The organism is Campylobacter concisus, from assembly GCF_003048535.1.
In the GTDB taxonomy this organism is placed as follows: Bacteria; Campylobacterota; Campylobacteria; order Campylobacterales; family Campylobacteraceae; genus Campylobacter_A; species Campylobacter_A concisus_S.
Map to the genome: position 1 here is coordinate 115,343 of NZ_PIRQ01000003.1, position 115,343 is coordinate 230,685.

Below are 115,343 nucleotides of genomic sequence, written 5' to 3' on the forward strand. Positions count from 1 at the left end.
GCGCCGCGCTGAAGGCCGCGCTGCATCTGCATAGCGATGATCGGGTGGCACTCGCTCGTGTTGGTACCGATGAGTAAAAATACGTCCGTATCGGTCGCAAATTCGACCAAATCGTTCGTCATCGTTCCGTTTCCTAGCGTGCTGGCAAGACCTGCCACTGTAGGAGCGTGTCAAAGACGGGCGCAGTGATCGACGTTGTTGCTGCCCTGGGCGCGGAAAAATTTCTGGAAAACGTAGTTGTCTTCGTTATTTGAGCGCGCGGAGCTAAAGCCCATGATCGAGCTTGGGCCGTATTTTGCGACGGTGGATTTAAATTTATCCGCAAGGAAATCATAAACCTCCTCAAAACTCACTTCTTCAAGCTCGCCGTGCTTGTCGTAGACGCCGTTTAGCTTTCTCATCATCGGTCGGCTTAAGCGTTTAGGAGAGTTTACGAACTCCCATCCGAACATTCCTTTTAAGCAAAGCTCACCGTCGTTTACGTGGTGGTCTTTGCTAGGTTTAGCATCTACGATTCTACCGTTTCGCACGATAAGATCGATGCCGCAGCCCGTACCGCAATATGGACAGGTGGTCTTTACGATCTCTTCCATTTTTGCTCCTTTCTGGTATTACTGAAAATTATGAGATTATTATACAACTGCAAATGTAAATTTAGTTTTAAAATTAGTATATTTTTTTAAGAATTATTTAAGTAATATGCAAATTTAGCATATTACTCTTTTGGCTAAATTTGTCTTTAAAATCGTATTTTGAAAGCAAAATCACATATTGGTCATTTTGATAAAATTTGTCCTACCGGTACTACTCTATAATAATCTATTAAAGATTTCTCGCTGCCGATAACTTGCTTATATCTCCATCCCATCCCTACTATACATCTTGCCTTTTATCTCATTTTTTTATCTCCACAGGCCCATCATCCAGTAGCTTACTAAAATTCGGTATTAAATTGCTTATTTTTAAGATAAAACTAATAACCTTCGTTTTAAAGTTTTCTAATATAGTTAACTTAACCTGTAAATTTTCTATCGTTTCGTCTTTAACTTTTACTTCTCCTTCTAGCTCGGATATTCTTTGATCTTTGCTATTTATAGAAGTTTGTAGTTTAACGATTTGTAGTTGTTTGCTATCGTTGTCTTCTTTTAAGGCATTCTCGTTACTTAGCGACGCCTCCAGCTCTTCGTTTCTTTGTTTCAAAGACTGATTTGTTTTTTCTTTGCTTTCTAGATCTGTATTAGCTTCTTCGAGCTTGCTTTGCAGGGCATCGCTTTGATCGGCTTTTTGTTTTAGTTTATCTATTTGCGCTACGTCAGCTTCAATATTTTCTAATCGGCTTTTTAGTTTATTGTTTTCATCTTCTTTTTGAATTAGCTCGGCCGAGAGGTTGCTTATTTGCAAATTCCTATCTTTTATAATATTGTCTTGATTGTTTAGGTTCGCGTTAATCTCTTTTAGATTTTTATTTTCTTGGATTAGATTTTCATTGGATTGATCCAGCTCGTTATTTTTTGCAATTATCTCACCCTTGTTTATTAGTTGATTCGTTAGCTCGTAAACCCTTTGTTTTAGTTCTACGTCGGTAACTATACTTATATTATTTTGCATTTGATCTAATACTAAATTCGTAAGACTCGTTATAAAAGTCTTATCGTCCTCGATTTCCAATCTCAAATAGTCTTTGCCGAACATAGACTCTTTCTTTTTTATATACTTTCTTGCTTCATCGACTATGGATTGTCTAATTTTATTTTTAAACTTTTGCTCATTACTATACTCTTTTTCGGTTTTGTGCATTTGTTTTATATTTTTATGCCTCATCTTAGAGCCTAGCTCGCCGCGCAATGCTATGCCCTTAAACGCCGCCCCTCCCATTTCTTGCATACTTCTGCCGAATTTTAGCGTTTCGCCCTTGCCGTTAAACCTAAGATTTTTATGGTTTTCAAATTGGTAATTCGTAAAAATAAGCTGATAATGCTTAGTTTTCTCATCGTTGTGCTCAGCGATTAGCAGGCATTTAACGCCGTATTTAGCGCAATAATCGTTTGCAAATCTTCTAACTCTGTCGAGCGAGACCTGAGCGTTGATAAAATTTACTTCGGTTTTATTTAGCCCTTCTTTGGATTCTTTATTCCGATCGGTGCCGAAACTTATGACTATTTCGGAAAACCCGACCATATTTTCTCGCCAACGATTCTTTACCACCTTGCCGTTTTTATAGATTTTAGTTTGGGCTTCGTAGTCGGCCTTCATTTTTTCGTGGTATTTTTTCAAGAGTGCTTTTATATACTTTCTATCGCTAAATTCCCTATCGCTATTAGGCATCTCTCGCATATTGCCGTTATCGTTATATTCGCTAAGCACTATGTATCTATTATTACGGCTGTTGCCTCTAAGATATCCGATCTTAGAGGCGTGCTTAACCTCTCTAACATTGTGCTCATACCTTATAATAGCCTTTTTGAGCGTCAAGAATTCGCTTCTTACACAAAGAACTAGGCTGTGTCCGCCTATTTGAAGAGCATCACTCATTTTTAGTCCTTTTCTTTATTATCTACTATAGAAATTAAGAGCATGTTTTAACCCTTTTTTGAAAAATATAAGTCGCAATGTCCGTTATCGCAAACGCTATGCGAGAATTCTTTGCATCTCCCATTTTGATATAACGTGGAATATCCCTGCTCTGCGATATACGAAGATCAAGAGTGGATATACCAATACCAAGAACCGCTGCGGTTTGCTTTCTGTCTAAAACCACCCTTCCTTTATATTGGCTAGATATGTGCTCAAGAAGCGTTTTGTACTCTACATCGTTATATAGTTCGTTAAGCATCCCATTTTCTCCTTCTGCTTATTCTTATATAACTAATTATATGTACTTTTCATTTACCCTTGCTATTTTGAGTAGTTTTTGGATAGTTTTTGAAAAATTTTTAATACCCTATGATTCCTTAGGGTATTTTAGAGTAATTTAGGATAAAAAATGTTTTCTTGTTTTTAAAAACAAAAATAAAGCATCTTAGATTGACTTAGAAAACATGGCGAGAAATTGGAATATTAAAAAATTTCGGGAACAAATAGGGAACAAATTTTATAAAACTAAGAAAACTTAAAGCTCTTGAAACATTGTAAAAATCGGGGTTTTAAAAGGATTTTTGAATATAAATGGCTCCGGATGCTGGGTTCGAACCAGCGACCAAGTGATTAACAGTCACCTACTCTACCGCTGAGCTAATCCGGAACACTTGAAAAGAGCTCGTATTATAGACGAAAAGATATGTTTTGTCAATAAATTTTAGCTTAATTTATAAAAAATTACGTAGAGCCCAACAAATTTTTATAAAAGGCTAAAGTTAGCCTTTTATAAATCCACTTGCAATAACCTTATCACCATCATACATAACACAAAGCTGACCTTGCGCCACACCAAGCGCATTTTGATTTAGCGTTAGTTTCGCTGTTTTATTCTCTTTATCAACCTCAACAAAAGCATCAAGTTTAGGGCTTCTATATCTTATCTTAGTTTCGCACTCAAATTTATCTTTATCTATAAACAAATTTACGTTTTCAAGCTCGACTACCTTTTGAGCCAAATCATCTTTTGTCCCAACAATGATCTCGTTTTTATCGGCATTTATTTTTATAACGAAATGTGGCTCATGAGCACCAAAAACCTCAAAACCACGACGCTTACCGATAGTATAGTGCATATAGCCTTGGTGGCGGCCGATTATTTTGCCGTCTTTATCAACTACGTTTCCTGGTAAATTTGTATTGTAATGCCTATTTAAAACTTCGATATAGGTATCTTCCACAAAGCAAATTTCACTACTTTCTGCCTGCGTAGCAAATTCTTCAAGCACTTTTACACTTCTTGCAAGCTCTTTTATATCTTTTTTAAATTTATCCCCAAGCGGGAAAATAACATCTTTTAATATCTCTTTTGGCACTTGAGCTAAAAAGTAGCTTTGATCCTTGCTAGGATCTTTTGCACATGTGATAAATCCATCAATAACTTGCACATAATGCCCGGTAGCAAGCTTCTCACAGCCATTTGCCTTTGCAAAATCAAGCAACGCACCAAGCTTTATAAATTTATTGCACAAAGCACAAGGATTTGGCGTCTTGCCCTCTTTATAGAGCTTCACAAAAGGATCATAGACAAACTCGTTAAATTTATCTTGAAGATCCAAAATATGTACCTTTATGCCAAGATACTCGCCCACTTTTTTGACTTTTCTGATGTTTTCTTCGTGATATCCTGGCTTTTGATGTAGCATCATATAGCAGCCTTGCACTTCATGACCAGCTTCTTGCAGAAATTTAGCCGTCATAGTGCTATCTACACCACCGCTCATTGCGACCATTATTTTCATATTTTTTACCTCTTTGAAATTTAAAAGCGGATATTTTATATCTTATTTTTAAATAGTCAAAATTTCGTTTGCGATAAGCTCTAAATCATCGGTGATTTTGTATAAATTTATATCTTCTTTTTTTATTGTTTTTTGGCTAACTAGCGTATTTTTTATAAACTCATCAAGCCCTTGCCAAAACTCGCTCCCAAAAAGAAAAATTTTTACTTTTTTGCTACCAACTTGAGCAAGTACTAAAATTTCAAAAAGTTCATCAAGAGTGCCAAAGCCACCCGGAAAGACGACAAATGCGACTGAACGATCGGTGAGTGCAAATTTTCTTGGGCTTAAATTTGAAAAGAGATATTTTGCTGTGACGTAAGGGTTTGTATTTTGTTCAAACGGAAGTCTCACATTTAGGGCTATGCTTGGCGATTTTGCACTGTCAAAAGCGCCCTTGTTTGCGGCTCTCATTATGCCGTCCCCGCCACCAGTTAAGATGGCATATCCTAGCTCGTTTAGCTTATAAGCTAGTTCATAAGCCTTTTTGCAGTAGAAATTTTCTTCATCAAATCTAGCCGAGCCAAAGAAGGTAACATTTTTATTTTTATATTTTAAGACGTTTGGAAAATTTAAAAGATCGCTAACTAATTCATTATTCATTATTTTAACTGTTGAAGCCTCTCGCGTTTTGAGCCTATCTGAGTGATCTGGATGCCAAAGTTTCCGTCTATTATCACCACTTCGCCAAGGGCTATTACCTTATCGCCGATCAAAATTTCAAGCGGATCGTTTGCTAATTGATTTAACTCGATAACTGAGCCAATATCCATGGTAAGTACATCTTTTAAAAGCATTCTTTTTGAGCCGATACGAACACGAATAGGTAGCCTAACATCCATTATAAGCCCGATATTTCTCATCTCTTCAGCGCTAAAATCGCCCTTAGCTACGTGAGGAGTGCTCGCTGGTGTAGCTGGTGCTTCAGTCTTTGTTGGCTCAAAAAATTTCATCAACGAATGATCGCAAGCAAAACCGATATGCTCGCTTAGATCTTCGATTTTGACATTAAATAAAAATAACTTTTCATAAACACTAAAATCAAGCGAAGAATTTTCATCTAAAAAATTTACATTTATTACTTCAAAATTTATCTTTGGCATGCCCTTTTGAGCGCCCAAAGATGTACTAAAGGCACTAAAAAGGTTTGAAAATATCTCTTTTGCGGCGTCAAGCTCATCACTGCCTAAATTTTCATTCTTTGAAATTTCCTCTTCGCCCATCATCCATTCGCTAATGGCACTTATTAAAACTGGAGTACATACTATCTCTGTTTTAGCATTGATGTCGCCACTTAAGGAGATATTAGCCATCACTACCGGCGGTTTTATGCCATTTTGCGTTGGTGCATCAAATTCATTTCTTTCACCAACCTCTGGAGCTCTGCCCGTAAGTCCTTCGATAGTAGCTTTTAATTCATTAGAAAATATATTAAAAAAATCATTCATCATCTTCGTCGTCCTCTTCTTCTTCCATTTTGCGCTCATTAGCTTCATACGCCATCAGCTTCGCTTTTCGCTCTTCTTCGTATTTTTCTAAGATATTTTTGATCTCATCTTTATCAGAGCGTATTAATTGCTCAATCCTTATAGATTTTCTAAATCTATGAAGCCCAACTTCAGCTAAGAAAACTTCTTTTTTATCGATACAAACGATCGCCTTATCATCAGCTCCTCTATCAAGCCTTAAAATATCGCCTTCTTTTAAATTTAAAAACTCATTTACGCTAATGATCGACTTGCCAAGTATGGCTTCATATAAAATTTCTGCTCGTCCGATAAGTGTTTTTAGCTCTTTGTTTCTACTTTTTTTTGCACTTGTTTCGCCAAGCATAATGTCCCTGTTTGCAAGGCGTGAGAGTATCGGTTCAAGGTAGATGACTGGATAGCATAAATTTATCATACCGCTTGAGCCACCAACTATGATCTCCATAACGACCATGATGACGATCTCATTTTGAGAGACGATCTGCACGACATTTGGGCTACTCTCTTTGGCTTCCACATTTGGGTACATATCAGTTATCATCGACCAGCTCTCTTTAAGACGCTGCATGATCATTCTAAGTACCGCATCAAGCAAATTTACTTCAATGTCGGTTAGTTCTCTATTTGCCTCAAAATTTTCACCAGTTCCGCCAAGCAAACGATCTATCATCGGAAAAGCAATGCTTGGATTTATCTCCAAAACACAGTTTCCATCAAGCGGCTTTATAGAAAAGACGTTAAAGCTCGTTGGACTTGGTAAGCTCATCAAAAATTCGCCATAAGTCATCTGATCAACACTGTGAAGTCTGATCTCGACAATACTTCTCATCACACTAGAAATTTGACTAGCCAAATTTCTAGCAAGCTTGTCATGGATACCTTTTATCGCACGAAGTTGCTCTTTACTAACACGGTTTGGACGCTTAAAATCATAAATAATGATCTGCTTTTGTTCGCCCTGCGATCTCTCTTCGACCTCAATATTACTCGTATCGCCATCTTCATCGACAACTTCAAGTAGCGCGTCTATCTCTTCTTGACTTAAAATATCAGCCATTAAACCCCCAAGCTACGCCTGATACGATCAAGCAAACGTTTATGAATTTGTGAAATTCTACTCTCGCTGATATTCATGATCTGGCTTATCTCTTTTAAATTTAGCTCTTCATAATAATAAAGCTGAACCAACATCTGATCTCTTTCGTCAAAATCTTTTAAAGCTTCTTCTATTTTTAAAATAAGATCTTCTCTTTCAATGCTCTTTTCGACATCGCTTTGACCAATTAGCTCCATTTGCTCGTCTATTGGCAAAATAGTGATAATACCGCTAACGCCTCTTGCCTCTCTTATCTTCTCAATATCTTCATTAAGCTTTTCGGCCAAATACTCATCGCTTGGCTCTTCTTCAAATTCATTAAAGTAGTTATCTATCTCGCTATTTATGCTCTTTACTAGCTTTCTATCGCTTCTGCTAACAACATCAAGCGTCCTTAGATAATCAAGCATAGAGCCATAAATTCTCTTTTTGCCATAACCCCAAAAAGAGTCATTTTGCTCCTTGTCATACTTCCTGCTAAGTTTTATCATCTCTTCAACGCCAATGCTTATTAGGTCATTTGTATCTATACTTGATGGTAGCCTCTCTTTAAGCCTAAACGCCATTGCACGCAGTGCTGGCATATATTTTAAGACGATTTCGTCTTGTTCCTTTTTTATCGTGTTTTTATAAGCGTTAAGCTGCTTTTGCTTTAACTCGTGCATTTCGTTTACCAGAATCAAAATTTTCAGCAGTCATTTTTACCATTATATTTTCCATACGCTTTTCTCTAGTATTTAGCTCAGAGATGAGATAGTCTGCGATCTCTTCGTGTTTTTGTTTGTCAAAAATTTTAGTTAAAGCCCTTTTCACATCGATGTAGTTCATGATAACAATGTGAATTATAAGATAAAAAAACAAAGTAATAACTAGTGTATAAACAAGCATTTCGATAGGCTCACTCACCTTTAGCAAGGTAAAAACTATACCCACAAAAAAACCACAAACCGTAAAAAATGCTATAAAATTTTCTGCACGCAAAGCTCAATCTCCATCAAAATTGTTCTATCAAACGCTTAAAGAAGCCCCCAAAGCTCCTGCTTTGCTCATCGTTAAGCACTTTTCGTTCCAACCTATAAAGTAAATTCGAAGCTATCTGTTTTATCTGAGCGCTAGGCTCAGCATAAGCAGCATCGTCTGTAAAAAGAGTTCGTTGTTTTATACTTCTTGAAACATTCTTGTCAGAAGCCACAAATCCTATAAGCTCTAAATTTAAGCTAGGACCGATATTTGCATTAGCAACACGTTTGATATTTTCATAAATTCTAGTCGCTTCTGCTTCATTTTTTACCATATTTAAAAGCAAAAGCTCACTATTTTTAAACCTTGAGACGATCTTTATGACAGCGTATGCATCAGTTATCGCCGCAGGATCAGGCACAGTCACCACCACGACCTCATCAGCCGCTTCTAAAAATAGCTGCGTGCTACCGCCTATGCCAGCTCCGGTGTCAATGATCAAAAAATCAAGCTCATCAAGCTCGCTCGCCTCATTCAAAAACCTCTCAAATAAAAATTGGTTGTTAAATTTTAAAATTTCATCGCCACTTTCGCCAGGAATGAGTATCAAATTTTTATTTATAGGTATCAAGATATCTTTTAGGCTGCACTCACCTTTTAGCACGTGAAGTAAATTTTTACCCATTTTTACATTTAGGATGACGTCAAGGTTTGCAAGGCCGATGTCAGCATCAAATAGTCCTACTTTGTAGCCATTTTTTGATAAAACATTTGCCAGATTTGCGCTTATCGTACTCTTACCAACACCACCCTTACCGCTAGTTATCGCAATAAAATGCGTATTTTTACTCTTGCTTTGAGACTGGACTAAATTTTGTAATTTTTGCGCTTGATTATTCATCGCTAGCCTTTTGCTTTGTAAAGCCGTCAAACACGCACTCTACTAAAAATTCGCTCTTTGCTTCCACAAGATCATCAGGCACCTCTTGGCCCACGCTAAAGTAGCTAACCGGCGTATTTGTCTCATATATCAGCGAAAAGACATTGCCAAAAATTTTTGTCTCATCAAATTTGGTTATTATAAGTGTGTCGATGTCTAAAAACGAAAATCCATTATAAATTTCTATTAGATCCTCAACCTTTGAGCCAGCCGAAAGAACCAAATTTACATCTATCTTTGCGCCGCTATGCTTTAAAAATTTATCAAGCCTTTCAAGTTTTTCTTTGTCATACTGCGAATTTCCAGTCGTATCAATAAGTATCACATCACAATAATTAAGCTGTTTGATAGCATTTTGAAAGTCATCTATCTCGATAACATCGAGAATAGGTAGCTTCATCATCTTTGCATACTGAAATAGCTGTTCAACCGCTCCGATACGGTACGTATCAAGCGTGATGATACCTGTTTTATAGCGCTTTTCGTTGCCGTAGGCAAAACGAGCCGCTAGCTTTGCAAGAGTCGTCGTCTTGCCAACTCCAGTTGGGCCAACTAGCATCATTATGCGCTGTTTTTTATCGTTTAGCTCTTTTCTGCATGGCAGCATATTTCGCAAAAGCGAGTAAAAGTACCTTTTTACCGCGGTTGGGTTGCTTTTCATCGAAATAGGCAAATTTTCAAGCGTCGTTTGCATGATCGCCTCTAGATGCTCCTCTTTCATGCCACTTTGTTTTGCGAGCTTGTAGATGCTAGCAAACTCAGGTGGGATCGAGAGATTGTTGCGATTTGGGGCTTTTTCGTCCCAGATCATGTCAGTTATGAGCCCTATTTTTTCGCTTAGCACGCTTACTTGCTTTGCCACATCGTCTATTTTTTTATTCATACCATTTGGTATGCTCGACTCTTTATCTTTGACATCATCGATATTTACATTTGCGATCGTGCTTATCTCTTTTGCAGCAGCTGAGATATTTAAAAGCACGCTCTCGTTTGGATCATAAGGCTCGGGTGACGCTGTCTTTGCCTCAAATTTAGCCGGCTCTTCTTTTATCTCAAATTTTGGCTTAGCAGGTTCATAGTTTTTATTAAATTTAGAATAGGCATTTTCGTAATTTATGGCTTTTGTATTTGGTTTTGGGGGTTGCTTCACATCGTCTTCTTCGACGCTTACTAAAATTTCATAAAGCGGTTTTTTATTTATCGTTTTGGCTTGAATCTGTTTTGTAGTAACTAGTATGGCCTTTTCGCCGCACGTTTCTTGAGCCTTTTTCAAAGCCTCGATGGTGCTCTCGCCTGTAAAAGTATGAAATTTTGTAGCCATTTATATCCTTTTAACCTCTCATAAGCCCTAGTGGCACGATCACGCTAAGCCTCTTATCAGCTCCTGGGTGCGGGACGATAAGGCGCGGCGTCTTATAGACTTTTTTACTAAAATACAAAATATCCAGATCAAGCGTACGTGGCGCATTTTTAAATGTCCTCACGCGCTTAAATTTACTCTCATAGTGCCCCAAAATTTTTAGAGTTTCTCTAGGGCTCATAGATGTTTGTAAATTTATAACAGCGTTACTAAAATCATCCTGCGCTTCGTAGCCAAATGCCGCATTTATAAGGATCGGCGAGACTTCAACCACATGAAACCTGCTATCGCTTGTAATCGCTCTTATAAATTTATCAAACCTCTTTGCGCTATCGCCGATATTGCCACCCATGCCAACTAGCGCCTCATACTTAAACTCATCTCTTTTATGAAAAAAACTGGGGCAAAAACGGCTTTTTACGATCTTTCTTGCTCCAGCTAGCCTCATAAAATTTCGCACCCACCTTCTCTTGCGACCACCACGTCTTCGATGCGTACGCCAAATTTATTTTCTAGATAAATTCCAGGCTCCACGCTAAAGACCATGCCCTCTTTTATGAGCGTTTCGCTCCTTGCTGAGATGACTGGAAGCTCGTGTATATCGACGCCCACACCGTGTCCTGTCGAGTGAAAAAAGGCCTTTTCATATCCAGCTCTTGCTATCACACTTCTTGCTGCAAGGTCTATCTCACACGCCCTGACGCCAGCTCTTGCGACCTTTATCGCAGCAGCCTGAGCCTCTTTTACGATCTCGTAAATTTCTTGCATCTTGGCGTTTTTAAATTTTTGCTCCTTTGAGAAGTTAAAATTTTCATCAAAGCAAGCAGTTCTAGTGCGATCAGAGCAGTAGCGCTTAAATTTAACCCCAGCGTCAAGTAGCAACAAATCGCCCCTTTTTAAAATTTTATCCCCAGGCAGCGCATGCGCCTTTGCGGCATTTTCGTTTATCGCTACGATCGGATCAAAGCTAAGACCTAGCTCGTTTTTTTGCCTAAAGATGAGCGAGGCGTTAAAATGAAGCTCTTTTTCGCTCATCCCTTCGCCATTTTCACGCACAAATTTAGCAAATTCATCAAAGCATTTCGCCCCAAATTCGCTAGCCTTTTTTAAAATTTTTATCTCATCTTCGCTTTTGCAAATTCTCTTTAGCCTAGAAAAATTTGCCTTTGGCTTGAAATTTATCTTAAACCCCTTGCTAAGCGCGTTAAATTCACTTAAGCTTAGCTCATCAGGGTTAAAAACGAGACTGCTTGGCTTCATTTTTCTTAAAAATGCCCTAACCTCGTTTATTAAATTTCTCTGCGCCAAAAGAACGACCACGCCTGCATTTACGCAGCTTTTTGCCTCGAAATAATACCTAGCGTCCGTGAAAAAGTATTTCACGCCATCAACGCATAGCAAAAACTCATTGTCGCAGCTGTAGCCGCACTCGTAAAATACGGCGTTTTCGTCCTTTAAGATAAAATTCATTGTGCTTTTTGATTTGCTCTTACTGCTTTGATTTGCTCAAAAATTTGAAGCATGCCTATCATCGCTAAATGATAGCCAACTGGTCCAAAGCCCACGATCTGGCCTGCAGCAACTGGCGCGATAAGGCTTTTGTGACGGAATTCTTCTCTTCTATAAACGTTACTGATATGCACCTCGATAACTGGCAGCGCAACCGCACTTAGCGCATCACGGATGGCAATAGATGTGTGAGTGTAAGCGGCTGGATTTATGATGATGCCGTCAGCATCGCCCAAGCACTCTTGGATCTTATCGACTAGCTCGCCCTCAAGGTTGCTTTGAAAAAACTCGATCTCAACGTCATTCTGATCTGCAACGATCTTCATTTGAGAGTGGATATCCTCCATCTTCATAACACCGTAAATTCCTGGCTCTCTAGCGCCAAGCATGTTGATATTTGGGCCTTGGATAACCATTATTTTTAGCTTCTTATCCATGTCACTCCTTTTTAATTAAATAGCCCAAATTATACATTTTCGTTCCTAAATTTTCGCTACAATAACAAAAATTTAAGGCTCAAATGTGGAAATTTTAAAAGCGAAAAAAATAATCACTGGCGGAGAAAATCCAAAAATTTTAAGGAATTCTTGTGTTGTTATTGAAAATGATAAAATTTTAGAAATTACAAGCGAAAAAGAGGCGCAAAAAAAATTTAAAGATGCAAAAATTTACGACTTTGGTGAGAGCGTAATCGCCCCAGCGTTCGTAAATACGCACGTTCATTTGGAGTTTAGCTCAAACGTTAGTGCACTAAAATATGGCGATTTTATAAAATGGCTTGGCTCTATCGTTGATAAAGGCGGCGAGCTAGCTAAAATGGACGCTAAAAAAGCGATGAGTGAAGCTATAAATTCGCTGTTAAAAAGCGGAGTTTGTACCATTGGCGAGATATCTAGCTTTGGCTCGGAGCTTGAAATTTTAGCCGCTAGTCCGCTAAAAGTCGTACTTTTTAGTGAAATTTTAGGCTCAAATGAGCAGATGGTTCAGCAAAATTTGCAAAATTTCTTAGCTAAATTTGAAAAAACAAAGGGCTATAAAAGTAAAAATTTTACCCCAGCTATCTCGCTACACTCGCCCTACTCTGTGCACCCCAAGCTCGCCAAAGCCGCTCTTGAAATGGCTAAAAAAGACGATCTTCTTGTAAGCACGCACTTTTTAGAGAGCAAGGCTGAAAAGCAGTGGCTAAAGCGTGGTACTGGCGGCTTTAAAAAGCATCTTTTAAGATTTAGCCCTGATCCAAAGCCGATGTATGATGCGAAGAGCTATTTTGAGATGTTTCGTGAGATAAATACTCTCTTTACGCACTGCGTTTATGTAAGCGATTTTGCTAAATTTAAGCCTCATCACAGCGTGACACACTGCGCGGTTTCAAACAGGCTACTTGGCAAAAAGGCGCTAAATTTAAAAGAAATTTTTAAAAATGATATCAGCTTAAATATCGGCACAGACGGCCTTAGCTCAAATATCAGCCTAAATTTTTGGCATGAGCTAAGAGCTGCTTTATTTACCCACGCTAGCCTTGATCTAAACGAGCTTGCCACTAGGCTTTTTGTCGCTGCAACGCACGGGGGCGCAAAGGCACTTAGGACAAATAACGGTGAGATAAAGGCAGGACGCACGGCTGATCTTGCCGTCTATAGCGACCTAGAGTGCGATGACAGCGAGCTAATTTTGCAGCTCATACTTCACACAAATGAAGCCAAAAAACTATATATCGGAGGCAAAATTTGCAAATTTTAAGGCTTATTTTTAGAGGAATTTTGGGAATTTTTAAATTTATCAACAACTACTTTAAGGCGCTCATATTTTTACTGATCTTATTTTTCGTATTTGCGCCAGATGGTAAGATGAAAGAGCCAAATTTAGCCCGCATCGACATCACAGGCACGATAATGGACACAAGCGAAATTTTAGATGCACTCGAAAAAGCAAGGCTGGATAGCAATATCAAAGGCGTGCTACTCTACATCGATAGCCCAGGCGGTGCGCTAAGTCCAAGCGTAGAGCTAGCCATGGCGGTTAAGAGGCTAAAAGAGAGCAAAAAAGTGCTCGCATACGCAGCTGGTAACATGGCAAGTGGTAGCTACTACGCTGGCGTAAATGCTGGTACTATCGTAGCAAACCCGGGCGCTTTCATAGGCTCGATCGGCGTCATCATGCAAGGGGCAAACATCGAAAATTTAGCCAAAAATTTAGGCGTGAGCGAGCAGGTGGTGAAGGCTGGCGAGTTTAAAGAGGCTGGCACCTTTATGAGGAGCTGGAGCAAGCAGGAGCGTGAGAGCTTGCAAGGGCTCGTAAATGATGCTTACATGCTATTTGTAAGCGATGTGGCAGAGGCTAGAAATTTAGACATCAATAAAAAAGACGAGTGGGCAAACGCAAGAGTATTTTTAGCTCACAATGCCCTAAAAATGGGACTGATAGATAGCCTTGGCAGCTACATGGACGCTCAAAACGAGCTAGTAAAAATGAGCCTCGTAGATGAGCCAGTTTGGCAAGAAAAACCGCAGATCGAAAAGATAATGGAGAAATTTACAAAGCAAGGCATAAACTCGCTTTTTAATGCATTTTTTGAGACAAAGCTCAAATAATCAAAGCAATACATGGCTAATCAAAGCAAAAGATCAAGGCGGGGATAAACTGCATATCATAGTATAAATTTAGCTCATGCTTTGCAAAAATTTTTTGGCTATATTTTTTAGCTTAAACTCGTAAAGTAGATTTTGGATTTTGTCCGTTGATTTTATATCCAAACCAAGATCATTTGCTAAAATTTTGTAATAAATTTGCGGGCTATCTTTTAGATTAATTGGTGGTGATTTTGAGCTTTTTGAGAGCTTTTTGCCATCTTTTAAAAGTAGCTTATGATGAATAAAATTAGCATTAAAAAAGTTAAAATTTAGCCTTTTTGCAAGGTATCTTTGAGCTAGCGTGCAAGCCTTTAAATCCTCACCTCTAACAACCAAATTTATACCCATATCCTCATCATCTATCACGCTTGCAAAGTTGTAAGCTGGCGTAAAATCTTTTTTATAAATTACAAAATCGCCCATCTGCGCTGATACAGCCTTGCCAAGCTCATCGTATTCGTCAATGCTTAGCCTAATGACAGTATTGTCTTTTATAAATTTTAGATTTTTATTTTTACAAATTTTAGTGTAAATGCCGTTTATGTAGGCATTTTTTGTAGTCCTTGAACACTCACAGATATAAATTTCATCTAGTTTTTCAAGTACATCTTCGTATCTTTTAGCTCTTACTTTAAAGCTAAAATTACGCTCAAAGTCACTTACGCTAATTGGACCTTTATCGTATTCAAGCCCTAAAAACTCTAAAACATCAAAGATATTTTGAACAAATTCTTGCCGGTATCTACCAAGGTCATAGTCATCGATGCGTAAGTGCAAAATACCATTTACCGAACGTGTCAAAAGATAAGTTAGGATGAAGTTATAAGCATTGCCAGCATGCAAAAAACCACTAGGTGTAGGAGCTATGCGGGATGCTATGCCACCATTTGGTGGCAAATAGTCATTAATCCCTTGGTCTGGCCTCATTTACCCTTAAAGTACGTCCGCCTAGTTCTTTTTCATTTAGTGCGTCTATAGCTTTTTGTCCCTCATTTGCATCGTCCATTTCAACAAAGCCAAAGCCTTTTGAGCGATCAGTTTCTCTATCTTTTACTATTTTTGCTCGCCTTACTTCACCAAATTGTGCAAAGGCTTCCTTTAATTCTGCCTCTGTCGTTCTATACGACAAATTTCCTACATAAATATTCACAGGAGTATTCCTTAAAAAAATTACCGATTTATTCGGTTAGTGTGATAATAGCTAATTTTCGTCAAAAAGATGTAAAAAATCAAAAATTTATTATATTTTTTTGAAAAATATTCTTAAAAGATACAAACTCGTATATATAGAGCTTCTATAACTATTACTAAATAAAATCTAATCTTAAGTTTAAAAAGAATAATTAAATAAAAAATTATTTTATCTTTATAAGCTATTTATAAAGTAAATCATTCTTTACTTTAAGATACGCTTCATCGCCAAGTAAATTTTTAACTATAAAAAGTACAAATTCCATTGAAAAAGCAGGACCCTTTGCAGTAATAATATTTTGATCCCTCAATACACTCTTACTGCTATCATAGCCCCTTTTATCACTTCTTACATTTTCTTCAAATCCTGGATAACAAACAAAATGATCTTTTAGTACACCAGCACTCTCAAGCACCATAGGAGCAGCACAAATGGCACAAATAAGCTTATTGCTTTTATCAAAATTTTGCAAAATTGCTTTGAGTCTTGTATCGTTTGCTAGATTGCTAGCTCCTGGAAGTCCGCCAGGAAGGACGATCGCATCGTAGTCTAGCTCCTTCATTTCGCGAAGTGTCACATCAGCTTTTACGCATATATTGTGACATCCTTTGATATTTACGTCATTTAGCCCAACAATAGAAGCTATCGCTCCAGCTCTACGTAAAACATCAACAGAAGTTAGCGCTTCTATCTCCTCAAATCCATCAGCTAAAATCACAGCAACTTTTTTCATAAATTTATCCTTTCAAGTAATATGTTTTATTTGTTAAGTAAAATTTTATATAATATTGGCTTATTTCACAAGAAAGGACAGAGCATGCAAGTAAAAATTATTTACTGCAACTCTTGAAACTATCGTCCGGTAGCTTCTCGTGTAGAAGATGAAATAAAAGCGAACTTTAGTGATGCAAGAGTCGAAAAGGTTATAGGTGGTGGTGGAAATTTCATCGTCGAGGTTGATGGAGATGTTATATTTTCTAAGAAAGATCGCATCGGAAATGATGAAGCGAGATTTCCTCACGGTGAAGAGATCACAACTCTTATAAACAAATATCTTAAAGAAAAGTCGGCTTAATGCTAGCTACCGAGACGGGAAACCGTCTCGTTTTTTCCCATTTTAACTTACAATTCTACTATCTTGATATGAAAATTTTATAGTTAAAGCATTAGCCTATCTCGCTCAAGAATTTTGTTATTTTATATATTTTTTGATTCTTAAAGATTTTACTAGCTGATGTTTGGCCATATTTGATTTTTATAGAGTATAAAAATTTTTGTGCATTCTATGCTAGTGCTACTTGAAAATTTACAATGTATGAAATGAAGTTTTTGCTAAAGCCAATACCTTTTAAATAGTGACTTTAGCTAAGTATTAGGATTACTAAACGTAAATTTAGTAAAAAGATTAAGCTGCTTTATTTATTTGCACGCTCGATATACTCGCCGCGAACGGTATCAACACGGATAACTTCGCCCTCAAGTACGTGAAATGGTATCTGAACTACCGCACCACTCTCAAGAGTAGCTGGCTTTTTACCGCCTTGCGTATCACCCTTGAAATTTGGTGGAGTCTCAACTATCTTTAGCTCAACTACTTGTGGTACTTCAACGCCGATCGCATTGCCATTGTGAAATAAAATTTCAACCATCATGCCATCGATCATCCATTTTTTTACATCACCCACATCCTCATCGCTGATAGCAACTTGCTCATAAGTAACTGTATCCATAAACTGACAATACTCACCATCATCATAAAGATACTGCATCTCTTTTTCTTCAAGATGTGGTTGCTCGCATTTATCGCCTGCGTGAAAAGTCTTTTCAAGCACTTTTCCGTCGATAAAAGATTTGATTTTCGCACGAACAAAAGCTGCACCTTTGCCCGGTTTAACATGTTGATATTCTACGATTTTATAAGGAACGCCATCGATCTCGATCTTTAGCCCTTTTTTTAGATCACCCATTGAATATGAAGCCATTTTTTATCCTTTCAAAATTTTATATAACTGCGTATTGAGCCCAAACGCAAGCTTCAAGTGCGTTTAGTCTCTCTAACGTTTCTGCTTTTATATGTTCATCAACCAAGATGACAGCAAGTGCCATATTGTGATCATCTCTACCAAGGCGGAAGTCTGCGATATTAATTTTTTCATCAGCCAAAATTTTACTAATCTGAGCGATAACGCCTGGCACGTCGTGGTTTTTAAAGATGATCATCTTACCTTTTGGCTTAAAGTCGGTCTTAAATCCATTTATCGTTACGATGCGTTGCTGATTTTCACCAAACACCGTTCCACCTACGGTTACAATGCCATTTTCAGTAGTTAAGCGAACGGTAATTTTATTTTTAAAAATGCTATCTCCACCAAGGCTAGTTTCGGTCACTATACCTTTTTCATCGCATAAAAATTTAGCATTTACATAATTTATCGCATCACCAAGACTCTCTTTTAAAGCACCTACGATTGCAAAAGTTAGCATTGAATTTGCATATTCGCTGATTTGACCGTGAGTCTCGATACGAATGGCCTTGATAACGCTTTTATTTATCTGTGCAGCAAGAAATGCCATCTTGCTTGTAAGATCGATATAAGGCTCAACAAATGGCGGTAGATCTTCTGTTTTTATAGGTAAATTTAATGCATTTGGATAGCTTATACCACGTGCTGCTAAAATAGCTTGTTCGACTGCCTCAACTGCGATATTTCGCTGTGATTCAAGAGTATTTGCTCCAAGATGTGGGGTGACACTTACATTATTTAGATCAAGAAGTGGATGATCAGTTGCTGGCTCTCTTGTAAAAACATCAATACCAGCAAATGCTATCTTGCCACTTTTTAGTCCTTCATAAAGTGCTTCTTCGTTATAAAGACCGCCTCTAGCGCAGTTTATAAGTCTTACACCATCTTTCATTTTTGCGATCTCTTTGGCGCCGATCATATTTGTTGTCTCTTTAGTCTTTGGCGTATGTATCGTGATAAAATCACATGCTAAAATATCATCAAAATTTTTAGTATAAGTACCGCCCATGTCGATAACTTTAGATGGGTCAATATATGGATCATAAGCGATGATCTCCATACCAAAAGCTTTTGCACGAACAGCTACTCTCGAGCCAATATTTCCAAAGCCGATCACGCCAAGCTTTTTCTTAAAAAGCTCAACCCCATACCACTTCTCGCGTTTCCAAATTCTATCTAGTTTTAGATCGTTGTGAGCGTATTCAAGAGATCTAGCTGAAGCTAGCATATGCGCCATTGTTAGCTCAACCGCGGCAATAGTGTTTGCAGTTGGAACGTTCATAGCTATTATGCCACGCCTTGAGCATCCTTCTATATCGACATTATCTACACCAACACCAGCTCTAACGATAGCTTTTAGTTTTTTACCAGCGTTTAAAAAGGCCTCGTTTACTTCAGTTGAGCTTCTTGTTATAGCAACATCAGCCTCGCCTAAAATTTTTAAAAGTTCATCTTTGGGCGTATTAACTGCGTCTATTACGTTTATATCTTGCTCTTTCTTTAAAAGTTCAAAACCTACTGGATGTATCGCATCGCAAACAATGATAGTCTTCATAATTTTACCTCTCTCACACTTGAGTGGATATCATAAACTCTTAGTTCTAAAATGATATTTTGTAGAAGCTTAGAGTCTTGAGTATTTAAAAATATCTGGCTTTTTGCACCATCTTTTACAACAGTAAAATCAACCTCACTTTTTCTTAAAGTCTGCATCAAACAAAACATTGAATAGATATCATTTTTATCTATCAAAAGCTCATATGCAGTAATCTTTGGTTTTTCTATTTTGGGTCGGTTGTATTCTATAAAAATTTCATTTACAGGCAGCACATAATCTCTTTTTCTAATAGTTGCTAGCTCACTCATCCAGTTAATATTGCTGGTTGTATTTTTGGTTAAATTTTGCTCATTTGTGATATTTTCTTCATGTATCTGGCTGAAATTTACACTTGCAAATTTAACAAGAGAAATTCCAACCAAACCCAATATTACAAATAGCAGGACAACTACTAATAAAAGTATGCGTCTGCCCATTTAAACTAAAGTAATTGTTCTTTTATGATATCGCCAAGTGTTACTTTATCATCGTTATCATTGATCTCATTTAACACTTCACGCTCTTTTTGTTTTGCTAAACGGCGTATGCTCAGGCGAATTCTATTTTTCTTCTCATCGATAAATGCAATAGCTGCTTCGATCTCATCGCCGATCTTAAGTGTGCCAACATCTACACTGCCTAGATCTTCTTTGCGGATCAGTGCATCAACGTTATCACCAAGCTCTACAAACACGCCAAAGTCTTTAATATCGCGAATTGTTCCTTTTACGATATCACCTACATTAAATTTATCAGCAAATGCTTGAACTGGGCTTTGTTTTAGGTCTTTTAGGCTAAGTGAAACTTTTTGTTCAGCGCTATCGATTTTGATGATTTTTACTTCAAGCTCATCACCAGCTTTAAACATATCTTTACATTTATCGTTTCTATCCCAAGATGCATCTTCATTATGCAACAAGCCTTCAATACAACCCACTCTAACAAATGCACCAAAATTTGTGATAGTTGTCACAACGCCTTTTACTACGTCGCCCTCTTTGTGTTTTGCCTTAAACTCATCAAATGGCTTTGGAAGTAAATTTTTAAGGCTTACTCTTAGGCGGTGTCCTTTAGCATCTATCTCAATAACCTCAACATCAATCTCTTGACCTTCATTGATGTGATCTTTTGGATTTTTGATATTTTTATCCCATGAAATTTCAGATATATGCAAAAATCCTTCAATATCATTTCCAAGATCAACAAATGCGCCATAAGGCTCGATATTGCTAACTGTAACTTTGATAGTGTCACCAACCTCTAGTCCATCATTTATGATCTCTTCCCAAGGATCTGGAGTAGCTGCCTTGATAGATAGAGACAAGTGGCGTTTTTCGTTGTCATAGCTGATAACTTTAACTAAAACTTTATCACCTTCTTTATATAGTGAGCTAGGGTTTACTGGGCCTTTATAACTTATCTCACTGTAATGCACAAGCCCATCAACTCCACCAACATCAACAAACATACCATAAGTTGTGATTTTTTTAACTGTACCCTCTATAACGCTATCATTTTCTACTATGCTTGATAGAGCTTCTTTACGCTTTTTGCGGTCGTCATCTAAAATTTTCTTTCTAGAGACAACTATGCTATTTTCTTCTTTATCAATTTTTATAACTCTTACTTTATATGTTTTACCAATTACTCCTTCAGCATTTTTAAAGCCACTGTGAGTTTTTGGTAAGAAAAATTCCACGCCATTTACATCTTGAGTGATAAAGCCACCTTTATTTTTTCCAACTACTTTTACGTCGATTTCGCCAGAATTTTCAGGATCGTAAGCTTCGATGAAAGCTTTAACTTTCTCTTTTCTAAGTGCTTTTTTGTGCGACACTATAGGTCTTCCATTTCTTGATCCAGTTATTACAACTTTGATCGTATCGCCAACTTTATGCGTCAGGTTGCCATTTGCATCAGTGATCTCAGAAACATTTAAAATGCCTTCTGACTTCTTGCCAACGTCAATTAAAACCTCATCGCCATTGATACTGACGATCTTTGCGTCACTATCTTCTTCAGTCTTTTTAAAAGACTCCTCTAACATCGCAGCAAAATCGATATCTTCGATATCTTCGTCTTTTGCTTTTCCTAATTGAACACTTTTGTTCACAGCCATCTTGATCCTTTAAATTTTATTATGCCAGTAGAGGCAAATTAGCTTATTATAGTTAATTGTGGCTTTAGCTAGGATAAATTTTATACTTTTTTGATTCTGTCAACGACTTTTTGTATGATCCAGTCAGGCGTACTTGCACCAGCACTTATGCCACACAAATTTTTGCCATCAAACCATGACTTTTCAAGCTCTTCTTCGCTTTCTATCAAGTAGCTATCTTCGCAGAATTTTTTAGATATTAGGTAGAGTTGTTTTGTATTTGAGCTATTTTTTCCACCGATTATTATCATCACGTCAGCCCTTTTTGCCAAATTTTTAGCAGCCTCTTGGTTTTCAAATGTTGCGTTGCAAATCGTGTTAAAAACGCGTACCTCTTTTACGTGAAGCATAAGGTAGTTTGCGATCTGCATAAATTTCTCGACTTTTCTAGTCGTTTGGCTAACAAGTGCGACCTTTTGCTTAAATTTAATGCCATCTAGCTCGCTCTCTTCAAGCACGACATAGACATTACCCTTGGCATATGACTTCACGCCCTTTACTTCAGGGTGATGCATGTCGCCATAAATTACCACATCATAGCCCTCTTCGCTCATTTTTTCACAAATTTGCTGTGGCTTTGTCACAAATGGACAAGTTGCGTCGATCACTTTTATGTCGCTCTTTTTTAACTCTGCAAGATCATTTTTAGTGATGCCATGAGTGCGGATGATCGCCTTTTTCTCATCTTTTAGCTCGTCTATGCCCTCAAGCGTTTTTACATTGTAGTTTTTCTCAAGCCTACTTATCTCTTCGTTATTGTGTATGAGCGGACCGATGGTCGCAGCATCTCCTGCATTTTCAGCAATCTTTATCGCCCTTTTTACACCAAAGCAAAATCCATAACTACTAGCAAGCTCAATCTTCAACTCTAGCTCCCATTTTCTTTAAAATTTCAGCAAAATTTGGAAATGAAGTGGCGATAAATTCACTCTTTTCTATCTGCATGCCGCACTTTAGTCCAAGCACAGCAAAACTCATTGCGATCCTGTGATCCCCGTGACTATCGATCGTGGCAAATTTAGCCTCTGAACCATTTATGATAAAGCCATCTTCAAGCTCGCTAGCATCAACGCCACACTGCTTTAACGCATTTATCGTGACAGCTATCCTATCGCTCTCTTTTACACGAAGCTCTTTAGCATTTGTCAGCTTGCTTTGGCCTTTGGCGCAGGCAAATGTGATGGCTAAAGCTGGGGCTTCATCAATGAGCCACGAGATATTTTCACTCACTTCTACACCTTTTAAATTTGGCGAGTACTTGACCTCGATATCGCCAATATCTTCATATTTGCTTGAAATTTTGTGAAATTTTATCTCAGCTCCCATTTTTTCTAGAATTTTATAAGCTTCGATGCGAGTTTTATTTAGCAAGACATTTTTTAAAATAATATGTGAGCCCGGAATGATAAGTGCTGCGACCGCAAAGAAAAATGCAGAACTTGGATCATTTGGCACGTCTATATCAAGCGGCGCGAGTGGGGCTTTCATCGGCTCTAGTGTGATCTCTAAGTTGTCACGCTTTATATCAGCTCCCATGCCAGCAAGCATGCGCTCGGTGTGATCCCTGCTTAGCTCTGGCTCACTAAATTTGCAACCATTTGAGTAAAGAGCCGCTAGTAAAAGCGCACTTTTTACCTGGGCTGAGGCGATCTTGCTATCAAAACTAAATCTTTCAAATTTCGTCCCTCTTATGCAAAGTGGAGCATTGTTTGCGTTGTTTGCACCATCTATCTTTGCGCCCATATCATTTAGAGGTTTTGCTATTCTAGCCATTGGACGTGAGTTTAAATATCTATCACCACTTAGCACAAAAAAGCCATCCTGTACGGCTAGTAATCCCATAAAAAGCCTCATCGCCGTACCAGAGTTACCACACTCTAAAATTTCATTTGGCTCTTTTATCTTTTGTGGCGGTGTGATGGTTATTTCAGAGCTACTATCTTCAACCTTCGCTCCCAAAAGCTGGACTATCTTTAAAGTATTTAGCGTATCGCCAGCCCTTAGATAGTTTCTAACGCGAGATGGTTTATCGCTTAAAAGCGAAAAGATCGCGCATCTATGCGATATTGATTTATCCGCTGCGATGTCGTCAATAGTTAAATTTAGACTTTTTTCTAATGGATAAATTCTCATCTTATTCCGATATTTAGTTTCTCTTTTAGCTCGCTTAAAATTTTATCCATAAGTGCGTTTATATCGTCATCTTCAAGCGTTTTTTCCATATCCTGGAATGTAAATTTAAGGCTAAGGCTGATCGAGCCATTTAGCTTCGCATCTTTATAAATATCAACTGGTAAAAATTCTTTTAGCTCTTTTAGATTTAGCCCTCTTATGCACTCATAAATTCGTCCAGCCTCGAAATTTTCAGGCACGATGAGACTAAGATCCCTTGTTGTGCTTTGAAATTTAGAGTAAGGCACTGCCAAGATCGGTTCAAATTTAAGCTTCGCAAAATCTATCTCGCAGACGTAAGTTCTTGGCAGATCTCTTTTTGCCTCTACTCTTGCATCAACTCTGCCGATATAACCAATATTTTCGCCATTTTGATAGATGTATGCTTGCTCGTATGGGCTAAGATATGAGATACACTGGCAAGGTTTTAGTTCAAATTTGCCTATGACATTTTGCACCATCGCCGCAAATGCGTAGAAATTTGCCTCTTCGCCCTTTGCGCCATTTATCAGCGTAGGCTCTTTTAAAAGTCCAGACACAACAAAGCCTAAATTTAAGCCCTGATTTACATTTTCATCAAAAATTTCTCCAAGCTCAAATAGTCTAACTGAGCGTTTCGAGTTTTTGATATTTTTCTCGCTTGAGCTTAGAAGGTGATTAACAAGTGTCGGTCTAAGCGTGTTTAACTCGTTATTTATAGGATTTAGTATCTTGACTTTGCATGGCTTAAAATTTAGCTCACTAAGCTCGTCCTCACTATCAAAGACATAGTGCACGCTTTCAAAAAAGCCATTATCAGCCGCTCTACACCTTAGATTTAGGGCGTTTTTATAGTCAAAATATGTCTTATTTAGCCTATTTTTCTCAGAGAAATTTAGTGGCTTTGAGGCGATATTGTCTATGCCTATTATTCTTACGATCTCCTCGCAAACATCGTGAGAATTTACTATATCATGGCGAAATAACGGTACTTTTACATTAAAACTTTCTTGCTCAACATTTACTGCGATCTCAAAGCCAAGTTTCTTTAAAATTTTAACGACATCATTTCTAGCAATATCTTGACCGATCATATTTTTAATCTCAAAAAGAGAGATGCTAAGCGTGATAGGCTCGGTGTTTAAAAGCGACTGCTGTGAGCCAGCAAAGAGATTTAGCGCATCTTTAAAATTGGCAAGTCTTTTAAATAAATAATCCGCACCATAAGCTAAATTTGGCTCGCTACCACGACTTGAGCGATAAATTTGATCACCCTTTGGTAAATTTTTATTTTCAAAAATAGCTTTTGAAACAATATCTGGCTTTACGTAGCTAGCTTCTACTAGGATCACTTTTGACTTCTCATCTACCCTTGCTACGTCACTTTGGTAAATTCCAGCAATGCCTAAATTTTTATCCCCGCAATAAACGATGCATTCGCCATTTTCGCCATTTTTTATATCAAAAACAGCCTTTTCGCCTTCACTTACTAGTTTAGCCTGATCATAAGCCCTAAATAAAACACCAGTGCAAAATGTCGCGTATTCAAGCAGTCTCTCAACTAAATTTGTCTTTTGACACTCTATTAATGCTAGACGCATGCGAGTTATTAGATTTTCATATAGTCCTTCTTTTAGCTCAAAAGCCTTATACAAAAATGACCCATTTACTTTATCCTCTACTCGCACAGAAGCTATTCTGCCAATACCTAGTAAATTTTCGCTCTCATCGTCTTCGTGACTATCTTTCATATTTAGATCAAGCGCTGCACAAATTTCTCTTGCGATGCCATGTAAATTTTGGCAATCGCCTCTGTTTGCTGTGACATCAACTTCGATTATCGTATCTTTAAATATCTCAAATTCGCTAAGACTTGTACCAAGTTTTAGCTTGCCAATACTCTCATCAAGCGGTAAAATTCCATCGTTTACCTTTGGAAGTCCCAGCTCACTTGAAGAGCAGATCATACCACTTGACTCGATACCTCTTAGCTTTGCTTTTTTTATCTCAAGACCATTTGGCATAGTCGTGCCAATAAGTGCAACTGGCACAAATTGACCAGCTTCAACATTTTTAGCCCCACACACGATCTGAAGCGTCTCTCCACCAACATCTACTTGACAAACGCTTAGTTTATCGGCATCTGGATGTTTTTCTCTGCTTTTTATGTAGCCAACCACGATACTCTTTGGTAAATTTATCTCTTTATAACTATCAACCTCTAGCCCAATAGAATTTAATGTCTTTGAAAGTGTCTCGCCGCTAACGTCGCTAAGGTCGATCCACTCGTTTAACCAATGCTTTGAAATTATCATTTAAACTGCTCCAACAATCTTAAATCTCCCTCAAAAAGCGACCTTAGATCAGGCACTCTATGAAGCAACATTGCAAATCTCTCAACGCCAAGGCCAAAGGCGTATCCGCTTACATTTTTATAGCCAACCGCCTTAAATACATTTGGATCAACGACGCCGCATCCAAGTACCTCAAGCCAAGTAGTCTGCTTGCATACTCTGCAGCCCTTGCCGTGGCAGAATATACAACTGATATCAACCTCTGCGCTAGGCTCCGTAAATGGGAAGAAGCTAGGGCGAAAACGTACTTCAACATCGCCAAACATGTGCTTTAAAAAGCCCTCAAGCATTGATTTTAAATTTGCAAAGCTAACTTTCTCAGCATCTTCCACAACAAGGCCCTCGACTTGGTGAAACATCGGTGTATGCGTTAAATCCATATCACGTCTAAAAACAGTACCTGGCGCTATCATGCGAATAGGCGGCTTTTGATTTAGCATAGTTCGCACCTGAACTGGGCTCGTATGCGTCCTTAAAAGTCTAAAATCATCTAGATAAAATGTATCTTGCATATCCCTTGCTGGGTGGTATTTTGGTAAATTTAGCGCCTCAAAGTTGTGAAAATCATCTTCTATAAGCGGTCCAGTCTCGAGCGAGAAATTTAGAGCTAAAAAATACTCAATTATCTTATCCATCGTAGCCATCACAGGATGAAGTGCCCCGCTAGCCACTGGCTCATTAAATAGCGTGATATCAGCGGCTTCTTTTTTCATCTTATTATCTATCTCTTGCTCGCTAAGCTCAGCTTTTTTAGCTTCTATTAGCGCGCCAAGTTCATCTCTTTGCTTATTTAAATTTGCTGCAAATTCCTTTTTCTCGTCCTCGCCAAGCTCTTTTAGCTTTGCAAAGCCTTGCGCCAAGATGCCCTTTTTGCCAAAAATTTCTACCCTGACTTTTTCCAAATCATCAAGCGTTGAAATTTCATTTTTGATTTTATTAACGAAATCTTGCAATTTTTTACCTTTATAAATTTTTGAGTCGATTTTATAGAAAAAGAGTTAAAATCAAGATAAAGAGCACGAAATTTAAGCACACTTTGATATAATTTTGCAAAATTTCAAAGGAGCTAAAATGACCATATTTGAAAAGATCGTAGCTGGTGAAATCCCTTGCAACAAAGTGCTTGAAAGCGAGAAATTTCTAGCTTTTAACGACATAAACCCAAAAGCACCGATCCACATCCTAATCATCCCAAAAAAACACTATAAAAATTTCCAAGAAATGGATCCGGTTTTAATGGGAGAGATGACAAAATTTATCCAAGAAGTGGCGACCTTAATGGGCGTTGATAAGAGCGGATACCGCCTTATAACAAACTGCGGTGAAAACGGCGGTCAAGAAGTTATGCATCTGCATTTTCACCTGCTTGGCGGAGCTAAGCTTGGCTGGAGCGAAGGCGTAGCTGATCCACAAAGCACATTTTAATAACTTATAAATCTTAGACTCAAAGCATGAGTCTAAGATTTTATTTTCTTGCAGACTTAATAGCTTCAAGCAACTCTTCAAAACCTACTTTACTTGAGTTTTCAACATCTTTTAATATTTCAACGCCAGGTAGATTTCCTTTATCTTTATCAGCAAAAATAACCATCGCTTTTTCTAAGCCATGATGAACATTTTCATGATGAGCTGCGATACTTGAGAGAATTTTGGCATCTTTTACAAGAGTATTTTTCACATCTTTTTCATACCATTTGCCAAATCTACACTCATGAACATCTTGAATTTTATTAAATTCATTTAAAAGTACGCCTCTATATCCATTTAACTTCATATTTATATGATCTATTTTTCCATTGCTTACATAGACTTCATTTGTAACATTTAAGGCCTGATTTAGGATATTTTGCGTATTTGCATTTACACTTGAGATATTTCCTTCAAATCCACCTAAAATTTTCATAGCATTTGCAGAAATTTTTGAGAAATTCTCACTCATTTCGATCATAGTGTTTGCACTTTGCTTAAGGCCATTTATATTTACTTCTACTTCAAGTGTCGCTTTTTGGGTACGTTCAGCTAGCTTTCTAACCTCATCTGCCACGACAGCAAAACCTCGTCCATGCTCACCAGCACGGGCCGCCTCAATAGCAGCATTTAGAGCTAGCAAATTTGTCTGATCTGAGATGTCTTTAATTAGATTTATAATCTCAGCAATCGAATTTACGCTTCCATTAAGCGAAGAAGCGTCATTTGAAAGGTCATTGCTCATCTGGCTTACTTGCTCGATCGAGTTTAAAATTTCAGCCGTTTGCGACTTGAGTTCGCCCGTCTCTTTGAAAGTCTTTTCATTTAGTCCGTTTATACTTTCAAGCATTTTTAGGTTTTCTTCCATTGTTAATTGCAAGAAATTTATGCCATCTTGATAACTTGAAAGCAATAAATTTACAGCCTCTTGCTTATCCTTGGCTTGCTCTTTTGGCTCGCAAGTTTTAACGTTTTTTAGCTCCTCTTTAAGTGCTAAAATTTCAGCCTTTAAAGCTTCATTTTCTCTCTCTAAAGCTTCGTTTTTACTAGAAAGCTCTTTATTTTTGCCATCAAAAAACATTTTTCATCCTTTAAAATTTGTAGATTTTGCGTAATTATAACTCTTTTTTCTTAAGCCAGTAATCTAAAATTTCTATCTGCTCATCAACGCTTTTATTTGCCGTGCCGCCTTTTGAAGTGCGAGCCTCTTTGGAAGCGTGCAGATCTAAAAATTTAATAGCATTTGCATCTAAATTTTCATCCACACTTTTTAGCTGCTCTTCGTTTAGTTCACTCAAATCAAGTCCTAAACTTTCAGCTTTTGCGACAGCTTTGCCTGTGATAAAATGCGCCGTTCTAAATGGAATATTTTTTTCACGCACTAGATAGTCTGCCAAATCAGTGGCACTTAGATGCCCATTTTTTGTCGCTTTTAGCATGTTTTTTTCGTTAAATTTAGCTGTTTTTATCATCTCGTTTAGGATAGTAGCCGAGCTTAAAATGGTTAAGACGCTGTCAAACACGCCCTCTTTATCTTCTTGCATATCTTTATTATAAGCAAGTGGCAGGCCTTTCATTGTAGTTAGTAGCGCTACCAAATTTCCATTTACGCGCCCAGTTTTACCGCGTATGAGTTCAGCGACGTCTGGATTTTTCTTTTGAGGCATTATGGAACTTCCTGTGCTATAAGCATCGCTAATGCTTACAAAGCCAAATTCTTGAGAGCTCCAAAGTATAAGTTCCTCGCAAAGCCTAGAAGCGTGCGTCATAAAAACGCTAATGTTAAATAAAATTTCCAGCGCAAAATCACGGTCGCTCACGCTATCCATCGCATTTTGCGTGCAACCTGCAAAGCCAAGCTCGCTTGCAACGATAGTTCTATCTATCTTATGAGGAGTGCCTGCAAGGGCTGCTGAACCAAGTGGGCTTAGGTTGTTTCGCTCATATGAGCTAATAAAACGCTCGAAATCTCTTTTAAACATAAATGCATATGCTAGCAAGTGATAGCTAAGGCTTACTGGCTGAGCGTGTTGAAGGTGTGTGTAGCCTGGCATTAGCGTATCTTTGTGGTTTTTTGCCAAATTTGTAAGCGTGGCGATGAGCTCTTTTATACATGAAGAAATTTCTAAATTTTTCTTCAATACGTAAAATTTAAAATCAAGCGCGACTTGGTCATTTCTACTTCTAGCTGTGTGCAGTCTGCCTCCAAGCTCGGCGCCGATGATCTGGCTAAGTCGCTTCTCAACTGCCATATGTATATCTTCATCTTCTAACTTAAACTCAAATTTACCTGCTCTTATCTCAGATAAAACCTCACCAAGCCCCTTTATGATCGCCTCTGACTCATCTTTTTTTAAAATTCCACAAACCCCAAGCATCTTTGCATGAGCCTTACTTCCAGCGATATCTTCTTCAAAAAGATTTTTATCAAAATTTATAGAGGCATTAAATTCCTCAAGTAACTTCGAGCTAGCCTCGCTAAATCTACCCTCCCACATCTTTTTGTGTGCGTTTTCATCTTTTTTCATAGCTTTACCTTTAATTAGTTTTGCGTGATTTTAACAAAATAGCACTTAACTGGGTATTTTAACTATAAAGTTGCAAAAAAGTTATAAATATAATTTATCTTTAAGGATATAGAAATATAATTCAAAATATAACTTTTTAAAAACTATTTTAATTTTCTATTGAATATAGTTTAAAATAAAAATAATCTATAAGAGGAAGGATGATATGCAAATAGACGCAAATATGAACTCAAATATTTTCTATCATGATGGCTATACATCTATCTCTTCAAATAGCTCAAAAACAAGCATGCTAGTATCTTCCGGCTATGACAAGAAAGATATTGTTAGAAGCAATGAAGTACATGTAGAACAAAGAGAAGATGCTAAAATTTCCTCTATAATTATTAATAAAGTAAGTGCCATACACTTACAAAAAGACTTAGAAAAATTACAAGATCAAAAGCTAGATATTTCGCATCAAATTTCAAGCATCCAAAGCCTAAAAGATCGTAACTCTATGCAAATGCTTCATTACTTAAATTTAGAGCAGTCAGCAATCCAAAATAATATTTTAAGTATTAAAACTCAAATGATAGAAATGGCACAAGCTTAAAACTAAGCCTTGCCAATAATAGTTTCTAAAACTAGGCAAAAATCCTCTAAAAAATATCCCATTGATTTATAAAAATTACTAGTTGCGTCTTTTTGGATATCTTTTGAAAGCTGTTTAGCATAAGGCAAGAAAAATGAGACACTAAAAGCCACAAGAAGCTTCATAGACTCCTTAGATACTTCACTTTTTAACATATTTGCTATTAAAATTAACTGATTTGAGATGCTATCAACCTCGCCCATTTTTGGCTGAAAATTTATAGCCTTATAAAATTGAACTAGATCATCTTTTGCAGAAGAAAAATAGTAGCTTGCCTCAAATTTTGACTTTAAAATGACAAAATCGTCACATAAAGCAGCACTACTTTCATCTTTGATAAATTTGGCATAAAGCTCGTTACCTTTTTTATTTGTTTCGTTATTTGTCTGCGTTATCCACGCATTTGTCTTTTTGATACGCATAAAAGATGAAACATCCAAAATACCACTAAAATTTGCAGCAAGCGCAGCCGCTACAACGCTATAAAGTTCTCCAAGTTTCAAATTTTAATCCTTAAGTCGTAGATATCTAAGTCTAAGTGCGTTTAAAACAACAGTAACAGAGCTAAGACACATCGCCATTGAGCCATAAACTGGGCTTAAAAGTAGCCCAAAGACTGGATAAAATACGCCTGCAGCCACCGGGATACAAATCGCGTTATACATAAACGCCCAAAATAAATTTTCTTTTATGTTTGCCATAGTAGCATTTGCTAATCTAACTAGTCCAGTCACTCCACGCAAATCATTTTTAATAAGCACGATATCTCCAGCACCTTTTGCTATATCTGAGCCCGAGTTCATAGCGATACCAACACTTGCTTCTTTAAGTGATGGTGAGTCGTTTACGCCATCTCCAACAAAGATAACGCCACCATGATTTGTAAGCTCTTTTATCTCATTAAATTTATCTTCAGGCAGCATATTTGCGTGATATTTACTCACATTTAGCTTCTTGGCAATACTTGCAACCACCTTCTCATCATCGCCTGAAAGGATCACACTTTGTAAATTTAGACTTGTAAGCTCGTTTATAACATCGCTTGCCTCGTCTTTTAGCTCATCACTAAGCGTTAAAAAACCAACAAATTTTTTATTTATAGCACAAAGTATGACGCCGCTTCCATCGTTTGTAGCCTCTTTTATAGCGTTACTTTCATCCGGATTTAAACTTACTTCATTTTCCAAAAGCAACTTTTCGTTTCCGATTATTATCTGATTATTCTCATCCTCATAGATGATGCCTTGCCCGACAACATTTTGAAATTTTCCATTTAGCTTTTGTAAATCTATACATTTTTGCTTTGCATATCTAACGATAGCTTTTGAGATGAGATGCTCACTTAAATTTTCAGCAGAAGCGATAAGAGCTAAATCTTGCTCGCTTAAATTTGAGCTTTTGACGCTGATTTGCCCTTTACTAAGTGTGCCGGTTTTATCAAAAGCTACAAATTTAGCATCTTTTATTAGCTCTAAAACTTCTGGATTTTTTACTAAAATTCCAGCTTTTGCACCGCGTGCAAGCGAGCTTACTATTGCTATTGGCGTAGCAAGTCCAAGAGCGCATGGACATGAGATGATAAGAACGCAGATCGCGCTAGAGATCGCATAGGCGAAATTTCCACTAAAAATTATCCATATTAAAAATGTAAGAACTGAGATCGCCACGACACTTGGCACAAAGATGTTTGCTATCTTGTCAGCCAGCCGTCCGATAGGCATCTTTTTAGAGCTAGCGTCGCTTAGTAGGTTTAAAATTTGAGATAGCAAGCTCTCGTAAGAGCTCTTTGTCACCTTGACGCTTATGTAGCCATTTGTGTTTAGAGTGCCGGCAAATACGCCATCTCCCACCTCTTTATAAACTGGCAAGCTCTCTCCTGTAAGCATAGAAGCATCTATCTCAGCGCCACCTTGAACTATCACGCCATCACTTGGGATGTTGTAGCCATTTTTTACGATGACGATGTCGCCTACTTTTAGCTCATTTACATTTACCTCTTTACTATGTCCATCTGGCATGACCAAAAAGGCGGTTTTTGGAGAAATTTTAAGTAGCGTCTTTAGGTAGTCGCCTGCCTTTGCCTTTGAGCGCTCTTCAAGATACTTACCTAGCAAAACAAAGGCTATTATCATCGCTGCGCCCGAGACATAGACATTTTTTAGATCATCTGGGATGAAATCTGAAAAGATCACAGCAAAAAGCGAGTATAAAAATGCACTGCCGCTTCCAAGAGCTACAAGCACGTTCATATCGTAGTTTTTGTTTTTAACAGCCTCTATGGCGTGAGCAAAGAAGTCTTTGCCACTAAAAGCTAGCACCAAAAAGCCAAGCGCTAAAATGGCTAAATTTACAACCACGCTAGGCCTTACAAACATCTCAAGCGCCATGATGACCATGCTCGCTAGAAATGCAAATATAAATTTATTTCTGATCGCAGTTATATGCTCGTCTCTTTTGGCTTCAAATTCATCAATATTTGTCGCCACAAAATAGCCAAGCTTCTTTATCTTTTGCTCTAAAACTTCACGCACGCTAGCGTCTTTTAGGACAAATTCGCCGCTTGCATTTGCAAAATTTACATTTGCTTCAAGCACCCCATCTATCTTTTTAGAAACTTTCTCGATAGCGTTTGAGCAATTTACGCAGCTCATTCCAGCTATATTTAGTTTGACTTTTAAAGGCATATCAAAGCTCCTTTATAACGTCAAATCCAAGATCAGCCATTTCTGATTTAAATTTCTCTACATCGCCATCTTTTATATCGACGCTTACTTGTCTTGGCTCTTTGTTAAGATCAACTTCTATCTCGCCAAAGTCATCTTCAAGTGCGTTTTTTATAGTGTTTGCGCAGTTTTGGCAGTGGATATTGTTTACTTCAAATGTTTTCATATTATCTCCTTTATCATATGGTCGTATTCATGTAAATTTACAATTTTCTTTACATTAAATTTAAAACCCAAACTCTCGTAAAATTTACGAACTTTTGGTTTATTTGTATCTACTATTAATGAAACCTTTTTATGCCCTAGCTCTTTTGCCTTGACAAACGAATGCCTTATGAGCTCTTTTGCAAGCCCTTGGCCTCTAAAATTTTCATCAACAGCGATACTATCTATATAAAACTCATCGTCAAAACACTCTTTTTCTACCTTGTTATCTTTGCCAAGAGCCATTAAATGCTGTGAAATTTCTCTATCAAGCTGCTCCACGTCGCCACCAAAGTAAGCACACATAGCAGCTATAATTTCCTCGTTATGTTTATAAACAAAGACATTTTTATAGCTTAGTCTATTTGTCTCACTTTTGAAAAAAATTTCTAAAATTTCATCACTTTTAATAGGATCGTCGTAGCCACTTAGCTTATAGGCGATATCCTCCATTGCTAGATTTAGTAGCTTTATGCAGCTTTTTGCATCTTGTTTTTGAGCATTTTTTATCATGGCTTGATTATATGCCTTTAGCTTAAATTTTTACCAAATATTTTTTTAAATTTACAAATTAGGCGCTTTGGCTGGCAAACTAAAAATGTTTTAAAAAAGTATAAAATTTTTTTAGTTATAATCCGTAAAAAATTTATTTAAGGATATTTATGGGACGAGCATTTGAGTACCGAAGAGCGGCAAAAGAAGCTAGATGGGATAAGATGAGCAAGGTATTTCCAAAACTTTCAAAAGCTATAACAGTAGCTGCAAAAGATGGTGGTTGTGATCCAGATATGAACCCTAAACTTCGCGCAGCTATCGCAGCAGCAAAAGCTGAAAATATGCCAAAAGATAACATCGATGCAGCTATAAAAAGAGCAAATGGCAAAGATAGCGCCGATATTAAGACTATTTTTTATGATGGTAAAGCAGCTCACGGCGTGCAGATCATCGTTGAGTGTGCGACTGACAATCCAACGAGAACAGTTGCCAATGTTAAAGCGATATTTAGCAAAAATGGTGGAGAAATTTTGCCAAGTGGTAGCCTTAGCTTTATGTTTACAAGAAAGAGCGTTTTTGAGCTTGAAAAACCAAGCGCAGACATCGAAGAGATCGAGCTTGAGCTGATAGACTACGGCCTAAGCGATATCGAGGCTGACGATGAGACGCTATTTGTTTACGGCGACTATGCAAATTTTGGCACACTTCACGAGGGCATAGAGAAGCTAAATTTAGTAGTTAAAAAAGCTTCACTTCAGTACCTACCAAACCAAGCTGTAAATTTAGACGAAGAGCAGATGCTTGAAGTTGAGAGACTTCTTGATAAGCTAGAAGATGATGATGACGTTCAAGCAGTTTATACAAATATCGAATAAAAGGGAAATACATGCGTTTTGATGAATTAAAAGTTTATGATATAAATTTAGATGAACTTAAAAAAGATAAATTTGTAGTTTTAGAGACAGACAAAGGCGAGATCAGACTTGAACTTTTTGCCGAAGAAGCTCCACAAGCTGTCGCAAATTTTGTCCATTTGATAAGATCAGGCTTTTATAATGGCCTAAATTTTCACAGAGTTATACCAAATTTTGTCATCCAAGGTGGCTGCCCAAATGGAACAGGCACGGGCGGTCCTGGCTGGAGAATAAAATGTGAATGTAGCAATCAAAAGGTAAAACACGAGCGCGGTAGCCTAAGCATGGCTCATGCAGGTCGCGATACTGGCGGATCGCAGTTTTTCATCTGTCATAGCAAGCAACCTCATCTTGATGGCGTGCATACAGTCTTTGGAAAATGCGTTGATGAAGAGAGCCTAAAGGTGCTTGACGCTATAAGACAAGGCGATAAGATCATCTCTGCTAAGATCAGAGAAAGCCTATAAAGGGGAAATTTATGAATAATGCTAAAAAGCAAGGAAATCTTGCTGTAAGATTATTTACCAATCTTGCCTTTTGGGTTGTGATCGGTATTGTTGGTGGTGTTATCGTTGGCATGGTCGCACCTGAGCTTGGTATAGCAAGCAAGCCAGGCATTGATTATTTTATAAAAGCACTTAAAATTTTAATCGGTCCTATTATCTTTTTAACGATCGTTTCAGGTATCGTTGGGCTTGAAAGTTTAAAAGATCTTGGATCTATTGGATTAAAGGCATTTATCTATTTTGAGATAGTTAGCACACTTGCGCTTGCTGTTGGTATCATCTTTGGCGAGACACTTCGTCCAGGACATGGCATGAATCTTGACTATACTCAGCTTGATGCCTCAAGCGTAGCTAAATTTACATCTCAAGCTGCAAATATGGACGCAAATAGCGGATTTGTAGCACATACACTTCATCTTTTAAGAGGTGCTATGCCAGTAGATGATATTTTCCCTTACGTGCATATACTTGATCCATTTATAAAATCAAACACACTTCAAGTACTTTTCATGGCTATTATCGTTGCCATCGTACTTTCGCTGCTAACTCATGATAAAAAACAAGCTTGCCTAAAGCCACTTGAATTTATTCAGCACTATGTCTTAAAACTTCTTAGTTGGCTTATGTTCTTTAGCCCAGTGGCTGCATTTTCGGCTATGGCTTATCTAATCGGCAAATTTGGTATCGGAACGCTTCTTGGCATGATGGAGCTTTTGGTTGTTATGGCACTTGCGAGCTGCTTTTTTATCTTTGTCGTGCTTGGCATTATTTGCTATTTTGCAAAAATCAATGTCTTTAAATTTATGCGTTTTATTTCAAAAGAAGTATTGGTAGTCTTTGCGACAAGCTCGAGCGAAACAGCTCTTGCACCACTTATGCAAAAGCTAGAATCAGCTGGTATAAATAGAGGTGCTGTCGGCCTTATCATTCCAACTGGTTACTCATTTAACCTTGACTGCACCAACATCTATCTAAGTTTAAGCGTTATTTTCTTAGCTCAAGCATTTAACATCCCGCTAAGTTTTGAGCATCTAATAAGTATACTAATCGTGCTAATGATCACAAGCAAAGGCGCTGTTGGCGTGACAGGATCAGGCTTTGTTGTCCTTGCTGGAACACTAAGCGCACTTCCAAGCACTGGCATACCAGTCGTCACCGTAGCCGTGCTACTTGGCGTTGATAAATTTATGTCAGAGATGCGTGCTGTTGGTAACCTTTGCGGTAATGCCGTTGGCTGCATGATCGTATCTATCTGGGATAAAAAGGTCGATATGGAGAAATTTAGATACGCACTAGATCATCCAGAGGAATTTCACTTTCACTCATAAATATACATTTATAACTATAAGGGCAACTTTGCCCTTATTTTTTCTTTTTACCCTAAATTTATGCGATCTATCTCCTCCTCAAACCTATTAAAAATTTTTAGAAAGTAACACAATAAACAATATTTGATAACTGGTTCAAGCACAAAAAGAAAAACTAGGAGCTAAGTGTAATAAGAAAATTTTATTAGTAACTAATATATTTGGCAATATCTAATATTTTGTTACTTACTAGAATAAATTTACAAATGTAACACTTGAGATTGGAATTTAGAAGAGAGATACTTTAAATTTAGTCATATCAAAAATATCAAATAAAAAGACTAGCCTTGCAAGAAGCTTTGCAAGGCTATACAAATTAAGCTTTTGGACCAGCTTTAGCGTACTCAACGCCCTCTTTTACATCTTCGTAACGTTTGAAATTTTCAACAAACATTTTAGCAAGTTTATCGCGTGAAGCGTTATACTCAGCCGGATTTGTCCATGTGTTTATTGGATTTAGCAGTTTTGTCTCGACACCATCAAGCTCTTTTGGGATAGCGAAGTTAAATTTATCAAAATTTTCAAATTCGCATTTTGTGATGCTGCCATCAAGGATCGCATTTATGCAAGCACGAGTTGCTTTTATGCTCATACGCTTGCCAACGCCGTAAGCACCACCGCTCCAGCCTGTATTTACAAGATAGACATTAACGCCGTGCTTATCGATCTTCTCGCCAAGCAATTTTGCATAGACAGTTGGGTGAAGTGGCATAAATGGCTCGCCAAAGCAAGCGCTAAAAGTAGCAACAGGCTCAGTTATACCGCGCTCTGTGCCAGCAACTTTTGCTGTGTAGCCACTTAAGAAATAATACATCGCCTGCTCTTTTGTCAGCTTTGCAACTGGAGGAAGCACGCCAAAAGCGTCAGCACTTAAAAAGATGATGTTTTTTGGATGGCCAGCGCTTGAGCTTGGCTCGTAGTTGTCGATGTGATAGATCGGATAGCTCACGCGTGTGTTTTCAGTCTTTGAGCCATCTTTGTAATCAACCACGCCCTTTTCGTCAGCCACGACGTTTTCAAGTAGCGCATCACGCCTAATCGCTGCGTAAATTTCTGGCTCGCTGCTTGGATCAAGGTTGATACATTTTGCGTAGCAACCGCCCTCAAAATTAAACACGCCATCATCGTCCCAGCCGTGCTCATCATCACCTATTAACTTGCGTTTTGGATCAGTTGAAAGTGTCGTTTTACCAGTGCCAGATAGACCAAAAAATAGCGCCGTATCGCCCTTCTCGCCTACGTTTGCAGAGCAGTGCATGCTTAGTTTACCCTCAAGTGGCAACCAGTAGTTCATCATAGAAAAAATACCCTTTTTCATCTCGCCGCCGTACCATGTGCCGCCGATCACTGCAACATTTTCTTCGACGTTAAAGATAACAAAGACATCTGAATTTAGTCCATCAGCCTTGTAGTCATCATTTTTTGTTTTACAAGCGTTATACACTACAAAATCAGGCTCAAACTTAGCCAATTCTACGTCGCTTGGGCGGATAAACATATTTTTTACAAAGTGCGCTTGCCACGCTACTTCTGTGACAAAACGAACTGATTTTTTACTCTTTTTGCTAGCTCCACAAAATGCATCTTGGATAAAAATTTCTTTACCACTTAGTTGCTCTTTTGCTTTTTTAAGAAGCTTATCAAATAGCTCTTTTGTGATAGGCTGATTTATCTTGCCCCAAGCGATGTATTTTTGGCTTGGATCTTGCTTGACAAAGTACTTATCTTTTGGGCTTCTACCTGTAAAAATTCCAGTATCAACCATAAATGTGCCGTTACTTGAAACCCTACCCTCGTTATTTGCCTTTTCAAGCTCAAAAAGCTCGTCGTAACTTAGATTGTGATTTATCTTTTTGATCTCTTTTAGACCTAGTTCGTCTAGTTTATTTATCATGTTATTTCCTTTTAAAATTTTCATTTTTTATAAATTCTGACCTAAAAGTCATCAAAATGTTAATCAAATTTCGCTTAACACTATCTTTTTAAAAGTGGCAAATTTATTTAAATTTAGCTACTACTTGATTGTTCGCGACGCTTTGACCTTTGCTAACTTCAATAGAGCCTATCACACCATCTTTTGGGGCTTTGACCTCTATCTCCATCTTCATTGCTTCAAGCACGACTACAGCTTGCCCTTTTTTGACTTGATCGCCTGGACTTACTAAAATTTTATGCACAGCGCCCGGCAAGCTAGCAACGATATCATTTGCTGTTGCGCCTGCTGCTGCACTTTTAGCATTTTTTACGCTCTTGCCTTCAACTTCGGTAATCGATTTAACTTGGATGCTATCGTTAAAGCCCTCGCTTACTTCGACATTGTAGCGGCTACCATTTACGACGACACTATATCTGCCACTTTGAGTTTGTCTGCCCTCGTTTGCTTTAGCATTTGGATCGATCTTTCTTACATTTACTTTAGCTTCACCTTTTAAAAATGCGATGCCTTTTTCTTTACAAGCTGCTGCTATAAAGACGTTTTCTTCAGTAACTTTGATCTTATTTTGTTTTAAAATTTCTTTTACATGAGCAAGCGACTTACTCTCATCTTTATCAGCTATATCAACTGCGTGTTTTGTAGTTGGTTTTAGCCCTAGTTGCTCGCTTGCAAGCTTGATGATCTCTTTATCAGGCGTAACTGGCGTCTTGCCAAAGTAGCCAAGCACCATTTTGCCATATCCCTCAGCAATCTTTTTCCACTTGCCAAACATCACATTATTAAAGGCTTGCTGGAAGTAAAACTGGCTAACAGGGGTTACTGAAGTACCGTATCCACCCTTTTGCACGACCTCGCGCATAGCAAGGATGACCTCTGGGAATTTATCTAAGATGTTGTTATCTCTCATCATCTGGGTATTTGCAGTGAGCGCACCACCAGGCATAGGGGAAAATGGTATTAGAGGGCTTACTTGCACGGCTTCAGGTGGCAAGAAATACTCTTTTAAGCAATCATTCAAAACGCTTTCGTATTTTAAAATTTTCTCCACATCAAGTCCGCCAAGATCATAATTTTTGCCTTTTACTGCGTGAAGCATGGTTAAGATATCTGGCTGACTTGTACCGCCACTTACTGGGCTTGCAGCTAGATCTATTCCATCAACGCCAGCTTCAAGCGCTGCAAGATAGCAAGCCACACTTACGCCTGCGGTTTCATGAGTGTGAAGTCTGATGTGAGTTTTTTCAGGTAGTAGCTTTCTAGCCATTTTTATGGTTTCATAGACCTTTTGCGGGCTACTTGTGCCACTTGCGTCTTTAAAGCAAACGCTGTGATAAGGGATGTTTGCGTCTAAAATTTCTCTTAAAATTTTCTCATAAAATTTAACATCATGAGCTCCCGCACAGCCACTAGGCAGATCCATCATCGTAACTACGACTTCGTGTTTTAGTCCGTGATGTGCAATCCTCTCGCCTGAATATTTTAAATTTTCAACGTCATTTAGTGCGTCAAAATTTCTGATGGTGGTGGTTCCGTGTTTTTTGAAAAGCTTTGCGTGAAGGTCAATTAGCTCACGACTGCCGGTATCAAGTGTGACGGTATTTACGCCCCTACTTAGGGTTTGAAGGTTTGCTTTTGGTCCTACGATGCTTCTAAATTTATCCATCATCGCAAAAGCGTCTTCATTTAGGTAAAAATAAAGGCTTTGAAATCTCGCTCCGCCACCAAATTCAAAATGCTCTATGCCAGCCTCTTTGGCCGCTTCAAGCGCAGGCAAAAAGTCATTCATAAGCACTCTAGCGCCATAAACTGACTGAAAGCCATCTCTAAAGGTCGTATCCATAACATCGATAAATTTCTTCGCCATCACCCACCTCATTAATTTTATAAATTTATTTAAAGAATCCATAGAAAATGGCTAAATTGGTTAGAAACTCAAATTAGCCATTTTGCTTGTTCTTTGGTATTTTACAACCAAAAACTTTTATATCATTTAAAAAGCGAGAGCAAGAAGTTTAATAATCCGCCGTGGCTCGCATCAAGCATTGGCTTTAATTCCATTAGAAAGACGCAGAAAAATACAAGTACAGCAAGCTGAATAAAAATATAAGGCACAACACCTTTATAAATAGCAGTCGTTTTTATCTCAGCTGGTGCGACTGATCTTAGGAAAAATAAGCTAAAACCAAATGGCGGTGTTAGGAACGAAGTTTGCAAATTCATCGCAACTAAGATTGCTAGATAAATTGGATTTATACCAAGCTTTGCGGCTATTGGTACCAAGATAGGAAGCACAATATATGAAATTTCAACAAAGTCGATAAAAAAGCCAAGCACAAAGATGACAACCATACTAAAAATGATAAAGCCCCACTTCTCACCTGGTAAATTTGTCATAAATTTTTCAACAATCTCATCGCCACCAGTGTAACTAAATACCATAGAAAAGGCTGTCGCACCAACAAGTATGGCAAAGACAAGTGCTGTAGTTTTTACGCTTTCTGCCAATGCCTCTTTTATCATAGAAAATGAAAAAGTCCTATAAAAAATAGCTAAAATAATGGCTCCAACGCAGCCAAAAGCTGAACTTTCAGTTGGTGTAGCGATACCTGCAAATATAGAACCCAATACACAAATAACCAGCAAAAGTGGCGGAAAGATAGCGATTAGTGCTCTCATGATCTGCTTAAATTTACTAACACCGCTCTCATCTTTTACTACAGGTGCAGTATCTGGTTTCAAATAAGCAACAATCAAAATATAAATGATATAAACTGCTACTAGCGTAAGTCCTGGGATGATGGCTTGATGAAAAAGCTCACCAACTGGCACTGAAAATATATCACCCAAAATAATCAGCACGATAGAAGGTGGAATGATCTGTCCAAGCGTACCAGCGGCACATATAGTGCCACAACCTAGCGCTTGGTCATATTTATACTTTAACATAACAGGCAAGCTTATAACGCCCATTGCAACGACACTTGCACCAACAACGCCGGTTGAAGCTGCAAGAAGTGCTCCAACCAAGATGGTGCTAATAGCAATGCCTCCGCGAATTTCTCCAAAAAGCATACCCATACTTTCAAGCAGCCTCTCGGCTAGTTTTGACTTTTGAAGAACAACGCCCATAAAGACAAAAAGTGGAACTGCTATGAAAATTCTACTCTCCATGATAGAGAAAATTCTATAAGGCATGAAGTTAAACATATCTTTAAAAACTTCGATACTTCCAAGTAGTCCATCTCCATCTCCAATGCTCTCAACAATACTGCCAATCATGCCAAATATCATCGAAACCGCACCAAAGGTAAAGGCTACTGGAAAGCCAATACCTAGCATCAAAAGTGCAGCTATAAACATTATCAAACCAGCCATTATTGCCCCTTTTTGGTTTTTCTATAGAGATTTAAATTTCTTATAAAAAAACCAATTGCAAAAAATATAAGTAGATAAAATGAAAAAGGAATAAGTGCCTTTATGATCCATCTGTGGGTAAGACCGCCCGGATCTGCACTAGCTTCAGCTGAAGTATAAGCATCACTCACAAATTCAAATGATAAATTTGAAACCAAAAGTGCAAATGGAATAATAAATACAAAAGTTCCTATCATATTCACAAGCGCTTTGTTCTTTGGTGAAAATTTAGCATAAAATATATCGACCCTGACGTGCGAATCCTCTTTTAACGCATAACTCATACCAAGCAAAAATATCACGGCAAAAAAATGCCACTCTAGCTCTTGAAATGCGACATTTCCATAAGAGAAAAAATATCTTGCCACAACGTTAAAAAAGACGTCTATTATCATCAAAGCCATAATAAACATGCAAATATAGCCGACTATATCGCCGACCTTATCAAAAAATTTCTCAACTTTTTGCATAACCAACCCTTAAAAAAACAATTTATTTATCATGATGATAAATACGCAAACTGGTGCCACATATCTTAATAAAAAATACCATGCACTAAATACAAAGTCGCTCATATATGGACTAAATAGCACATAAAGTGCCTCTCTTTTCATAAAATATCCAACAAATATCGCTCCACCAATACCACTAATTGGAAGCAGAACATTTGAAGCGGTAAAGTCAAGAAAATCAAAGAAATTTTTACCAAAGAGCATAAATTTGTCGCCAACATTTTCTATATTTGATAAAAGACATAAAAATCCTAAAACAAAAACACCAGCTCCAACTATACTAAGAGCTTTTATCCTGTTAATGCCATACTCTCTGATCAAGAAAAATACAAATGGCTCTACGATAGAGATTGCTGAAGTAATACCAGCAAAGATAAGCGCAGCAAAAAATGCTACAGCTAAAATTTGACCTATCACGCCAAGCTTAGCAAAGAGCGTTGGAAGCGAGATAAAGACAAGTCCTGGTCCTTGAGACGGCTCGGCACCAAATTCAAATATAAATGTAAAGATAACAAGACCCATCATGATGGCTAAGACGATGTTTATAAAGACGATACTTAACGTAGAAGTGGCTAAATTTGTATCATCACTTAGGCTAGCTGAATATGTAATGATCGCTGCCATACCAAGAGATAGTGTCCAAAAAGCAAGACCAAGAGCAAGCAAAAGCGAATTAAATGAAATTTTGCTAAAGTCAGGAACAAGCAAAAACTCAGCCGATTTTGTAAAGCCATTCATCGTCATAGAAAAGATAAGCATGATTAAAACCATAATAAATAGGCTTGGCATCATCCAAACATTTAGCTTTTCAATGCCACTTTTCACACCCTTTGAAAGGATAAAAAAGCAAGCTACAAATGCTATAACAAAATAAAGCGTCTGTTCGCCAAGACCATGCGTAAGAAGCTCGTTAAATATTACTTTTGAACTTTCTATATCGTTTGGAAGACCAGTAAAAGATAGTGTGAAATACTTAAAGACCCAGCCGATGATAACAATATAATAAGATGAGATTATAGCTGCGGTTACCATAGCTAAAATTCCAACCAGCTGCCATAAATTTTTATTTTTATTCGCCAACTTTCTAAAGGCATTTACACTATCGCTCTCACTAAGCTTGCCAATACTTAGCTCTGCCATAAAGATAGGTATGCCAACTAAAAACGTTATCAAAAGATATAAAATAACAAATGCTGATCCACCATTTTCACCGACCATATATGGAAATTTCCACGCATTGCCAAGTCCAACAGCTGACCCTGCAACTGCTAAAACATAACCTATTTTAGAAAACTGTTCTTTTGCCATTATGCAATCTCCCTTACTAACACCACAAAAACTAGAACTGGTGCCACAAACCTTATTAAAAAATACCAAATTTTAAAAACAATCTCACCCATATAAGGCAAGAATAGTTCTTTTAAAAGCTCAAATTTCATAAAGTACCCAACAAAAATGGCAAATATAATGCCACCAAGTGGGAGCATAATGTTTGAGCTAAGATAATCAAGCAAATCAAAAAAGCTCTTGCCAAAAAATGTAAGTGCTTCTTTAAAATCACCAATACCGCTTAACGCACATAAAATTCCCAAAAGATAAACTACGGCACCGACAATAATAATTGATCTATTTCTACTAAGTCCCAAGCTTTTATTTAAGAAAAATATAAATGGCTCAACCATTGAAATAACCGAGGTGATGCCAGCAAAAAATAGCGATATAAAAAATGTAAATGCCAAGAAATTTCCAAGCGTACCGAGCTTTGCAAATAGTGTTGGTAATGAGATAAATGCTAGTCCTGCACCCTTTGACGGCTCTGAGCCAAATTCAAATGTAAAAGTAAAAACAATAAGTCCGATAATCACACTAATAATAATATTTGCAAAGACAACATAAAGTGACGATGTAAATAAATTTGTGTCATCTCCAAGACTTGATGAATAAGTAAGTATACACCCTATGCCTATACACATCGTAAAAAAGGCAAGCCCAAGAGCGTTTAAGATAACGCCTTGATCGATCTTTGAAAAGTCTGGCACTAGTAAAAATTTAGCCGCCTCATCAAATCCATCCATACCAAAAGAGTAGCCAAGCATCAGTAAAAGCAGAATAAATAAAGCTGGTATAAGATAGACATTTATGCGTTCTATGCCACTTTTAACACCCTTTGTCAAGATAAAAAAGTAGGCAAAAAAGGCGATACTAAAATATAAAATTTGCTCCCATGCGCCATTTGAAGTAAAATTTACAAAAAGCGCTTCTGAGCTTGCCATATCTTTTGGAAGCTTACCAAGACTTAAGATAACGTATTTTAAAACCCAGCCGATAATGAGCGTATAAAAAGATGCGATGAATAGCCCTGTCACCATCACGACACCAGCAAATTTCCAAGAATTTGCCCCCTTTGTAGCTAGACTCTTAAATGCCCCAACCGTATCAAGGCGTGAAATTTTGCCCATTGCCATCTCAGCAAAAAATATGCTAAGGCCAACAACAAAAGCAAAAAATAGATATATAAGAATAAATGCTGAACCGCCATTACTACCGACCATATATGGAAATTTCCATGCATTACCAAGGCCAATAGCCGCTCCAATGATAGAAAGAACAAAACCAACTTTACTAAATCTATCCATCATTTACCTGCTATTTGATAGATCATGATGGCGCAAATTGCAATTGGCACGATATATCTTAGAGTGAAGTACCAAATTTCAAAGAATACTTTTCCCATAAATTCGCCAAAGAGTAGATATAGGCTCTCTTTTTTAAGTTTATAGCCAACAAAAAAACTAAAAATTATGGCACCTATTGGCATCATTATATTTGAAGTAAGAAAATCAAGTGCATCAAAGACTGGCTTACCAAAAATACTAAAGATATTAGCCGTCTGTGCATAATATGAAAAAATACAAAAAAGGCCTAAAATATAGACAAAAATTCCAATATAAACAAGAGCCATTTTGCGTGAAATTTCAAATTTTCTAACCAAATAATAAGCAAATGGTTCAATCATCGAAACAGCACTTGTAACACCAGCAAATAAAAGCGAAACAAAAAATGCGATGGCCATGACGTTGCCAACGACGCCAAGCTTTGCAAAAAGCGTGACAAGTGAGATAAAAATAAGCCCTGGGCCACTTGCCGTGCTATCAGCTCCATAAGCAAATATAAATGTAAAGACCACAAGTCCCATCATAATGCCTATTAAAATATTTATAAATATTATAGAAAGCGTTGATTTTATAAGATTTGTCTGCTCTGGTAAATTTGCAGCGTATGTTGGTATGACGCCAACACCCATAGATAGCGAGAAAAACGCAAGTCCAAGAGCCTGTAAAATCACATCTGGCGTGATCGCGCTAAAATTTGGTACAAATAAAAATTTAGCCGCCTTCACAAAGCCATCACCCATGCTAATTGCATAAAAAAGTATACAAATAAGCAATATAAAAAGACCCGGCATCATCCAGATATTTAGCTTTTCAATGCCACTTTTCACACCTTTTGAAACAGCAAAAAATACCATTAAAAAAACTAAGCTAAAACAAACAATAGCACTACTTAAATCATTTGATAAAAGCGTATTAAACTGCGCTGCTGCTTCTTTAGTATCAGCCAAAAGTGGCGAAAAGCCAAGATAAATATACTTTAATATCCAGCCAATGACAACCATATAAAACGAAGCAATAAGTATCGCTCCTATCATAAAAAAGCCTGAAAAAGACCATATTTTTTTGTGTTTTGGAGCAAGTTTATAAATGGAGCTTACAACGTCACTCTCACCAAGCTTACCAATGCTAAGCTCTGCTAAAAACGCTACAAAAGCGATAGCAAACGTGAGAAGTAAATATAAAATTATAAACGCTGAGCCGCCATTGTTTCCTACCATTGTTGGAAATTTCCATGCATTACCAAGTCCAACAGCCGATCCTGCCATCGCAAGAACAAAGCCTATTTTTGAAAATTTTTCATTTATCATTGATTACCTGAGATTAAGAATAAATTAATTTTTTCAAAGATAACATAAAAAAACTTTTATTTTTCTAAGCCAAGAATTTTTTATGGGCAATTTAAATTTTTAGTGTTTTTATTTGAAACAAAGTTTTGTTTTTGTAATATTACGGCTCACAAAGTTTAAGTAGGGGACAGATCCGAAAGAGCTTTAAATTTTAAAAGGAGCAACGATGAAAAAGATCGTGTTTTTAATTCTTGGTCTTGCTGCATTTGCATTTGGCGCTGATGGCGAGATGATTAGATCGTATTCAGTTATCGCTGGTGGTATTGGCCTTGGCCTTGCAGCCCTTGGTGGCGCTATTGGTATGGGTAATACAGCTGCTGCAACAATTAGCGGAACAGCTAGAAACCCAGGTGTTGGTAGCAAACTTATGACTACAATGTTTATCGCTCTTGCGATGATCGAAGCACAAGTTATCTACGCACTTGTTATTACACTTATCGTTCTTTACGCAAACCCAATGCTTGGCTAAGCGTAAAGCTTAAATTTAGCCCCTCTTTGGGGCTTTTACTCTTTTTGCGATCATGGTGGAATTGGTAGACACGCTATCTTGAGGGGGTAGTGCCGCTAGGTGTGCGAGTTCGAGTCTCGCTGATCGCACCATACTAATATTACACTTCAAAATCCAAAATCTTACAAAATTAAAAAAGGGGAATTTATGCTAGATAAAAAGCGTGCTTTAAAACAGCTACAAAATGAAGCAGATGATACCGCTATCTATACATTACTCGAAGCTAGTGAAAAAAATGAAGAAAATAAAAAAATACTTCGTAAATTAATCACTGAAGAAAAACGACACTATGCTTTTTGCCAAAAGATAACAGGCGAGAGTAGAACTGCAAATTTATTCAAAGTCATCTTCTATACGATACTTGTTAAAATTTTTGGTACATCTTTTACTTTAAAATTTATGGAGTCACGTGAAGAAGATGCAGAGCAATTTTATCTTGGTATCGTTGATGAGTATCCTGAAGCTAAAGATATTTATGAAGAAGAAGTAAATCACGAAAACAATTTAATCTCTATGCTAAAAGACACAAAGCTCGTAAATGCCGGCGGTATTGTTCTTGGTATGAATGACGCATTAGTTGAGTTAACTGGCACGCTAAGTGGCATCGCTCTAGCTTTTTCAAATACAAAATCAGTTGGTGCGACAGGCCTTATCATGGGTATTGCAGCCGCTCTTTCTATGGCAGGATCAGCCTATCTTGAGTCAAAAGAAAATCCAAGTGACGAGATCAAACCGCTTACCTATTCGCTCTACACAGGAGGCTCATACATCATAACAACGGCGTTTTTGATACTTCCATTTTTCATCTTTTCAAGTTGTCTTTATGCTGTCTTGTTGATGTTTTTCTTTGCACTAGTTGCCATCATCACTTACAACTTTTACATAAGCGTGGCAAAAGAGCTTAAATTTTTGCCAAGAGTGATTGAGATGTGTGTGATAACTTTTGGTGTTGCGATCATTTCATTTGGCATTGGCTTTTTAGTTAAGCACTATTTTGGCTTAGATATTTAATCCAAAATTTCATACCAAGTGTAGCTGTCGTCTCCAAAATTCCCACTAAATAGTGGCTTTAAATTTAGATCAAGGCTCAGGTTTTTACCATCCTTAAAATTTGAGCTTTGATAGATAAGTAGCCACTTTACGTTTGCTAGCTTTCCATCTTTTGCAAGCTTTAAAAACTCATCAGCTCCTTCAAACATAGTAAGCCCTGTTAAATTAAGCTCTTTTTGAATGCTGACTTTTCTATCTGGTACACTAAAAAGTGGTATCGTCTTATCAAATTTATCACTTCTTGAGTAGATTATAACGTCTGGGTTTTTACCGCTACCCACTAACCTGCTGTCAAGCTTTGGCTGGTCTGTTCGCACTGTGTTGCCACCGATCACTAGTGTATCTATAACGCTTCTAAGTTTATGGACGTGCGTACGGCTAAGCTCATTTGTGATGATACCACCACTTGCCACGCCATTTTTACTAAGAGCTATTTTTAAAAAACTAAATCCACCATTTTGATATGCCAAAAATGGCTCAAGTAGCTTATCACAACGCTCTTTTAAAACGCCAAATTTAACTTTTATACCAGCGCTTTTAAGCAAATTACCACCACCGCTTGCGATTTTATTTTCATCGTAGCTGCCTATTATCACCTCACTAAAGCCAAGTTCTTTTAGCAAATTTGCACAAGGTGGCGTTTTACCATGATGCGAGCAAGGCTCTAGCGTAACGTAAGCTTTTGCATTTTTTAGTAAATTTGAGTGGTTATTTAGTATAAATTCGTAGGTAAATTTTGGCTCCAAAAGGCCAAATTCGTCCTCTTTTATATTAGAGCTAAATTTATCGTTATATGCTTTTATAAAATCTTCTTTAAATTTTTCACTTTTTTTACAAAGTGCAAAAAGTATCGCTATCGGTTCAGCGTGTAAATATCCAGCCTTTTCATGAGCCTTGCAAGATAAAATTTGACCATTTTCATCAAGGGTAAGGCATCCAACGGCTGGATTTGTGTGGGTCAGGATCTGAAATTTCCAAGCCTCGCTTAAAGCAAGATCCATGTAAAATTCGTCGTTCATCTTAGCAGACTATATTTATTTTCCTATATCTTTTATCTCATCAACAAGAGTTTTTGAGACCAAGTCGATATCGGTCGGCTCATCCTCCGCGTCCCACCTAAAAGCAGCAATCTCTGCCAAAACAGCGATCTCTTTGAAATAGCTATATTTCGTTGTAGAAACTGGTATAGCGTAAGAAACCAAAAGCCTATCAGTGTTATCATAAATTTTCACGCTATAGCGAAAGTGTGGCTTGTTTAACGCCTTGCCACCCCGGTTAAACCATCTTTCATAATCCATTTGTATTTTTATCTTGAAGCTATTTTCGTCCCCTAAAATGCCCTGCTCTTTTAGATGTTTGTTTATAAATTCCACAAACTCATCACGAAGTTCGCTTTCGTTTTTATAGTTAGTGTTGTGCTCATATCTAGTTGGTTGATTTGTCAATGTTAGGTTAAAATCACTAACAATGTATTTAGCCACGCCTTTTTGTATCGGCGTTGGCTCAACATTATATTTATATCTTCCCGAGCATCCAACTAAGAAAACACTTAAAACTATTAAAAAGAGTATTTTTACAAATTTCATATTTTCTAAATTTACGATAAGCCGTCGATCTTGCCGTTGGCATCTATCTTCATATTGACAGCAGCTGGCACTTTTGGAAGTCCTGGCATTAGCATGATCTTACCGCAAACTGCGACTATAAAGCCAGCTCCCGTCCTAATGTCAAGGTCTTTTACACTAAATGTAAAGCCCTTTGCTCTACCCAAAAGCTTCGCATCGTCGCTAAATGAATACTGAGTTTTTGCGATACAAACTGGCAAATGGCTCAAATTTAGCTCTTTTATCATCTCAAGCTTTTTAAGAGCAGCCTCCTCAAAGACCACCTCACCAGCTCCATAAATTTCCTTAGCGACCTTTTCTATTTTAGTTTTCGTATCGTCGCTCATCTCGTAGGTGAAATTTATCTTACTTGGCTTGTCACACGCCTTTAAAACTAGCTCGGCAAGCTCAAGCGCGCCTTTACCACCTTTTAAGAAATTCTCACAAACTGCCACTTCTACACCAAGCTCACGGCAATACTCTTTTACAAAATTTATCTCTTCATAGGTATCAAAGCCAAATTTATTAAGCGCTACGACTACATTTTGACCGAATTTACCTTTTAAATTTTCGATGTGTCCACCAAGGTTTTCGATACCTTTTTTAAGAGCATTCATATCTGGTTTTGTGATCTCATCTTTATTTGCTTCGCCGTTATATTTTAGCGATCTGATCGTGCTTACAAGCACCACAGCGCTTGGTTTGATGTCAGCAATCCTGCATTTTATATCTAAAAATTTCTCCGCACCAAGTTCAGAGCCAAAGCCAGCTTCAGTGATAACGTAGTCGGCTAAATTTAGAGCCGTTTTTGTTGCGATGACGGAGTTACAGCCGTGTGCGATGTTTGCAAATGGACCGCCATGTACGAGCGTAGGTGTGTGCTCAAGCGTTTGAAATAAATTTGGCTTGATCGCATCTTTTAAAAGTATACAAACAGCGTCTTGACAGCCTAGATCACGCACGTAGATAGGCTTTTTATCGCTATCATAGGCAACCATGATGTTTGCTACGCGCTCTTTTAGATCAGAAAGGCTTGTTGCTAGACAAAGCACAGCCATGATCTCGCTTGCAGCGGTGATATTAAAGCCATCTTCTCTTGGCACGCCATCCGTTCTGCCACCCTGACCCACAGTGATAAACCTAAGCGCGCGGTCGTTCATATCCATACAGCGCTTCCATAAAATTTTCTCGATTTTTAGCGGGTTTTCTTGATAGAGGCTATTATCTATCATCGCTGAAATAAGGTTATTTGCCGATGTTATAGCATGAAAATCGCCAGTGAAGTGTAAATTTAGATCCTCCATCGGCGCAAGCTGCGAGTAGCCGCCACCTGCTGCTCCACCCTTTATACCAAAAACTGGCCCAAGAGATGGCTCACGAAGTGCCAAACAGACCTTTTTATTAAGTAAATTTAGTGCGTCAGCAAGACCTATTGACATAGTCGTTTTGCCTTCGCCATATGGGGTTGGATTAGTCGCGGTGACTAAGATGAGCTTTGAGTTTGATGGTTCAAGTCTAGGAGAAATTTTAGCCTTAAATTTTCCGTAAAGCTCGAGCTCGTCTTCGCTTAAGCCTAACTTTGCGGCAACTTTACTTATGTGTTCTAACTTTGTTTGGTGAGTTATCTCGATGTCGCTTAGCATTTTACCACTCCAAATATGTTTTTGCTTTTTTTATCTCACTAATGTTGATCTCAAAGATTCCCTCTTCATTTTCAACCGCTATGTTCTCTTCATCCGCTTTTACGAGTCTTCCTGTAAATTTATCAGCCTCGGTTTGAACTTTCACAAGCTCGCCAACACTCGCTTTAAAATGAGACGGCTTACTAAGTTTTCTTTCAAGACCAGGCGAGCTAACCTCTAGGTTGTAGTCTCCACTAACTGGTGGTGTCACGTCAAAAATAGGTGAAAGCAGACGGCTCACTTTTTCGCAGTCATCTAGGCTAACTCCGCCATTTTTTGTGATGTAAACTCTAAAAATAGCCCTGCCATTTTCATTTGCGATCTCGCTGTCGTAAAGCTCAACACCGCATTCGCGTACTAGTTTGTCTAAATTATCCATTTTTGTTTAAATCCTTTGAAATTTTATCAAACAACTTATCCATATGGTTTTGGTACTCTAATCTATCGTCAAATTTAAAGTGAAAATTTGGGCATCTATACCAGCCCTCAGCTGCCATACAGTGGTTTTGCAAATGCCTACAAACTCGCTTTAAATGCCCCAAAATATACTCTTGTTCACGCTCATCAAATGCCATTTTATCAAGATATACAAAAGCATCATATCTACCCTTTTTACACTCGACATCAGTGACACAAAGCCCTTTTAAAATGCTATCTTCAAGAGTAGCTAAGGCCTCTGGAATGAGCTCTTTTAGCACGCTCTCTGTTCTCATACGCTTTATTTCGTTAGCGTTCATAGAGTAGCTTTCTCCTTGACTTCTTTGAAGCTTTCGATATAGTCGTTTTCTCTAATATCGTTGAAATTTTCGATACCAACGCCACATTCATAACCTTTAGCAACCTCTTTGACGTCATCTTTGAAGCGTTTTAATGAGCTTACCAAGCCCTCGTAAACGACTACACCTTCTCTAATAAGGCGAATTTTTGCCCCTCTGTTTATCGTGCCTTCAGTAACAATACATCCAGCAATAGTTCCAACTTTTGGCACATGGATCACTTGGCGAACCTGAGCTTGACCAAGCTGCTCTTCTCTGATGATTGGTGACATTAGTCCGCCCAAGATTGCTTTCACGTCGTCAATTAAATTATAAATAACATTATAAGTCTTTATCTCGACACCGCTCTCTTTTGCCTTTTCTTTTATCTCGCCAGTTGGTCTTATGTTGAAACCAAGGATTATACAGTCTTCGCTCGCACTAGCAAGTGCCACGTCGCTTTGTGTGATACCACCAACACCTGAGTGGATGACATTTACTCTGATCTCATCATTTGCTAGTTTTTCTAGACTTGCTTTTAGTGCCTCAAGTGAGCCACCAACGTCAGCTTTGATGATGACTGGAAGTGTCTTTAGCTCGCCCTCAGCGATCTTAGCACTAAGCTCATCGATACTAACTTTTGTACTCTTACTAAGCTCTTTTTGGCGGATGTATTCAGCCTTTTTCTGCGCGTATTCACGAGCCTCTTTATCAGTTTTTACGCCTATTAATGTCTCGCCTGCCTCTGCTATCTCACTAAGACCTACTATCACACCGCATTCGCCTGGTTTTATATCTTGTAAAGGCATACCTTGGTCATCAAGTAAGCTTCTTATCTTTCCATACGCAACGCCAGCTACGACAGTATCCCCAACATGAAGAGTGCCATTTTCAACGATAATAGTAGCGACTGGGCCACGACCCTTTTGAAGTGAGCTCTCGATGACAGTTGCTTTTGCATTTGCCCTTGGATTTGCTTTTAGCTCTAAAAGGTCAGCTTGTAAAAGTACGATCTCAAGCAGATCATCTATACCCATGCCTGTTTTTGCAGAGATTGGCACAAATTCATATTTTCCGCCCCACTCTGTTGGCATGATATCAAGCTCGGCAAGACCAGTCTTTACTAGGTCAGGATTTGCTGACTCTTTATCCATTTTGTTTATAGCGATGATTATTGGTACACCAGCAGCTTTTGCGTGGCTGACCGCCTCTTTTGTTTGTGGTTTTACGCCATCATCTGCTGCAACAACGATGATAACTATATCAGTTACGCCAGCACCTCTTGCACGCATAGCCGTAAATGCTTCGTGACCTGGGGTGTCAATAAATGTGATGTTTTTGCCGTTTTTATTTACCATATAAGCACCAACATGCTGAGTGATACCACCGGCCTCTCCTGCTGCTACACGTGATTTTCTTATGTAATCAAGCAATGAAGTTTTACCATGATCAACGTGACCCATGATGGTTATGACTGGTGCTCTTGGCTGGAGATTTTCATCGTCTTTTATCTCTTCTTCATAGGCTGCTACGTAGTCAAATTCTTTTTGATCATCGATGATATTAACCTCTACATTAAACTCATCAGCCAAAATTTCTATCGCATCTTCATCCAAAAAGTCATTTTTTGTTGTCATCATGCCAAGCATGAAAAGCTTACCAATAATCTCACTTGGCTGCTTGTTTAGCTTTTCAGCAAATTCATAAACACGAATTTCTTTTGGAATATTTATAGACGTCACAGCTTCATTGTTTTGTTTATTTTCAGGCTTTTTGTGTTTTTTTCTAGCTCTTCTTTGAATGCCACCCTCACCAAATGAATTTATCGTATTATTGACCGTAGTTCTCATAACATTTGGCTGTTTTGTCTTTTGAGCAGGTGCTGGTACCGGAGTTTTAAAACTAAAATCAGGAAGAACGACTACATCTTCATCTTCTAGCACTATGTCACCAAAATCACTTCCTCCAAGCAGATCCATCTTCTGGGCGCTATCCTTTTTACTTGCAACAACTACTTTTTTATCTTTTTTCTTTTTCTTAGCTAAATTTTCATCACTTGATGAAAACATACTTTTAAAATCGCTTATATTAGCTATGCTTGGTTCAGGCTTTTTCTCTTCTTTTGTAGTAATTGGCGTTTCATAATCTTTTTTCTTTTTTACTATCACAAGGCCACGTCTTTTTTGAGTCACATCAGCCAAGCTCTCTTTTGGTCTTAGAGCTTCGACTTGTTTTTGCTCTACTTTGATTTCTTCTTTTTTAGGCTCGATTTTTTGTTTTTCTTCTAAAATTTGTGTCTCTTTCTTAGTCTCAGCTTTTACCGACTTTGACTCAGTTTTAGTAGTAGCTTTTTTAGATTCACTTTTTTGTTTTTCTTCTTTTTTTACTGGCTCTTTTTCTACTTCTTTTTTAGGCTCTTTTTTTGGTTTAGGTTCACTCTTTTTCTTTTTAAATTTATCTGGTATCACGCCAGTTTGAACATATTCATATATAGCTTCGGCCTCTTCAAGGCTAACTGCATTTGAGTGAGTTTTGACTTTTAATCCTAACTCTTGAGCTTTTTCTACTATCTCTTTACTTGGATAGCCAAGCTCGTTTGCGATCTCTGAAATCCTAACATTGCTCATTTAAGAGTATCTCCTTTAACTTCGGTGCATCACAAATAAAAGCACCTTTAGTTTGTTTATCAATTATTTTTTTTAAAATTTTTATATCTTTTTGCATACATTTGTCGCACAGATAAAAGCTACGACCATTTCCTTTGCCATGCTCTAAATTCTTACCTACCAAGCGGTATCTTTTTAGCAAGCTCTGAGAAATTTTAATTTTACAAGCGACACATGTCCTTACAGGATTATTTTTGTTCATTATATCTTTTTAAACTTGTTTTTAGCTTTGCGTAATTTCGTATCCATCGTTATCAAATGAAAAAACCTCAACCCTAAAATCACCAAATTTACTCTTTAAAATATCTCGTAAATTTTTAGCATCATCTTTGTAAGCGATATTTAAAAAGCTTGAACCTGAGCCTGAAAGCGTGCTCATTAAAGCACCATTTTCATAAGCTACTTTTCTAACTTCAAAAAGCTCTTCTAAAGCGTGCATTCTACGCTCTTCATGCATCAAATCTTTGCTTGCTATTTTTAAGAGATCATACTTTTTTTCATAAAAACAAGATGTTAAAAAAGCAGCATGAGATAAGTTATTTACACACTCTTTCATCGTATAGTTTTTTGGTAAAATTTGTCTTGATGAGGATGTACTCATTGGTTTATTTGGGATAACAACTACTGCTTTTATCTCGTCGCTTAAGCTTATTTTATTTGCGTAAACATTGCCATTTTTTACAATCGCACTGATAAATCCGCCGTGAACTGCTGGCGAGATATTATCAGGATGGGTTTCGTAGATGATGGCTTTATTTAAAACTATCTCTTTACTTGCCTTAAAACCAGCTATTTCGTATGCTGAAGCAATGGCTCCAACGATAACAGCGGAGCTACTGCCAAGCCCCCTTGAAAATGGGATATTATTTTCAAAAACGACTCTAAAATTTTCATTTTTACCAGTTAGCTCAAAAAAAATTTCATTAAAAATACTTAAGAATATATTATTTCTTTTTAAATTTACACTTCCACTGCCTTCGCCGTTTATCGACACTGAGCTAAATTTTGCTGGCTCGATTTTCACGCTATTAAAAAGCTTCAAACTAAGCCCCAAAGCATCAAAACCAGGACCCAAATTTGCACTTGTTGCAGGGACTAAGATGTTCAAAATTTCTCCTAAACTGCTTGGATGATATAATCTGGAAGTGTATCTGAATTTAGTTTTAATTCATCTAAATTTAAAGGCAACCTAAATCCTACTGGCTCCACTTTTTCAAGTGAAATTTTGCCATCTTTTAAAACAAAACTTAAATTTTTATTTGCTCTTATAGCTTGGTGACCATTTAAACTAAAGCCACTAACCGCATAAAATTCGCAACCCTTTACCAAAGAGAAAGTCTTTAAGATGACATAGGCCACCTTTAGCCCCATAAAACTGCCTGGCGTATTTGCATAGATAATTTTTGTGATATTAAATTTAGAGGATAAATTTTCTAAGATCTTTATCAAAGCTTCACTGACATGTTCATCAGTCGTAATTTCATCAAATTTTACGCCGTCTTTATAAACTCCAACCAAGAGCGGAGTCGATAAAGAGACAACTAAAATTTCAATATTTTCTATGCAAATACCTTTTGATACTCTTTTAGAAGTTCGCCATTTAAGGTTGCGATCTCGTAGTTTTTCTCATCGGCCATCAAAGCAAGAGTTAATTTGTGATTTAGGTCATGGCTTCCAGCAAATGCTGTATAATCGCCCAATAAAGGTGCTCCAAGTAAGCTCAAATCACCAATCGCATCTAAAATTTTGTGCCTTACAAACTCATTTTCAAATCTCAAACCTTCTGGATTTAGGATATGCGTATCATCGATTGCCACGGCATTATCAAGCGATGCACCAAGAGCTAAATTTTGAGCTTGCAAACGCTGTAAATCTTTCAAAAACCCAAAAGTTCTAGCACGAGCTATATTTTTTATAAACGAGCTTTTACTAAAATCAAAAACATATCTCTGTTCACCAATAACTGGATGATCAAATTTTATCGTGTAGTCAAATTTTGGACTTCTTGAAGGTGAAGTTCGTACAAATTTAGAACCCTCAACGACTTCAACTTCACGTCTAACAAGAATTACTTTTTTACCGGCATCAAGATATCTTATGCCAGCTTCATCAAGTAGCATACAAAAGCTTATCGCACTGCCATCCATCACTGGAATTTCATTTGCATCAACAGAAATTCTAATATTATCAATACCATAACCATTTATGGCTGACATCAGGTGTTCGATCGTACTAATAAAGCCCTTTTCGTTGCCAACAACAGTTGCCATCTGTGTATTTATCACATTTTTAGGTTCGGCTTTAAAACTAATACCAAGATCTTCGCGGTGCAAAATAATGCCAGAATTTGCATCAAGAGGTTCTAGCATAAGTCTTATCGGCTCACCTTTATGAAGCCCTATACCAACGGTCTCAACGCGTCTTGCGATAGTAGTTTGTTTCAAGAATTTTCCTTATATTTTTAATGCGCTTATGATAGCACTAAAAAATCAATTTTGCAAATTTTTAGTTTTTATCTATCATCGCTTTTGCAGCATCTAAAACACTTGTGATATTGTCTTTTATCCACTTTTTATCCATCCATTGTTGAGGTCTTACCTCTTCGCCTTGGACTAAAATTCCAAAGTGAAGGTGATCACCAAGTGCAAGACCACTAGTTCCAGTAGTGCCTATTTGATCACCAGCCACCACCATATCGCCCTCTTTTACTCTAGTGCTTGAGCAGTGTCCATAAAGCGAATAAAGCCCAAATCCATGATCAATCACAATATTTAATCCATAAATTCCATTTTCAGATGCAAGTACGACACGGCCGGCATTGCTAGCTATTATAGGAGCTGCGGCCACACTTGCAAAGTCTATTCCCATATGCCATGATTCGCTTACTTGCTCGTTATTATATGTATAGTATCGGTGATCGGCGAAGTCAGCCACTTTTTTACCATTTCTTAGTGGATAAAATGGTGTCGCACTAAAGCCAGTTAACATCTCATCGCCAGGGTTTGTAGTAAGTGCTGTTATTTTTTCTTCGTTTGAATTTCTAAGCGTTTCATTGACAAATCTCATTTTCTCAAGCCTTGAAAGCGCGCTTGGATCTTTTGCATATTGATCAGTTAGATCAACTATCTTACCATCTAAAAATCTATCATTTAATGCAATAGTTGAAGTTTTATACTTTACATTTTCATAAAAATATCTAACATGAGACTTGCTTTCATTGCCTGCAAAGTCTCTTGCAATGACCTCAGCACTAAAATTTTCAACCTGAACTGGCCAAGCAACGAGTGCTGCATAAAAGCCCTCTTTATAAAATGGTACAGCCTTAAATTTTTTACCAAAATTTGTCTGGACATAGACCTCTTTTAGCTGATTATCAGTTGCCCTAAAGACCACAACCGCGCTACCACCTTTTGAGATAGAATAAGACTGCGAAAGCACGTAAAGATCAGGTTTTGAAGTATCAAGCACGACTTCAACTTTTTTGCTAGCTTTGTTGCCAGTAAAAAAGCTCCATTTACTGGTATCCACAGCCTCAATATTCATCTCATAAGTATCTTTTTGAGCAAAAAAGCCAGTCTTTGGAAAGGTCAAATTTACATCAAGCTCAGTACTTGGATTTTGTATGATTTGATTTAACAAATTTAGATCATTTTTCCCATCATTCATACTAATTCGTACAAATTTTATACCGCTATCATCTTTAAATTTGATATTCATTGGAGTTCTAAGATTCCAATAAACTTTATCAGCAACACCAATTATCGGCTCGTTTCGCTCAAAATCTTTTGACATCAAAGCATAGCCAAAACCACCGGCTAAAATTAAAATTAGTAAAAGCACAACAATACCAAAACCACCAATTCCACGTCTATACATATATTTTTACCTTAAATTTTATTTGCGAAATTTTACATTTAATCAATAAATTTTTAGTTAATTACAAAATTTCTCTTACGGCTCTAGCGTCGCTCATCCAAGCAAAAAGTTCATCCCAGCGTTCATCTTTGATGAGATCTTTGCACAAATTTAGCTCTTTTTCAAACATATTTATAGCTTCAACAACATTATTTTTATTTTGCTTAAAGATATCGCTCCACATAAAAGGCGAACTCTTTGCAACACGTATCATACCCTTAAATGTAGGTCCACCAAGTGCTACGATGTGCCTTTTATCCTCTTCTTTTAAAATTCCACTCGCTAGAGAAAATGCAATCGCATGAGGCAAATGCGAAATAAGACCCACGTGATGATCATGCTCTTTTGCACTCATGAAAATGATTTTCATACCAAGGCAAGAAAATAGCTCCACGCTTCTTTTTACGTGTTTTTCTGCGCTTTCTGCAAAGTCGCAAACGATAACAGTTGCCCCTGTGTAAAGTGATTTGAAAGCAGCCTCTGGACCAGAATACTCAGTACCTGCCATCGGGTGAGCTGGGATGAAATTTTTACGAATTTTTTCTGGCACGGCTTCTATTATCTTTTGTTTGGTTGAGCCAAAATCAATGATAGTTGTATCTTCGCTAATATCGGTTAAATTTTGCACGATGCTCACGATAGCCTCGACTGGCACAGCCAAAAAGATGATGTCACACTTCTTTTTCATCTCGTCAATGCTTAAAATTTCATGCACCAAGCCAAGTTCTAAGGCCTTTTTGCTATGATTTTCATCTTTGTCATATCCACTAACACAAGAGATTAATTTTTCATCTTTTAATGCTAACCCAAGTGAGCCGCCCATAAGACCAAGTCCGATGATACCTATTTTCATAAAAAACCTTCAAAATTATAAAATTTAAATTTATTAAAAATAAAATATGATATTATACGCACTTATACTAAAACTCTAGGTTAAATTTAATGAAAAAGAAATTATTTTTATTAGCATTAGCTTTCAGTGGCCTAAGCGCACAAACAATCCAGTCAATAAATTTTAAAGGCCTAATTCACCTTTCGCCTGAAGTAGCAAGCCAAATAATGGGCCTAAAAGTCGGTCAGGATTTGACTCCAAAGCTTAGCGATAAGGCGATCACAAATTTATACAAACAAAATTATTTCGACGATATCTACATAGAAGATACAGGCAATGGCAATCTTTTAGTAGCTGTAAAAGAGAAGCCAAGTGTTGCGAGAGTCGATCTAAAAGGCGTCGTAACAAATGATAAAACTGCGATCGAGTCACTAATCAACATCAAACCAGGCAATATGTATGATGAGCTTACAATAGAAAAAACTAAAGAGAGAATTCGTCAGTATTATGAGTCAAAGGGTTATTTTGATACCGTTGTAGACGTAGAAAAACAACCAGTTGCAGATAACGACAGCTCACTTTTTATAACACTTAACATAAACCGTGGCGAAAATATGATAATCAAAAATGTAAATTTAGTCGGTGCAAAAGAGTTTGATTATGACGACATTGAGCCAGTAGTTGCAAATAAAAGTAGAGAATTTATGGGTTGGCTTTGGGGCAGAAATGACGGTAAAGTTAAACTTTTTGAGCTTGAAAATGATCCAGCAAGAATACAAGACAAATATTTCCAAAAAGGCTATTTAGACGCGACTATTTCGTCACCTTATTTAAATTCATCGTTTGATAATTACACAGCCGATCTTACTTATTATGTTCATGAGGGTGAGCCTTATAAGGTTTCAAATGTAAGCATTACAGCACCTGAGGAGCTAGAGCTTGATACTAAAAAGATTATAGATGACTTTAGGCTTGAGGTCGGTGATACGATGAACTCAGCAAGACTTCGCCAAGATATGAAAAAGCTCGATGATATGGTTGCTGATAAAGGTTATGCATTTGTAAAAGTCTATCCAAAGACTGATAAATTTGATGAAAATAAAACTGTCGATATTGACTACGAAGTCGATCCTGGCGAAAAAGTATATATAAGAAATGTTCAAATTTCAGGAAACGATAGGACTGTTGACCGCGTTGTAAGACGCGAACTTTATCTAACTGAAGGAAATTTATATAGTAGAACCGACCTTCAAGACTCAAAAGATGCATTAAAAAGAACAAGCTACTTTGATGATGTTGAGATAGAAGAAGATCCGGTTGATAAAAATACAGTTGATCTAAAAGTAAAAGTAAAAGAAGCCTCAACTGGCTCTATAAGCGGTGGTATCGGATACGGTAGCAGTGACGGACTACTACTAAACGCGGCACTTTCTGACACAAATATCTTTGGCTCTGGTCTTCAAGGACAAGTAAGCGTAGATAAGAGCGACAGAGAGCTTTCAGGCCAGATAAGTCTTACAAACCCAAGAATTTTTGACTCAGAGTATAGCCTTGGTGGAACACTTTACGCAAATGACTATGACTGGAGAACATATAAAGAGAGAAGTTATGGCTTTAGCACAACACTAGGTAGAAAACTAACTAGAAATTTAAGCGCATCGCTTACTTACAACATTGAGCAAAGCAAAATTACTTTAAAAGACGATGAACTAAGAGATATCAACACAAAAACAAAAAAAGAAATTTATAGAGAAGGTAAAGCCATAAAAAGCGCCATAACTCCAGCTTTAACATATAATAGCACCGACGATTATTACTTACCAAGACGTGGCATCATAGCTAACACATCATTTGAGATAGCTGGACTTGGTGGCGATATAGACTTTATCAAAAATCGCACAAATTTCAACTATTATCTAGGTCTTAGAGAGTACATAGACTACGATCTTATCTTAAGATACAAAGCAAGCTTTGGCAAAATTTGGGAAAGAGGATATACTCCAATCAACGAAAGACTTTACCTTGGTGGTATAAGAAGCTTACGTGGTTACGAGAGTAGAACCGTATCTCCAAAGGTAAAATATAATGGCGACTACTACGAATATGGCGGCGAAACTTCGTTTAATAATTCAGCTGAAATAAGCTTCCCTATAATAGATCGTGTCAAAATGCGTGGCGTTGTATTTTATGACTACGGTATGATTGGCGAAAATAGCCTAAATGAGATAAAAAGATCATCAGTTGGTACTGGTATCGAGTGGATAACTCCTATCGGGCCACTTCAACTAATCTTTGCAAAAGCTCTTAAACCTAAAGAGGGTGATGACACAAATACATTTGAATTTACTATTGGAAGACGATTCTAACAAGATACTTTAAAGGGGCTAACTTGCCCCTTTAAACCTCCACAAATAAATAAACTTTAAGTCATATAAGAAAAAGCAAGGCAAACATTAGATATAATCCCACAATTTTTAATATAAGTGGGTAAAAATATGAATTTCTCAGACATTTTTTCAAAGATAAGAAAAGCTCAACCTCGTCCAGAAGAGGCACCTACGCACTGGGTAAAATGCGATAATTGTCACTCACTGATGTACTACAAAGAAGTTGAAGCTTGTTTTAATGTATGCCCGAAATGCGGTTATCATATGAGACTAAAAGCTACTGATCGCATAAATTTGATCTGTGATGAAGATAGCTTTGTAGAATTTGACGCAAATTTAAAACCGGTAGATCCATTAAATTTTGTTGATAAAAAATCATACAAAAAAAGAATCACAGAAAATAAAGAAAAAACAGGACGCACAAGCTCAGTGGTATGTGGCGAAGGTAAATGCGACGGACAAGAGATCCAGCTAGTTGTTTTTGACTTTGGCTTCATGGGTGGTTCGCTAGCTTCAGTTGAGGGTGAAAAGATCGTAAGAGCGATAAAACGGGCAATAGAAAAACGCCAAGCTTTAGTCATAGTGAGTGCTTCAGGTGGAGCTAGAATGCAAGAGAGTACATTCTCTTTGATGCAAATGTCAAAGACATCAGCTGCTTTAAAACTACTTGATGAAGCGAAACTACCTTATATCTCAATACTTACTGATCCGACAATGGGTGGCGTTAGTGCTTCTTTTGCTTGGCTTGGAGATCTAATAATCGCCGAACCTGGCGCATTGATAGGCTTTGCTGGTCAAAGAGTCATCAAACAAACCATTGGTGCTGATTTACCAGAGGGATTTCAAAGAGCTGAGTTTTTATTAGAGCATGGCTTAATCGATGCTATTGTGCCAAGAAGCGAACATAAAAAATATATAAGCGATATGGTTAAATTTCTCACAAACAATAAGACAATACATCAAAAAGATAATCAAGATGAGAGTGGAAGCAGCTTTGAACTAAAGCTAAAAACCAAAGGCTAAATTTGGAAATTTCAGTTTTTAGCATTCAAAAATCATCACGTGACAACTTTGAAAACGAGATACAAGAATATATAAAAATGAGTGCAAAATTTGCCAAGATAAACGATAAAGTCTTTTTTAATGAAAAAATAGCAAAAGCTCAAAGTGCTGGAAAAAGCGAAGCTTTAAGAGCTTATGATGAAATTTACGAGCCAAATTTAAAAGGCTTTTGCGTAATGCTTGATGAAAATGGCTTACAACTTGACAGCCAAAAATTCGCACAAATTTTAAACTCAAATTCACAAATTAACTTTTTCATAGGTGGAGCTTACGGCCTTAGCCAAAATTTAAAGAATAAAGCGCAAAAAATTATAAGCTTAAGCAAGATGACGATGGCGCATAAGGTTGCCAAGCTTGTACTTTTTGAGCAAATTTTTAGAGCACTTTGCATAAATGCAAACCACCCATACCACAAATAAAGGAATATAAATGACACAAACTGAGCTAAATTTTTTTAAAAAATTACTTGAAGAAAGAAAATTACAGATCAAAAAAAATATCTATGATTCATCTGTTGAAGTAAATGGCTTAAGAGATAGTGGTGTAAGCGATGAGTTTGATATAGCCTCAGTAAATACAGACCAGCTAATCGAGCATTCGATCTCGACACAACAAAGAGCGGAGCTATCAGAGATAGATGAAGCACTAGAGAAGATAGCAAATAAAACTTATGGAATTTGTGATATGTGTGAAGAGGAGATCAGCATACCGCGACTAAAAGTAAAACCACATGCAAAATACTGCATAACTTGCCGTGAAATAATCGAAAAAACAGCAAAAAACTAAGGAGAAAACATGAAAACTAGAAAATTTCTCGTCTATTGCATAATCTACATAGTAGTTGTTGCAGGACTTACTTATTCTCTTAATAGTTCTGATTACACATTTGAGCTTTTAGGCCAAACTATAACTTTGCCAATTGCTATTTGGGTCGCTCTTCCAGTAGCTGTTTTAGCACTTCTAGCTCTACTTCATATCGCTTATCATGGATATGCTTTTTATAGATATAAAAAATGGATCAAAAAAGATAGCCAACTTTATAAAGACTTAGCCAAAGAGACGCTTCTTGGCTTTGAGAGCAATAAAGACTTCAAAACCGACACTTACAAGATCGCCTCACAGCTTACTCGTTCTATCTCACCAGTAGGCGAGCTTAAAGATGTCGGTGTAGATGATGCTGAGATAAACAATATCTTACAAACTATAAAAAGTATAAAAAATAAAGAGATCGTCGATCTAAAGAAATTTAGACTAGCAAAAGATAGCAAGTTAAATATCCTAAATGAGCTAAATAAGATCGAGCAACTACCTACTTACTATCTTGACATACTTAAAAATCAAGATCAAAATGAGAGCCTTAAAAAAGCTGCATTTGATAAACTTATAAAAGTAGCTTCTTTTGGCGAGATCAAAAGATTAAATTTTGAGCTAGCAAGTAAAGATATAATGCTTATTATTACCCGATTTGTAAATGATGAGATCGATCTAAGCAGTGATGAAATTTTTGATCTTTTAAACAACGCAAAAGTGACAAAAGCACAATACGACAAAGTAGCCATAATGCTTAAAAATAAGCTAAAACCAGATGCATTTATCGGTATCTTTGAGAAGCTAAAAAGCATCCATGCTGATGCTGATGAGGCTTACGTATATGCGCTATTTGAGCTTCAGATGCTTGATAAAGTAAGAGAGGCTATCGAAGGTAGCGACCCAGATGAGTTTAAAGAGATAAAGGTCTTGCTGTTTTTACGAGATAACGGCAAAATGGTGCCTAGCTCGTTATTTTTTAAATGATAGACTTTAGCAAAAAGCCACTTTTCTTAGCACCACTTGCTGGCTTTTCTGACTTGCCACTAAGAAGCGTAGTTAAGAAATTTGGCTGTGATGTCACTGTTAGCGAAATGATCAGCGCAAATGCCTTGGTCTATGAGAGCAGTGACAAAACGCTTGAAATGATTAAAAAATCCCCAAACGAAGAGCCTTATGTCGTTCAAATAGCTGGCAATGACACAGAAAATATAAAAAAAGCTGTGCAAATCATCAATAAATTTGATGGGATTTATGGGCTCGATCTAAACTGCGGCTGCCCTGTGCCAAAGGTCGTTAGACAAGGTGCGGGATCGGCTTTGTTAAACGATCTTGACAAACTTCAAAGCATAATCTCAGCTATAAAAAGCGTCTCAAACAAAGAGAGCCTGAGTGTTAAATTTAGACTTGGTTTTAACGACAAAAATGAAGAAAAAATAGCAAAAGCATGCGAAGAAGCCGGCGCAAACTACATCGCAGTGCATGGTCGCACAAGAGCTGGCGGTTATAGTGCAAAAGTTGATTACGAAGCGATCGCTAGAGTAAAGGCGAGCGTAAAAATCCCAGTCGTTGCAAATGGTGATATCAACGCACAAAATGCAGATGAAATTTTAAACCTTACAAAATGCGACGCCCTAATGATCGGCAGGGCAAGCATCGGTAATCCTTGGATATTTCACGAGATAAAGACTAAAACTAGTGTAGATAAGGCGCTAAAACAAAAGATCATCCTAGCTCACTTTGATGCGATGATCGAGCACTACGGTGAGCACGGACTTTGCATATTTAGAAAACATTTGCATCAGTACAGCAAGGGCATCGACGGTGCAACAACCTTTAGAAACGATATAAATTTCATCAAAGACGTGACAGTGATGAGAGAGCGCATAAGGGAGTTTTTTGCCTAGATGCAAGGCTACATCCTGCGTGTGCAAAAGGTCAGAGACGAGGACCTTTTAGTCTTTGTGCTAACGCCAAATTTGCTCGTAAAGTCATATAGATTTTTTGGTGCTCGCCACTCAAACATCATGACTGGCTACAAGATCGACTTTGAGCTAGAGCAAGAGGCAAAATTTCTACCAAAGCTTAGAAACATACTTCATCTTGGCTTTAAATGGCTGTTAGAGCGTGATAAACTCATCATTTGGCAGCAGTTCATGCGCCTACTTTATGATCATCTAAAAGAGGTCGAGCAGCTTGATGAAATTTATTTTAATGAGCTTGATCGCTGCGCCAAACAGATGCAGCTACAAAATCCAAAACGCCTTATCATCGAAAGCTACGTCAAAATTTTAGAGTATGAAGGCAGGCTTCACAGCGAGCTTGAGTGCTTTATCTGCGATGAGGAGATAGAAAGCGAGCTTTGCCTAACTCGTGGCTTTTTACCCTCTCACAAGCACTGCCTTGATAGGAGCGAATTTGACGCTAGCAAGATCAAAAATTTATTTGATACAAAAAGTACGATCGAGCTAAATGACGATGAGATAAACCGACTTTATAAAATTTTACTTGACGGACTTTAAGCTATAGCTTGCTATTTTAAATAGCTATTTCTTAATGTTTAAAACACATGACTATTTTTTTAAGCTTCAATTTTCTAAGTTATAAAATTATAACCAGTAGTTTTTGCACTAAATGCTTTTGTATTTGCTGTATATGATAGTTTTGATTTATGTATAAGTACAAGAATTTCATCTATTCATACATTTTTTATCTATTTTGACAGAAGCCAATTAAAGTAGAAAAATTTATAGCTTACTTCTTGGGATTAGTCCCAAAAAGCAAGTAAAATTTTACTCTTCACTACTGCTATTGAGAGCAAAAAAAGTATCAGTATGGATATTTTCAAATGCTGCTTTTAGCGAAGTAAAAAGTTTTGGATTTTCTTTTTCTAAAGTTGCTAGAAGCTGTTTGGTTTCATATCTAGCATGCGGCATCTTTACGTCAAATCTCATTGCAGGGCATGCTTCATCACCGATGACTCTCAATTCATTTTTGATAGCATTTTCACGAAGCTGTCTCTCGCGAACGAAGATAAATGGCCTAACAACCGTGATTCCATTTTTTGCAGTATATTTTGGAGCAAGCGTCCTTAGTGCACCATTATATGTAAAGTTCATAAAAAAGCTCTCCGCCGCATCATCTAAATGATGAGCAATCGCGAGTTTATTAAAACCATGCTTTAAGGCGTAAGTATAAAGATAGCCTCTTCTCATACGAGAAAAGAAACTACAAAAACTGGAATTCTTACGGATTTTCTCTTTTGAAATTTCAAAGATTGAGCTATCTATCACTTCATGCTCTATTCCGTGCTCATTGCAATGCTTCGTAAGATAAGCATAGTCCTCACCCATGCCGTAGCTTAGCGTTACTGCTTTAAACTCAAATTTTTCAGGTGTAACGTTTTGGATATGCTTTAGTACGTGAGCGAGTGCGAGGCTATCTTTACCACCGCTAAGACCAAGCAAGATCTTATCTCCGCCCTCTATCATATTGTATCTGGCATTTGTCTGACCAACTTGCCTAAGAAGCCTTTTACTAAGCTCTATCATAAGCTTTCTACCATTTCAAGTATAAATTTTGCACTAACATTTGCTGAATCTTGCAAAAATTTATCAAAGTCAAACTCTGCTGCATCACCAGCTCCATCGCTGATAGCTCTTAGTATAAAAAATGGCACACCAAGTGTTTCGCAAACTAACGCAACGCTAGCACCTTCCATCTCGGTAGCGCTCGCATTAAATATCTTTTTAATCCAAGCTTTCTTTTCATTATCGCAGATAAACTGATCTCCGGTCGCAATAATACCAGCGCTTAAGCTCATATCTTTTTTATCAGCTATCTTTTTTGCCAGTTCATTTAGCCCTTCATCACTTTTGACAAAGATACTTGTGCCTGGCACATAGCCATAAGGATGGCCAAAAGCCGTGATATCAAGATCATGTTGCACCAAGCTAGTAGCATAAAGCATATCACCTATTTTTAAACTCTCATCAAGTGAGCCAGCTACGCCAGTAAAGAGCAATTTTGAGGCCTTAAATTTTTCTACCATTAAAGTTGCCGTTATGGCTGCATTTACTTTACCTATCTTTGAATAGGCAATGACTAGCTCTTTTTCTTTATAGTTTGCTAAGTAAAATTTATTATTTGCATATTGAACAGTTTTATATTCACCGATTATTTCAAGGATCGGTGTTATCTCCTCTTGCATAGCTCCAAGTATCGCTATCATCTCTCCTCCAAAATTTTCACAACTTCTTCAAGACTTGCCATATCGGTAATACTATAAGTTGGCTTTTCAGTAATTTTTTTATTGATGCCCTTTAATGTCGCAGCACCAAGCTCGATAAAACAATCAACATCATTTTCATAGTTTTTAATGCTTTGTTTATAGCAAACTGGTTTTATTAGCTGCTCTTTTAGCAGGACTAGCGCTTCACTTTTATCGGTATAAATTTTAGCATTTACATTTGAGACAACAGGAGAAAATTTGGTAGCCAAAGTACTCTCAAGCTCGCTTGCCAACCTAACACTAGCTGGTTCAAGTATCGGACAATGGCTTGCTACCGACATATTTAAAAGCATTGCTCTTTTTGCGCCAGCTTCTTTAAATTTTGCTTCATAGCTAGCAAGATCAGCTCTTACGCCAGCGACAACGATTTGTCCATCGCAGTTGTAGTTTGCAGCATAAATTTGCAAACCTTCTTCTCTTGCTTTTTTACAAATTTCTTCAACCACTTCATCACTAAGTCCGAGAACTACCATCATGCCAGCATCTTTGCCAACGCAGGCTTCTTGCATAAATTTACCACGTAAATTTACAAGCCTAATCGCATCAATAAAATTAAATGCTCCACTAACTGCAAGAGCAGTAAATTCTCCAAGTGAGTGCCCAAGACTAAATTCTGGTTTTTCTTTAATAAAATTTGAAAAAGCCAAATAAGTCATTAGCGAGTTTAAAACGATAGCTGGCTGAGTGAATTCTGTTTTATCTAACTTATCGTTTTGTGTAAATAAAAGCTCTTTGTAATCAATGCCAGTATCATTACAAGCATCATTTAAAAGTAACTTAGCAGTAGAAAAATTTTCGTAAAAGTCTTTTCCCATACCAATACTTTGCGAGCCTTGGCCCGCAAAAACAAAAGCAAATTTTTTCATTTTAGCTTCTTAGTGATGGTGATGTCCGTGTCCACCGCAACCGCAACCACCATCCTCGTGTCCGTGTCCATGACCACCGCAGCACTCATGTTCATGCTCATGATCGTGACCACCGCAACCACAAGTATGAGCCCCAGCTACCATACCTGTTGCTTTTTCATCTTCTGTTGCATCTCTAACTTCTAAAACTTCAACATTAAATAGTAAATCTTTACCAGCATATGGGTGATTAAAATCAACTGTTACTTCGTCATCTTTGATCTCTTTAACAATAACACGAACGCTTGAGCCATCCTCATTTTGACCAAAAAGTTCCATTCCTTCATGTAAATCTATACCAGCAAACTGCTCTTTTGGTAACGACTGGATGGCTTCGTTATTATATTCACCACAACCCTCTGCTGCCTTTACGCTTATAGTTGCTCTTTCGCCTGATTTTAACTTGCTTACTTCTTCTTCAAGCTTTTCTATAATATGGCCATGCCCTGTTATAAACGAAATTTGGCCACCTTCTTGCATGTTTGACTCTAAAATTTCACCAGTGTTAGCATCTTTTAGTTCGTAAAACATGGTTATAACTTGATCTTTACTCACAACAATCTCCTTAGATTTGGTTTTTTGATTAATGTGAGATTATATCTAAAAAAGATTAAAATTTAGTTTCTATTAGGAGAGGCTTTGGCTTCTTTGCTATCTGGATAGCCGACTTTTAAAGCTTTATAAAATCTATTTGCACTTTGCGTGTCACCTATCTTATCAAAGCTTATAGCTGTGTGATATAGAAGTTTTGGCGTATAGTCAGCCTTATCTTCGTTCTGTATGCTTTTTTTGTAGTATTGTATAGCTGTGCTGTATGATTTTTGACTGTAAGCAACTTCACCTAAATAATAATTTGTTGCACCAGTTTTATAGCCTTTTTTATTTAAATATTCAAAATATCCAGCTGCTTCTGTGCTATTGCCAGAATTTAAAAGTTTAATGCCATCAGCCAAAATATCTTTATCGCTTTTTCCACTAAAATTTGAAGTTGGCTTGTTTTGTTGTTTTGGATTTGTATTTTGCTTTGGTTGGGCAGCATTTTTATCCATTATTGCACCTAATTTATTTAAGGCAGCAGTAATATTTTTGTAGTTTTTGTCTTGTATATCTCTAGTTTCATCAACATAAGCCTTCAGTGATGTCAAACTTACACCAGAATCACTTATGCCACCATTTACCTTCGTCTCTATATCATTTATTCTTTGCTCAAGCTTATTCATTCTAGCACTCATGCTCTCAATCAAGCTTTGCAAACCTTGAAGTTGTTCTAAAACATTATTCATATTCTCTTCAATATTTTGAACACTTCGCTTATTATTTAAGGTAACTTTTTCATTATCAGTTAGACCATATGGATTCGCACTATCCATATTGCCTGCATCAAAAGCTGAAATCTCTTGACCGGAGGTAATAGAGATAGTGGCTCCAATGAGAGCCACTATAATTAATTTTTTGTTCATTATTATTTAATTATAAATTATGGAAGTACTTTGAAATCTGCACGTCTATTTTGAGCATCGCAAGCTTTTGTTTTATCTGTGCAAACTGGATTGCTTTCGCCGAAGCTAACTACAGCGATTCTATCAGCACTAACGCCATTTCTTACAAGAGCATCTTTAGCGCTTTTAGCACGTTTTAAACCAAGAGCATAGTTATACTCATCTGTACCCCACTCATCGCAGTTACCTTCTACTTTTATAGAAAGAGCTTGAGCGTCAGCTTGGTTGAATACTGATGCATTTGAGCTAACAACGCCTTGTTGATCAGCTTTGATATTAAATTTATCAAAGTCAAAATATACACTTTTAACTTGACTCTCGATGTTAGCAATAAGAGCTGCTAATCTATCAGCATCGCTCATGCTACCTGAATTATCTGCAGATTGATTTGAATTTGAATTCATATCAACTTCAGGGTTTTTTGAGCTACAACCGCTCAACAATAAAGTTGCAACTGCAACACTTGCTAGAACTACTTTTTTCATTCCTTATCCTTTTTTAGAAATTTGGTCGAATTATATCACAAAAATTTTAAATTTTATCAGAATATTACCAATCTATAGATTGAATTTTTCCTACTTTTAAAGGAAACTGAAAACTTCTGTTTTCATTTAACCTAATAACTCCTAGTGAACTTTGACCGCCAAGCTCTTTTATAAAGACGACACTTTGCCCATCGCTTGAGAATCTTGGATAGTTATTTTTGCCATTTGCTGTAAGCTGGCGTATAAAATCCGTTTGAGTTGAAATTAGATATATATTAAAACTACCGCTTGCTTCCCTACTTGAATAAACAACATAATTTTCAAATGTGCTTACAGAGTTGTTATTCTTACCATGAAATACCATTTGTTCAACGCTTCCGCCAGAAATCGCAGGAGTTGCAAAAACGTTAGGATAACCAAGCCTATCTGATACAAAAACTATTTTGCTATCATTATCTACAAAATTTCCATTTACATCTATGCCTGGATAATTAGTAATCTGCGTCAAACTTTTACTATTTGTATTATAGATAAAAATATCTGGCTGATCTTTTGGTGCCATGGTTAATAGAATTTTACTTCCATCTTTACTAACATCTGAGGCTATAAGCATGCCAATGCTATCAATTATCTTTGTTTTTGTACCAGAATTTAGATCATATCTAAATAAAGTTGGCTTATTATTCACATAAGATGTATAGTAAAATTTACTTTGATCGGCTCCTGCCCATTTTGGGAAAATGTTTAGACCGCCACTTACTATGGTCTTTTGATATGTAAGTGTATAATCAGCAACTATGATAGAGCTTTGGCGAGCTGAAGTATATTTTGAAAGAATAATAAATTTTTCCATCCAACCAACTGGTGGTAAATTTAGTTCATTAGTAAGCTCAACTATACTTTTATGAGCCAAAAACGGATACTTTGCGCCGTCTGGCATAGTATAAACCTTCTCATATCTTGTAGTTGCTGTTTTAGCGTTTATCAGTTTTACTCTTAAAGTAAGAGGTGAGCCCATAGAGCCTTCAAGAGCATATCTAAAGATAAGCTCGACGCCTTTATCACTCATTGTATTAGTAGTTGCATCCCCTTCATAGGTAGAAGGCACATGATCTTCGATTACTTCAAAATCGGAACTAACCTTTAGATCTCCTAGCATGATTTTAAAGAATTTATCTTTAAAACCCATATCGCTAACAGCAGTTGTTGCATCTTGCAAAGCTATCTTTGGCAAGGCAATACCTTGATTTACAACAGATATGGTTGCATCAGCAGCATAAAGCCCTAGAGCAACACATAAAAAAAGAAAAATTTTCTTCATCTCTACTCCATAATTTTATAAATTTTAGTTTATTTTATCTTCTAAATTTAAATTAAAAGTAGTGCTTTTGTCTGGATTGAATGGAAATTTCTCCGTTGTAAGTTTTTCTAAGCACTCTCTTACTTTTGCGTTAAATTCTTCATTATATGATAGCTCTAAAATTTCATAGCTAAAATTTCCGCTCTGATCTATCATAACTTTAACTTTAGCTAAATTTGCAGAATCAGCCTTATAACTTTGCCATCTTCTTTGAATTTGTTTTGTTATCGCACCCATTAGTGGATCGTAAGTACCGGTAGATTGTGATTTCGGAGCGGTTGGATTTTGATCTATCTTTAAACTCTTTATTATATCACTAGCTTCTTTTGCGGCTTTTGAACTAGAAGCCTCGCTCTTTTTACGGCTTTGCACTTTATTTTCAACCTTTTTTATACCATCATCTTTTTTGAGTTTTGTAGGGTCTATGTCACTAAAGAGGTCTTTTATATTTGGCTCTTTTGGTTTTGGCTTTTCAACTGGCTTTGGTGTAGGCTTAGGCTCAGGTTTTGGCTCTGGCTTAACATCTTCTTTGGGTTCTTCACTTGGTTTTAAAATTTCTGGTTTTGGTTCTGGCTTTGGCTCAGGTTTTGGTTCCTCTTTTGGAGGAGTTGGTAAGCTTGGCGTAGGCAATGGTTCATCTGGTACAACAGGCTTATTTGTAGTCTCTTGCTTATCTTCTTCAGATTCCTTTTTAGGTTCAGGCTTTGTCTCTTTAACTACTTCATCTGCTTGTTTTGGAGCTTTAATGGTTTGATCAACTTCTCTATCAACCATAACCACATCCATAATAGCATCTTTATCATCGGTATATTTTTTAGGAGGTTCTGCAAAAAAAGTAAGCTTTATAAACAAAACAAGTATAATAATAACGTAAATACAAGATGCTACAAGAAACGAACTAAGCGTTGGAAATTTAACTTTATTTGACATCTTAACCGTTTGTCTCTAAAGCTACTTTATTAAAACCAGCACCTTTCAAAGTCTTTAATACAAACATAACATCATCGTATTTTAAATTTTTGTCAGCTTTTATATAGATAGGCGAGGTTTTATCGTATTTTGTACTCATTAATGCAATATTATCAGGAAACTCAGCAAGGCTCATAGTACTCTGATCAATTCTAACTTGTCCTTGCGAATTTATAGATACTATAAGGTCTTTTTGCTTAGATGTTGAAGTTTTCGCCTTTGAACCATCTGGAAGAGTAATATCCTCTTGATATGTTATAGTTGGCATAGTAACCATTAAAATGGCTAGTAAAACAAGCATAATATCAACAAGAGGAGTTATATTTAGCTCTGGTGTCTCATCGGTAAATTTAACGGCCATTTATAGTATCTCATCATCTTTTTTAAGTGCTATCATAACATCAGCCTGACGCTCAATAACACTCATTAATTCATAAGCTTTTCTTTTTATGAGTAAATTAAATGTATATGCTGGGATGGCAACAAAAATTCCGCAACCAGTTGCAACAAGTGCCTCTGAAATAGCTGGAGCGATAATACCAAGTGATGAACCTCCACCATTTCCAAGCTGTGAAAATGTCTCTAAAATAGAAACAACGGTTCCAAAAAGACCGATAAAAGGCGAAGTAGATGCTATTACACTTAGCCACGTTAGTCCACTTGTAGCATTTTTCTCGGCTATGCTTATACATACATTTAGTTTTTCTCTTGAAATTCTTCCATTTGCACATTTTCTCAAAGACGAATCATTTGGAATATTTTTAGCACCCATAAGCAGTGCTTCAAGTGCATTTTGCTCACGTTTTTGCCAAGCTCCAATACCAGCCATTCTTGAAAAAAGAATTGTGAAACTAACTATAAAATATATTGACAGCCAAGTTAAAACAATAATTGTAATAAAACTACTTCTTTGAATGTAATTTAAAAATAAATCTATGCCGCCCACTTATCTAGTTCTCACTACATTTTCCATTTTAGATATAGTTGCTGCAAAAGCATTTGTATCACTACTCATGCTCTCTATCAAATTTCTAGCAGCTTCCAATGAATTTGCAAGCTCGCTTTCACTATCACCAGAGACGTAAACCGCACCGTCAGCAAGTATTACTACCTTACCTTCGTCAATCTTTGCATAGCCCCAGTTAATCGCAACAACATCATGTTTTTTATTTTTATGTTCTATATCTATAATACCTGCTTTTAAAAGAGATATTAATGAGGCGTGGTTTGGCAAAACACCAAACTCACCCTCGCTACCTGGAAGCACTACACTACTCACGTCATCATTAAATATCTGACCTTGAGGAGTTACGATCTCTAAATGTAATTTATCCATTACGCTTCCTTTTTAAATTTAAGCCTTAAGTTTCTCAGCTTTAGCTAAAGCCTCATCTATATTTCCAACCATATAAAATGCTGCTTCTGGTAAATGGTCATATTTACCCTCTAAAATTCCCTTAAAGCCAGCAATATTTTCGTCAAGACTTACATATTTACCAGGGCTACCTGTAAATACTTCAGCAACGAAGAACGGCTGAGATAAAAATCTCTCTATCTTTCTTGCTCTATCAACTGTTAGCTTATCTTCTTCGCTAAGCTCGTCCATACCAAGGATAGCGATGATATCTTGAAGGTCTTTATATTTTTGAAGCACAGCTTGAACGCCGCGAGCTACCTTATAGTGATCTGCTCCTAAAATTTGAGGATCAAGCATTCTTGATGTTGAATCAAGTGGATCAACAGCTGGATAGATGCCTTTTTCTGCGATCGATCTGTTAAGAACTGTCGTAGCATCAAGGTGAGCAAAAACAGTTGCAGGAGCCGGATCTGTAAGGTCGTCAGCTGGAACATAAACAGCTTGAACAGAGGTAATCGAACCTTTTTTGGTTGATGTAATTCTCTCTTGGAATTTACCCATCTCACTTGCAAGAGTTGGCTGATAACCAACAGCTGACGGGATACGTCCAAGTAGAGCTGACATCTCTGCGCCAGACTGAGAAAAACGGAAGATGTTATCGATAAACATCAAAACGTCAAGTCCCATCTCATCACGGAAGTACTCAGCCATTGTAAGACCAGTTAGCGCGATACGGTTTCTTGCTCCTGGTGGCTCGTTCATTTGGCCATAGCACAAGGCAACTTTATCCAAAACGTTACTTTCTTTCATTTCGTGATAAAGGTCATTTCCTTCACGAGTTCTCTCACCAACGCCTGCAAATACAGAATAACCGCTGTGTTTAAACGCAACATTGTGAATAAGCTCCATAATAATAACCGTTTTACCAACACCAGCACCACCAAATAGGCCTACTTTACCGCCCTTTGCGTAAGGAGCTAGAAGGTCGACTACCTTGATACCAGTTTCAAAAATTTCACTCTTTGTGCTTTGCTCTTCAAATGGAGGAGGATCGCGGTGAATAGACCAGTGTTTATCAAAATTTATACCCTCACCCTCGTCGATCAAATCACCAACTACATTAAAAATTCTACCTAGAACTTTTTCACCAACTGGCACACTAATAGGTGCACCAAGCGCTTTAGCCTCTAAGCCACGAGTCAGACCTTCACTCATATCCATAGCAATAGTTCTGACTCTATTATCACCTAGGTGAGCAGCAACTTCTAATATTAGTTTATGTTTCTTGCCCTCAACATCAAAGAAAACTTCGATAGCTTCATTGATCTTCGGCAAGTAGTCATTAAAGTCAACATCGACCACAGGGCCTATAACTTGACTAATAACACCCTTCATTCATACTCCTTTTATTTCATTGATTCAACACCACTGATGATCTCAATAAGCTCAGTGGTAATAGACTCTTGTCTTGCTTTATTGTAAGCAAGATTTAACTGTTTGACGCGTTGTTTAGCATTGTTTGTTGCATTATCCATAGCTTGCATTCTAGCGCTGTGCTCAGCCGCCAAAGAGTCAACCAAGGCATAATACATACTATACTCAAAATATTTATTGAGCAATTCATCCATAATCTTAGTATAGTTATCTTCTGGCTCAAATTCCATCAAAGAATTTGTCTCAACAGCAACTATCTTAGACGGCTCAATAGGCACAATATCATTTACTCTAATCTCTTGAGAAATCATATTTTTATAACCATTGTGTATTAACACGACTTTATCAGTTATGCCATTTGTAAAGTCATCGATGGCATCTTTTATGATTTTTTGAGCTTTTTCATATGTAGGAGAAGAGCTAGCTCCGACGTAAGTCTCAAGTAGCTCAACGCCTTGAAAATTGAAAAATTCTATACCTTTTTTACCAACAGCTCTTAGTCTGACCTTGATCTTTTTGGCTTTTAGCTCATCAATCATGCGCCTAACTGTCTTTATAGTTTGGACATTAAAGCCACCGCAAAGCCCTTTATCAGCGGTAACAAATATAATATCAACCTTTTCTACACTCTTTGTTGTATTAAAAAATTTACTCTCAGTCATAACTGAAGCATATTGATTGATCTTATAAGCTATCTCTGATAAAACCTCATTGATCTTAAGAGCGTAAACTCTAGAGTAGCGAGCAGCCTCTTCGGCTTTGCGAAGCTTTGCTGTTGAGACAAGCTTCATCGCACGCGTCGTCTTTTGAGTGTTCTGGACGCTCTTAATCTTTCGTTTTATATCTTTTAAATTTGACATATCTTAGCCCTAGTTAGCGGCAAAAGTCGCTTTAAAATCTTTCAACGCTTTATGTAAAATTTCTTCTACTTCTTTATCAAGAACCTTTTTAGTTCTGATTTGCTCAAAAATTTCAGGGTATTTCGCCTCAATATATGGATATAACTCGGCTTCAAATTTTGTTACATTTGTAGTTGCAACATCATCCAAATAACCCTTAGCGCCAGCAAATATAATAACTACTTGATTCTCGACTGGAAGTGGAGAATATGGAGGTTGCTTTAGTACTTCAACCATCTTTTGACCGCGCTCTAGTTGTTTTCTTGAGCTCTCGTCAAGATCGCTTGCAAATTGAGCAAACGCTTGTAGTTCACGGTATTGAGCAAGGTCTAGTCTTAGTGTACCAGAAACTTGTTTAATAGCTTTTATTTGAGCTGCACCACCGACACGAGAAACAGAAAGACCAACGTTGATCGCTGGGCGGATACCTGAGTTAAATAGGTCACTCTCAAGGAAAATTTGACCATCTGTAATAGAAATAACGTTTGTTGGGATATAAGCTGAAACATCGCCTGCTTGAGTTTCGATTATAGGTAGAGCTGTTAAAGATCCAGCACCTAATGCGTCATTTAGTTTACTTGCTCTTTCAAGAAGTCTTGAGTGAAGGTAGAAAACGTCGCCTGGGTAAGCTTCACGGCCTGGTGGTCTTCTTAAGATCAAAGACATCTCGCGGTAAGCAACCGCGTGTTTTGACAAGTCATCATAGATGATTAACGCGTGGCGAGAGTTATCTCTAAAGTATTCACCCATTGTTACACCAGCATAAGGAGCAAGGTATTGAAGAGCAGCTGCATCACTAGCGCCAGCGTTTACAACTATCGTATAGTCCATAGCTCCATACTCTTCAAGCTTTTTAACGACTTGAGCAACGGTTGATTGTTTTTGACCGATAGCTACATAGATACAAATAACATCTTGACCTTTTTGGTTGATGATAGTATCGATAGCAACTGTTGTTTTACCAGTTTGGCGGTCGCCAATTATTAGTTCTCTTTGACCTCTACCGATTGGTACAAGTGCGTCGATAGCTTTGATACCTGTTTGAAGTGGCTCATGAACGCTTTTTCTTGCCATGATACCTTTTGCTTTTTCTTCGACAAAGCGAGATTCAGTAGCGTCAATTGGGCCTTTTGCGTCGATTGGCTCACCTAGTGAATTTACAACACGACCAATTAATGCGTCACCAACTGGAACGCGTAGAAGTTTTTTAAGCCTTTTTACAGAGCTTCCTTCTGTGATACCGCTAGTTTTTCCAAGGATAACTATACCAACACTGCTCTCTTCAAGGTTAAGAGCCATACCTTTTTCGCCGCTTTCAAACTCAACCATCTCACCAGCCATAACGTTTTTCAAACCATAAACGTTAGCAACGCCATCAGCGACTGAGATGACTTTACCGGTCTCTTCTACATCAACACTTAAATCAAAATTTTCAATACGTTCTTTGATTATCGTGCTAATTTCGTCAGCTTTAATTTTTGCACTCACGCTTTCACTCCTTTTTAAATTGCTTTTAATATATATTCACTCATTTGACTTTTTAGTCTGTCGATAGAGAAATTTACCTCGACACCTAAATCGTCTAACTCAACTTTTACACCGTTGTAATCGCTCTTTGAGCCATCAAGCTTGATCTTAGAGTTAAATTTCTTAGAGAAATTCTCTTCCAAAGCTTTTAGCTGCTCAGCGCTTAGATCAAAATTTCCAACAACTTCGCCGCGATATGTATTTTCAAGCAAAGATTGCTCTATCTTCATCTCATCTAGTATCGAAGGTATAAGCTCTAGCCTTTTGTTTGCACCAAGAAGCTCTATAAAATTTGCAAATTTGGCATCTTGATTTTTAACCAAAGATAGTACAAATTCAACCTTTTGTGAAGCCTTTAATGTCGGCAAGCTTATAATGCTTTTAAATTTATCGCTAGCAAAAGCAGCAGCTAGCTCTGATAAATTTTCAACAAATGCATTAAGTTCATTGGATTTTACATCGCTTAAGATCGCTTTTACGTATTTTTTAGCTACTACTTCATTCATTAGCTAACCTTTTTAAGTATTATATTTATAAGCTCTTTTTGATCGACTTTTAGGCTATAGCTTGAGAAAATGTCGCTCAAAATTTCATTTACAACGCCTTTTATCATCTTGCGCTCTTCAAATTCTTTTTGCTCTTTATAGCTCTTTTGAAGATTTGCTATATCATTTTGAGCGTCGCTTTTGACCTTAGCAGCTAAATTTAAAGCCTCTTTTTTAGCAGTTTCGATTAGGGAATTTGCATTTTGTTTAGCTTCCTCAACACGTTTTAGAGCATCATCTTTTTTGGCTTTAGAATCGCGTAGCTTCTCTTGGATACTTTCAAGCTTATTTGCGATCCTGTCAATTCTGCTTTGATAAAGAGCTTTTAGTGGCTTAGCTGCAAAATATACCAAAATAGCAAAGAAAAGTAAGAAGTTTAGTGTTCTCTCGACTATGTCGTAGTTTGTTCCACCATGCTCGCTAGCGTATGCTAAAAATGGAAGTGCTAGAAAAAATAAAATTTTTATCTTCATAAATTTCCTTTAAATTTTAGAGAGCTTGGCATTTAAAGCCGCTCTAAGTTCAGGTAGTTTAGCTGATAGATCTGCCTTTAAGTTATCTTTCTGAGAGCTTAGAGCATTTAAAAATTCATTATAATTAGCCTCTAAACTACTCTTTACGGCATTTACTTCTTTTAAAGACTCTTCTTTTGCCAAATTTAAGGCTTCTTGCCTTATTTTATTGGCCTCAGTCCTTGCGTTTAATATAATCTCTTCAATCTCTTTTTCATGAACACTTAGATCACTTGCATTTTTACTAGTACTCTCTTCATCATTTTTTATAGAGGCATTTCTGTCATCTATGAATTTGAGCATTGGCTTATAAAGCAAGGAATTCAAAATAGCGATCAATACCAAGAAAACGACAGCCGTTAAAAGCATCAATGGCATATCTATTTCTAACATCCACTCTCCTTATTTTATCATTAAGTTTTATTTAATATTCAAATTAAAGTCTGATTTTACAATAAATTACTAAAAATAAAAATAAATTTGTAATTCTATTTTAGCCTAGCAATAAATTCTTCCACCTGTGAAATATTATTAAATTCTAAAACTAGATTGCCAGATTTTACTTTTGTCTTTATCTTTAAATTTTTAAAAATTTCTTGTAAATTTGATAGCTTTTTACTCATTTCCTCAGAAATTTTTGGTTTTTTGTCTTTTATCTCTTCCTTGTTTTTTATCTTTTTTACTAAAATTTCTGTGTCTCTAACGCTTAACTTTTGACCGATGATCGTATCAACAACCATCTTTTCTTCTTCGGTGCTAAGCCCAACTATAACTTTAGCGTGACCTTGTGTAAGCTTATCTTCTTGTAAAAGTTTTTGTGTATAGTCGCTAAGAAGTAGAAGTCTCATTGTGTTTGTTATTTGAGTTCTGCTCTTATGAATGATGTTTGCTAAGCCGTCTTGTGTGATCTTATACTCATTTATAAGCTCTTTATACGACTTTGCGAGTTCGATCGGATTTAAATTTTCACGTTGAATATTTTCGATAAGTGCAAGCTCTCTTAAATTTTGAGACTTGATGTCAGCGATGATCGCCTTTATCTTGCTTGCTCCAAGCATCTTTGTAGCGCGGTATCTACGCTCACCGGCTATTAGCATATAGCCATCATCTTTTTTGATAACGATTATTGGTTGGATCAATCCATGCCTTTTGATGCTGGCACTTAGCTCTTTTAAGGCCTCTTCGTCAAAATGCGTTCTTGGCTGGTATGGGTTTGGTAAAATTTCATCTATATTTATCTCTTCGACTATCTCAGAGTCGTTTAAATTTGCAATCTCTTTGCTGTAGGCCTGCTCTACATCTTCAAGTATCGCACTAAGTCCACGCCCTAATCCACCTTTTTTAGCCATTTTTTTCCTTATTTTTTAGTTTAAAATACAATATGCCAAATTTTGATACGCGATCGAGCCTGGTGATTTTATATCATAAAGTATCACTGGCTTACCAAAACTTGGGCTTTCAGCAAGTTTCACATTTCTTGGCACTACTACAAATTCCTCTTTGCTATCCTTACTCTTAAAGAGCTTATTTTCAAAATGCTGCTTCAAATTAGCAATTGTCTCTTTTGAGAGATTATTTTGCGAACTAAACATAGTCGGCAAAAAGCCCTTTATATTTAGCTTCGGATTTATTGTCTTCTTAATAATCTTAACCGTATTTAAAATTTGAGCCAAGCCTTCAAGTGCGTAAAATTCACATTGAATCGGGATGATAACACTATCGCTTGCGCTAAGAGCATTTACTGTGATACTGCCAAGTGCTGGAGGACTATCAATGATGATAAAATCATAGTCGTTTACAACTTCTGAAATTTTATTTTTAAGGATTAGTTTATAGTCCTTATTTTGATCGTTAAATTCTTGCTCGATGCCGACAAGTCCGATGTTTGATGGAGCTAAAAAAAGTGTTGGGATCTCAGTTTTTAATACGATTTGTGAGAGCTTTTTCCTATCTGTTAAGACGTGATAGATGTTAAACTCATAGTCGCTTCTGCTAAAACCAAGTCCAGTCGTCGCGTTTGCCTGTGGATCGATGTCTATTAATAATACTTTTTTCTCAGCAACCGCCAGTGATGCGGCTAAATTTACGGCCGTTGTGGTCTTACCAACGCCGCCTTTTTGGTTAGCTATTGTTATTATCTCGCTCATCTTAACGAATATACCTTTTCCCCGTTTAATAATATCGCTCCATCATCGCAAATTTCAGCATCCTGAAGCGAAACAGCTCTATTTGCAATATGCGTAATAAAACCTTTTGACTTGCAAAAGTCTATCCTAAATTTGCTAAAAATTGGCTTCCATAAAATCTTTTTATCAAGCATGCTAACAAAGCCCCAAACCAGCTCATCTACGCTAGTTTTTATATCCAAAATGCCCGCATTTTCGGGCGCGCTAGCTAAATTTATCCCCATGCCACAAATGTAAATTTCATCCACTTTATTTGTCAAAGTGCCACCTATTTTGCGACCATCTACGTAAAAATCATTTGGCCATTTTAGCCAGCATTTTGAGCCAAGTTCGCTCAGGACTTCACGCATCAACATAGAAAAATATATTGAGATCGAGGGCGGAGGTATGTCGCTTGGCAACTCATCTTCGCTTATGCAAAATGACATAAACAAATTTCCGCCAAGCCCTTCCCAGCTGTTGCCGCGGCTACCGACCCCTTTTGTTTGATTATACGCCACGACCATATACGGAGCTTTTATCTCGCCGTTTTTTAGGGCGTCTATCAAAAATTCCTGCGTCGAAGGCAGACTTTGGAAAAACTCAACCTTCAAATCACACCTTAAATTTATAGAAGTGATTTACCGGATTTTGTCCGCCACCGATGATGACCGCGTTTTTAATAGCGTTAAAGATATAATCATGCGCATTTTTTACGCTCTCTTTTAGGCTATGTCCATTTGCTAAATTTGAAGCGATCGCGCTTGATAACGAGCAGCCTGAGCCGTGAGTTGCGGTCGTTTTTATGCGCTCATCGCTAAAAATTTCATACTTGCTGCCATCATAAAATATATCAAGCGACTTGCCTTCTATCTCGCCACACTTTAGATAGACGCTCTTTGTGCCAAATTTCAAAAGCTCCTTGCAAGCCTCTTTTAGCTCGCTCTCGCCCTTTAGCTCACGCTTTAAAATTTCGCGCGCTTCAAAGATATTTGGCGTGATCACGCTTGCAAGTGGGAAAAGCTCCTCCACGATCGCATCTTTTGCAGCGCCTTCTAGCCAGATATCGCCATTTTTACAGCTCATAACAGGATCAAGCACGACTGGTGGTAAATTTTTGATCTCTCTTAGCGTTTTTGCGACGCTTTTGATGATCTCAACGCTTGGGACGACGCCTATTTTTATCACATCAACTCTTATATCATCAAATATCGCCTTGATCTGATCCTCGATGAGCTTAGTATCAACTAGCTGCATGCCAAATATGCCCTTTGTATTTTGAGCAGTGACCGCCGTAATCGCTCCCATCGCATAGATGCCGTGTGCTATAAAGACCTTTATATCAGCTAAAACTCCAGCTCCGCCGCTTGGATCAACGCCTGCTATACTTAGCGCATTTTTCATATTTTCTCCTATTAAATTTTGATTATTACTCTATTTTGTCGCCAACACTAAGACGCTTACCATTTATATATGCTTTTGCGTTTGTTGGCTTTTTGCTTGGCTCTTGAAGCTCGTAAATTTTGACCGCGCCACCCTTGCAAGCAACCACAGCGTGATCTTTTTCTATGCTTAAAATTTCTCCGCTTTTGCCACTTTTTTCGCTTAGTCCAAGTGATAAAATTTTTAGCCCACTTGCTAGATAAATCCCTGGCCAAGGTGTGAGCGCGCGAAATTTATTATAAATTTGCCCCGCCTCTTCATCAAAGCTAAAAAGTCCGTCGCTTTTACTTATTTTTTTGCAGTGCGTAGCTTGTGTGTCATCTTGCTTTTGTGGTTTTAAATTTTCAAAATTCTTAAGCACTTTTACGATTAGCTCGCCGCCAAGCTCGCCTAGCTCACTAAAAAGCTCGCTTGACATCTTATTTTCGCAAGGCGTGTAGATGAAGTCTAGTATATCGCCAGTGTCAAGCCCAGCATCCATTAGCATAGCTGTGACGCCAGTTTGCTTCTCGCCTGCTAGGATCGCGCTTTGTATAGGGCTCGCACCTCTATATTTTGGCAAGATAGAAGCGTGTAAATTTATACAAGTCGCCACGTCAAGCACGCTTTGGGGCAAAATTTTGCCATAAGCTGCCACCACGATAAATTTAGGCTCAAATGCCTTTAGCTCGGCAACCACCGCCTCATTTTTTAGCGTATTTGGTGTAAGCACTGGCACGCCTACTAGCTCATTTTGAGCGTAAATTTTCACCTCACTTGGGGTTAAAATTTGCTTTCTGCCAACTGGCTTATCAGGCTGGGTAAAGACCGCTTTTATGTTAAAGCCAGCCTCTTTTAGATGCCTAAGTATCCTAACAGCATAATCAGGCGTTCCCATAAAAACTACATTCATCACTTTCCTTTAAATTTCAACGACTTTTATTTTGATCTACGTTTTGCCTGCTTGGCGGCCAAGAGGCGCATGGATCTTCTTGCCAGTCAATCTTTTGAAATATCAAACTTCCTAGCTCATTAATGCTAACTTTGCCACTACGATCAAGATCCAGTCTTTTAAAATCCTCACTAGTGCATAGATCTGGTGCTATTTTTAGTCCTGGTGGTACCTTGCAAGCCGTCCATTCACCTAAATTTAGCATGCCGTCACGATCTATATCATTGTAATCCAAAAACATATACGCCGGATCCGCTGGATCACAGCTATATACACCAAGGCAAAATAGCATAATGCAAAAAATTTTCTTCATTTTATACTCTTAAAAACCTATGCTCAAAGCGCTAAAAAGTTGCAACTCAAAGCTCATTTTTTAGTAGCTCAAGCAGTGCAAATTTAAGCTCGTCGATGTTCTCATTTGTCGCTGATGAGATTGGCAAAATAAAATATGGCTTTGAATGATCAAAGCTGAGTAAATCTTGTTTGTAGATAAATTTACCGTTTTGCTCTGGCTTTAGCTTCAAAAATTTTATAAATTCTTTTATGTTTTCATCTAAATTTTCCGCCGCATCGACTCTGGTGATAGCGATCGCATAGTCCCTGCTAGCAAGCACGCTTGAAAATTTAGCAACCTCTTCTTTCAACACACTAAACTGCTCGCTCATACCTCTATAGTTTGCTCCGTCTATCATAAAAAGTAAAATTTTATTTCGCTCGATATGCTTTAGAAATTTAACGCCCAAACCGCGTCCATCGCTCGCCCCTTCGATGATACCAGGGATGTCAGCCATAACAAAGCCACTAAACTCATCAACCTCAACAAGGCCAAGCTTTGGCGTAAGCGTCGTAAATTCGTAGTTTGCTATCTGCGGTTTGGCATTTGATACTGTTGAAATAAGAGTTGATTTACCAACATTTGGAAAGCCCACCAAACCAACATCAGCAATGAGCTTTAACTCGAGCCTTACTTCAATACTCTCTTCAGGCATACCTTTTTGTGCGTATTCTGGAGCTTGATTGATAGAGCTTTTAAAGTGAAAATTTCCGAGTCCGCCTTTACCGCCCTTTAAAAATAGCGTCTTTTGGCCCTCGCTAACTATATCACAGAGTAGTTCATTTGTCTGTGCATCATAAACGGCTGTACCAGGAGGGACTATGAGTTCTAAATTTTCGCCCTTTTTGCCGGTCATTCGCTTGCCCATACCAGCTTCACCATTGCCAGCCTTCATGGCTCTTTTACCCTTATAATTTGCTAAAGTATGGGTATTGTTGTCACAAACAAAATAAACATCTCCGCCATCTCCGCCATCTCCGCCATCAGGACCACCTAAAATGACGTGTTTTTCACGGCGAAAACTCACAGCTCCAGCTCCACCATGCCCCGAACTTAGAGTCAATTTTGCACTATCTATAAACATTTTTTACCTTAAATTTTTTATTTGGATTATATCCAACTTTACTGAAATTTAAATCGTGATATCTTGTCTAAAATAAAGCAAAAACAATCAGCATGAAGCCTAAAATATAAAGTTATGGTTGATTTAAAATTTCTATCAAACAGCTATTTTAAAAATTCTAAACACTAAATAAAAATTTTAATTTTTGAATAATTTTAAGAAAGAAAGGGGCGATTGCCCCAAGGATTATGCAGCTGGATAAACAGATACTTTTTTTCTGTTTTTATCAAGTCTTTCAAATTTTACAAAACCATCAACTAATGCAAAAATAGTGTGATCTTTGCCAAGACCTACGTTATTTCCAGCATGAGTTGCTGTTCCTCTTTGGCGGATGATTATATTTCCAGCACGAACGAACTCGCCACCAAATTTCTTAACACCTAATCGGCGTCCGATACTATCACGGTTATTTTGGGTTGAACCTTGACCTTTTTTGTGTGCCATATCTTATCTCCTTAAGCTGCGATACTTACGACTTTTACACGTGTAAATTGTCTTCTAAAGCCGCGTTTTAGTTTTGAGTCTTTACGTCTGCGTTTTTTGTAGATAACTACTTTTTTGTCTTTGCCTTCATTAATGACCTCAAGAACAACTTTTGCACCCTTCACAAATGGCGCACCTACCTTTACTTCGCTGTCATTTACAGCCAAAACTTCTGTAATCTCAACGGTTGATTTAGCTTCAGCACTAAAGTGATCTAGCTTAAGGTACTCGCCCTCGCTAACACGATATTGCTTACCACCATGCTTAAATATAGCGTATTTTGACATACTCTACCTTTCTAAAATTTGGTAAGACCAAAAAGCACTTTTTTGCAAAAGATTTATGGAGCTTTATTGGTTGTAAAGTGTGAATGTTAGCCAAAAGTTTATAAATTCTACTTTAATGCCCCTGATTTTATGATCTCATCGGCTAAATTTCTTATCATAGAGCTATGATCCAGAAAAAAGGTTTTGTCATTTGGTAAATAAGGCTGATGTATCAGAGTTTTAGCTACTGGCGCATTTAAGATCATATTTATCAGTTCAAACTCAGGTGGCAAAACAAAATAGAGTTTTGGCCTAGGAATTTCATTTTGAAAGAGCCTCTGCGCATAAAATTTACTGAAATTTTCGTTCTTTGGAAGCTTTATCTCTTTAAAGAGCTCAAGTGGCAAAAAGTAGCGTGCCAAAGCGTGAAGTCCGTGTGCGAAAATATAAAGCCTTTTTTCAAATTTAGGCGCATCTGTCCTGTCAAATATGGAGCAAAATTTCTGCAAATGCTCACTCATGGCAGCCACATCTTTTTTATGCAGGGCAAGCATAAATTTAACCGCCTCTCTTTCGTTTGTCGGCTTTTTTGACTGCGCAAAAGCGTGAGCCTTTTCTAGAGCTGAGGCAAGTAAATTTTCATCCTGCCAAAGCATCGCCGTGAGCAAATCATGCATCACGCATAGAAATTTATAGCCGTTTTTGCTAGGTGGCAGGCCTTTTGGAAAGATCCTTGCCATACTCTGCGTGTCACCACAAGCGATAGCAAAAAATGCCGGTATGAGCCTCTCACACTGATCGTATCCACCGCTGCATCCTGGAAGTAAATTTAGCTTAGCATATTGAAAAATGAGATTATTTAGTGCCTCGACGTCGCCCTCAGTTAGGCACTTTTCAAGGTAAAAGTCGTAGCGTCTAGCTCTTGAAAAAGAGAGTAATCGTATGAGCTCACATAAAAAGTCATATTCGTTTAAATTTTTCTCTTTTATCTGGGCGTAAATGCTTGCATACTCGTCTAAAAGTAGCTCTTCATCGCTTTTTGGTAGTTTTTTGGTTTTGAAAATATTAGGCAAGCCTTCTAAAAATGACATTTTGTGTTTCCTTATTTTTGCTAATTTTAGCCAAAAACACCTAATTTTCCACGTGCAAAAGGTGGCTTTAGCGGATATTTTAACCGCATTTTGGCTATAATCGCCCCAAATTTAAGCAAGTATGGGATAAAGATGGCAGGCGAAGATCAGGAAAAAACCGAAGAAGCGACCCCCAAAAAGATAGAAGATGCCAAAAAGGACGGCAACGTCCCCAAAAGTCAGGACCTAGCTGGGTTCGTGACCCTAGTTATTGCTATTGGCGTACTACTTGCAATGCTAAATTTTATGAAAGAACAGATCATCTCACTTTATATCTACTACTCAAAATTTATCGGTCAGCCACTTACCTTGCCAACTGTAAAAATGATCGTCGTAAATACCTTTGCAAGGTCGCTTCTTATGATACTTCCAGTTTGTATCTGTGTGGCGATCGCTGGTGTCATCGCAAATGTAATGCAGTTTGGATTTATCTTTACCACAAAACCCATAATGCCAAATTTTGGTAAGATAAACCCGCTAAAAGGGCTAAAAAATTTATTCTCGATGAAAAAAGTGATAGACAGTATTAAAATCGTGCTAAAAGTTAGCATCGTCTTTGGTGTTGGATTTTATTTTTTCTTGCAGTTTATAAAGGAGCTACCGCACACGCTCTTTTTTTCTATGTTTGATCAGCTTGCTTGGCTAAAAGAAAAGCTCATTATTCTTGTTAGTGTCATGCTTTTTATACTTTTCGTGATCGGACTTATTGACCTTCTCATTGTGCGTTTTCAGTATTTTAAAGACCTTCGTATGAGCAAGCAAGAGATAAAAGATGAGTATAAGCAAATGGAAGGAGATCCTCAGGTAAAAGGCAGAATTCGTCAAGCACAAATGCGTGCAGCCAAGCGTCGAATGATGCAAAATATCCCACAAGCTGACGTAGTCATCACAAACCCTACTCACTACGCCGTGGCGATAAGATATGATAAAAGTCGCGACGAGGCGCCGATAATACTTGCCAAAGGTGTTGATTTTTTAGCATTGCAAATCAAAAAAATAGCCGTTGAAAATGGTGTGCAAATTTATGAAAACCCACCACTCGCAAGAGAGCTTTATAAAATTTGTGAAGTCGATGATACGATACCAGCACATCTTTTTAGAGCCGTAGCCGAGGTGCTAAGCTTCGTTTATATGAGCAATAAACAAAAATTTAAAGATAAGCTTTGATAAATTCTGCTCTTGCCACTAGAAAATACTAGCAGCAAGAGAATTTATATATTATAGGTATCCAAAAGCGGTTGCAAAAATATAGCCAAATATACAAGAGGATATAACACCAATAAGACCCGGAATGATAAAGCTGTGATTGATAACAAATTTACCAATATGTGTCGTACCGCTTCTATCAAACTGAATAGCTGCAAGGTCGCTTGGATATGTTGGCAGGATGTAGTATCCGTAGCAAGCTGGCGCAAAAGCTAGAATGATAGCAGGATTAACATCGATATTTAAAGCTAATGGCACAAATGCAACCAAGGCTGCAGCTTGAGAATTTACAAATTTTGAGATAATCAAGAGCATAACCGCATAAGTCCAAGGGTGCTCTTTTACGATGCTTCCTAGCGCCTCTTTCATCATCGGAGTATGCACTGCAAACATAGTCTCAGCCATCCAAGAGATACCAAATACTGCAACAAGAGCGATCATACCTGATCTAAATATCTCGTTTTTACCGATCTTGCTAGCATCTGTTGGTGTAAAGATTAAAATGATAGCACCAGTTAAAAGCATGAAAATTTGAATAACATGAACCATGCTTAAGCTCTTTGAAGATGCTTGTTTGTTACTTATATTGATGTAAGCACCTTGGAATTCTTCTTTTGCGCCTTTTTCATTTATATATGTTACTGCACCATCAGCTGTGCGAGTAAGAGTTTGATTTGCATCTTTGCCGATGATTTTGACTGATTGAGCTTTTTGATTAGCATTTAGCTTATCGTTTGCTACTTTTAACTCAGCCGCCTCTGTTTGGATGCTAGCATCTTTTATTTTTAAGGTTTTTAAGACTTTTTGTTCAGTTGGAAGGTTAGCTATTACTTGAACGACCGTTGCATCTTTGTAAGTAGTCCAGCTTGGGCGAAGATCTTTAAAATATCCAAGAAGCGCAACTACAAGAATAGAGCCTAAAAATATCCACATCGCAGCCCATTGATAGCCAGGAAGTTTTTTGCCTAAAAGTGTCGCACTATCGCCATAAACATATTTTTTAAACTCAGGATCTTGAAGCTTTGTTTGAAATACTTCATCTTTATCAAGATCTTTACCTCTAAACCAGCTAAAAATTCCTACCGCCAAAACACCGCAAAATGTCGAAGGGATAGTAATCTTTAAAAGATCTAAATATCCATCAAAGCCAGCTAAGTGAGTTTTAGCATTAATAAGAAAGCTTGTAAGAGTTACAACAGCAACTGAAACTGGGCTAGCGATGATGCCCATTTGTGAGGCTATCGAGCTTGCTGCCATTGGTCGCTCTGGGCGGATGCCATTTTTGATAGCGATATCATAAACGATAGGAAGCACGGTATAAACAACGTGTCCAGTACCGCATAAAATAGTAAGTGTACATGTTACAAAAGGAGCCAAGATACTTACATATTTTGGATTTTTTCTAAGTATGGTTTCTGCTATTTGAAGCATAACATCAAGACCACCACTGGCTTGAAGCGTAGCACTTGCCACAACAACAGCGAGGATAGTTAGCATAACATCAATTGCTGGCTTACCAGGCTCGATATTAAATCCAAAAACGAGGACTATAAGACCGATACCACCTAGCATACCAAGTGCGATACCGCCTTTTTTAGCTCCGTAGAACAAACAGATAAGGACGATGAGAAGCTGGATAGCAAACTGCATGCCTTCACTTAAATTCATGAGAAAATCCATGAAACCTCCTAAGTTAATATAAATTTAATCAAGATTATATCTCTTATGGATTTAGATTAAACTTATATTTTAAGGATGATTTGATACAAATATAACATTTTGATTAAAAAAGCTTATTTGGGATAAATTTTTACAAGATTGTCTTGTACGAAATTTTTATTTGATCTTAAAAATTTTATTTGACTTAGAATATATAAGATAAAAATAGCATTGTTATATTTTTAAATTTATTAATAGTAAAAATTTATTTAAATTTTATAAATAACCTAGAAAAATAGCATAAAAGCCTTGTAAATGTGAAATTTAATAGAACTAAGAGAAAAAGGATTGATGTTTAAAGAAAGGTAATGGTGGTTAGAGGCAGAATCGAACTGCCGACACGCAGATTTTCAGTCTGCTGCTCTACCGACTGAGCTATCCAACCACTCGTTAAAGAAAGTCAGATTATACATGTTTAATATTTAAAGAAAGTTTAAAATACACACTTTTTTAAATAAAATAAGCTATGTTTTTCTATTTTGACTTGAAATATAAAAGAAATTCTACAAAGCAGATAATAAATTACGAGCTTAAATAAGCTTGTAATTTATTTTAGTGTATATGAAATAGGAAAGCGCAGATAACGATCTTGCTTAGGTTTTGGAAACTCAGAACTTGCTCTTTGAATATTTTCTAAAGCACCATTATCAAGCGACTCAAAACCAGAGCTTTTACTAACTTTAAGTTCATCTATGCTGCCGTCTTGCTTGAGTAAAAACCTAACTTCTACAACTCCTTGATGTTTCATACGTCTAGCATTATTTGGGTAACTTTTATGCCTCTTAACTGCGATTATAACCTTCGTAAAATCTTCATCGCCTTGCGAATTTGATAAATTTAGCTCAGGTGTTACATTTTGAACTGGAGCTGCAGCTATAGACTTGTTATTGGCTGGTAAATTTGTATTTACACTAGCTGGCGGTACAATGGGCTGCACTGGCTGAGCAATTACCGGTTCAGGCTTGGGCTCTATTTTTTTCTCTTTTTTAGGCTCTACCTTTTTTATTTCACGCTTTGGTTTCTCCACCTTTTTAGGTTCAGGTTTTGGTTCTGGCTTTGGCTCAGGTTTTGGTGGCTCTGGCGGTGGTGGTGGAGCTGGTGGAGTTGGCTCTGGGATAAGCATTTGCTCCGCTATTTGAGGTGCTGAGACTTGCGGCACTGGAGTAAATGAATTAAGAGCTATTTTTATCGGTTTTTGCTCACCTATTTTTATCTCATCAAAATTATGTGAAAGCAAAAAATATACTGCTGCTCCATGCACTATAAGCGAAACAGCTAAGCCGCTGTAATTTGAAATTTTATTCAGAGATTGTTTGGATTGCAAAATTTTCGTGGCCCTTCTCTTTTAATATATCAATTACTTTGACAAAGCTATCAAATTTCGAATTTTTATCGCTTTTTAGTTCGATCAATGTCTTTATATCAACCGCATTTAGTTTATCTTTAAGTTCGTTCTCAGAAATTTCTACATCATCTATAAAAAATTTATTATCCTTATCAATTACTACGCTTACCTTTTTATCGTCCTCTTTGCTTTGCTCAGCGCTGTTTGCACTTGGAAGATCAATAGCTATCTTGCCTTGAGCAATAAAAGTCGAAATGCTAAGCACGATAGCAAGCAAAACAAGCATAATATCAATAAATGGGACAATATTTAACCCATCTTTTTTATTTAGACGCATTTTCAGCCTTATATCTATTTAGCATCACATCTACTTTTCTGACAAAACCATTGTAAATCATCAAAGTTGGTATCGCCACAAGTAGTCCAAAAGCAGTTGCTTTTAGCGCAAGAGAGAGGCCGACCATTATGCTTTTAGTATCGATTCCGCCTGCCATACCCATATCATAAAATGTGATCATAATTCCAGCAACTGTACCAAGAAGTCCTACATATGGTGCATTTGAGTAGATAATATAAAGTGTGGTTAAATTTTTGGTTAGTGCTTCCTCAAGCGATTCGATACTTTTATAGCCTTTTATATCAACGCGTGAATAAAAAATAATACGCTCAATCGTATACCAAAGTACAAAAAAACTCATAATGCCTAAAATCGCAATAATTACATGATCAATGTGATGTTTAATTAGCTCCATAATACCTTCTTAGTAAAAATTTTTGCGTGATTATAGCTATATTGATAACCAATGTCAAATATTTAGTAAAAATGTAATCAAATAAAAACTAAAATTTTTAATTTTGTATGTATATATTTAATTATATTTAGAATTTCAAAAATTTAATTTTTTTCTTAGTAGCTCTATTTCAGTGATGACTATTTTTGGCGTAAGCTCCTTCATACAGGCATGTGTTTTTATGGGACATACTCGCTTCATGCATGGCATACACTCTAAATTTAAATGCACTATCTTTGCACTCTCATCTTGCCATGGACTAGTCTCTTTAAATTTAGTCGGTCCAAAAAGAGCCACAAGTGGCACTTTATAGGCAGCTGCGATATGCATAGGACCACTATCGTTTGTCAAAAAGATGCCATTTTTTATAGAACCTATAACCTCACAAAGCTCTTTTATGCTTGTTTTTCCGGCCAAATTTTCACATTTCATACCATTTTGTAAGAGTATCTGCTCGATTTCATTGCAAATTTCAAGCTCAGCTTTCGAGCCAGTGATCTTTACATCAAATTCATCTTTAAAGTGCAGTGCAACCTCTGCAAAATAGTACGGATACCACCTTTTGGCACTTCCGTAGCTAGCACCTGGATTTAGCACAAGGAGTTTTTGCTCGCTTTTTTTAGCTTCATAATAAATTTTTAGTTCGTTTGAAATTTCTTTTAAATTTAGGCTTTGCTTTATGAAATTTAGATATTTCTGCACCTGATGCAAGCTCTCGCTACTCTTTTTAAAACAAAATTTTTGCGTTGCTTTTATAAAAAATAGCAAAAATTTACTAGCAAATGAGCTTCTAAGGCTAATAGCAATATCAAATTTTCCAAGCTTGCTAGCCGTTTTTATAAGACTTAAATATCTTGAGTTTTGCTTTTTACTATCGTCAATGACTACTTTTTCACACTTTGGATGTGATTTGTAAAGCTCACAGGCCACATAAGAGCCAAAAAATACAATATTTTTAGCATTTTTACTTAAATTTTCTATCGCTGCACTCGCCATCACAGCATCTCCAAGCCAAGTTGGAAGCTCTATAAACACTCTCACTTTTGCTCCAAATTTAGCACTTCGTTTATGATTTCAAGAGTTTTGCTTGCATTTTCTTCTATACTAAATTTTTGCGAAAGTAAAAATGACTCCTCTTGCAGCTCTCTCATCATCTCATTATCATTAAGCACCTGCTCCACTAGCTCCAGTATACTTTCATCATTTGGTTCACGCATGATAAAACGATTTTCTAAAATTTCAGCTGCCCCATTTTGAGCCGTTGTAAAGACAATATTTTTAAAGCTAAGTGCCTCTAGAACGACATTTGAAAATGGCTCATAGTGTGTTGGAAATATAAAAATATCGCTTGCTTCATAAAATTTTGCAGTCATTTTTTGCTCACCTGTAAAAAATGCCTTTATCTTTAGCTTTTTTGCTAGCTTCTTATATGAATTTAAATTTTTATCTTTGCCTACTATTAGCGCATTTACTGGCGTTTTTAGCTTTGAGACAAGAAGTAAAAAGTCTTTTGCTCCTTTTCTTTTAAAGCCATTTCCGACAAAAAGCACAATTGGTAAATTGTAATCGAGTCCAAATTCTTCACATACGCTAAGTTTTGCTTCTCCTTTTTCTACTTTTTGTGGCAAATTTATACCGTTGTAAATGGTAACGATTTTTGACTCATCGACACCGTAAGCTGAAATAATTTGCTCTTTTATGTAGTTTGAATTTGCGATTATCTTTTTAGAATTTTTAAAGCAACGTTTTTCTAGATATGGATAGACAAAATTTAGAGGATTAACCCACCAAAATGGCTTTGTGGCACGATAAATTTTATGCACGCCGTCCCCTGCTCTATAAATATCTGCGCAGCTCACTCGCTCCAAGCTAAAATATACCTCATCACTTTTTTTCTGGCGTTTTACCTGTGCGTTAAATCTCAAAGCCTTTTTCCATGACGAGATCCTAGCCTCTCCTAGATATGAGCGTATAGATGTGTCTATACCTACGTCTTTTAGGGCTTTGGTAAGCCTTCTTAAATAGCGTTCGGCACCACCGACTGCGTTTGGATTGATACGTAAAAAAACTATTTTTTTCATGACCTCAAAGCTTTTTATTTTTGTGATTTTTTATTTGTAATGTCCGCCATAATATCAAAAATTTTTATAAATCAGCCTATTTTTTGCCTAAATTTCATAAAATTACACAAAGGATAAAAATGAAAACACTTACTATTATTGACACTTTTGGTTTCTTTTTTAGGCTCTACTACGCCATGAGCGGACTTAAAAACCGCGAGGGCAAGCCAAGCGGAATGATAAGTGGCTTTGCAAATTTTATAGCAAGCCTCAAGGATGAATACCAAAGCGACTATCTCATCTTTGCGCTTGATAGCAAAGGCAAGACCTTACGTCACGAAATTTTAGGTGATTACAAAGCAAACAGAAACGAGCCGCCAGCTCAGCTAAAAGAACAGCTTCCAGTTTGCATAGATATGATAGAAAAAATGGGGCTTTACAGCCTTAGCCGCGAGGGCTACGAGGCCGATGACATCATCGCAAGTGCGGTTAAATTTTGTAAAGACAAAGATATATTTGTGCGAATAGTCACCCACGATAAAGACCTTTACCAGCTCATAGAGGACGGTAAAGTGAGCATCTACAGCCCGCAAAGCAAGATCGATCATGATAGTGCAAGCTGCTTTGAAAAGTATGGAGTTTATCCGGCACAAGTAAGGGACTTTCTAGCCATCGCTGGCGATAGCTCGGACAACATCCCAGGCGTCAAAGGTATCGGCGCAGTGGGAGCTAAGAAGCTTTTGGCTGAGTATGGTAGCTTAGATGGAATTTATGAAAATTTAGCCCTTCTTAGAAACGAGCGCACCAAAAATATGCTAGCAGCCGCAAGAGACGAGGCGTTTTTGAGCAAAAAACTAGCCACGCTCTTTGATGATGCGATCACTTCGCTTGATCTTGAGCACTCTAAATTTCCAGAGCAAAATCCTCTGATAAATATCTCAGAAATTTTAAAAGAGTATGATCTAAATAGGCTTTTAAAAAGTCTACAAAAAGAGGAAAGTGTCGAGTTTAAACTAGGCTTTAGGGCAAATTTACTACTTGATGAGGCTAGCATCGAAAAACTACTCTCTAGCGTCACGCCAGAGACCATCGTCGCCTTTGACACCGAGACCACGGGCGTTGATAGCAAGAGCGCAAAGATCGTCGGTTTTAGCTTTTGCTTTAACGACGAGGACGCCTACTACGTGCCAGTGGCTCACAACTACCTAGGCGCGCCAAAGCAAATAGACCTAAAATTTGCCACTTGGGCGGTAGGGCAAATTTATAAAGGTTGCGTGATCGGACAAAATTTAAAATATGACTTTGAGATCGTGAAAAACAACCTTGGGCTCAACCCTCCAGCAAATTTTAAAGACACGATGATACTTGCGTGGCTTAGCGATCCAAACTCAAGTGTCGGCATGGACGCGCTGGCAAAGAGGCTCTATGACTACGACACGATCAAATTTGAAGATGTGGTCAAAAAGGGACAAACTTTTGGCGATGTGCCCCTAGAAAATGCCGCTAAATACGCGAGCGAGGATGCTTGGATAACGCTTAAATTTTATAAAACTTTTCAAAACACGCTTGATAAAAATTTACTAGCGCTTGCCGATACGCACGAGTTTCCTTTTATCCTCACGCTCTTTGATATGGAGCAAAATGGCATCAAGATAAACGAAGCTAAGATGCAAAAGCTCATCCTTGAAAACGACACCAAACTAAAGGCGCTAACAAGTGAAATTTACGAGCTAAGCGGCGAAAATTTCAACATAAACTCCGTAAAACAGCTTGGCGTCATACTTTTTGAGCACCTAAAGCTTCCAACCAAAAAGAAGACAAAAACAGGATATAGCACCGATGAGAGCGTGCTAGCTGAGCTTACGGGCGCTCATCCAGTGATAGAGAAAATTTTAGCTTACAGAGAGCTATATAAACTGCAAAGCACCTACTGCGAGCCACTTTTAGCGCTTGCGAAAAAGGACGAGGGCTCACGAATTTACACGAGCTTTTTACAAACTGGCACGAGTACTGGCAGGCTTTCAAGCAAAAATCCAAATTTACAAAATATCCCAGCTCGTGGCAGCCTCGCAAAGGATGTCAGAGAGTGCTTTGAGGCGGGCGAAGGCTATAGCTTCGTGGGGCTTGACTACAGTCAGATCGAGCTTAGGCTGCTAGCTCACTTTAGCCGTGATCCTGCGCTTCTTGAGGCGTTTAAAAATGACGAGGATATCCACGCAAGGACGGCTATTAGCATATTTGGTAGCAGCGACGGGCAAAATAGAGCCGTGGCAAAGAGTATAAATTTTGGCCTCATTTACGGCATGGGCTCAAGCAAGCTGGCAAATCAAGTAAACATCACAAGAGCCGAGGCAAAAGAGTATATAGAGCTCTATTTTAAGGCGTTTGAGACGATCAAGGAGTTTTTGGAGAGCATAAAAATTTCAGCTAAAAATGACGGCTTTGTGCAAACACTTCTTGGCAGAAGACGCTATTTTGACTTTAAAAGTGCCACACCTATGCAAATAGCCATGTTTGAGCGCGAGGCGGTAAATACGGTCTTTCAAGGCTCTGCGGCAGATCTAGTTAAGATGGCGATGGTAAAAGTTAGAGCAAATTTAGATAAAAATGCAAAAATGTTGCTTCAAATCCACGACGAGCTGATATTTGAAGTAAAAGACGAATTTGCACAGGAATTTGGCAAGGCGACACAAAAGACAATGGAGGAAATTTACACGCTAAATGTGCCGCTTAAAACATCGCTAAATATCGCTAAAAACTGGGGTGAGCTAAAATAGATAGATAAATTTTGCTGGAGCTTTTAAGATGATTAGCTCCTGCTTTATACTTAAAAAATAAAGTTGTGATTTATCGCTACATCTTTGAATTTTTATACTTTTGTAAAAAGCAAATGGTATCAGTCAAATAAGCCAGCAAGCAGCCCAACGCGTAACATGCGATGTCGCTAACGTCAAATATTCCGCCAAAGACTATACGTATTATTAAATTATGAATATCTAAAATTTCAAGTACTTTAAAGTATTGTAAAATTTCTATAAATAGCGAGAAGATAAATATTTCAAACGCTAAAATTTTTGGTGTAGTTTTAAACACGGCTCGTCCAAATGCGTAAAGCATCACCGTAAATAGCACATCACCCAAATAATGACGCACGAAGCCACCTTTAACAAAAGCTGCGATATAAATTTCGATTGCCAAAATCACGACTGCTACGAGCAAAAAGGACAATCTAGCTCGCAAGCTATGTCTCATTTTCTCGTATTGAAAAAATTTGTATATTTTTCGTTTTACTTGCATTTTTTTATTTATTTGAAATTTTACTTTTTTACAAATTAGAAATGATATCCATACCATCTTTAAAGCCGGGATCGTGCTGGATATATTTCTCGCTCACAAATGTATTTATAACTTCTGCCTTATGCTCGTTAAAAAGAGTATTCCATTAGGTTTTACTTGAAATTGCCAAAACCCAGCTATTTCATGAATTGTAACAGATAATAGCAATATTGCCAAATAAAGAAAATTTCTTATTTTTAAAATTCTTTGACAAAAAATATCAATCAAAATGGCTTTTGAAAGTATTTTTTAGACACTTAATAACTTTTTTGTTTAAGGATAATAAAATTTATGGATTAAAATTTTTCTATCAAATCTTTAAAAATTTCATAAAGTTTATTTACTTCGTGGGTGCTAACTCGCTCGTTTTTAGCGTGTATGCGGTCGTTTATGACGCCAAATTCTATCGCATCTATGCCAAATTCAGCAAAGTGTCTTGCATCACTCGTGCCACCCTTTGTATTTAGAACCGGTGTAACGCTTGTGAACTTTGTGACAGAAGCCATTAAATTTTTTACGATTTTGCTATCTTTGTTTGTTAAAAATCTCTTTGAGCTTTGTTTTATACTAAGCTCGTAATCAAGCCCATTTAAAACGCCTCTAAGATAGCCCTCAACGTCATTTACGTCGGTTAAATTTGAGTTTCTCACATTAAACATTATACTAAGCTCACTTGGCGTAACGTTACAAACTTGCATGCCACCTCTAATATCAGTTATCACGATCTTGCTTGGACTAAAAAACTCGCTCCCAGCGTCCATATCGTGATCAGCTATCTTATTTAAAAGTGGAGCTATTAAATTTACCGGATTTAAACACTTTTCAGGATATGCTACGTGCCCTTGAATGCCATTTATCACGATCTTGCCATTTATTGAGCCACGTCTACCAACTTTTATGCTATCACCAAATTCTTTATCGCAAGTTGGCTCAGCCACTACGCAAAATTTTGGCAAATCATTTATTTCGCGTAAATATTCAAGTGCTAAAGGCGTACCATATGTGCCATCGCCCTCTTCGTCGCTTGTTAATATGAGGCTTAGCTTCCCATCAAATTTCGCATCTTTAGCAGCGCAAACAAAAGCAGCCACGCCACTTTTCATATCCTGTGTGCCTCTTGCGTAGATGTAGCCATCTTTTTCATATGGTGTAAATGGCTCGCTATCCCAGCCCTCACCTGGAGGCACGACATCAATGTGTCCAGCAAAAGCTAGATGCTCGCCGTCTCCATAAATTTTAGAAAGTATGAGATTTTTGGTACCATTTTTTTCTATAAATTTCGCCTCAAAATCAGGTAAAAATTTAGCGATAAATTCTAAGCTTCCAGAATCATTAGGTGTGATAGAGCAAAAGCTTAAAAGCTCTTTTAAAAAGCTAATTACCACTAAGTGCCTTATGAGCCGGCACGCTCTGGTGCACCAAAATAAAAGCCCTGGAACTCATCTACGCCGATCTCTTTACAGATTTCAAATATCTCTTTTGAATGCACATATTCAGCAATAGTTTTTATACCAAGGTCTTTTGCAAATGCCACGATCGCACTTGCGATATAGTGTGAATCTTTATTTATGTCTATATCTTTTATAATAGAGCCATCGATCTTCACATAGTCAGGCTTGATCTTTATAATGTAAGAAAAATTTGAATATCCTGAGCCAAAATCATCAATAGCGATCTTTGCGCCCATACTTTTTACACGCTCGATAAAATTTGAAACTCTCTCTAAATTTTTAAGCTCTTCATCTTCAACGATCTCAAATACTACTCTACCAGCAACATTGTGCTTGTTCAATAAATTTAAAACAAGTGAGCTAACATCACCATCGATCATATCTCTACTGCTTAAATTTATAGAAAGTACTAAATTCTTATCCTCTACAAGCTGCTTAAAACACTTTACAATGAGTTGTTTCTCAAGATCAGCATAACGCTTAATACGCTTTGAGATATCTAAAAAGACATTTGGTGATATAACATCACCTCTATCCAAAAGCCTTATCAAACATTCATATTTTACAGGTACCTTTTGGTCATTAACTATCGGCTGAAAATAAGGAACAATATTGTTATTTATAGTGGCGTATTGTATTAGTTTAGAGCGTTCTATTTGAGTTGCGTATTCCTCTTTTTGATTTAGCCCTTTGAAATAACAAACATAGTCTTTATCTTGCTCTTTTGCTGTTTTTAATGCTATTGTTGCTTTTCTTAGTGTTTGGTCACTATCAAGAGCAAAGCCTATTGTACTATGTATCTCGATACCTTCTATCTCTCTACTATCTTCATCGACTATACTTAGCATACGACCTTTAAAAATTTCTATCAAATCTTCAACCATATCTTCATATCTATCGATAAAGCTATCGCTATCTTCTACCAGAGCAAACCTATCTGCTTCTATACAGTAAGCTTTCATATTCTCATCTTTGGCAAATTCACTGATCAAATCAGCCATCTTTACCAAAATCTGGTCACATGCAAATTTACCGTAAAAGTCATTCATCTTGCCAAAATCGTCAATATCTATAAGCACTACTTTAGGATTTTCATAGCTACTAACATCACGCACCAATGCTGTTTTATTTAAAAGTCCAGTCATTGGATCGATATAAAGCTTTTCTCCAAGCTCTTCTATCTGTTTTTTAGTATCTGTTTTTAATGCGTTATAGTTATTTTTTTCTTTTATATACTTGACCGCATACCATATACAAGTGGACAAAGCAACTATTGCACCAACGAGGCTTAAGATGAATGTTAAAGCCATATTATTTAAAAGCCACTCAAAAAAGTACTCATCATGTGTACCGGTAATACGTTGATCGACCTTTCCTTTAAAGCCTAATATATACTCTCCGACCGGTACAAACATACAAACTTGAGCAGCATTTTCTGGCAAAATTTTTGCCCAAAAATAATCTTTTTGGAAATTATGAGCAAAGATATTTCCACAGCTTTTGTCGTTAAATTCTTGATTTATTATTCTTTTATCTGAAGACGCTACGACCTTGTATCCATTTTTATTATCATCCTTTAATAAAAGAACATCACCCATAGCACTATCGTTAATGTAAGATTGGAAATTTGCGACATCATATTTGCTGACATTTTTGAAATAATCAACATATTGATATGTCAAATAATCAACTTTCTTTCGAAGATTAAAACCATTTTCAGCAGAAGCATTATTAAATTTAAAATAAAAAACTGCCAGGTTTTCGACTAAAAAAATACTTCCCAAAACAAACACTAAACCTATAATCGTTTTAGTGATGTTTAGATTTTTACCCGTTTGCTCGTCCTTGTTACTCAAAAGTTACTTCCCTTATTTTGTGTACTTGCCCTGATTATATCAACCTTAAAATAAATTTTAACTTTTGGGAAAAAGTTAAAGTCTGACTATTTTAGCTCCATATCCACCTTGATTTGCTGGTGCGTCAAAAAATTCCTTCACACTTGGATGCTCTTTTAAGAAATTTTTAACAGCAAAGGCTAGCTTGCCAGTGCCGATGCCGTGAAATACGCTAACCTCGTCAAATCCCATAACAAGACTATCTGAGATAAATTTATCAAGCTTAGCTATCGCCTCATCAGCTCTCATGCCGTGCAGATCAAGCGAGAGCGAGGCTGTCTTTGGTTTATCGACATTTAGGCTCACATCACCTTTTTTAGGCAAGACCACTTCGTTGCCATTTTTTCTTAAAAGCTCAAGTGGTACACGCAAATTTATGCCATTTGACTCGATCATCGCGTCATTTTTTGAGATGCTTAAAACCGTGCCTTTTATATTTTCATATTTCACTCTATCGCCTACTTTTAGGCTCTCGCGCTCAGTTTTTTTAGGCTTAACGATGGCGGCTTTTTTCTCATTTGCCACGTTTAGCGCCCTTTGCTTGTCTTTTATATCCTTGAAATTTATAACGGCTTTTGCCGCATTTATTGCTTCAAAATACTCTTTTTCCAGACGTGAAATAGTCGCATTTAGCTTGATCTCATTTTTCTCTTTTAGCTCTTTTTGCTCCTCAAGCAAGCGCTCCAGCCGCTCCTCTTTTGTCGTGATCTCTTTTATACCCTCATCAAGCTTAGTTTGTAAATTTAGCGTCTTTGTGATGATCTCATTTAAATTCTCTTTATCTTCACCGTAAATTTTCTTTGCCTGAGCCACTAAATTTTGAGATATGCCGTATCTTGCCGCCGTTTCAAAGGCATAAGACTTGCCGATCGTGCCTTTTAAAAACTCAAATTTTGGCCTTTGTGCCGCCTCGTCGTAAAGTGCCGCCACTAGCTCAACCTCTGGGTTTTTAGCTAGCAACATTGCAAGGCGTTTGTGGTGAGTCGTGATAATCATTTTGATATCTTGAGTAATGAGGCGCTCTATCATGACACCATACAAGCTCGCAGCCTCCTCAAAGTCAGTACCAAGCTCGATCTCGTCGATGCCTATGATGATCGATTTTTTAGTAAAAAGCCTTGCAAAGTGCACCATCCTGCCAGCAAAGGTCGAGATGTCGTTTTTCACACTTTGCGGATCTTCTATGATCGCGTCAAATTCTTTAAAAGAGCCGATGCTTGAGCGGTTTGCATCGATACGCATAGGCAGCAGATACTTTGCAAGCAGCGTGGCTGAGATGATTGATTTTAAAAGCATCGATTTGCCGCCAGCATTTACACCGGTTATTAAAAGCACCTTTTTGCTAAAATCCACACTCACGCTTTTTGGGTTTTTAAGCGCTGGATGGGCAAATTTCTCAAGCTTGATAACATGCGAGCTGTTTGGCAAAACAAACTCATAATCACGTGATCTAGCCAAATTTACACGCGCCTGATACGCATCAAACTGATCAAATGCGTTATTTATAAATTTCAAAAAGAGCAGGCTCTTGCTCATCTGCAAGCTAAATTTCTTGCAGTGCTCAAAAATGATCTCCTCTTTTCTATCAAGTAGCTCGCTTTGCTCCTTTTTTAGGCGCTCGGTGTTTGCAGGTGCGACGTAGAAGTAGCCGCCTGAGCTTCTAGCAATCACGGTGCCTTTTAGGGCGTGGTTAAAGCCGCCACGCACCAAAAGTGCCTCTTGTGAGTTGATGTAGTGCGTCTGGGTATCGACTAGATAGGGCGTGATGTGCTTTGAGTAGATGAGCTTTTTAAGCTCAGCATCGATCTGGCGCTTTTTCTCGCTAAACGCCTGCTTTATCGCGTAAAATCTCTCATCCACGCTGTCGCTAAACTCGCCGTTTTCATCAAAACTATTTGCCAAAGTGCTCATCGCTTCAGGGATCTCAACTTTAGCGATCCACTCGCCAAGCCTACCTTCAAATTTTTGCTTTTTTAGATATGAAAAATACTTAATAATCTTTGCAAACTCGTAAATTTCACTGATGTGAAGCACTGCTTGCTTGCTAAGTCTCATAAGCGCGTCATCAAGCTCTTTTATCTCATCAGGCGCCTTAAAATCATACTTTGAAAGCTCACTAATGTTTTCAAAGTGGATTTTGCTGTCGCCTTGTAAAAATAGCGGTTTTTGCCTTGCTAAAAAGGAGTTAAATTTCTCTAGATACTCGCCCAAATCGAGCTTTAAAAATATCTCTTCAGTCATTGCTCACAACTTTTTATAGGCACGATAACGCCTGAGAGATCGCTAAATTCTCTTTTAGCTAAAAATGACGCCGTGCCAAATTCGTAGTTAAATTTCTCAGCGCTTACGTTGTATTCGCCACATTTTAGTGTTTTGCCCTGTTTAAAATCGCTAACTAGCTTTGAGATGGCATCCTCGTTCTTTGATAAATTCTCTTCGTAAAAATAGACGCAAATAAGGATCGCTACAAGCACCGCGCTAACGAGCGCTTTTATGCCTTTGCTGATCTTTTCATCTTTTATCGCCCAGATCGCTCCAAAAAGCACGATCAAGCCAGCGATTAGGATCAAATTTCTTACCATTTCACGCCTTTATACTTTGCAATGAGCTCTTTGTAAAGCTCAGCATGAGGTTCGATCTTTTCTAAAATTTCAGCCTTAACCTCGCTGATATCTTGCTTTTCAACCAGCAAGCAAATAGCCATATACGGGGCATTTGGCAGCATCTCTTTTATCTGAGTGCTGCTTAGCTTTTGCGACCTTGCAAGAGCGATCAAGATATCTTTTTTGCCTAAATTTATAAGGCTTGAAATTTCATCCTCGCTTAACTCTTTTTCATTTATCTCTTTTAAAATTTCATTTTCATCTTGAGGCTTGAAAGTACTTAGATCCATTAGTACCCGCCTCTTAGTTGCACGCTGATATCGCCCGCTCCAAAGCCAACTACGATGCCGTCACTTAGGCGGTTTTTCACGCCAAATTCATCTGTAAATTCTATCCCCTCTTCAACCCTCTCGACCTTGTCGGTAAAGATCGGGTTATACTCGCTAAATTCGCTCTTCATATCAACTTCGATCGGACTTTCTCCAGCTGCATAAACTGGCAAGATGACAAGCTCATCAACGCCCTTAAAGCACTCTTTAAAGCCAGGTAAATTTGTGCTAAGTCTTGTGTAGCGGTGTGGCTGAAATATCGCTGTGACGCTGTTTATACCTAAAATTTTGGCGTATTCAAAGACTGATTTTAGTGTCGCTTTTATCTCGGTTGGATGGTGCGCGTAGTCGTCGATTAGGACGAAATTTTTGTTTGCGCTAAGGATGTCAAAACGCTTTTTGATCCCTTTAAAATTTAGTAAATTTTCTCTAATGTCTTTAAGCGGCGTCTCGTGCATCGCAGCAAGGATAGCCAAAGATGCGTCTATAGCGATGTGCTCGCCCATGCCAAAGGCTTCAAATTTGCCTAAATTTTTAAGGTTGAAGCTAGTGTATGGCTGATAGTCTCTTACCACCATCGTTAGCTCTGTGATATCACTGCTTGGATAAAGCCTGATCGCATCAAGCTTAAGCGTGCTCAAAAACTCGTCCTCAGCGTTTATCACTCTAACCTTTGCACGCTCCAAAAAGCCTTTGTAAGCTGCGTAAAATTTAGCTAGATCGTAGTCGTAGTGCTCCATGTGCTCTGGCTCTGCATTGGTGACGATGGCTAGATATGGGTTTGAGTTTAGAAAGCTAGAGTCACTCTCGTCTGCCTCAAATACGACGTTATCGCTTTTAGCGTAGCGCATATTTGAACCAAACTGCTTTGAGATGGCGCCAATAATCACTGAGCCCTCAATGAGGCTTGCTAACATCGCTGAAGTAGTACTCTTGCCGTGCGCGCCAGCAACCGCAAAGACGCACTTATCTTCAAGCACATAAGGCAAAATTTCTTTTCTTGAAAAGCACTTTATGCCTTTGTTTCTAGCCTCCACTAGCTCGATATTATCCTCTTTTATCGCGGCTGAATAAACCACGAAGTCTTGGTCTTTTATCGCCTCTTTACAGTGCGGAGTGATGACCTCAATGCCTTCGCTTTGAAGTTCAAGCGTCGTCTTGCTCTCTTTGATATCGCTGCCACTTATCTTGTGGCCTTTTTCGTGTAAAAATCTAGCGATGGCTGAGATGCCAATGCCACCGATGCCTATGAAATGGACTTTTTTGATCTCGTTGTTTAGCTCTTGCAAATTTTATCCTTAAGTTTTTCGTGATTTTAACAAAAACTACTAAATTTAAGGCTGAAAATGGCTTTTATTTGCTTAAGGCAAAGCTCTCGTCTATTAGGTCAAAAACTGTTTTTTGTGAGATTTTGGAGTTTAAATTTACGCTTATCCAGTGCTTTTTATTCATATGATATGCTTTAAAAATTTGCCTCTCATCAACTAGCACCATGGCTAGATCTGGGCTGCATTTTAGATTTAAAACATCTATCACTTCGTCACTTTTAAGACCAAGCTTACTAGCGCTTATCTGTATAATCAGCGCAAACCACTTCTTGTTGTTCTTGTGACGAAAGACACTAAATTTTGGATACTTTGGGAAAATTTGCTCACCTAAAACGTCAAATTTCTCTTTTATGTATCTCTCAACGTCACTTCGTTTCAATTTTCACTCCAAAATTCCTTTTAAGAGCGCTCACTCTTGCTAAGCTCACTTTCCCGTCCAGTTACGGCCTTATTTTATCTTTTAAATTTAGCCTCTATATGCATAAAGCCCCAAGTACTTCTAGCCTCGCTAAGCTCCTTTTTGCTAAGCTCATCTATCATCATCTCTTCGTTCTTGCCGAGTCTATTTTTAACTTCACCAAACGGATTAATAAGCATCGAATCGCCGTAAAAGCTCCACTGAGCATCGTCACTTTTATGGCTTCCTACGCGGTTTACGCGCAGCACGTAGACGTTGTTTGTAAAGGCCCTAACCTTTAAAAGCTCCTCCCAGCGCGCCTGAGAAAAAAATGTACAAGCCGTTGGCACTAGCACGATATCGACCTTTTTGGCACTCATATAGGCCCAGCACACATCAAAGTGCGCCTCATAGCCAAACATGACGCCGACTTTAAATTTATCGTAGGTAAAAATAGGCAAATTTAGCTCATCACTTGTGTTATTAAAGAATTTCGCCTCATTCCAGTGAGCGTAGGGCATAAGAATTTGCTGATCATATAGCTTTACTTGTGTTGGGGTAAATTTGGCTAGACTTTTAAAAATTTCCTTGCCTTTTAGATTTACAATGGGTGCAACGATATTTAGATCATACTTTTTTGCCATTGAAAAAAGAGCCTCTTTCTTTCGCTCGCTTTGCTCTTTTATAAGGCTTTTTGGCATGCTAATGAGCTCTTTAAAAAAGCTATTTAGCACGTACTCACCAAGCACAACTAGCCTTGCGTTTTCGTCCGCACAAATTTTTAGATAATAATCAAGCCTAGCCTCGCTCAAAGGTTGCGTTGGTAGCTGAAGAGCACAAATTCTACTCATCATCCACCTGCTTTATGCTAAGTTTTGCATTTTCTAAAATTTCTCTTGCTTCATTTAAAAGTTTTTTGCCTTGTTCGTGCAGCTTTATGCTATTTTCTAAGCTCACATCATCTTTATTTAGATCGTTTAAAATTTTATCTGCTAAGGCTAATTTTTCTTCAAAGCTTTGCTCTTTTTGCTCCATTTTCTATCCTTTTAATATATTTTTTATATATCCATCAAATTTTTCTATCTCGACCAAAAATGCGTCATGGCCGTAGTTGCTATCTATCTCTACGAAATTTGTATTCTCTCCTCGCCCCATCCCACAAAGCGTGTTATAAATTTCTCTCATGCAGCTTGGCGGAAAGAGTAGATCGCCCTTAAATGCGATTAGATGCAAATTTGCTTTTATTGGCGCAAGGGCGTCTTTTAGGTTGTCATAGTGTCTTGTACAGTCAAAGATGTTCATCATCTTTACGATGTATAGGTAGCTTAGCGGATCAAACCTCTTTGGGAAGTTGTAGCCGTTATACTCCATGTAGCGATCGACCTGAAAATGCCCAAAAAGGTCGTAAAGGCCGTCAGTTTCGACGTAGTTGCGTCCAAATTTTTTATCCATGCTATCAGGGCTTAAAAAGCTGATGTGCCCTGCCATCCTGCCGTAAGCCATACCTTTTAGACCATTTTTTCTTATAAATTCTGCGTTGTATTCGCCGTTTTTGAAATTTTCATCGTTTAAAATGGCTTCAATGGCGATCTTGTTAAACGCTATCGCCCAGGGCTTAGTCTGATAGGTACTTGCAAGCATGACGATATCCTGTGCAAATTCTGGAAACTCGATAGCATAGCAAAGTGCTTGCATACCGCCAAGACTGCCGCCGATAACGGCTCTTGCTCTTGTGATACCAAGCTCGCTAAATAGCCTCATTTGCGCCTTTACCACGTCGCTTATGGCAAGAACAGGGAAATTTAGCCTATACTCTTTGCCACTGCTTCTATCCACGCTTAAGGGCGAGGTCGAGCCAAAGCATGAACCTAGGATATTTACACAGATGACATAAAATTTATCTGTATCAACCGCCTTTTTACTGCCTATTAGCCCATCCCACCAGCCAGCTTTCTCATCGCCTGCATAGGTGCCAGCTGCGTGGTGCGAGCCTGTTAGTGCGTGGCAAATCACGATAACGTTGCTTTTATCAGCATTTAACGTGCCGTAAGTCTCATAAATAAGCTTAAAATTTGATAGCATACGGCCACTCTCAAGATAGAGTGGCTCGTTAAATTTAATAGTTCTAGTTTGCAGGTCTAACACTAATTAACTTTGTAGTTTGGTGCCTCGTGAGTGATAACTACGTCGTGGACGTGGCTCTCTTTTAGTCCTGCGCTTGTTATCTCGACAAATTCGGCTCTTTCTTGAAGAGTTGGGATATCTTTTGCACCGACATAGCCCATAGCGCTTCTTAGGCCGCCTATTAGCTGATGGATAACATCTTTTATACTGCCAGCAAATGGCACACGACCCTCGATACCTTCAGGCACAAGCTTGTCTTGAGCGGTGCCCTCTTGGAAGTAGCGGTCAGAGCTACCCTTTGTCATAGCGCCTATTGAGCCCATGCCACGATATACTTTATACTGGCGACCTTGGAATGTTATAAGCTCGCCTGGGCTCTCTTCGCAACCTGCAAGTAAGCTTCCTGCCATAACGCAAGCTGCCCCTGCTGCAAGAGCTTTTGCCACGTCGCCTGAGTATTTTAAACCACCGTCTGCGATAACTGGGATGCCATATTTTGCTGCTTCGCTTGCGCAGTCATCAATAGCTGAAATTTGAGGCACGCCAACGCCAGCAACGATCCTTGTGGTGCAAATAGACCCTGGTCCAATACCTACTTTTATGCCGTCCGCTCCTGCTTCTGCTAGGTCCTTTACGGCTGCTGGGTTTGCGATATTGCCAGCTACGACATCGACTTTGAAATTTGCTTTTACCTCTCTTAAAGTATCGATGATACCCTTTGAGTGGCCGTGAGCTGAGTCGATGACGATGACGTCTACGCCAGCATCGACAAGTGCTTTAGCGCGGTCAAGCTGACCCACGCCAATAGCCGCAGCTACGCGAAGTCTGCCGTAGCTATCTTTATTTGCGTTTGGATACTCTTTGCGTTTTTTTAGATCTTTTATGGTGATAAGACCGTCAAGTCTGCCGTCTTTATCGACGATAGGAAGCTTCTCAACTCTGTTTTGAGAGAAAATTTTCTCCGCATCATCAAGTGTGCAGCCCTTTGGTGCGGTTATAAGCGGTGCTTTTGTCATGCGGTCTTTTACCAAAACGCTCATATTTGTCTCAAATCTCAAATCCCGGTTTGTTAAAATTCCTATTAGTTTGCGGTCTTTGTCGATGACTGGAACGCCTGAAATATGAAGATCTGACATAAGGCTTAGAGCTTCAGCCACGGTCGCTTCTGGATTTATAAAGATAGGATCGATGATGACGCCACTTTCACTTTTTTTAACGCGTTTGACCTCTTTTGCTTGGCTTTCTACGTCCATATTTTTGTGGATGACACCGATACCACCGAGCCTTGCCATCATGATAGCAGTTCTATGCTCAGTCACCGTATCCATCGCAGCAGAGACGATCGGGATATTTAGCGTGACGTTTTTACTGATCCTGGTTTTTACATCAACTTGCTTTGGCAAAATTTCAGAGTATTGCGGTACAAGAAGCACATCCTCAAATGTTAAAGCTCTCTTTACTATCTTCATATTTTTATCCTTTTATTAAATTTTCTAGGCTCTTAGCACCATTTATCAAGGTCTGTTCGTCCCACGCTTTTGCGATGAGCTGGGCGCTCACGTTTAAATTTTGATCATCTTTGCCAACTGGCACAGAGATAGCTGGTAGGCCTACTAAATTTACGCTGATCGTGTAGATGTCGCTTAGATAGGCTTGAAGCGGATCGCTGTGTGCTCCAAATTTATAAGCTGTACTTGGAGCTACTGGCATAAATATCAGGTCATTTTCTTCTAAAATTCTCTCGTATTGAGCTTTTATATGCGCTCTTGCTTTTTGTGCTTTGATGTAGTAAGCATCGTAATATCCGCTACTTAATACAAACGTACCAAGCAAAATTCTTCTTTTTACCTCTTCACCAAAGCCTTCTGAGCGTGAGTTTATATATAGCTCTTTTAAATTTTTAGCATCTGCGCGTCTTCCGTATCTTACGCCATCGTAACGGCTTAAATTTGCGCTTGCTTCTGCGGTTGCTATTATGTAGTAGGTTGCGACGTCGTATTTCGAGTCTTCAAAATTTGTGCAAGTTACGCTGTGACCGTGTGATTTTAGCTTCTCGATCGCTAAATTTAAAGCAGCTTTTGTCTGCTCGCTTGCGTTTTCAACATAGTTTTTTACAACGCAAATTTTTAGCTTCTTCTCGCTATCTATCTTGTCGCTAATGCTTACAAAAGGCACATCGGCACTTGTGCTATCTTTTGGATCATGTCCAGCGATCGCGTCATATAAAATGGCTGCGTCTTCTACGTTTTGAGCGATAGGCCCTATCTGATCAAGGCTGCTTGAATAAGCACCGAGCCCATATCTGCTCACTCTACCGTAGGTTGGCTTAAAGCCAACACATCCGCAAAATGCCGCTGGCTGGCGGATCGAGCCACCAGTATCACTACCAAGTGCTGCGACTGCAAGACCAGCTGCGACTGCTGCTGCCGAGCCACCGCTACTGCCACCTGGGACGTGGGCGTGATTTAGTGGGTTTAGTGTTTTGCCGTAAAATGAGCTCTCAGTCGTGCTTCCCATCGCAAATTCATCCATATTTGTGCGGCCAAATGGAGCTAAATTCTTGCCAAGTAGCTTTTCGATGACAGTTGCGTTATAAGGTGCTACGTAGCCTTGTAAAATTTTTGAGGCACTTGTTACGTTCCAGCCTTTTACTTGGATGTTGTCTTTTATAGCGATAGGCACGCCCTCGCCTAGTTTTGCGATCTCTAAATTTGCTAGCTGCTCGACATAGGCACCAAGCTCCTTTTCTTTTATGATCTTCGCCTCAAGCTCAGCTCGTAAATTTTTTATCTCTTCAGCTGAAAATTTCAAAGCTTCTTTTAAAGTTACCACTATTTTTATCCTTTAAATTTATTAACCAAAAATATGCCAAACAAGCTAACAACGAGCACTACAGCGATCGTTATTACTATGATACTTACGCTTACTGGCTCACTTAGCACTTATAACCTCTTCGCATCTTGGGCAAAGTGCGTCTTCTTTGCTAGCGTTAAATTTCCAGCATCTTGGGCATTTATGAAGCTCGCTTGCCATGATCTTAAATTTATCACCCTCGAGCTCAAACTCAACTAGTGGCTCACTATCATCGTAAGGTCTAACTGAGCTTACCATGTAAAGATCAGCCACTTCGCGCTCGTCGTAGCTTGTGATGTTGTGGTTGGTGGTCTCTAGGCTTAGCTCTAGAGTTGATTTTATCTTTTTCTCTTTTTTAAGAACGTCCACGATCTCGTTAAATTTCTCCCTGCTGGCAAAAAGCAGCTCATCTTCAAAGCTAAGATCAAAAATAATTGGCTCATAGACTAAGTCAAATGCGTCTTTCGCATCGCCTTTGATGATCTTTGGAGCGTAGTCCATCACCTCATCAACTGTGTAAGTAAGCGTTGGAGCGATGAGTGGAAGCAGCGTCTTTGTGATGATCGCCATTGCGCTTTGAGCCGACCTTCTTCTTGGAGCGTCTTTTGCGTCGCAGTAGAGCCTATCTTTACAAACATCAAGATATACGCCACTAAGATCAGCTGATAGGAAATTTAAAAGGATATTAAAACCCTTTGAAAAGTCGTAATTTCTAAAGCAAGCACTCGCCTCGTCAAAGACCTTTTTAGCACGCGCTAATATCCATTTATCAAGGATGTTAAACTCTGTATTTAAGCTCTCAAGGTCATTTACGTTTGCTAGCAAAAAGCGGATCGTGTTGCGAATTTTGCGGTACTGCTCGCTGATTTGTTTTAATATATCTTCGCTTATCTTTAGGTCGCTTGAATAATCACTCATGCCAACCCAAAGGCGCAAAATTTCCACGCCGTGAGTCTTAGCCACGTCTTGTGGAGCGATGACGTTACCCTTGCTCTTACTCATCTTCTCGCCCTTGGCATCGACAGTAAAGCCGTGAGTTAGGATGCTCTCATAAGGTGCGTGAGAATTTATAGCTGTGCTTACTAGAAGTGAGCTTTGAAACCAGCCACGGTGCTGATCTGAGCCCTCTAAATACATGCTTGCAGGGTATTTGCCAGCATCGTAGTTATCGCTTTGTAAGACCGCATGCCATGTCGAGCCGCTATCAAACCAAACGTCAAGGATATCCATCACTTTTTCTAAATTTTCAGCCTTGTATTTTGAGCCTTTTGGTAAAAGCTCGTCTATGCTTAGCGCCCACCACGCATCAGCGCCTTTTTCTTTAAAGATAGACACGATGTGGTCTAAAATTTCACTATCAAATACAACTTCTTTTGTCGCTTTATCTCTGAAAAACGCGATCGGCACACCCCAGTCACGCTGACGAGAGATGCACCAGTCTGGGCGATTTTCTATCATAGAGCCTATTCTTTTTATGCCAACGCTTGGGTAAAATTTAACCTTTTCAAGCTCCTCGCGTGCTGTTTGTCTAAGCGTTTTTCCACCTAGTTTAGCCTCGTCCATAGCTATAAACCACTGCTTTGTAGCTCTATAAATAACAGGCTTATGCGTTCTCCAGCAAAATGGATAAGAGTGTCTAAATTTAGAGACGCTAAGTAAATTTTTGCCAAGTAGCTCTAAAATTTTCTCATTTGCTTTAAAGATGTGCATACCGACAAACTCGTCTACCACGTCGCTTCTAAATAGTCCGTGATGTTTTAGGCTCTCATCATAGCAGCCACCATCATCAACTGGCATCAAAATTTCACTAAAACCATACTTCAAACATACGTAATAGTCGTCCTCGCCGTGTCCTGGAGCTGTATGAACAAGTCCAGTACCACCATCCATCATGACGTGATCGCCTAGTAAAAATCGTGACTTTCTGCCGTTTAGCGGATTTATCGCGTGAGTGTTTTCAAGCAGGCTTGATTTAAACTCTTTTTTGATCTCGCCCTTGCTTAGGCCACTTTGCACTACGCTTTCAAGTAGTGGCTTTGCAAAGATCAAATTTTCAGCCGTTAGCACATAAATTTCATCTGGTTTTAGGCTAATAGCTTGATTTGCTGGAAGTGTCCAAGGCGTAGTTGTCCAGATGACTGCGCTTGCCTCTTTTACGCCGAGCTTTTCTAGCGCGTCGCCATCAAGCTCAAATGCTACGTAAATAGAGTAGTCCTCTTTCTCCTCGTACTCGACCTCAGCCTCAGCTAGCGCCGATCTAGCCGCCCAGCTCCAATAAACCGGCTTGCTTCTCTCTATCAAAAGGCCTTTTTTAGCGATCTCGCAAAGCGCTTTGTAGATATCAGCCTCAAACTCAAATTTCATCGTCATGTATGGATTTTCAAAGTCACCGATGATGCCAAGAGTCTTAAACTCATCTCGCTGGATATCTATAAATTCTCTCGCATGCTGTCTGCAAAGTTCCCTGATCTCGACCTTGCTAAGCTCTTTTTTCTTATCACCAAGCTTGACTTCAACTTGCTGCTCGATAGGCAAGCCATGACAGTCCCAGCCTGGCACATAGCGGACATTTTCGCCATAAAAATAGTGCGTTTTTGTGATGATATCTTTTAAAATTTTATTTAACGCGTGGCCGATATGAAGGTGGCCGTTTGCATACGGAGGGCCGTCGTGGATGTTGAAGTTTTTAACCGCTTTTTGGCGGTTTTTCTTCATTTTTTCATAAACCTTGCGCTCTTCGTACCATGATTTTAGTCTTTGTGGTTCATTTTGTGGGAGATTTCCGCGCATCGGGAAATTTGTCTCTGGGAGTAAAAGTGTCTCTTTGTAGTCCATTTTTTACCTTGATTTTAAAATTTGCTAATTTTACACCTGTGCTGGTTAAATCACACTGAAAAATAGTATAATGAGGCAAAAAAAGGAGCTTAAAAATGAGACAAAGTATCTTGATAATAGGCGAAGATCTTGAGATAAATAGAGAATTTCTAAACTACATTTTTCAAAGTTACGAGGATCATTTTGGCGAGCTTGGAGTTGTCAGTTTTGCTCCAAAAAATAGCAAAGAGCTACCTTTTATCATCGAAAATTTATCAAAAGATTACGACTTTGTAAGCATTTTTGGCTCAGATGAAAATTTTGCCATCGCCGCAAAGATCGTAGCGACGCTAACTGGGGGCTCGCTCGAGCTAAAAGATAGCACGACACTTGCACTTAAAGATAGCTTAGACTACTCTAAAAATAGCTTTTTAGCCAGCCTAAATAACGCCCAGATAAACCTCGTAAAAGCTAATCCAAATGAAGAGCTAGGCGAGTTTTTAGTCGAGTATGAGCCTGATTTTAGCTACTTTCATCTAATAGACATCGACGCAGATAGCGCGAAAATCCTTATGCTGCCACTTGCTAAAACTTATGAGGTCGATATCACTCTTGCGCAGATTCTGCCAAATTTGATACTAGTAAGAGCAAAAAGCAATAAATTTGGCCAGATCGAGAGCTTTTTACAAGGGGTAAAAACGCTATTTTCACAAAAATTTATCCCACAAAAAGATGTGATCAAATTTGTAGCAAAAAGACTCATGCAAAAGGGGCTTAAAATTTCATTTGCTGAGTCTTGCACGGCTGGGCTTGCCGCGGCTAAATTTGCAAGATATGGTGGCATCTCAGCTAGCTTTGATGGCTCACTAGTAACCTACGCAAATCACATAAAGCACGAGTGGTTGGGCGTTGAGGATGAAATTTTAGAGACCTACGGAGCTGTGAGCGAGCCTTGCGTAAAGGCGATGGTAAAAGGCACGCTAAGCACAACAAATGCGGACTTTGCGCTTGCTATTAGCGGTATAGCTGGACCAGGTGGGGGCACAGATAGTAAGCCAGTTGGCACGGTATATGTCGCCGCTGGCGATAGAAACGGCAACATCGAGGTTGAGAGACTTCTTTTAAAAGGAGATCGCAACTACATTAGAGAGCAGAGCGTTCTGAGCGCCTATTTATGCCTACTTCGCCTAAAAAGCGAGATATTTTTCGCGTAAAATTTGACTTTACTAAAAATTTATAAAAGTCTTACGCTAAATTTAATGAGCCAAAATAAAATTCGGCAGCGATTTTCTAACAGAAGATCAAAAATAAAAAGCCAAATTTGGGAGGCTAAAGATGTTTAAAAAGATATTGTTTCTCGCCGTTTCTTAGTTATTTGCATTTAGTGCTCTAGCTCAAGCAGGCGAGATAAAAGCAAGCGACTCACCCTTTGGTTACGCTAGCATTGGTGCAGAGCAAAATTTTGGCGGATACGCCGGCAAAGAGAGTAAAGAAGTCGTCGTAAAAGATAGGCAAGAGCTCGTAAAATACGCTCAAATGGGTGGTTACGTCATCTATGTGGATGGGCTCATA

119 protein-coding genes, 3 tRNA genes and 1 pseudogene (2 of these 123 running past the window's edge) are annotated in these 115,343 nt (G+C 37.9%); 22 read left to right on the top strand and 101 right to left on the bottom strand.

The genetic code is table 11. The features are described from left to right. From CVS93_RS03915 to aroQ, 15 genes are all read right to left on the bottom strand, one after another. Positions 1 to 593, bottom strand: partial view of a molybdopterin oxidoreductase family protein gene (locus CVS93_RS03915; protein WP_234400081.1) — the start only. It extends 1,651 nt beyond the left edge of the window; 593 of the gene's 2,244 nt are visible here — the first part of the coding sequence; it begins with the start codon at positions 591 to 593; the stop codon falls past the left edge of the window. Between the two features lie 301 nt (positions 594 to 894). Then, positions 895 to 2,532 carry a hypothetical protein gene (locus CVS93_RS03925; protein WP_234400082.1) on the bottom strand — a complete coding sequence of 546 codons (1,638 nt, stop codon included), beginning with the start codon at positions 2,530 to 2,532 and terminating at the stop codon, positions 895 to 897. A gap of 34 nt (positions 2,533 to 2,566) precedes the next feature. Further along, complete coding sequence (locus tag CVS93_RS03930; RefSeq protein WP_107686653.1) at positions 2,567 to 2,833, bottom strand: hypothetical protein; 267 nt, start codon at positions 2,831 to 2,833, stop codon at positions 2,567 to 2,569. 333 nt (positions 2,834 to 3,166) lie between these two features. Continuing rightward, positions 3,167 to 3,241, bottom strand: a tRNA-Asn gene (locus tag CVS93_RS03935). 112 nt (positions 3,242 to 3,353) lie between these two features. Continuing rightward, entirely contained in the window at positions 3,354 to 4,376 is a 1,023-nt protein-coding gene (mnmA, locus tag CVS93_RS03940) for a tRNA 2-thiouridine(34) synthase MnmA (protein WP_107686654.1), read from the bottom strand. Between the two features lie 48 nt (positions 4,377 to 4,424). Next, positions 4,425 to 5,018 (bottom strand): TIGR00730 family Rossman fold protein, encoded by a 594-nt coding sequence (locus CVS93_RS03945; RefSeq protein ID WP_084040958.1) that lies wholly within the window; start codon positions 5,016 to 5,018, stop codon positions 4,425 to 4,427. Then, complete coding sequence (fliY, locus tag CVS93_RS03950; protein WP_087576723.1) at positions 5,018 to 5,866, bottom strand: flagellar motor switch protein FliY; 849 nt, start codon at positions 5,864 to 5,866, stop codon at positions 5,018 to 5,020. Before fliY ends, CVS93_RS03945 begins: the two co-directional genes overlap by 1 nt. After that, the gene (gene fliM, locus CVS93_RS03955; RefSeq protein ID WP_054196277.1) at positions 5,856 to 6,959 is read right to left on the bottom strand and encodes a flagellar motor switch protein FliM; all 1,104 of its coding nucleotides are present in this window, start codon (positions 6,957 to 6,959) and stop codon (positions 5,856 to 5,858) included. Before fliM ends, fliY begins: the two co-directional genes overlap by 11 nt. After that, entirely contained in the window at positions 6,959 to 7,663 is a 705-nt protein-coding gene (locus CVS93_RS03960; protein ID WP_107686655.1) for an RNA polymerase sigma factor FliA, read from the bottom strand. Before CVS93_RS03960 ends, fliM begins: the two co-directional genes overlap by 1 nt. Beyond that, entirely contained in the window at positions 7,635 to 7,979 is a 345-nt protein-coding gene (locus tag CVS93_RS03965) for a hypothetical protein (protein WP_021090750.1), read from the bottom strand. The genes CVS93_RS03960 and CVS93_RS03965 overlap by 29 nt, the downstream gene beginning before the upstream one ends. 13 nt (positions 7,980 to 7,992) lie before the next feature. Then, positions 7,993 to 8,859 carry a P-loop NTPase gene (locus tag CVS93_RS03970; RefSeq protein ID WP_107686656.1) on the bottom strand — a complete coding sequence of 289 codons (867 nt, stop codon included), beginning with the start codon at positions 8,857 to 8,859 and terminating at the stop codon, positions 7,993 to 7,995. Next, the gene (flhF, locus tag CVS93_RS03975) at positions 8,852 to 10,219 is read right to left on the bottom strand and encodes a flagellar biosynthesis protein FlhF (protein WP_107686657.1); all 1,368 of its coding nucleotides are present in this window, start codon (positions 10,217 to 10,219) and stop codon (positions 8,852 to 8,854) included. The genes CVS93_RS03970 and flhF overlap by 8 nt, the downstream gene beginning before the upstream one ends. A gap of 10 nt (positions 10,220 to 10,229) precedes the next feature. Next, a complete protein-coding gene (gene folK / locus CVS93_RS03980) occupies positions 10,230 to 10,706 on the bottom strand; it encodes a 2-amino-4-hydroxy-6-hydroxymethyldihydropteridine diphosphokinase (protein ID WP_107686658.1) in 477 nt (158 codons plus the stop codon). Next, on the bottom strand, positions 10,703 to 11,728 hold the full coding sequence (locus tag CVS93_RS03985) for an aminopeptidase P family protein (RefSeq protein WP_107686659.1): 1,026 nt from the start codon (positions 11,726 to 11,728) through the stop codon (positions 10,703 to 10,705). Before CVS93_RS03985 ends, folK begins: the two co-directional genes overlap by 4 nt. Then, positions 11,725 to 12,204: a type II 3-dehydroquinate dehydratase gene (gene aroQ, locus CVS93_RS03990; RefSeq protein ID WP_004317604.1), complete on the bottom strand. Its 480-nt coding sequence runs from the start codon at positions 12,202 to 12,204 to the stop codon at positions 11,725 to 11,727. Before aroQ ends, CVS93_RS03985 begins: the two co-directional genes overlap by 4 nt. Before the next feature lie 85 nt (positions 12,205 to 12,289). On the opposite strand from aroQ, the gene CVS93_RS03995 reads away from it, so the two are divergent. Continuing rightward, on the top strand, positions 12,290 to 13,507 hold the full coding sequence (locus CVS93_RS03995) for a metal-dependent hydrolase (protein WP_107686660.1): 1,218 nt from the start codon (positions 12,290 to 12,292) through the stop codon (positions 13,505 to 13,507). After that, on the top strand, positions 13,495 to 14,358 hold the full coding sequence (gene sppA, locus CVS93_RS04000; protein ID WP_107686661.1) for a signal peptide peptidase SppA: 864 nt from the start codon (positions 13,495 to 13,497) through the stop codon (positions 14,356 to 14,358). Before CVS93_RS03995 ends, sppA begins: the two co-directional genes overlap by 13 nt. A 69-nt stretch (positions 14,359 to 14,427) precedes the next feature. Here the strand turns inward: sppA and CVS93_RS04005 are convergent, their stop codons facing one another. The 3 genes from CVS93_RS04005 to CVS93_RS04015 form a co-directional block, all read right to left on the bottom strand. After that, on the bottom strand, positions 14,428 to 15,324 hold the full coding sequence (locus CVS93_RS04005; RefSeq protein ID WP_107686662.1) for a glutamate--tRNA ligase family protein: 897 nt from the start codon (positions 15,322 to 15,324) through the stop codon (positions 14,428 to 14,430). After that, entirely contained in the window at positions 15,302 to 15,547 is a 246-nt protein-coding gene (locus CVS93_RS04010; RefSeq protein WP_009294719.1) for an RNA recognition motif domain-containing protein, read from the bottom strand. Before CVS93_RS04010 ends, CVS93_RS04005 begins: the two co-directional genes overlap by 23 nt. A gap of 223 nt (positions 15,548 to 15,770) precedes the next feature. Continuing rightward, positions 15,771 to 16,322, bottom strand: a complete 552-nt coding sequence (locus CVS93_RS04015) for a DJ-1 family glyoxalase III (protein WP_107686663.1) — start codon at positions 16,320 to 16,322, stop codon at positions 15,771 to 15,773. Positions 16,323 to 16,406: 84 nt separating this feature from the next. On the opposite strand from CVS93_RS04015, the gene CVS93_RS09995 reads away from it, so the two are divergent. Next, on the top strand, positions 16,407 to 16,664 hold the full coding sequence (locus CVS93_RS09995) for a SelT/SelW/SelH family (seleno)protein (protein WP_265094306.1): 258 nt from the start codon (positions 16,407 to 16,409) through the stop codon (positions 16,662 to 16,664). Positions 16,665 to 17,004: 340 nt separating this feature from the next. Here the strand turns inward: CVS93_RS09995 and efp are convergent, their stop codons facing one another. From efp to pheS, 8 genes are all read right to left on the bottom strand, one after another. Continuing rightward, complete coding sequence (gene efp, locus CVS93_RS04025) at positions 17,005 to 17,571, bottom strand: elongation factor P (RefSeq protein WP_021090997.1); 567 nt, start codon at positions 17,569 to 17,571, stop codon at positions 17,005 to 17,007. A 19-nt stretch (positions 17,572 to 17,590) separates the two neighbouring features. Further along, positions 17,591 to 19,171 (bottom strand): phosphoglycerate dehydrogenase, encoded by a 1,581-nt coding sequence (gene serA, locus CVS93_RS04030; RefSeq protein WP_223154202.1) that lies wholly within the window; start codon positions 19,169 to 19,171, stop codon positions 17,591 to 17,593. Further along, positions 19,165 to 19,647, bottom strand: a complete 483-nt coding sequence (locus tag CVS93_RS04035) for a hypothetical protein (protein WP_085657675.1) — start codon at positions 19,645 to 19,647, stop codon at positions 19,165 to 19,167. Before CVS93_RS04035 ends, serA begins: the two co-directional genes overlap by 7 nt. Positions 19,648 to 19,652: 5 nt before the next feature. Beyond that, entirely contained in the window at positions 19,653 to 21,329 is a 1,677-nt protein-coding gene (locus CVS93_RS04040; protein ID WP_107686664.1) for a 30S ribosomal protein S1, read from the bottom strand. 80 nt (positions 21,330 to 21,409) lie between these two features. Further along, complete coding sequence (locus CVS93_RS04045) at positions 21,410 to 22,234, bottom strand: 4-hydroxy-3-methylbut-2-enyl diphosphate reductase (protein WP_107686665.1); 825 nt, start codon at positions 22,232 to 22,234, stop codon at positions 21,410 to 21,412. Then, positions 22,224 to 23,501, bottom strand: a complete 1,278-nt coding sequence (aroA, locus tag CVS93_RS04050) for a 3-phosphoshikimate 1-carboxyvinyltransferase (RefSeq protein WP_107686666.1) — start codon at positions 23,499 to 23,501, stop codon at positions 22,224 to 22,226. The genes CVS93_RS04045 and aroA overlap by 11 nt, the downstream gene beginning before the upstream one ends. Then, positions 23,498 to 25,834, bottom strand: a complete 2,337-nt coding sequence (gene pheT, locus CVS93_RS04055) for a phenylalanine--tRNA ligase subunit beta (RefSeq protein WP_107686667.1) — start codon at positions 25,832 to 25,834, stop codon at positions 23,498 to 23,500. The genes aroA and pheT overlap by 4 nt, the downstream gene beginning before the upstream one ends. Beyond that, complete coding sequence (gene pheS / locus CVS93_RS04060) at positions 25,831 to 26,826, bottom strand: phenylalanine--tRNA ligase subunit alpha (protein ID WP_085657680.1); 996 nt, start codon at positions 26,824 to 26,826, stop codon at positions 25,831 to 25,833. Before pheS ends, pheT begins: the two co-directional genes overlap by 4 nt. Before the next feature lie 118 nt (positions 26,827 to 26,944). Here pheS and CVS93_RS04065 point away from each other — a divergent pair, with 118 nt between their 5' ends. Continuing rightward, the gene (locus CVS93_RS04065) at positions 26,945 to 27,298 is read left to right on the top strand and encodes a histidine triad nucleotide-binding protein (RefSeq protein ID WP_021091047.1); all 354 of its coding nucleotides are present in this window, start codon (positions 26,945 to 26,947) and stop codon (positions 27,296 to 27,298) included. Positions 27,299 to 27,338: 40 nt separating this feature from the next. Here CVS93_RS04065 and CVS93_RS10090 read toward each other — a convergent pair whose 3' ends face one another. The 3 genes and pseudogenes from CVS93_RS10090 to argH form a co-directional block, all read right to left on the bottom strand. Further along, positions 27,339 to 27,647, bottom strand: a complete 309-nt coding sequence (locus CVS93_RS10090) for a CZB domain-containing protein (protein ID WP_374048490.1) — start codon at positions 27,645 to 27,647, stop codon at positions 27,339 to 27,341. An 84-nt stretch (positions 27,648 to 27,731) separates the two neighbouring features. Continuing rightward, a pseudogene (locus CVS93_RS10095) lies at positions 27,732 to 28,010 on the bottom strand (methyl-accepting chemotaxis protein); the annotation flags it as partial. 445 nt (positions 28,011 to 28,455) lie between these two features. Further along, positions 28,456 to 29,868, bottom strand: a complete 1,413-nt coding sequence (argH, locus tag CVS93_RS04075) for an argininosuccinate lyase (RefSeq protein WP_107686669.1) — start codon at positions 29,866 to 29,868, stop codon at positions 28,456 to 28,458. Between the two features lie 205 nt (positions 29,869 to 30,073). Between argH and CVS93_RS04080 the strand changes: the two genes are divergently transcribed. Continuing rightward, positions 30,074 to 30,463, top strand: a complete 390-nt coding sequence (locus CVS93_RS04080; protein WP_107686670.1) for a hypothetical protein — start codon at positions 30,074 to 30,076, stop codon at positions 30,461 to 30,463. Positions 30,464 to 30,465: 2 nt separating this feature from the next. On the opposite strand, the gene CVS93_RS04085 is transcribed toward CVS93_RS04080, so the two are convergent. From CVS93_RS04085 to CVS93_RS04100, 4 genes are read right to left on the bottom strand one after another with little or no spacing between them, the layout of a single operon-like run. Continuing rightward, positions 30,466 to 31,005, bottom strand: coding sequence for an oxidoreductase (locus tag CVS93_RS04085; protein WP_107686671.1), 540 nt, complete (start codon positions 31,003 to 31,005; stop codon positions 30,466 to 30,468). Between the two features lie 3 nt (positions 31,006 to 31,008). Continuing rightward, positions 31,009 to 33,186, bottom strand: coding sequence for a heavy metal translocating P-type ATPase (locus CVS93_RS04090; protein WP_107686672.1), 2,178 nt, complete (start codon positions 33,184 to 33,186; stop codon positions 31,009 to 31,011). Position 33,187: 1 nt separating this feature from the next. After that, positions 33,188 to 33,391 (bottom strand): heavy-metal-associated domain-containing protein, encoded by a 204-nt coding sequence (locus CVS93_RS04095; protein ID WP_107686673.1) that lies wholly within the window; start codon positions 33,389 to 33,391, stop codon positions 33,188 to 33,190. Beyond that, positions 33,388 to 33,942, bottom strand: a complete 555-nt coding sequence (locus CVS93_RS04100; protein WP_107686674.1) for a GNAT family N-acetyltransferase — start codon at positions 33,940 to 33,942, stop codon at positions 33,388 to 33,390. Before CVS93_RS04100 ends, CVS93_RS04095 begins: the two co-directional genes overlap by 4 nt. Positions 33,943 to 34,091: 149 nt before the next feature. Between CVS93_RS04100 and CVS93_RS04105 the strand changes: the two genes are divergently transcribed. The 3 genes from CVS93_RS04105 to CVS93_RS04115 are packed head-to-tail and all read left to right on the top strand — an operon-like array spanning position 34,092 to position 36,672. Then, complete coding sequence (locus CVS93_RS04105; protein WP_107686675.1) at positions 34,092 to 34,799, top strand: YebC/PmpR family DNA-binding transcriptional regulator; 708 nt, start codon at positions 34,092 to 34,094, stop codon at positions 34,797 to 34,799. 11 nt (positions 34,800 to 34,810) lie between these two features. Beyond that, the gene (locus CVS93_RS04110; protein ID WP_107686676.1) at positions 34,811 to 35,305 is read left to right on the top strand and encodes a peptidylprolyl isomerase; all 495 of its coding nucleotides are present in this window, start codon (positions 34,811 to 34,813) and stop codon (positions 35,303 to 35,305) included. Between the two features lie 11 nt (positions 35,306 to 35,316). Beyond that, complete coding sequence (locus tag CVS93_RS04115) at positions 35,317 to 36,672, top strand: cation:dicarboxylate symporter family transporter (protein ID WP_107686677.1); 1,356 nt, start codon at positions 35,317 to 35,319, stop codon at positions 36,670 to 36,672. A 355-nt stretch (positions 36,673 to 37,027) separates the two neighbouring features. On the opposite strand, the gene pckA is transcribed toward CVS93_RS04115, so the two are convergent. The 7 genes from pckA to CVS93_RS04150 all read right to left on the bottom strand — a co-directional run bounded on the left by pckA (position 37,028) and on the right by CVS93_RS04150 (position 46,555). Next, positions 37,028 to 38,602: a phosphoenolpyruvate carboxykinase (ATP) gene (gene pckA, locus CVS93_RS04120; protein ID WP_199907231.1), complete on the bottom strand. Its 1,575-nt coding sequence runs from the start codon at positions 38,600 to 38,602 to the stop codon at positions 37,028 to 37,030. A gap of 106 nt (positions 38,603 to 38,708) precedes the next feature. Continuing rightward, positions 38,709 to 40,511, bottom strand: a complete 1,803-nt coding sequence (locus CVS93_RS04125; RefSeq protein ID WP_107686741.1) for a biotin/lipoyl-containing protein — start codon at positions 40,509 to 40,511, stop codon at positions 38,709 to 38,711. Positions 40,512 to 40,633: 122 nt separating this feature from the next. Then, the gene (locus tag CVS93_RS04130) at positions 40,634 to 42,022 is read right to left on the bottom strand and encodes a TRAP transporter large permease (RefSeq protein WP_054196248.1); all 1,389 of its coding nucleotides are present in this window, start codon (positions 42,020 to 42,022) and stop codon (positions 40,634 to 40,636) included. Next, entirely contained in the window at positions 42,022 to 42,531 is a 510-nt protein-coding gene (locus tag CVS93_RS04135; RefSeq protein WP_107686679.1) for a TRAP transporter small permease subunit, read from the bottom strand. The genes CVS93_RS04130 and CVS93_RS04135 overlap by 1 nt, the downstream gene beginning before the upstream one ends. 9 nt (positions 42,532 to 42,540) lie before the next feature. After that, positions 42,541 to 43,881 (bottom strand): sodium-dependent transporter, encoded by a 1,341-nt coding sequence (locus tag CVS93_RS04140; protein WP_107686680.1) that lies wholly within the window; start codon positions 43,879 to 43,881, stop codon positions 42,541 to 42,543. Further along, complete coding sequence (locus tag CVS93_RS04145; protein ID WP_107686681.1) at positions 43,881 to 45,212, bottom strand: sodium-dependent transporter; 1,332 nt, start codon at positions 45,210 to 45,212, stop codon at positions 43,881 to 43,883. Before CVS93_RS04145 ends, CVS93_RS04140 begins: the two co-directional genes overlap by 1 nt. Further along, positions 45,209 to 46,555, bottom strand: a complete 1,347-nt coding sequence (locus CVS93_RS04150; RefSeq protein ID WP_107686682.1) for a sodium-dependent transporter — start codon at positions 46,553 to 46,555, stop codon at positions 45,209 to 45,211. The genes CVS93_RS04145 and CVS93_RS04150 overlap by 4 nt, the downstream gene beginning before the upstream one ends. Positions 46,556 to 46,760: 205 nt before the next feature. Here CVS93_RS04150 and CVS93_RS04155 point away from each other — a divergent pair, with 205 nt between their 5' ends. The 3 genes from CVS93_RS04155 (at position 46,761) to CVS93_RS04165 (ending at position 48,113) form a co-directional block, all read left to right on the top strand. Further along, a complete protein-coding gene (locus tag CVS93_RS04155) occupies positions 46,761 to 47,063 on the top strand; it encodes a F0F1 ATP synthase subunit C (RefSeq protein ID WP_004317263.1) in 303 nt (100 codons plus the stop codon). A 46-nt stretch (positions 47,064 to 47,109) separates the two neighbouring features. Then, positions 47,110 to 47,194, top strand: a tRNA-Leu gene (locus CVS93_RS04160). Positions 47,195 to 47,249: 55 nt separating this feature from the next. Continuing rightward, positions 47,250 to 48,113, top strand: a complete 864-nt coding sequence (locus tag CVS93_RS04165; RefSeq protein WP_107686683.1) for a VIT1/CCC1 transporter family protein — start codon at positions 47,250 to 47,252, stop codon at positions 48,111 to 48,113. Here CVS93_RS04165 and ribD read toward each other — a convergent pair. From ribD to CVS93_RS04225, 12 genes are all read right to left on the bottom strand, one after another. Next, the gene (ribD, locus tag CVS93_RS04170) at positions 48,110 to 49,171 is read right to left on the bottom strand and encodes a bifunctional diaminohydroxyphosphoribosylaminopyrimidine deaminase/5-amino-6-(5-phosphoribosylamino)uracil reductase RibD (protein WP_107686684.1); all 1,062 of its coding nucleotides are present in this window, start codon (positions 49,169 to 49,171) and stop codon (positions 48,110 to 48,112) included. The genes CVS93_RS04165 and ribD overlap by 4 nt on opposite strands. A 15-nt stretch (positions 49,172 to 49,186) precedes the next feature. After that, positions 49,187 to 49,738 (bottom strand): hypothetical protein, encoded by a 552-nt coding sequence (locus CVS93_RS04175; protein WP_107686685.1) that lies wholly within the window; start codon positions 49,736 to 49,738, stop codon positions 49,187 to 49,189. Between the two features lie 11 nt (positions 49,739 to 49,749). Continuing rightward, entirely contained in the window at positions 49,750 to 51,399 is a 1,650-nt protein-coding gene (locus CVS93_RS04180; protein ID WP_107686686.1) for a formate--tetrahydrofolate ligase, read from the bottom strand. 1 nt (position 51,400) lies between these two features. Continuing rightward, positions 51,401 to 51,817, bottom strand: coding sequence for a ribosome maturation factor RimP (rimP, locus tag CVS93_RS04185; RefSeq protein ID WP_107686687.1), 417 nt, complete (start codon positions 51,815 to 51,817; stop codon positions 51,401 to 51,403). Beyond that, the gene (gene rbfA / locus CVS93_RS04190; protein ID WP_021090755.1) at positions 51,810 to 52,175 is read right to left on the bottom strand and encodes a 30S ribosome-binding factor RbfA; all 366 of its coding nucleotides are present in this window, start codon (positions 52,173 to 52,175) and stop codon (positions 51,810 to 51,812) included. The genes rimP and rbfA overlap by 8 nt, the downstream gene beginning before the upstream one ends. Then, the gene (infB, locus tag CVS93_RS04195; RefSeq protein ID WP_107686688.1) at positions 52,172 to 54,820 is read right to left on the bottom strand and encodes a translation initiation factor IF-2; all 2,649 of its coding nucleotides are present in this window, start codon (positions 54,818 to 54,820) and stop codon (positions 52,172 to 52,174) included. The genes rbfA and infB overlap by 4 nt, the downstream gene beginning before the upstream one ends. Then, positions 54,807 to 55,061, bottom strand: coding sequence for a hypothetical protein (locus CVS93_RS04200; RefSeq protein ID WP_072594698.1), 255 nt, complete (start codon positions 55,059 to 55,061; stop codon positions 54,807 to 54,809). The genes infB and CVS93_RS04200 overlap by 14 nt, the downstream gene beginning before the upstream one ends. A 21-nt stretch (positions 55,062 to 55,082) precedes the next feature. Further along, a complete protein-coding gene (gene thrB / locus CVS93_RS04205; protein ID WP_107686689.1) occupies positions 55,083 to 55,967 on the bottom strand; it encodes a homoserine kinase in 885 nt (294 codons plus the stop codon). Between the two features lie 8 nt (positions 55,968 to 55,975). After that, complete coding sequence (locus tag CVS93_RS04210) at positions 55,976 to 56,377, bottom strand: glycoprotease (protein ID WP_107686690.1); 402 nt, start codon at positions 56,375 to 56,377, stop codon at positions 55,976 to 55,978. A gap of 41 nt (positions 56,378 to 56,418) precedes the next feature. After that, positions 56,419 to 57,303, bottom strand: a complete 885-nt coding sequence (gene lpxC / locus CVS93_RS04215) for a UDP-3-O-acyl-N-acetylglucosamine deacetylase (protein ID WP_107686691.1) — start codon at positions 57,301 to 57,303, stop codon at positions 56,419 to 56,421. Positions 57,304 to 57,364: 61 nt separating this feature from the next. Next, a complete protein-coding gene (locus CVS93_RS04220; RefSeq protein ID WP_103629138.1) occupies positions 57,365 to 58,735 on the bottom strand; it encodes a M23 family metallopeptidase in 1,371 nt (456 codons plus the stop codon). Between the two features lie 61 nt (positions 58,736 to 58,796). Further along, positions 58,797 to 59,627 (bottom strand): prephenate dehydrogenase, encoded by an 831-nt coding sequence (locus CVS93_RS04225; RefSeq protein ID WP_084108777.1) that lies wholly within the window; start codon positions 59,625 to 59,627, stop codon positions 58,797 to 58,799. Between the two features lie 89 nt (positions 59,628 to 59,716). On the opposite strand from CVS93_RS04225, the gene bamA reads away from it, so the two are divergent. From bamA to recO, 7 genes are all read left to right on the top strand, one after another. After that, positions 59,717 to 61,972, top strand: coding sequence for an outer membrane protein assembly factor BamA (gene bamA / locus CVS93_RS04230; RefSeq protein WP_107686692.1), 2,256 nt, complete (start codon positions 59,717 to 59,719; stop codon positions 61,970 to 61,972). A 129-nt stretch (positions 61,973 to 62,101) separates the two neighbouring features. Beyond that, the gene (gene accD, locus CVS93_RS04235; RefSeq protein WP_107686742.1) at positions 62,102 to 63,016 is read left to right on the top strand and encodes an acetyl-CoA carboxylase, carboxyltransferase subunit beta; all 915 of its coding nucleotides are present in this window, start codon (positions 62,102 to 62,104) and stop codon (positions 63,014 to 63,016) included. A 2-nt stretch (positions 63,017 to 63,018) separates the two neighbouring features. After that, positions 63,019 to 63,474 (top strand): 23S rRNA (pseudouridine(1915)-N(3))-methyltransferase RlmH, encoded by a 456-nt coding sequence (locus CVS93_RS04240; protein ID WP_107686693.1) that lies wholly within the window; start codon positions 63,019 to 63,021, stop codon positions 63,472 to 63,474. Positions 63,475 to 63,484: 10 nt separating this feature from the next. Further along, positions 63,485 to 63,841: an RNA polymerase-binding protein DksA gene (dksA, locus tag CVS93_RS04245; RefSeq protein WP_035167251.1), complete on the top strand. Its 357-nt coding sequence runs from the start codon at positions 63,485 to 63,487 to the stop codon at positions 63,839 to 63,841. 9 nt (positions 63,842 to 63,850) lie between these two features. After that, positions 63,851 to 64,849, top strand: coding sequence for a uroporphyrinogen III synthase HEM4 (locus CVS93_RS04250; RefSeq protein WP_107686694.1), 999 nt, complete (start codon positions 63,851 to 63,853; stop codon positions 64,847 to 64,849). Then, complete coding sequence (locus CVS93_RS04255; RefSeq protein ID WP_107686695.1) at positions 64,846 to 65,769, top strand: tRNA dihydrouridine synthase; 924 nt, start codon at positions 64,846 to 64,848, stop codon at positions 65,767 to 65,769. Before CVS93_RS04250 ends, CVS93_RS04255 begins: the two co-directional genes overlap by 4 nt. Further along, complete coding sequence (gene recO, locus CVS93_RS04260) at positions 65,770 to 66,384, top strand: recombination protein RecO (protein ID WP_103592968.1); 615 nt, start codon at positions 65,770 to 65,772, stop codon at positions 66,382 to 66,384. A 270-nt stretch (positions 66,385 to 66,654) separates the two neighbouring features. Here the strand turns inward: recO and CVS93_RS04265 are convergent, their stop codons facing one another. The 27 genes from CVS93_RS04265 to CVS93_RS04395 form a co-directional block, all read right to left on the bottom strand. Next, positions 66,655 to 67,413, bottom strand: a complete 759-nt coding sequence (locus CVS93_RS04265; protein WP_107686696.1) for a tRNA 2-thiocytidine biosynthesis TtcA family protein — start codon at positions 67,411 to 67,413, stop codon at positions 66,655 to 66,657. Then, a complete protein-coding gene (locus CVS93_RS04270; protein WP_107686697.1) occupies positions 67,410 to 68,093 on the bottom strand; it encodes a 5'-methylthioadenosine/adenosylhomocysteine nucleosidase in 684 nt (227 codons plus the stop codon). The genes CVS93_RS04265 and CVS93_RS04270 overlap by 4 nt, the downstream gene beginning before the upstream one ends. Then, positions 68,090 to 69,019 carry an ACP S-malonyltransferase gene (gene fabD / locus CVS93_RS04275; protein WP_107686698.1) on the bottom strand — a complete coding sequence of 310 codons (930 nt, stop codon included), beginning with the start codon at positions 69,017 to 69,019 and terminating at the stop codon, positions 68,090 to 68,092. Before fabD ends, CVS93_RS04270 begins: the two co-directional genes overlap by 4 nt. 9 nt (positions 69,020 to 69,028) lie before the next feature. Further along, positions 69,029 to 69,619: an FKBP-type peptidyl-prolyl cis-trans isomerase gene (locus CVS93_RS04280; protein WP_234400089.1), complete on the bottom strand. Its 591-nt coding sequence runs from the start codon at positions 69,617 to 69,619 to the stop codon at positions 69,029 to 69,031. Positions 69,620 to 69,675: 56 nt separating this feature from the next. Continuing rightward, positions 69,676 to 70,518, bottom strand: a complete 843-nt coding sequence (locus CVS93_RS04285; protein WP_107686699.1) for a tetratricopeptide repeat protein — start codon at positions 70,516 to 70,518, stop codon at positions 69,676 to 69,678. 17 nt (positions 70,519 to 70,535) lie between these two features. Beyond that, positions 70,536 to 71,042 carry an OmpA family protein gene (locus CVS93_RS04290; RefSeq protein WP_021090913.1) on the bottom strand — a complete coding sequence of 169 codons (507 nt, stop codon included), beginning with the start codon at positions 71,040 to 71,042 and terminating at the stop codon, positions 70,536 to 70,538. 64 nt (positions 71,043 to 71,106) lie between these two features. Beyond that, complete coding sequence (gene tolB / locus CVS93_RS04295; protein ID WP_107686700.1) at positions 71,107 to 72,363, bottom strand: Tol-Pal system protein TolB; 1,257 nt, start codon at positions 72,361 to 72,363, stop codon at positions 71,107 to 71,109. A 24-nt stretch (positions 72,364 to 72,387) separates the two neighbouring features. Then, positions 72,388 to 73,332, bottom strand: a complete 945-nt coding sequence (locus CVS93_RS04300) for a TonB C-terminal domain-containing protein (RefSeq protein ID WP_107686701.1) — start codon at positions 73,330 to 73,332, stop codon at positions 72,388 to 72,390. Position 73,333: 1 nt separating this feature from the next. After that, positions 73,334 to 73,732: a biopolymer transporter ExbD gene (locus CVS93_RS04305; RefSeq protein WP_072593819.1), complete on the bottom strand. Its 399-nt coding sequence runs from the start codon at positions 73,730 to 73,732 to the stop codon at positions 73,334 to 73,336. Next, positions 73,733 to 74,317, bottom strand: a complete 585-nt coding sequence (locus tag CVS93_RS04310) for a MotA/TolQ/ExbB proton channel family protein (protein ID WP_051288435.1) — start codon at positions 74,315 to 74,317, stop codon at positions 73,733 to 73,735. Beyond that, positions 74,318 to 74,707, bottom strand: coding sequence for an ATP synthase F1 subunit epsilon (gene atpC, locus CVS93_RS04315; protein WP_021090667.1), 390 nt, complete (start codon positions 74,705 to 74,707; stop codon positions 74,318 to 74,320). It lies immediately after the preceding gene. Between the two features lie 18 nt (positions 74,708 to 74,725). Continuing rightward, on the bottom strand, positions 74,726 to 76,123 hold the full coding sequence (atpD, locus tag CVS93_RS04320; protein ID WP_107686702.1) for a F0F1 ATP synthase subunit beta: 1,398 nt from the start codon (positions 76,121 to 76,123) through the stop codon (positions 74,726 to 74,728). A gap of 11 nt (positions 76,124 to 76,134) precedes the next feature. Next, positions 76,135 to 77,022, bottom strand: a complete 888-nt coding sequence (gene atpG, locus CVS93_RS04325; protein ID WP_002939426.1) for an ATP synthase F1 subunit gamma — start codon at positions 77,020 to 77,022, stop codon at positions 76,135 to 76,137. Positions 77,023 to 77,031: 9 nt separating this feature from the next. Then, positions 77,032 to 78,549 (bottom strand): F0F1 ATP synthase subunit alpha, encoded by a 1,518-nt coding sequence (gene atpA / locus CVS93_RS04330; protein WP_107686703.1) that lies wholly within the window; start codon positions 78,547 to 78,549, stop codon positions 77,032 to 77,034. Positions 78,550 to 78,563: 14 nt separating this feature from the next. After that, entirely contained in the window at positions 78,564 to 79,094 is a 531-nt protein-coding gene (locus CVS93_RS04335; protein WP_107686704.1) for a F0F1 ATP synthase subunit delta, read from the bottom strand. Continuing rightward, positions 79,094 to 79,606: a F0F1 ATP synthase subunit B gene (locus CVS93_RS04340; protein ID WP_107686705.1), complete on the bottom strand. Its 513-nt coding sequence runs from the start codon at positions 79,604 to 79,606 to the stop codon at positions 79,094 to 79,096. Before CVS93_RS04340 ends, CVS93_RS04335 begins: the two co-directional genes overlap by 1 nt. A gap of 9 nt (positions 79,607 to 79,615) precedes the next feature. Further along, positions 79,616 to 80,038: a FoF1 ATP synthase subunit B' gene (locus tag CVS93_RS04345; RefSeq protein ID WP_107686706.1), complete on the bottom strand. Its 423-nt coding sequence runs from the start codon at positions 80,036 to 80,038 to the stop codon at positions 79,616 to 79,618. A 95-nt stretch (positions 80,039 to 80,133) separates the two neighbouring features. After that, positions 80,134 to 80,994: a ParB/RepB/Spo0J family partition protein gene (locus CVS93_RS04350; RefSeq protein WP_107686707.1), complete on the bottom strand. Its 861-nt coding sequence runs from the start codon at positions 80,992 to 80,994 to the stop codon at positions 80,134 to 80,136. Between the two features lie 15 nt (positions 80,995 to 81,009). Next, positions 81,010 to 81,792 (bottom strand): ParA family protein, encoded by a 783-nt coding sequence (locus CVS93_RS04355; RefSeq protein ID WP_107686708.1) that lies wholly within the window; start codon positions 81,790 to 81,792, stop codon positions 81,010 to 81,012. Then, positions 81,789 to 82,424, bottom strand: a complete 636-nt coding sequence (locus CVS93_RS04360; RefSeq protein ID WP_107686709.1) for a biotin--[acetyl-CoA-carboxylase] ligase — start codon at positions 82,422 to 82,424, stop codon at positions 81,789 to 81,791. The genes CVS93_RS04355 and CVS93_RS04360 overlap by 4 nt, the downstream gene beginning before the upstream one ends. 1 nt (position 82,425) lies before the next feature. Continuing rightward, positions 82,426 to 83,214: a bifunctional hydroxymethylpyrimidine kinase/phosphomethylpyrimidine kinase gene (gene thiD, locus CVS93_RS04365; protein WP_107686710.1), complete on the bottom strand. Its 789-nt coding sequence runs from the start codon at positions 83,212 to 83,214 to the stop codon at positions 82,426 to 82,428. Between the two features lie 25 nt (positions 83,215 to 83,239). Then, positions 83,240 to 84,145: a methionyl-tRNA formyltransferase gene (gene fmt / locus CVS93_RS04370; RefSeq protein WP_107686711.1), complete on the bottom strand. Its 906-nt coding sequence runs from the start codon at positions 84,143 to 84,145 to the stop codon at positions 83,240 to 83,242. A gap of 16 nt (positions 84,146 to 84,161) precedes the next feature. After that, the gene (locus tag CVS93_RS04375; RefSeq protein WP_107686712.1) at positions 84,162 to 84,497 is read right to left on the bottom strand and encodes a GDP-mannose dehydrogenase; all 336 of its coding nucleotides are present in this window, start codon (positions 84,495 to 84,497) and stop codon (positions 84,162 to 84,164) included. Positions 84,498 to 84,543: 46 nt separating this feature from the next. Then, complete coding sequence (gene obgE, locus CVS93_RS04380) at positions 84,544 to 85,602, bottom strand: GTPase ObgE (protein WP_107686713.1); 1,059 nt, start codon at positions 85,600 to 85,602, stop codon at positions 84,544 to 84,546. Between the two features lie 225 nt (positions 85,603 to 85,827). Further along, the gene (gene rpmA / locus CVS93_RS04385) at positions 85,828 to 86,085 is read right to left on the bottom strand and encodes a 50S ribosomal protein L27 (protein ID WP_002942569.1); all 258 of its coding nucleotides are present in this window, start codon (positions 86,083 to 86,085) and stop codon (positions 85,828 to 85,830) included. Between the two features lie 11 nt (positions 86,086 to 86,096). Further along, positions 86,097 to 86,411 (bottom strand): 50S ribosomal protein L21, encoded by a 315-nt coding sequence (gene rplU / locus CVS93_RS04390; RefSeq protein WP_107686714.1) that lies wholly within the window; start codon positions 86,409 to 86,411, stop codon positions 86,097 to 86,099. A gap of 107 nt (positions 86,412 to 86,518) precedes the next feature. Then, a complete protein-coding gene (locus tag CVS93_RS04395; protein ID WP_107686715.1) occupies positions 86,519 to 87,481 on the bottom strand; it encodes a hypothetical protein in 963 nt (320 codons plus the stop codon). Between the two features lie 132 nt (positions 87,482 to 87,613). Here CVS93_RS04395 and flhB point away from each other — a divergent pair, with 132 nt between their 5' ends. Next, positions 87,614 to 88,687: a flagellar biosynthesis protein FlhB gene (gene flhB, locus CVS93_RS04400; RefSeq protein ID WP_035167257.1), complete on the top strand. Its 1,074-nt coding sequence runs from the start codon at positions 87,614 to 87,616 to the stop codon at positions 88,685 to 88,687. A gap of 51 nt (positions 88,688 to 88,738) precedes the next feature. Here the strand turns inward: flhB and CVS93_RS04405 are convergent, their stop codons facing one another. The 7 genes from CVS93_RS04405 to CVS93_RS04435 form a co-directional block, all read right to left on the bottom strand. After that, positions 88,739 to 90,406: an anaerobic C4-dicarboxylate transporter gene (locus CVS93_RS04405; protein WP_087585498.1), complete on the bottom strand. Its 1,668-nt coding sequence runs from the start codon at positions 90,404 to 90,406 to the stop codon at positions 88,739 to 88,741. Positions 90,407 to 90,754: 348 nt separating this feature from the next. Beyond that, positions 90,755 to 90,830: transfer RNA gene (locus CVS93_RS04410), tRNA-Phe, on the bottom strand. A gap of 162 nt (positions 90,831 to 90,992) precedes the next feature. Beyond that, positions 90,993 to 91,769 carry an energy transducer TonB gene (locus CVS93_RS04415; RefSeq protein ID WP_087584630.1) on the bottom strand — a complete coding sequence of 259 codons (777 nt, stop codon included), beginning with the start codon at positions 91,767 to 91,769 and terminating at the stop codon, positions 90,993 to 90,995. After that, entirely contained in the window at positions 91,744 to 92,127 is a 384-nt protein-coding gene (gene exbD / locus CVS93_RS04420) for a TonB system transport protein ExbD (protein ID WP_072593836.1), read from the bottom strand. The genes CVS93_RS04415 and exbD overlap by 26 nt, the downstream gene beginning before the upstream one ends. Further along, a complete protein-coding gene (exbB, locus tag CVS93_RS04425) occupies positions 92,114 to 92,542 on the bottom strand; it encodes a TonB-system energizer ExbB (RefSeq protein ID WP_054196205.1) in 429 nt (142 codons plus the stop codon). The genes exbD and exbB overlap by 14 nt, the downstream gene beginning before the upstream one ends. Positions 92,543 to 92,677: 135 nt before the next feature. Then, on the bottom strand, positions 92,678 to 93,622 hold the full coding sequence (waaF, locus tag CVS93_RS04430; RefSeq protein WP_107686716.1) for a lipopolysaccharide heptosyltransferase II: 945 nt from the start codon (positions 93,620 to 93,622) through the stop codon (positions 92,678 to 92,680). Beyond that, a complete protein-coding gene (locus CVS93_RS04435) occupies positions 93,619 to 94,662 on the bottom strand; it encodes a glycosyltransferase family 4 protein (protein WP_107686717.1) in 1,044 nt (347 codons plus the stop codon). The genes waaF and CVS93_RS04435 overlap by 4 nt, the downstream gene beginning before the upstream one ends. Positions 94,663 to 94,781: 119 nt before the next feature. On the opposite strand from CVS93_RS04435, the gene polA reads away from it, so the two are divergent. Further along, positions 94,782 to 97,418, top strand: coding sequence for a DNA polymerase I (gene polA / locus CVS93_RS04440; protein WP_107686718.1), 2,637 nt, complete (start codon positions 94,782 to 94,784; stop codon positions 97,416 to 97,418). Between the two features lie 76 nt (positions 97,419 to 97,494). On the opposite strand, the gene CVS93_RS04445 is transcribed toward polA, so the two are convergent. The 15 genes from CVS93_RS04445 to ileS all read right to left on the bottom strand — a co-directional run bounded on the left by CVS93_RS04445 (position 97,495) and on the right by ileS (position 113,792). Further along, positions 97,495 to 97,893 carry a DUF2809 domain-containing protein gene (locus CVS93_RS04445; RefSeq protein ID WP_234400083.1) on the bottom strand — a complete coding sequence of 133 codons (399 nt, stop codon included), beginning with the start codon at positions 97,891 to 97,893 and terminating at the stop codon, positions 97,495 to 97,497. 380 nt (positions 97,894 to 98,273) lie between these two features. After that, complete coding sequence (gene dapE / locus CVS93_RS04450) at positions 98,274 to 99,362, bottom strand: succinyl-diaminopimelate desuccinylase (RefSeq protein ID WP_107686719.1); 1,089 nt, start codon at positions 99,360 to 99,362, stop codon at positions 98,274 to 98,276. A gap of 8 nt (positions 99,363 to 99,370) precedes the next feature. Next, the gene (locus CVS93_RS04455) at positions 99,371 to 101,110 is read right to left on the bottom strand and encodes an EAL domain-containing protein (protein WP_234400084.1); all 1,740 of its coding nucleotides are present in this window, start codon (positions 101,108 to 101,110) and stop codon (positions 99,371 to 99,373) included. Between the two features lie 249 nt (positions 101,111 to 101,359). Beyond that, positions 101,360 to 103,564 carry an endonuclease MutS2 gene (locus CVS93_RS04460; protein WP_107686721.1) on the bottom strand — a complete coding sequence of 735 codons (2,205 nt, stop codon included), beginning with the start codon at positions 103,562 to 103,564 and terminating at the stop codon, positions 101,360 to 101,362. Continuing rightward, positions 103,561 to 103,905 (bottom strand): hypothetical protein, encoded by a 345-nt coding sequence (locus tag CVS93_RS04465; protein ID WP_103580646.1) that lies wholly within the window; start codon positions 103,903 to 103,905, stop codon positions 103,561 to 103,563. The genes CVS93_RS04460 and CVS93_RS04465 overlap by 4 nt, the downstream gene beginning before the upstream one ends. Then, positions 103,899 to 104,216: a hypothetical protein gene (locus CVS93_RS04470; RefSeq protein WP_107686722.1), complete on the bottom strand. Its 318-nt coding sequence runs from the start codon at positions 104,214 to 104,216 to the stop codon at positions 103,899 to 103,901. Before CVS93_RS04470 ends, CVS93_RS04465 begins: the two co-directional genes overlap by 7 nt. Then, on the bottom strand, positions 104,216 to 105,523 hold the full coding sequence (murC, locus tag CVS93_RS04475) for a UDP-N-acetylmuramate--L-alanine ligase (RefSeq protein WP_107686744.1): 1,308 nt from the start codon (positions 105,521 to 105,523) through the stop codon (positions 104,216 to 104,218). Before murC ends, CVS93_RS04470 begins: the two co-directional genes overlap by 1 nt. A gap of 85 nt (positions 105,524 to 105,608) precedes the next feature. Further along, positions 105,609 to 105,962 carry an MmcQ/YjbR family DNA-binding protein gene (locus tag CVS93_RS04480; RefSeq protein WP_107686723.1) on the bottom strand — a complete coding sequence of 118 codons (354 nt, stop codon included), beginning with the start codon at positions 105,960 to 105,962 and terminating at the stop codon, positions 105,609 to 105,611. A 74-nt stretch (positions 105,963 to 106,036) separates the two neighbouring features. After that, positions 106,037 to 106,831 (bottom strand): carbon-nitrogen hydrolase family protein, encoded by a 795-nt coding sequence (locus tag CVS93_RS04485; RefSeq protein WP_107686745.1) that lies wholly within the window; start codon positions 106,829 to 106,831, stop codon positions 106,037 to 106,039. After that, positions 106,824 to 107,015 (bottom strand): exodeoxyribonuclease VII small subunit, encoded by a 192-nt coding sequence (gene xseB / locus CVS93_RS04490; RefSeq protein ID WP_004317712.1) that lies wholly within the window; start codon positions 107,013 to 107,015, stop codon positions 106,824 to 106,826. Before xseB ends, CVS93_RS04485 begins: the two co-directional genes overlap by 8 nt. A 3-nt stretch (positions 107,016 to 107,018) precedes the next feature. Next, the gene (gene metX, locus CVS93_RS04495) at positions 107,019 to 108,125 is read right to left on the bottom strand and encodes a homoserine O-acetyltransferase MetX (RefSeq protein ID WP_107686724.1); all 1,107 of its coding nucleotides are present in this window, start codon (positions 108,123 to 108,125) and stop codon (positions 107,019 to 107,021) included. Beyond that, positions 108,125 to 109,573 carry an IMP dehydrogenase gene (gene guaB, locus CVS93_RS04500; RefSeq protein WP_107686725.1) on the bottom strand — a complete coding sequence of 483 codons (1,449 nt, stop codon included), beginning with the start codon at positions 109,571 to 109,573 and terminating at the stop codon, positions 108,125 to 108,127. The genes metX and guaB overlap by 1 nt, the downstream gene beginning before the upstream one ends. Before the next feature lie 4 nt (positions 109,574 to 109,577). Then, complete coding sequence (gene gatA / locus CVS93_RS04505) at positions 109,578 to 110,936, bottom strand: Asp-tRNA(Asn)/Glu-tRNA(Gln) amidotransferase subunit GatA (protein ID WP_107686726.1); 1,359 nt, start codon at positions 110,934 to 110,936, stop codon at positions 109,578 to 109,580. A 5-nt stretch (positions 110,937 to 110,941) separates the two neighbouring features. Continuing rightward, complete coding sequence (locus tag CVS93_RS09920; protein ID WP_234400085.1) at positions 110,942 to 111,046, bottom strand: hypothetical protein; 105 nt, start codon at positions 111,044 to 111,046, stop codon at positions 110,942 to 110,944. Continuing rightward, complete coding sequence (gene ileS, locus CVS93_RS04510) at positions 111,036 to 113,792, bottom strand: isoleucine--tRNA ligase (protein WP_107686727.1); 2,757 nt, start codon at positions 113,790 to 113,792, stop codon at positions 111,036 to 111,038. The genes CVS93_RS09920 and ileS overlap by 11 nt, the downstream gene beginning before the upstream one ends. Before the next feature lie 95 nt (positions 113,793 to 113,887). Between ileS and CVS93_RS04515 the strand changes: the two genes are divergently transcribed. Together CVS93_RS04515 and CVS93_RS09925 are read left to right on the top strand one after the other, a co-directional pair. Continuing rightward, entirely contained in the window at positions 113,888 to 114,985 is a 1,098-nt protein-coding gene (locus tag CVS93_RS04515) for a CinA family protein (protein ID WP_107686728.1), read from the top strand. A gap of 322 nt (positions 114,986 to 115,307) precedes the next feature. Beyond that, a protein-coding gene (locus CVS93_RS09925) for a hypothetical protein (RefSeq protein ID WP_234400086.1) crosses the window boundary here: on the top strand, positions 115,308 to 115,343 show its 5' end (the start). The gene runs 174 nt beyond the window's last position; only the first 36 of its 210 coding nucleotides appear in the window; the start codon lies at positions 115,308 to 115,310; its stop codon lies beyond the right edge, outside the window.

Bases quoted from the DNA above. Each gene is read 5' to 3' on its own strand.
- rimP (WP_107686687.1), bottom strand. From the start codon at position 51,817: ATGGATAATTTAGACAAACTAGTACGCGAATGCGGTGTTGAGCTTTAC.
- CVS93_RS04270 (WP_107686697.1), bottom strand. From the start codon at position 68,093: ATGATAGCGATACTTGGAGCTATGCAAGAGGAGATAACACCGATCCTT.
- CVS93_RS04180 (WP_107686686.1), bottom strand. From the start codon at position 51,399: ATGCTAAGCGACATCGAGATAACTCACCAAACAAAGTTAGAACACATA.
- infB (WP_107686688.1), bottom strand. From the start codon at position 54,820: ATGAGCAATGTTAGGATTTCAGAGATCGCAAACGAGCTTGGCTATCCA.
- flhF (WP_107686657.1), bottom strand. From the start codon at position 10,219: ATGGCTACAAAATTTCATACTTTTACAGGCGAGAGCACCATCGAGGCT.
- CVS93_RS04175 (WP_107686685.1), bottom strand. From the start codon at position 49,738: ATGAAATTTGTAAAAATACTCTTTTTAATAGTTTTAAGTGTTTTCTTA.
- CVS93_RS04105 (WP_107686675.1), top strand. From the start codon at position 34,092: ATGGGACGAGCATTTGAGTACCGAAGAGCGGCAAAAGAAGCTAGATGG.
- ileS (WP_107686727.1), bottom strand. From the start codon at position 113,792: ATGGACTACAAAGAGACACTTTTACTCCCAGAGACAAATTTCCCGATG.
- CVS93_RS04140 (WP_107686680.1), bottom strand. From the start codon at position 43,881: ATGGCAAAAGAACAGTTTTCTAAAATAGGTTATGTTTTAGCAGTTGCA.
- CVS93_RS04115 (WP_107686677.1), top strand. From the start codon at position 35,317: ATGAATAATGCTAAAAAGCAAGGAAATCTTGCTGTAAGATTATTTACC.
- CVS93_RS04165 (WP_107686683.1), top strand. From the start codon at position 47,250: ATGCTAGATAAAAAGCGTGCTTTAAAACAGCTACAAAATGAAGCAGAT.
- aroA (WP_107686666.1), bottom strand. From the start codon at position 23,501: ATGAGAATTTATCCATTAGAAAAAAGTCTAAATTTAACTATTGACGAC.
- CVS93_RS04220 (WP_103629138.1), bottom strand. From the start codon at position 58,735: ATGTATAGACGTGGAATTGGTGGTTTTGGTATTGTTGTGCTTTTACTA.
- CVS93_RS04345 (WP_107686706.1), bottom strand. From the start codon at position 80,038: ATGTTAGAAATAGATATGCCATTGATGCTTTTAACGGCTGTCGTTTTC.
- dksA (WP_035167251.1), top strand. From the start codon at position 63,485: ATGACACAAACTGAGCTAAATTTTTTTAAAAAATTACTTGAAGAAAGA.
- obgE (WP_107686713.1), bottom strand. From the start codon at position 85,602: ATGTTTATAGATAGTGCAAAATTGACTCTAAGTTCGGGGCATGGTGGA.
- folK (WP_107686658.1), bottom strand. From the start codon at position 10,706: ATGAGGCTAGCTGGAGCAAGAAAGATCGTAAAAAGCCGTTTTTGCCCC.
- CVS93_RS04090 (WP_107686672.1), bottom strand. From the start codon at position 33,186: ATGCCTTTAAAAGTCAAACTAAATATAGCTGGAATGAGCTGCGTAAAT.
- accD (WP_107686742.1), top strand. From the start codon at position 62,102: ATGAATTTCTCAGACATTTTTTCAAAGATAAGAAAAGCTCAACCTCGT.
- ribD (WP_107686684.1), bottom strand. From the start codon at position 49,171: ATGAACGACGAATTTTACATGGATCTTGCTTTAAGCGAGGCTTGGAAA.
- atpC (WP_021090667.1), bottom strand. From the start codon at position 74,707: ATGGATAAATTACATTTAGAGATCGTAACTCCTCAAGGTCAGATATTT.
- CVS93_RS04130 (WP_054196248.1), bottom strand. From the start codon at position 42,022: ATGGCTGGTTTGATAATGTTTATAGCTGCACTTTTGATGCTAGGTATT.
- CVS93_RS04040 (WP_107686664.1), bottom strand. From the start codon at position 21,329: ATGGCTGTGAACAAAAGTGTTCAATTAGGAAAAGCAAAAGACGAAGAT.
- flhB (WP_035167257.1), top strand. From the start codon at position 87,614: ATGGCAGGCGAAGATCAGGAAAAAACCGAAGAAGCGACCCCCAAAAAG.
- CVS93_RS04470 (WP_107686722.1), bottom strand. From the start codon at position 104,216: ATGGATCTAAGTACTTTCAAGCCTCAAGATGAAAATGAAATTTTAAAA.
- CVS93_RS04485 (WP_107686745.1), bottom strand. From the start codon at position 106,831: ATGAGTAGAATTTGTGCTCTTCAGCTACCAACGCAACCTTTGAGCGAG.
- CVS93_RS04465 (WP_103580646.1), bottom strand. From the start codon at position 103,905: ATGGTAAGAAATTTGATCCTAATCGCTGGCTTGATCGTGCTTTTTGGA.
- xseB (WP_004317712.1), bottom strand. From the start codon at position 107,015: ATGGAGCAAAAAGAGCAAAGCTTTGAAGAAAAATTAGCCTTAGCAGAT.
- CVS93_RS04355 (WP_107686708.1), bottom strand. From the start codon at position 81,792: ATGAGCGAGATAATAACAATAGCTAACCAAAAAGGCGGCGTTGGTAAG.
- argH (WP_107686669.1), bottom strand. From the start codon at position 29,868: ATGAAAAAAGATGAAAACGCACACAAAAAGATGTGGGAGGGTAGATTT.
- CVS93_RS03985 (WP_107686659.1), bottom strand. From the start codon at position 11,728: ATGAATTTTATCTTAAAGGACGAAAACGCCGTATTTTACGAGTGCGGC.
- CVS93_RS04135 (WP_107686679.1), bottom strand. From the start codon at position 42,531: ATGCAAAAAGTTGAGAAATTTTTTGATAAGGTCGGCGATATAGTCGGC.
- CVS93_RS04005 (WP_107686662.1), bottom strand. From the start codon at position 15,324: ATGAGGCCAGACCAAGGGATTAATGACTATTTGCCACCAAATGGTGGC.
- CVS93_RS04290 (WP_021090913.1), bottom strand. From the start codon at position 71,042: ATGAAAAAAGTAGTTCTAGCAAGTGTTGCAGTTGCAACTTTATTGTTG.
- CVS93_RS04395 (WP_107686715.1), bottom strand. From the start codon at position 87,481: ATGTCATTTTTAGAAGGCTTGCCTAATATTTTCAAAACCAAAAAACTA.
- exbB (WP_054196205.1), bottom strand. From the start codon at position 92,542: ATGGAGCTAATTAAACATCACATTGATCATGTAATTATTGCGATTTTA.
- CVS93_RS04300 (WP_107686701.1), bottom strand. From the start codon at position 73,332: ATGTCAAATAAAGTTAAATTTCCAACGCTTAGTTCGTTTCTTGTAGCA.
- CVS93_RS04150 (WP_107686682.1), bottom strand. From the start codon at position 46,555: ATGATAAATGAAAAATTTTCAAAAATAGGCTTTGTTCTTGCGATGGCA.
- exbD (WP_072593836.1), bottom strand. From the start codon at position 92,127: ATGCGTCTAAATAAAAAAGATGGGTTAAATATTGTCCCATTTATTGAT.
- CVS93_RS10090 (WP_374048490.1), bottom strand. From the start codon at position 27,647: ATGAAGTTAAATGGATATAGAGGCGTACTTTTAAATGAATTTAATAAA.
- pheT (WP_107686667.1), bottom strand. From the start codon at position 25,834: ATGATAATTTCAAAGCATTGGTTAAACGAGTGGATCGACCTTAGCGAC.
- CVS93_RS04035 (WP_085657675.1), bottom strand. From the start codon at position 19,647: ATGGGCAGACGCATACTTTTATTAGTAGTTGTCCTGCTATTTGTAATA.
- guaB (WP_107686725.1), bottom strand. From the start codon at position 109,573: ATGAAGATAGTAAAGAGAGCTTTAACATTTGAGGATGTGCTTCTTGTA.
- fliM (WP_054196277.1), bottom strand. From the start codon at position 6,959: ATGGCTGATATTTTAAGTCAAGAAGAGATAGACGCGCTACTTGAAGTT.
- CVS93_RS04225 (WP_084108777.1), bottom strand. From the start codon at position 59,627: ATGAAAATAGGTATCATCGGACTTGGTCTTATGGGCGGCTCACTTGGG.
- fmt (WP_107686711.1), bottom strand. From the start codon at position 84,145: ATGAATGTAGTTTTTATGGGAACGCCTGATTATGCTGTTAGGATACTT.
- atpG (WP_002939426.1), bottom strand. From the start codon at position 77,022: ATGTCAAATTTAAAAGATATAAAACGAAAGATTAAGAGCGTCCAGAAC.
- rpmA (WP_002942569.1), bottom strand. From the start codon at position 86,085: ATGGCACACAAAAAAGGTCAAGGTTCAACCCAAAATAACCGTGATAGT.
- CVS93_RS04435 (WP_107686717.1), bottom strand. From the start codon at position 94,662: ATGAAAAAAATAGTTTTTTTACGTATCAATCCAAACGCAGTCGGTGGT.
- mnmA (WP_107686654.1), bottom strand. From the start codon at position 4,376: ATGAAAATAATGGTCGCAATGAGCGGTGGTGTAGATAGCACTATGACG.
- recO (WP_103592968.1), top strand. From the start codon at position 65,770: ATGCAAGGCTACATCCTGCGTGTGCAAAAGGTCAGAGACGAGGACCTT.
- CVS93_RS04375 (WP_107686712.1), bottom strand. From the start codon at position 84,497: ATGAAGAAAATTTTTTGCATTATGCTATTTTGCCTTGGTGTATATAGC.
- CVS93_RS04460 (WP_107686721.1), bottom strand. From the start codon at position 103,564: ATGACTGAAGAGATATTTTTAAAGCTCGATTTGGGCGAGTATCTAGAG.
- CVS93_RS04305 (WP_072593819.1), bottom strand. From the start codon at position 73,732: ATGGCCGTTAAATTTACCGATGAGACACCAGAGCTAAATATAACTCCT.
- CVS93_RS04100 (WP_107686674.1), bottom strand. From the start codon at position 33,942: ATGATAAAAAATGCTCAAAAACAAGATGCAAAAAGCTGCATAAAGCTA.
- CVS93_RS04095 (WP_107686673.1), bottom strand. From the start codon at position 33,391: ATGAAAACATTTGAAGTAAACAATATCCACTGCCAAAACTGCGCAAAC.
- polA (WP_107686718.1), top strand. From the start codon at position 94,782: ATGAAAACACTTACTATTATTGACACTTTTGGTTTCTTTTTTAGGCTC.
- CVS93_RS03970 (WP_107686656.1), bottom strand. From the start codon at position 8,859: ATGAATAATCAAGCGCAAAAATTACAAAATTTAGTCCAGTCTCAAAGC.
- CVS93_RS04125 (WP_107686741.1), bottom strand. From the start codon at position 40,511: ATGGCGAAGAAATTTATCGATGTTATGGATACGACCTTTAGAGATGGC.
- CVS93_RS04080 (WP_107686670.1), top strand. From the start codon at position 30,074: ATGCAAATAGACGCAAATATGAACTCAAATATTTTCTATCATGATGGC.
- CVS93_RS03930 (WP_107686653.1), bottom strand. From the start codon at position 2,833: ATGCTTAACGAACTATATAACGATGTAGAGTACAAAACGCTTCTTGAG.
- fabD (WP_107686698.1), bottom strand. From the start codon at position 69,019: ATGAAAAAATTTGCTTTTGTTTTTGCGGGCCAAGGCTCGCAAAGTATT.
- CVS93_RS04015 (WP_107686663.1), bottom strand. From the start codon at position 16,322: ATGAAAAAAGTTGCTGTGATTTTAGCTGATGGATTTGAGGAGATAGAA.
- atpD (WP_107686702.1), bottom strand. From the start codon at position 76,123: ATGAAGGGTGTTATTAGTCAAGTTATAGGCCCTGTGGTCGATGTTGAC.
- rplU (WP_107686714.1), bottom strand. From the start codon at position 86,411: ATGTCAAAATACGCTATATTTAAGCATGGTGGTAAGCAATATCGTGTT.
- CVS93_RS04285 (WP_107686699.1), bottom strand. From the start codon at position 70,518: ATGAACAAAAAATTAATTATAGTGGCTCTCATTGGAGCCACTATCTCT.
- CVS93_RS04145 (WP_107686681.1), bottom strand. From the start codon at position 45,212: ATGATGGATAGATTTAGTAAAGTTGGTTTTGTTCTTTCTATCATTGGA.
- rbfA (WP_021090755.1), bottom strand. From the start codon at position 52,175: ATGAACGCTAACGAAATAAAGCGTATGAGAACAGAGAGCGTGCTAAAA.
- CVS93_RS04335 (WP_107686704.1), bottom strand. From the start codon at position 79,094: ATGAATGAAGTAGTAGCTAAAAAATACGTAAAAGCGATCTTAAGCGAT.
- CVS93_RS04350 (WP_107686707.1), bottom strand. From the start codon at position 80,994: ATGGCTAAAAAAGGTGGATTAGGGCGTGGACTTAGTGCGATACTTGAA.
- CVS93_RS04255 (WP_107686695.1), top strand. From the start codon at position 64,846: ATGATAGACTTTAGCAAAAAGCCACTTTTCTTAGCACCACTTGCTGGC.
- thiD (WP_107686710.1), bottom strand. From the start codon at position 83,214: ATGAAAAATGCGCTAAGTATAGCAGGCGTTGATCCAAGCGGCGGAGCT.
- CVS93_RS04340 (WP_107686705.1), bottom strand. From the start codon at position 79,606: ATGAAGATAAAAATTTTATTTTTTCTAGCACTTCCATTTTTAGCATAC.
- efp (WP_021090997.1), bottom strand. From the start codon at position 17,571: ATGGCTTCATATTCAATGGGTGATCTAAAAAAAGGGCTAAAGATCGAG.
- CVS93_RS04155 (WP_004317263.1), top strand. From the start codon at position 46,761: ATGAAAAAGATCGTGTTTTTAATTCTTGGTCTTGCTGCATTTGCATTT.
- CVS93_RS04405 (WP_087585498.1), bottom strand. From the start codon at position 90,406: ATGGATTTTCTCATGAATTTAAGTGAAGGCATGCAGTTTGCTATCCAG.
- CVS93_RS03960 (WP_107686655.1), bottom strand. From the start codon at position 7,663: ATGCACGAGTTAAAGCAAAAGCAGCTTAACGCTTATAAAAACACGATA.
- CVS93_RS03925 (WP_234400082.1), bottom strand. From the start codon at position 2,532: ATGAGTGATGCTCTTCAAATAGGCGGACACAGCCTAGTTCTTTGTGTA.
- CVS93_RS04200 (WP_072594698.1), bottom strand. From the start codon at position 55,061: ATGAACAAAAATAATCCTGTAAGGACATGTGTCGCTTGTAAAATTAAA.
- CVS93_RS04265 (WP_107686696.1), bottom strand. From the start codon at position 67,413: ATGATAGAGCTTAGTAAAAGGCTTCTTAGGCAAGTTGGTCAGACAAAT.
- tolB (WP_107686700.1), bottom strand. From the start codon at position 72,363: ATGAAGAAAATTTTTCTTTTTTTATGTGTTGCTCTAGGGCTTTATGCT.
- aroQ (WP_004317604.1), bottom strand. From the start codon at position 12,204: ATGGATAAGAAGCTAAAAATAATGGTTATCCAAGGCCCAAATATCAAC.
- fliY (WP_087576723.1), bottom strand. From the start codon at position 5,866: ATGATGAATGATTTTTTTAATATATTTTCTAATGAATTAAAAGCTACT.
- CVS93_RS04250 (WP_107686694.1), top strand. From the start codon at position 63,851: ATGAAAACTAGAAAATTTCTCGTCTATTGCATAATCTACATAGTAGTT.
- CVS93_RS04515 (WP_107686728.1), top strand. From the start codon at position 113,888: ATGAGACAAAGTATCTTGATAATAGGCGAAGATCTTGAGATAAATAGA.
- CVS93_RS03945 (WP_084040958.1), bottom strand. From the start codon at position 5,018: ATGAATAATGAATTAGTTAGCGATCTTTTAAATTTTCCAAACGTCTTA.
- bamA (WP_107686692.1), top strand. From the start codon at position 59,717: ATGAAAAAGAAATTATTTTTATTAGCATTAGCTTTCAGTGGCCTAAGC.
- CVS93_RS04445 (WP_234400083.1), bottom strand. From the start codon at position 97,893: ATGAGACATAGCTTGCGAGCTAGATTGTCCTTTTTGCTCGTAGCAGTC.
- CVS93_RS04110 (WP_107686676.1), top strand. From the start codon at position 34,811: ATGCGTTTTGATGAATTAAAAGTTTATGATATAAATTTAGATGAACTT.
- CVS93_RS04065 (WP_021091047.1), top strand. From the start codon at position 26,945: ATGACCATATTTGAAAAGATCGTAGCTGGTGAAATCCCTTGCAACAAA.